Origin of the sequence: Bradyrhizobium sp. BR 10289 (genome assembly GCF_019455385.1) — a bacterium.
In the GTDB taxonomy this organism is placed as follows: domain Bacteria; phylum Pseudomonadota; class Alphaproteobacteria; order Rhizobiales; family Xanthobacteraceae; genus Bradyrhizobium.
Window position 1 is genome coordinate 1 of record NZ_JACOFR010000018.1, and the last position, 111,414, is coordinate 111,414.

104 protein-coding genes and 1 pseudogene (1 of these 105 only partly in view) are annotated in these 111,414 nt (G+C 64.7%); 49 read left to right on the plus strand and 56 right to left on the minus strand.

Features of this window, described 5'->3' with window-relative positions:
• Positions 1-708, plus strand: a pseudogene (locus HYH08_RS25500) (hypothetical protein); the annotation flags it as partial.
• Here HYH08_RS25500 and HYH08_RS37525 read toward each other — a convergent pair.
• The 10 genes from HYH08_RS37525 to sdhC form a co-directional block, all read right to left on the minus strand.
• Positions 665-901: a hypothetical protein gene (locus tag HYH08_RS37525; RefSeq protein WP_228748061.1), complete on the minus strand. Its 237-nt coding sequence runs from the start codon at positions 899-901 to the stop codon at positions 665-667. The pseudogene HYH08_RS25500 and the gene HYH08_RS37525 overlap by 44 nt on opposite strands.
• The gene (locus HYH08_RS25505) at positions 901-1,386 is read right to left on the minus strand and encodes a pyridoxamine 5'-phosphate oxidase family protein (protein WP_220012592.1); all 486 of its coding nucleotides are present in this window, start codon (positions 1,384-1,386) and stop codon (positions 901-903) included. The genes HYH08_RS37525 and HYH08_RS25505 overlap by 1 nt, the downstream gene beginning before the upstream one ends.
• 72 nt (positions 1,387-1,458) lie before the next feature.
• Positions 1,459-1,845, minus strand: a complete 387-nt coding sequence (locus HYH08_RS25510) for a VOC family protein (RefSeq protein WP_220012593.1) — start codon at positions 1,843-1,845, stop codon at positions 1,459-1,461.
• A gap of 22 nt (positions 1,846-1,867) precedes the next feature.
• Entirely contained in the window at positions 1,868-2,692 is an 825-nt protein-coding gene (locus HYH08_RS25515; protein ID WP_220012594.1) for an FkbM family methyltransferase, read from the minus strand.
• 92 nt (positions 2,693-2,784) lie between these two features.
• Entirely contained in the window at positions 2,785-4,752 is a 1,968-nt protein-coding gene (locus HYH08_RS25520) for an ABC transporter ATP-binding protein/permease (protein ID WP_220012595.1), read from the minus strand.
• A gap of 53 nt (positions 4,753-4,805) precedes the next feature.
• Positions 4,806-6,947, minus strand: a complete 2,142-nt coding sequence (locus HYH08_RS25525) for an ATP-binding protein (RefSeq protein WP_220012596.1) — start codon at positions 6,945-6,947, stop codon at positions 4,806-4,808.
• A gap of 196 nt (positions 6,948-7,143) precedes the next feature.
• Positions 7,144-7,926 (minus strand): succinate dehydrogenase iron-sulfur subunit, encoded by a 783-nt coding sequence (locus HYH08_RS25530; RefSeq protein ID WP_220012597.1) that lies wholly within the window; start codon positions 7,924-7,926, stop codon positions 7,144-7,146.
• A 42-nt stretch (positions 7,927-7,968) separates the two neighbouring features.
• On the minus strand, positions 7,969-9,804 hold the full coding sequence (gene sdhA / locus HYH08_RS25535; RefSeq protein WP_220012598.1) for a succinate dehydrogenase flavoprotein subunit: 1,836 nt from the start codon (positions 9,802-9,804) through the stop codon (positions 7,969-7,971).
• 3 nt (positions 9,805-9,807) lie between these two features.
• Positions 9,808-10,212 (minus strand): succinate dehydrogenase, hydrophobic membrane anchor protein, encoded by a 405-nt coding sequence (gene sdhD, locus HYH08_RS25540; RefSeq protein WP_220012599.1) that lies wholly within the window; start codon positions 10,210-10,212, stop codon positions 9,808-9,810.
• On the minus strand, positions 10,209-10,610 hold the full coding sequence (sdhC, locus tag HYH08_RS25545; RefSeq protein WP_220012600.1) for a succinate dehydrogenase, cytochrome b556 subunit: 402 nt from the start codon (positions 10,608-10,610) through the stop codon (positions 10,209-10,211). Before sdhC ends, sdhD begins: the two co-directional genes overlap by 4 nt.
• A 488-nt stretch (positions 10,611-11,098) precedes the next feature.
• Here sdhC and HYH08_RS25550 point away from each other — a divergent pair, with 488 nt between their 5' ends.
• Positions 11,099-11,959, plus strand: a complete 861-nt coding sequence (locus tag HYH08_RS25550; protein ID WP_220012601.1) for a sulfite exporter TauE/SafE family protein — start codon at positions 11,099-11,101, stop codon at positions 11,957-11,959.
• A gap of 169 nt (positions 11,960-12,128) precedes the next feature.
• On the opposite strand, the gene HYH08_RS25555 is transcribed toward HYH08_RS25550, so the two are convergent.
• On the minus strand, positions 12,129-13,658 hold the full coding sequence (locus HYH08_RS25555; protein ID WP_220012602.1) for a malonate--CoA ligase: 1,530 nt from the start codon (positions 13,656-13,658) through the stop codon (positions 12,129-12,131).
• Positions 13,659-13,752: 94 nt separating this feature from the next.
• Here HYH08_RS25555 and HYH08_RS25560 point away from each other — a divergent pair, with 94 nt between their 5' ends.
• The 5 genes from HYH08_RS25560 (at position 13,753) to xth (ending at position 17,943) form a co-directional block, all read left to right on the plus strand.
• Entirely contained in the window at positions 13,753-14,514 is a 762-nt protein-coding gene (locus HYH08_RS25560) for an SDR family oxidoreductase (RefSeq protein WP_220012603.1), read from the plus strand.
• A gap of 338 nt (positions 14,515-14,852) precedes the next feature.
• Complete coding sequence (locus HYH08_RS25565) at positions 14,853-15,407, plus strand: fasciclin domain-containing protein (protein WP_220012604.1); 555 nt, start codon at positions 14,853-14,855, stop codon at positions 15,405-15,407.
• A gap of 180 nt (positions 15,408-15,587) precedes the next feature.
• On the plus strand, positions 15,588-16,217 hold the full coding sequence (locus HYH08_RS25570; protein WP_220012605.1) for a cytochrome b/b6 domain-containing protein: 630 nt from the start codon (positions 15,588-15,590) through the stop codon (positions 16,215-16,217).
• A 10-nt stretch (positions 16,218-16,227) separates the two neighbouring features.
• Positions 16,228-17,010, plus strand: a complete 783-nt coding sequence (locus HYH08_RS25575; RefSeq protein ID WP_220012606.1) for a molybdopterin-binding protein — start codon at positions 16,228-16,230, stop codon at positions 17,008-17,010.
• A 117-nt stretch (positions 17,011-17,127) separates the two neighbouring features.
• A complete protein-coding gene (xth, locus tag HYH08_RS25580; protein ID WP_220012607.1) occupies positions 17,128-17,943 on the plus strand; it encodes an exodeoxyribonuclease III in 816 nt (271 codons plus the stop codon).
• A 100-nt stretch (positions 17,944-18,043) separates the two neighbouring features.
• On the opposite strand, the gene HYH08_RS25585 is transcribed toward xth, so the two are convergent.
• Both HYH08_RS25585 and HYH08_RS25590 read right to left on the minus strand, forming a co-directional pair.
• Positions 18,044-18,487: a cyclic nucleotide-binding domain-containing protein gene (locus HYH08_RS25585; RefSeq protein ID WP_220012608.1), complete on the minus strand. Its 444-nt coding sequence runs from the start codon at positions 18,485-18,487 to the stop codon at positions 18,044-18,046.
• Between the two features lie 59 nt (positions 18,488-18,546).
• Positions 18,547-19,233: a response regulator transcription factor gene (locus HYH08_RS25590; RefSeq protein ID WP_008142830.1), complete on the minus strand. Its 687-nt coding sequence runs from the start codon at positions 19,231-19,233 to the stop codon at positions 18,547-18,549.
• 204 nt (positions 19,234-19,437) lie between these two features.
• Between HYH08_RS25590 and HYH08_RS25595 the strand changes: the two genes are divergently transcribed.
• The gene (locus tag HYH08_RS25595; protein WP_220012609.1) at positions 19,438-20,007 is read left to right on the plus strand and encodes a L,D-transpeptidase family protein; all 570 of its coding nucleotides are present in this window, start codon (positions 19,438-19,440) and stop codon (positions 20,005-20,007) included.
• A 7-nt stretch (positions 20,008-20,014) separates the two neighbouring features.
• Positions 20,015-20,800 carry a 2-keto-4-pentenoate hydratase gene (locus HYH08_RS25600; protein ID WP_220012610.1) on the plus strand — a complete coding sequence of 262 codons (786 nt, stop codon included), beginning with the start codon at positions 20,015-20,017 and terminating at the stop codon, positions 20,798-20,800.
• Positions 20,801-20,872: 72 nt separating this feature from the next.
• On the opposite strand, the gene HYH08_RS25605 is transcribed toward HYH08_RS25600, so the two are convergent.
• On the minus strand, positions 20,873-21,562 hold the full coding sequence (locus HYH08_RS25605; RefSeq protein WP_220012611.1) for a YggS family pyridoxal phosphate-dependent enzyme: 690 nt from the start codon (positions 21,560-21,562) through the stop codon (positions 20,873-20,875).
• Between the two features lie 109 nt (positions 21,563-21,671).
• On the opposite strand from HYH08_RS25605, the gene HYH08_RS25610 reads away from it, so the two are divergent.
• A complete protein-coding gene (locus HYH08_RS25610; RefSeq protein ID WP_220012612.1) occupies positions 21,672-23,375 on the plus strand; it encodes a diguanylate cyclase domain-containing protein in 1,704 nt (567 codons plus the stop codon).
• 1 nt (position 23,376) lies between these two features.
• On the opposite strand, the gene HYH08_RS25615 is transcribed toward HYH08_RS25610, so the two are convergent.
• The gene (locus tag HYH08_RS25615; protein ID WP_220012613.1) at positions 23,377-24,426 is read right to left on the minus strand and encodes a GGDEF domain-containing protein; all 1,050 of its coding nucleotides are present in this window, start codon (positions 24,424-24,426) and stop codon (positions 23,377-23,379) included.
• 196 nt (positions 24,427-24,622) lie between these two features.
• On the opposite strand from HYH08_RS25615, the gene leuS reads away from it, so the two are divergent.
• The 3 genes from leuS to holA are packed head-to-tail and all read left to right on the plus strand — an operon-like array spanning position 24,623 to position 28,851.
• The gene (gene leuS / locus HYH08_RS25620) at positions 24,623-27,259 is read left to right on the plus strand and encodes a leucine--tRNA ligase (RefSeq protein ID WP_220012614.1); all 2,637 of its coding nucleotides are present in this window, start codon (positions 24,623-24,625) and stop codon (positions 27,257-27,259) included.
• Complete coding sequence (locus HYH08_RS25625) at positions 27,246-27,797, plus strand: LPS assembly lipoprotein LptE (RefSeq protein WP_220012615.1); 552 nt, start codon at positions 27,246-27,248, stop codon at positions 27,795-27,797. The genes leuS and HYH08_RS25625 overlap by 14 nt, the downstream gene beginning before the upstream one ends.
• A 25-nt stretch (positions 27,798-27,822) precedes the next feature.
• Entirely contained in the window at positions 27,823-28,851 is a 1,029-nt protein-coding gene (holA, locus tag HYH08_RS25630) for a DNA polymerase III subunit delta (RefSeq protein WP_220012616.1), read from the plus strand.
• Between the two features lie 291 nt (positions 28,852-29,142).
• On the opposite strand, the gene HYH08_RS25635 is transcribed toward holA, so the two are convergent.
• The 7 genes from HYH08_RS25635 to hemJ all read right to left on the minus strand — a co-directional run bounded on the left by HYH08_RS25635 (position 29,143) and on the right by hemJ (position 37,742).
• Positions 29,143-30,030 (minus strand): ParB/RepB/Spo0J family partition protein, encoded by an 888-nt coding sequence (locus HYH08_RS25635; RefSeq protein WP_220012617.1) that lies wholly within the window; start codon positions 30,028-30,030, stop codon positions 29,143-29,145.
• 131 nt (positions 30,031-30,161) lie between these two features.
• A complete protein-coding gene (locus tag HYH08_RS25640; RefSeq protein ID WP_220012618.1) occupies positions 30,162-31,016 on the minus strand; it encodes a ParA family protein in 855 nt (284 codons plus the stop codon).
• A gap of 31 nt (positions 31,017-31,047) precedes the next feature.
• Positions 31,048-31,680, minus strand: a complete 633-nt coding sequence (gene rsmG / locus HYH08_RS25645; RefSeq protein ID WP_349631464.1) for a 16S rRNA (guanine(527)-N(7))-methyltransferase RsmG — start codon at positions 31,678-31,680, stop codon at positions 31,048-31,050.
• 145 nt (positions 31,681-31,825) lie between these two features.
• Positions 31,826-33,706, minus strand: coding sequence for a tRNA uridine-5-carboxymethylaminomethyl(34) synthesis enzyme MnmG (gene mnmG / locus HYH08_RS25650; protein ID WP_220012619.1), 1,881 nt, complete (start codon positions 33,704-33,706; stop codon positions 31,826-31,828).
• Positions 33,707-34,117: 411 nt separating this feature from the next.
• Positions 34,118-35,473: a tRNA uridine-5-carboxymethylaminomethyl(34) synthesis GTPase MnmE gene (gene mnmE, locus HYH08_RS25655; protein WP_220012620.1), complete on the minus strand. Its 1,356-nt coding sequence runs from the start codon at positions 35,471-35,473 to the stop codon at positions 34,118-34,120.
• A 315-nt stretch (positions 35,474-35,788) separates the two neighbouring features.
• Entirely contained in the window at positions 35,789-37,054 is a 1,266-nt protein-coding gene (gene rho, locus HYH08_RS25660; RefSeq protein WP_220012621.1) for a transcription termination factor Rho, read from the minus strand.
• Between the two features lie 253 nt (positions 37,055-37,307).
• Entirely contained in the window at positions 37,308-37,742 is a 435-nt protein-coding gene (hemJ, locus tag HYH08_RS25665) for a protoporphyrinogen oxidase HemJ (protein WP_220012622.1), read from the minus strand.
• 459 nt (positions 37,743-38,201) lie between these two features.
• Between hemJ and HYH08_RS25670 the strand changes: the two genes are divergently transcribed.
• From HYH08_RS25670 to dnaQ, 4 genes are read left to right on the plus strand one after another with little or no spacing between them, the layout of a single operon-like run.
• On the plus strand, positions 38,202-39,041 hold the full coding sequence (locus HYH08_RS25670) for a pyruvate, water dikinase regulatory protein (RefSeq protein WP_220012623.1): 840 nt from the start codon (positions 38,202-38,204) through the stop codon (positions 39,039-39,041).
• Positions 39,042-39,050: 9 nt separating this feature from the next.
• Positions 39,051-39,659 (plus strand): Maf family protein, encoded by a 609-nt coding sequence (locus HYH08_RS25675; protein ID WP_220012624.1) that lies wholly within the window; start codon positions 39,051-39,053, stop codon positions 39,657-39,659.
• A gap of 22 nt (positions 39,660-39,681) precedes the next feature.
• Positions 39,682-40,281: a dephospho-CoA kinase gene (gene coaE, locus HYH08_RS25680; protein ID WP_220012625.1), complete on the plus strand. Its 600-nt coding sequence runs from the start codon at positions 39,682-39,684 to the stop codon at positions 40,279-40,281.
• A gap of 30 nt (positions 40,282-40,311) precedes the next feature.
• Positions 40,312-41,034 carry a DNA polymerase III subunit epsilon gene (gene dnaQ, locus HYH08_RS25685; protein WP_220012626.1) on the plus strand — a complete coding sequence of 241 codons (723 nt, stop codon included), beginning with the start codon at positions 40,312-40,314 and terminating at the stop codon, positions 41,032-41,034.
• On the opposite strand, the gene secB is transcribed toward dnaQ, so the two are convergent.
• Entirely contained in the window at positions 41,025-41,510 is a 486-nt protein-coding gene (gene secB / locus HYH08_RS25690) for a protein-export chaperone SecB (protein WP_220012627.1), read from the minus strand. The two genes, dnaQ and secB, sit on opposite strands and share 10 nt — an antisense overlap.
• Positions 41,511-41,928: 418 nt before the next feature.
• Here secB and HYH08_RS25695 point away from each other — a divergent pair, with 418 nt between their 5' ends.
• The 3 genes from HYH08_RS25695 to HYH08_RS25705 are packed head-to-tail and all read left to right on the plus strand — an operon-like array spanning position 41,929 to position 44,745.
• Positions 41,929-42,636 (plus strand): Tim44/TimA family putative adaptor protein, encoded by a 708-nt coding sequence (locus tag HYH08_RS25695; RefSeq protein WP_220012628.1) that lies wholly within the window; start codon positions 41,929-41,931, stop codon positions 42,634-42,636.
• Positions 42,614-44,158: a murein transglycosylase A gene (gene mltA, locus HYH08_RS25700; RefSeq protein ID WP_220012629.1), complete on the plus strand. Its 1,545-nt coding sequence runs from the start codon at positions 42,614-42,616 to the stop codon at positions 44,156-44,158. Before HYH08_RS25695 ends, mltA begins: the two co-directional genes overlap by 23 nt.
• Positions 44,155-44,745, plus strand: coding sequence for a Smr/MutS family protein (locus HYH08_RS25705; protein WP_220012630.1), 591 nt, complete (start codon positions 44,155-44,157; stop codon positions 44,743-44,745). Before mltA ends, HYH08_RS25705 begins: the two co-directional genes overlap by 4 nt.
• Here the strand turns inward: HYH08_RS25705 and HYH08_RS25710 are convergent.
• The 4 genes from HYH08_RS25710 to hslV all read right to left on the minus strand — a co-directional run bounded on the left by HYH08_RS25710 (position 44,742) and on the right by hslV (position 48,655).
• On the minus strand, positions 44,742-45,866 hold the full coding sequence (locus HYH08_RS25710; protein ID WP_220012631.1) for a hypothetical protein: 1,125 nt from the start codon (positions 45,864-45,866) through the stop codon (positions 44,742-44,744). The two genes, HYH08_RS25705 and HYH08_RS25710, sit on opposite strands and share 4 nt — an antisense overlap.
• Positions 45,867-45,894: 28 nt before the next feature.
• Positions 45,895-47,199, minus strand: coding sequence for an ATP-dependent protease ATPase subunit HslU (gene hslU / locus HYH08_RS25715; RefSeq protein WP_220012632.1), 1,305 nt, complete (start codon positions 47,197-47,199; stop codon positions 45,895-45,897).
• Positions 47,200-47,248: 49 nt separating this feature from the next.
• Positions 47,249-47,851, minus strand: a complete 603-nt coding sequence (locus HYH08_RS25720) for a DUF2585 domain-containing protein (RefSeq protein ID WP_220012731.1) — start codon at positions 47,849-47,851, stop codon at positions 47,249-47,251.
• 243 nt (positions 47,852-48,094) lie between these two features.
• Positions 48,095-48,655 carry an ATP-dependent protease subunit HslV gene (hslV, locus tag HYH08_RS25725; protein ID WP_220012633.1) on the minus strand — a complete coding sequence of 187 codons (561 nt, stop codon included), beginning with the start codon at positions 48,653-48,655 and terminating at the stop codon, positions 48,095-48,097.
• Positions 48,656-48,848: 193 nt separating this feature from the next.
• On the opposite strand from hslV, the gene hisB reads away from it, so the two are divergent.
• The 7 genes from hisB to coaA all read left to right on the plus strand — a co-directional run bounded on the left by hisB (position 48,849) and on the right by coaA (position 53,595).
• Positions 48,849-49,442, plus strand: coding sequence for an imidazoleglycerol-phosphate dehydratase HisB (gene hisB, locus HYH08_RS25730; protein ID WP_220012634.1), 594 nt, complete (start codon positions 48,849-48,851; stop codon positions 49,440-49,442).
• A gap of 65 nt (positions 49,443-49,507) precedes the next feature.
• Positions 49,508-50,038, plus strand: coding sequence for a DUF2628 domain-containing protein (locus tag HYH08_RS25735; RefSeq protein WP_220012635.1), 531 nt, complete (start codon positions 49,508-49,510; stop codon positions 50,036-50,038).
• On the plus strand, positions 50,035-50,685 hold the full coding sequence (hisH, locus tag HYH08_RS25740) for an imidazole glycerol phosphate synthase subunit HisH (RefSeq protein ID WP_194465315.1): 651 nt from the start codon (positions 50,035-50,037) through the stop codon (positions 50,683-50,685). Before HYH08_RS25735 ends, hisH begins: the two co-directional genes overlap by 4 nt.
• Positions 50,673-51,419: a 1-(5-phosphoribosyl)-5-[(5-phosphoribosylamino)methylideneamino]imidazole-4-carboxamide isomerase gene (hisA, locus tag HYH08_RS25745; RefSeq protein WP_228748063.1), complete on the plus strand. Its 747-nt coding sequence runs from the start codon at positions 50,673-50,675 to the stop codon at positions 51,417-51,419. Before hisH ends, hisA begins: the two co-directional genes overlap by 13 nt.
• 3 nt (positions 51,420-51,422) lie before the next feature.
• A complete protein-coding gene (gene hisF / locus HYH08_RS25750; protein ID WP_220012636.1) occupies positions 51,423-52,199 on the plus strand; it encodes an imidazole glycerol phosphate synthase subunit HisF in 777 nt (258 codons plus the stop codon).
• 91 nt (positions 52,200-52,290) lie between these two features.
• On the plus strand, positions 52,291-52,614 hold the full coding sequence (locus HYH08_RS25755; RefSeq protein WP_220012637.1) for a phosphoribosyl-ATP diphosphatase: 324 nt from the start codon (positions 52,291-52,293) through the stop codon (positions 52,612-52,614).
• A 24-nt stretch (positions 52,615-52,638) separates the two neighbouring features.
• Positions 52,639-53,595, plus strand: a complete 957-nt coding sequence (gene coaA, locus HYH08_RS25760) for a type I pantothenate kinase (protein ID WP_220012638.1) — start codon at positions 52,639-52,641, stop codon at positions 53,593-53,595.
• A 386-nt stretch (positions 53,596-53,981) separates the two neighbouring features.
• Here coaA and HYH08_RS25765 read toward each other — a convergent pair whose 3' ends face one another.
• From HYH08_RS25765 to HYH08_RS25780, 4 genes are all read right to left on the minus strand, one after another.
• Positions 53,982-54,611: a histidine phosphatase family protein gene (locus HYH08_RS25765; RefSeq protein ID WP_220012639.1), complete on the minus strand. Its 630-nt coding sequence runs from the start codon at positions 54,609-54,611 to the stop codon at positions 53,982-53,984.
• 212 nt (positions 54,612-54,823) lie between these two features.
• On the minus strand, positions 54,824-57,043 hold the full coding sequence (locus tag HYH08_RS25770; protein ID WP_220012640.1) for a PAS domain-containing hybrid sensor histidine kinase/response regulator: 2,220 nt from the start codon (positions 57,041-57,043) through the stop codon (positions 54,824-54,826).
• A gap of 197 nt (positions 57,044-57,240) precedes the next feature.
• Positions 57,241-57,714: a hypothetical protein gene (locus HYH08_RS25775; protein ID WP_220012641.1), complete on the minus strand. Its 474-nt coding sequence runs from the start codon at positions 57,712-57,714 to the stop codon at positions 57,241-57,243.
• Positions 57,715-57,824: 110 nt separating this feature from the next.
• Complete coding sequence (locus HYH08_RS25780) at positions 57,825-59,363, minus strand: YifB family Mg chelatase-like AAA ATPase (RefSeq protein ID WP_220012642.1); 1,539 nt, start codon at positions 59,361-59,363, stop codon at positions 57,825-57,827.
• A gap of 224 nt (positions 59,364-59,587) precedes the next feature.
• Here HYH08_RS25780 and HYH08_RS25785 point away from each other — a divergent pair, with 224 nt between their 5' ends.
• Entirely contained in the window at positions 59,588-59,833 is a 246-nt protein-coding gene (locus HYH08_RS25785) for a PilZ domain-containing protein (RefSeq protein WP_011083489.1), read from the plus strand.
• 79 nt (positions 59,834-59,912) lie between these two features.
• A complete protein-coding gene (locus tag HYH08_RS25790) occupies positions 59,913-60,698 on the plus strand; it encodes a tetratricopeptide repeat protein (RefSeq protein WP_220012643.1) in 786 nt (261 codons plus the stop codon).
• Positions 60,699-60,779: 81 nt separating this feature from the next.
• On the opposite strand, the gene HYH08_RS25795 is transcribed toward HYH08_RS25790, so the two are convergent.
• From HYH08_RS25795 to rsmI, 7 genes are all read right to left on the minus strand, one after another.
• A complete protein-coding gene (locus HYH08_RS25795) occupies positions 60,780-62,069 on the minus strand; it encodes a CpaE/TadZ family protein (protein WP_220012644.1) in 1,290 nt (429 codons plus the stop codon).
• Complete coding sequence (locus HYH08_RS25800) at positions 62,066-62,803, minus strand: CpaD family pilus assembly protein (protein ID WP_220012645.1); 738 nt, start codon at positions 62,801-62,803, stop codon at positions 62,066-62,068. Before HYH08_RS25800 ends, HYH08_RS25795 begins: the two co-directional genes overlap by 4 nt.
• A 40-nt stretch (positions 62,804-62,843) precedes the next feature.
• A complete protein-coding gene (locus HYH08_RS25805) occupies positions 62,844-64,364 on the minus strand; it encodes a type II and III secretion system protein family protein (RefSeq protein WP_220012646.1) in 1,521 nt (506 codons plus the stop codon).
• Positions 64,365-64,374: 10 nt separating this feature from the next.
• A complete protein-coding gene (gene cpaB, locus HYH08_RS25810) occupies positions 64,375-65,202 on the minus strand; it encodes a Flp pilus assembly protein CpaB (RefSeq protein ID WP_220012647.1) in 828 nt (275 codons plus the stop codon).
• A gap of 452 nt (positions 65,203-65,654) precedes the next feature.
• Positions 65,655-66,599, minus strand: a complete 945-nt coding sequence (gene gshB, locus HYH08_RS25815) for a glutathione synthase (RefSeq protein WP_220012648.1) — start codon at positions 66,597-66,599, stop codon at positions 65,655-65,657.
• Between the two features lie 10 nt (positions 66,600-66,609).
• Positions 66,610-67,011: a YraN family protein gene (locus HYH08_RS25820; RefSeq protein WP_220012649.1), complete on the minus strand. Its 402-nt coding sequence runs from the start codon at positions 67,009-67,011 to the stop codon at positions 66,610-66,612.
• Positions 66,998-67,948, minus strand: coding sequence for a 16S rRNA (cytidine(1402)-2'-O)-methyltransferase (rsmI, locus tag HYH08_RS25825; RefSeq protein WP_220012650.1), 951 nt, complete (start codon positions 67,946-67,948; stop codon positions 66,998-67,000). The genes HYH08_RS25820 and rsmI overlap by 14 nt, the downstream gene beginning before the upstream one ends.
• A gap of 338 nt (positions 67,949-68,286) precedes the next feature.
• On the opposite strand from rsmI, the gene HYH08_RS25830 reads away from it, so the two are divergent.
• Complete coding sequence (locus HYH08_RS25830) at positions 68,287-69,519, plus strand: penicillin-binding protein activator (protein WP_220012651.1); 1,233 nt, start codon at positions 68,287-68,289, stop codon at positions 69,517-69,519.
• Between the two features lie 170 nt (positions 69,520-69,689).
• On the opposite strand, the gene hemW is transcribed toward HYH08_RS25830, so the two are convergent.
• The 3 genes from hemW to rph are packed head-to-tail and all read right to left on the minus strand — an operon-like array spanning position 69,690 to position 72,194.
• Positions 69,690-70,847, minus strand: a complete 1,158-nt coding sequence (gene hemW, locus HYH08_RS25835) for a radical SAM family heme chaperone HemW (protein ID WP_220012652.1) — start codon at positions 70,845-70,847, stop codon at positions 69,690-69,692.
• Complete coding sequence (gene rdgB / locus HYH08_RS25840; protein WP_220012653.1) at positions 70,834-71,469, minus strand: RdgB/HAM1 family non-canonical purine NTP pyrophosphatase; 636 nt, start codon at positions 71,467-71,469, stop codon at positions 70,834-70,836. Before rdgB ends, hemW begins: the two co-directional genes overlap by 14 nt.
• Before the next feature lie 11 nt (positions 71,470-71,480).
• A complete protein-coding gene (rph, locus tag HYH08_RS25845) occupies positions 71,481-72,194 on the minus strand; it encodes a ribonuclease PH (RefSeq protein WP_220012654.1) in 714 nt (237 codons plus the stop codon).
• 167 nt (positions 72,195-72,361) lie between these two features.
• Here rph and hrcA point away from each other — a divergent pair, with 167 nt between their 5' ends.
• Both hrcA and grpE read left to right on the plus strand, forming a co-directional pair.
• The gene (gene hrcA, locus HYH08_RS25850; RefSeq protein ID WP_220012655.1) at positions 72,362-73,450 is read left to right on the plus strand and encodes a heat-inducible transcriptional repressor HrcA; all 1,089 of its coding nucleotides are present in this window, start codon (positions 72,362-72,364) and stop codon (positions 73,448-73,450) included.
• Positions 73,451-73,558: 108 nt separating this feature from the next.
• The gene (gene grpE, locus HYH08_RS25855; protein ID WP_220012656.1) at positions 73,559-74,158 is read left to right on the plus strand and encodes a nucleotide exchange factor GrpE; all 600 of its coding nucleotides are present in this window, start codon (positions 73,559-73,561) and stop codon (positions 74,156-74,158) included.
• A gap of 25 nt (positions 74,159-74,183) precedes the next feature.
• On the opposite strand, the gene HYH08_RS25860 is transcribed toward grpE, so the two are convergent.
• From HYH08_RS25860 to HYH08_RS25870, 3 genes are all read right to left on the minus strand, one after another.
• Positions 74,184-76,325, minus strand: a complete 2,142-nt coding sequence (locus HYH08_RS25860) for a hypothetical protein (RefSeq protein WP_220012657.1) — start codon at positions 76,323-76,325, stop codon at positions 74,184-74,186.
• A gap of 298 nt (positions 76,326-76,623) precedes the next feature.
• Entirely contained in the window at positions 76,624-77,340 is a 717-nt protein-coding gene (gene pncA, locus HYH08_RS25865) for a bifunctional nicotinamidase/pyrazinamidase (protein WP_220012658.1), read from the minus strand.
• 103 nt (positions 77,341-77,443) lie between these two features.
• Positions 77,444-78,385, minus strand: a complete 942-nt coding sequence (locus HYH08_RS25870) for a hypothetical protein (protein WP_220012659.1) — start codon at positions 78,383-78,385, stop codon at positions 77,444-77,446.
• Positions 78,386-78,801: 416 nt separating this feature from the next.
• On the opposite strand from HYH08_RS25870, the gene dnaK reads away from it, so the two are divergent.
• The 8 genes from dnaK (at position 78,802) to HYH08_RS25910 (ending at position 86,123) form a co-directional block, all read left to right on the plus strand.
• Positions 78,802-80,703 (plus strand): molecular chaperone DnaK, encoded by a 1,902-nt coding sequence (dnaK, locus tag HYH08_RS25875; protein ID WP_220012660.1) that lies wholly within the window; start codon positions 78,802-78,804, stop codon positions 80,701-80,703.
• Positions 80,704-80,943: 240 nt separating this feature from the next.
• Positions 80,944-82,074, plus strand: a complete 1,131-nt coding sequence (dnaJ, locus tag HYH08_RS25880; RefSeq protein ID WP_220012661.1) for a molecular chaperone DnaJ — start codon at positions 80,944-80,946, stop codon at positions 82,072-82,074.
• A gap of 88 nt (positions 82,075-82,162) precedes the next feature.
• A complete protein-coding gene (locus HYH08_RS25885) occupies positions 82,163-82,762 on the plus strand; it encodes a class I SAM-dependent methyltransferase (protein WP_220012662.1) in 600 nt (199 codons plus the stop codon).
• Between the two features lie 57 nt (positions 82,763-82,819).
• The gene (locus tag HYH08_RS25890; RefSeq protein WP_220012663.1) at positions 82,820-83,398 is read left to right on the plus strand and encodes an NADPH-dependent FMN reductase; all 579 of its coding nucleotides are present in this window, start codon (positions 82,820-82,822) and stop codon (positions 83,396-83,398) included.
• Positions 83,399-83,404: 6 nt separating this feature from the next.
• Positions 83,405-84,115: an orotidine-5'-phosphate decarboxylase gene (gene pyrF / locus HYH08_RS25895; protein WP_220012664.1), complete on the plus strand. Its 711-nt coding sequence runs from the start codon at positions 83,405-83,407 to the stop codon at positions 84,113-84,115.
• Between the two features lie 22 nt (positions 84,116-84,137).
• On the plus strand, positions 84,138-84,449 hold the full coding sequence (locus HYH08_RS25900; protein ID WP_220012665.1) for a DUF1330 domain-containing protein: 312 nt from the start codon (positions 84,138-84,140) through the stop codon (positions 84,447-84,449).
• 213 nt (positions 84,450-84,662) lie between these two features.
• Positions 84,663-85,481, plus strand: a complete 819-nt coding sequence (gene dapB, locus HYH08_RS25905) for a 4-hydroxy-tetrahydrodipicolinate reductase (protein ID WP_220012666.1) — start codon at positions 84,663-84,665, stop codon at positions 85,479-85,481.
• An 18-nt stretch (positions 85,482-85,499) separates the two neighbouring features.
• Positions 85,500-86,123 (plus strand): 2,3-bisphosphoglycerate-dependent phosphoglycerate mutase, encoded by a 624-nt coding sequence (locus tag HYH08_RS25910; RefSeq protein WP_220012667.1) that lies wholly within the window; start codon positions 85,500-85,502, stop codon positions 86,121-86,123.
• 143 nt (positions 86,124-86,266) lie between these two features.
• On the opposite strand, the gene HYH08_RS25915 is transcribed toward HYH08_RS25910, so the two are convergent.
• Both HYH08_RS25915 and HYH08_RS25920 read right to left on the minus strand, forming a co-directional pair.
• The gene (locus HYH08_RS25915; RefSeq protein ID WP_220012668.1) at positions 86,267-87,163 is read right to left on the minus strand and encodes a methylated-DNA--[protein]-cysteine S-methyltransferase; all 897 of its coding nucleotides are present in this window, start codon (positions 87,161-87,163) and stop codon (positions 86,267-86,269) included.
• 56 nt (positions 87,164-87,219) lie between these two features.
• Positions 87,220-87,738, minus strand: a complete 519-nt coding sequence (locus tag HYH08_RS25920) for a DUF2244 domain-containing protein (protein WP_220012669.1) — start codon at positions 87,736-87,738, stop codon at positions 87,220-87,222.
• Between the two features lie 22 nt (positions 87,739-87,760).
• Here HYH08_RS25920 and nth point away from each other — a divergent pair, with 22 nt between their 5' ends.
• The 3 genes from nth to HYH08_RS25935 are packed head-to-tail and all read left to right on the plus strand — an operon-like array spanning position 87,761 to position 91,332.
• Positions 87,761-88,528, plus strand: a complete 768-nt coding sequence (gene nth, locus HYH08_RS25925) for an endonuclease III (protein WP_220012670.1) — start codon at positions 87,761-87,763, stop codon at positions 88,526-88,528.
• Between the two features lie 49 nt (positions 88,529-88,577).
• The gene (locus tag HYH08_RS25930; protein ID WP_220012671.1) at positions 88,578-89,717 is read left to right on the plus strand and encodes an HlyD family secretion protein; all 1,140 of its coding nucleotides are present in this window, start codon (positions 88,578-88,580) and stop codon (positions 89,715-89,717) included.
• A complete protein-coding gene (locus tag HYH08_RS25935) occupies positions 89,704-91,332 on the plus strand; it encodes an MFS transporter (RefSeq protein ID WP_220012672.1) in 1,629 nt (542 codons plus the stop codon). The genes HYH08_RS25930 and HYH08_RS25935 overlap by 14 nt, the downstream gene beginning before the upstream one ends.
• 159 nt (positions 91,333-91,491) lie before the next feature.
• Here the strand turns inward: HYH08_RS25935 and HYH08_RS25940 are convergent, their stop codons facing one another.
• Both HYH08_RS25940 and HYH08_RS25945 read right to left on the minus strand, forming a co-directional pair.
• The gene (locus HYH08_RS25940; RefSeq protein WP_220012673.1) at positions 91,492-92,232 is read right to left on the minus strand and encodes a sulfate transporter family protein; all 741 of its coding nucleotides are present in this window, start codon (positions 92,230-92,232) and stop codon (positions 91,492-91,494) included.
• A gap of 87 nt (positions 92,233-92,319) precedes the next feature.
• Positions 92,320-93,492 (minus strand): phosphorylase family protein, encoded by a 1,173-nt coding sequence (locus tag HYH08_RS25945; RefSeq protein WP_220012674.1) that lies wholly within the window; start codon positions 93,490-93,492, stop codon positions 92,320-92,322.
• 269 nt (positions 93,493-93,761) lie between these two features.
• On the opposite strand from HYH08_RS25945, the gene HYH08_RS25950 reads away from it, so the two are divergent.
• On the plus strand, positions 93,762-95,438 hold the full coding sequence (locus HYH08_RS25950; protein ID WP_220012675.1) for a S53 family peptidase: 1,677 nt from the start codon (positions 93,762-93,764) through the stop codon (positions 95,436-95,438).
• A 157-nt stretch (positions 95,439-95,595) separates the two neighbouring features.
• Here the strand turns inward: HYH08_RS25950 and HYH08_RS25955 are convergent, their stop codons facing one another.
• Positions 95,596-97,011 (minus strand): MFS transporter, encoded by a 1,416-nt coding sequence (locus tag HYH08_RS25955; protein ID WP_220012676.1) that lies wholly within the window; start codon positions 97,009-97,011, stop codon positions 95,596-95,598.
• Positions 97,012-97,224: 213 nt separating this feature from the next.
• Positions 97,225-98,157: a LysR family transcriptional regulator gene (locus HYH08_RS25960; RefSeq protein ID WP_220012677.1), complete on the minus strand. Its 933-nt coding sequence runs from the start codon at positions 98,155-98,157 to the stop codon at positions 97,225-97,227.
• Positions 98,158-98,258: 101 nt separating this feature from the next.
• On the opposite strand from HYH08_RS25960, the gene HYH08_RS25965 reads away from it, so the two are divergent.
• Both HYH08_RS25965 and HYH08_RS25970 read left to right on the plus strand, forming a co-directional pair.
• Positions 98,259-99,437, plus strand: a complete 1,179-nt coding sequence (locus HYH08_RS25965) for a CoA transferase (RefSeq protein WP_220012678.1) — start codon at positions 98,259-98,261, stop codon at positions 99,435-99,437.
• Positions 99,434-100,381 (plus strand): hydroxymethylglutaryl-CoA lyase-like TIM-barrel protein, encoded by a 948-nt coding sequence (locus tag HYH08_RS25970; RefSeq protein WP_220012679.1) that lies wholly within the window; start codon positions 99,434-99,436, stop codon positions 100,379-100,381. Before HYH08_RS25965 ends, HYH08_RS25970 begins: the two co-directional genes overlap by 4 nt.
• Before the next feature lie 153 nt (positions 100,382-100,534).
• Here the strand turns inward: HYH08_RS25970 and nikR are convergent, their stop codons facing one another.
• On the minus strand, positions 100,535-100,987 hold the full coding sequence (gene nikR / locus HYH08_RS25975) for a nickel-responsive transcriptional regulator NikR (RefSeq protein WP_220012680.1): 453 nt from the start codon (positions 100,985-100,987) through the stop codon (positions 100,535-100,537).
• A 185-nt stretch (positions 100,988-101,172) separates the two neighbouring features.
• Positions 101,173-103,611, minus strand: a complete 2,439-nt coding sequence (locus tag HYH08_RS25980) for a heavy metal translocating P-type ATPase (RefSeq protein ID WP_220012681.1) — start codon at positions 103,609-103,611, stop codon at positions 101,173-101,175.
• Positions 103,612-103,688: 77 nt separating this feature from the next.
• Here HYH08_RS25980 and HYH08_RS25985 point away from each other — a divergent pair, with 77 nt between their 5' ends.
• Positions 103,689-103,964 carry a metal-sensitive transcriptional regulator gene (locus HYH08_RS25985; protein WP_007598521.1) on the plus strand — a complete coding sequence of 92 codons (276 nt, stop codon included), beginning with the start codon at positions 103,689-103,691 and terminating at the stop codon, positions 103,962-103,964.
• Between the two features lie 298 nt (positions 103,965-104,262).
• Here the strand turns inward: HYH08_RS25985 and HYH08_RS25990 are convergent, their stop codons facing one another.
• On the minus strand, positions 104,263-105,237 hold the full coding sequence (locus tag HYH08_RS25990) for a YiiX/YebB-like N1pC/P60 family cysteine hydrolase (RefSeq protein WP_220012682.1): 975 nt from the start codon (positions 105,235-105,237) through the stop codon (positions 104,263-104,265).
• A 190-nt stretch (positions 105,238-105,427) separates the two neighbouring features.
• Between HYH08_RS25990 and HYH08_RS25995 the strand changes: the two genes are divergently transcribed.
• Entirely contained in the window at positions 105,428-106,825 is a 1,398-nt protein-coding gene (locus HYH08_RS25995; protein ID WP_220012683.1) for a flavin monoamine oxidase family protein, read from the plus strand.
• Here the strand turns inward: HYH08_RS25995 and HYH08_RS26000 are convergent.
• The 3 genes from HYH08_RS26000 to pheS are packed head-to-tail and all read right to left on the minus strand — an operon-like array spanning position 106,822 to position 111,132.
• Positions 106,822-107,592, minus strand: a complete 771-nt coding sequence (locus HYH08_RS26000) for a sulfite exporter TauE/SafE family protein (RefSeq protein WP_220012684.1) — start codon at positions 107,590-107,592, stop codon at positions 106,822-106,824. The two genes, HYH08_RS25995 and HYH08_RS26000, sit on opposite strands and share 4 nt — an antisense overlap.
• Positions 107,593-107,644: 52 nt before the next feature.
• Complete coding sequence (pheT, locus tag HYH08_RS26005; protein WP_220012685.1) at positions 107,645-110,053, minus strand: phenylalanine--tRNA ligase subunit beta; 2,409 nt, start codon at positions 110,051-110,053, stop codon at positions 107,645-107,647.
• Positions 110,050-111,132 (minus strand): phenylalanine--tRNA ligase subunit alpha, encoded by a 1,083-nt coding sequence (gene pheS, locus HYH08_RS26010; RefSeq protein ID WP_220012686.1) that lies wholly within the window; start codon positions 111,130-111,132, stop codon positions 110,050-110,052. Before pheS ends, pheT begins: the two co-directional genes overlap by 4 nt.
• Before the next feature lie 150 nt (positions 111,133-111,282).
• Here pheS and HYH08_RS26015 point away from each other — a divergent pair, with 150 nt between their 5' ends.
• Positions 111,283-111,414, plus strand: partial view of a hypothetical protein gene (locus HYH08_RS26015; protein ID WP_220012687.1) — the 5' portion only. It continues 291 nt past the right edge of the window; the window shows 132 of its 423 coding nt (coding positions 1-132); the start codon lies at positions 111,283-111,285; its stop codon lies beyond the right edge, outside the window.

Genomic DNA, 111,414 nt, shown 5'->3' on the forward strand with positions numbered 1-111,414 from the left:
CGAGATCTACACTCGACTAGTCGTCGGCAGCGTCAGATGTGTATAAGAGACAGGCAGGCGGCGCCGGCGGGGGTGGCGTCGGCGCATGCTGCTGCGGCGCTGCAGCCGGAGGCGGCGCGGGCGGCTTGGGAGCGGCAGGGGGTGGCGGGGGCGGCGGAGGGGCCGGACGAGCTGCAGGCGGGGGCGGAGGTGGCGGCGGCGCGGCCGGGCGCGGTGGTGCGGCTGCCGGAGGCGGCGCTGCAGGCGGATGAGGCGGTGCAGCCGCGGGCGGCGGTGCGGCCGGTCGCGCGGGCGCTGCAGGCGGCGCAGCGCCCGGCGGTCCCTTCGGCGGCTGCTTCGGTTTTCCGTCAGGGCCAGTCTCTGGCTGCGCCTGTGCGACGACGAGCGGCGAAGCGACTTGCGCATGCGATGCGGTATTGGCCAATTGCATCGCGGTCAGGGCCGTGGTCGCAAGCAGCACGAAACGAAGGTTGGTCATGGTGGTCAACTTCCCCGGAAGGTTCTTTGACGAAGTGTTTTGATGAACAGCTACGCGTTAGGCCGGATTGTGGCGGGCGAAGCGGTCGCGGCCCGATTTATTTCTGCACGCAAATCACGTCACTATGGCAACGTTCATTGCGCATTCAGACGCAGGTTGCAATCGCCTCATCGGTGATGCTTCGCCTCATCCATGATCCCGCGATGCGTCCGTTGCGGGATTCGGCGTGAGCGGTCCGTTGGGCCCGCGTGACGGAATCTCTTCAGGCATGCGGCCCGGCAACTCGTCGGGCCGCGGCGATTCGCCGGGCTCGCGGACCGGCGGTGTAATTTCAGGCTGCGGATTGCCCGGCGGGATTCCGGGCGGCGGCTCGGTCGGTGTGCCGGGTGTCGAGGGCGGAATCTCGGGCGGCTCGATCGGCATTACATCGAAACCTTGCGGTTTTCGCCGATGTCGGGGCGTGTATTCGTCACCGCCGCAGCCGCCATCTTCACATAGGAGATCACGGTCCCCGGCGAATCCCAGAACTCTGCGTCGTCAGGCGTGACCTTGAGCACGCGGATGTTGGGATCCTCCGCTGAGTCCCACCACGCCTTTGCCGGCGTTGAGAACAGCTCCTTGATCTTGGCGCGGTCGTTGGAAATCACGGCGGTGCCGGTCAGCGAAACGTATTTCTGGCTGCCGGCGTCCGCAAAAGACAGGTTGATCGAGGGATTTCGCGCGATTTCTTCGTCCTTGTGACGTCGCGCGTCGGTGAGGAAGAAAATCGTATTCGCGTCGCGATCGAGATAGGCGCTCATCGGCCGCGCGCGCAGTTTGTCACCGTCGCGCGTCACCAGCATTGCGAAGCCGATTTTCTTCATCAGATCCCAGGCATGGTCCACATCGCGAGCATTATCGTTGGCCATATCGCGCTCCTTGCTGCAAGCAACGATAACGGGCTGCGCCGAACGATGTTCCAGCCAGAAGGGGAGACCTGCCTATTCCGGCGCGTGACAGACAGCCTCGATGTTGTGGCCATCAGGATCGAGCACGAACGCGCCATAGTAGTTCGCGTGATAATGCGGACGGATTCCGGGCGCGCCGTTGTCGCGGCCGCCCGCGGCCATCGCCGCGTTGTAGAACGCATCGACCGTGGCGCGGTCCTTTGCCGCGATGGCGATATGCACCGGCTTGTTCATCGCACCTTCGGCGCCGAACCAGAAGTCCGGCTTACCATTGGCGCCGAATCCTGCGGCCGCCGCGTGGCCGGTCTGCTCCGCCGTGACCTCCATGATCAGGCTGTAGTCGAGCGGCGCCAGCGCCTTGGCATAGAACGCCTTCGCACGCTCATAGTTGGAGACGGAAAAACCCAGATGGTCGATCATCGCAAATCTCCCTTGCTCACGGTTAGCGTGACAAGAACGTATTGCTCCGCGTCTTGCGCGCAATCGCAAAACCGCGCGCGACCATGTCAGCGATACAATCCTGCTGCCATTCGTTTTGTGACAGATGCTCGATCACGACTGCGCGCGGCCACAGCGATGGCGGCGCATCGCGGAAGAAGCCGATCAGCACGCGGTCTTCAAATCCCTCGACATCGATCTTGAGTGAATCGACCTGGCCGACACCCGCTTCGTCCAGGATGCGCGTCAGCCGCAACGACGGCACCTTGATCGCCTCCGCGCTCGCGGTACCGGTCACGACATGCGTGGCGCCGAGATTGCCGCCGCCGCTTTCGATCATCAGTTCGCCATCGCCGTCACCCGCGGCGGCCTGCACCAGACGCACCTGCTTCGCTTTCGATGCGGCGTGGTTGAAGGAGAGACGTCCAAAGGTCAGCGGATGCGGCTCGATCGCGACCACCTTGCCCGAGGGGCCGACATGTCGGGCCATCACAAGTGCAAAGGTGCCGACATTGGCGCCGACATCGACGAAGGTGCCGCCTGTCGGCGTGTGCTGGCGCAGGAAGTCGAGCTCGTCGAGATTGTAATCGGGGTTGAACAGCGCGCCGCGCTCGGTGGCGCTGCCCTGGTGGTAGAGGCGGAACGAGGCGCCCTGATACTGCACGTCGAGCGGACCGCCGCGCAGCAGATTGACCAGTCGCGACATCCACGGACGGAAGGCCCCGCGCTTCAGCCCCGATTGTTGCGCAAGGCGAATGATCGCGGCTTGCGCGGCGTTCGGCGCAAACGCACCGAACGGCGCGGTGGAAAGGGCGTTGTCGGGCGTCACGCAGGCGGTCCTCGTTACAGGCGGCGCATGCATAGCCGGTTTTTGGGGGGACTCCAATCGACGGTTTTGTAGCCCGGATGGAGCGCAGAGCCTCACGCCGCCTTCTTCGACGGCGCCTTGCGCTGTCTCAAGAATCGCCCGAGCAGCCTGCGCTTGCCCTTGCGCGGGATCAGGTCGATATCGCTGACGAGCTTGGCGCCGCCCTTGCGCCGCTCCAGCACGATCTTGCGGCTGTGGAAGGCCTCGAGCTCGACCCGATGCGCGACGCTGACGATCGTCGCCTTTGGCAGCTCGTCGGTGACCATCTGCATCATCTTGTCCTGGCTCTTCTCGTCCAGCGCCGAAGTCGCTTCATCGAGCACAATGATATCGGGGTTGTGCAGCAAGAGCCGCGCGAAGGCGAGGCGCTGCTTTTCGCCGCCTGACAGCGTCTGGTCCCACGGACCCTCTTCCTCGATCTTCTCCTTGAGATGGTCGAGGCCGACCTTGTGCAGGGCCTCGCCGATCTGTTCGACATTCCAGTCGTCCTCGGCGCCGGGATAGGCGACGGCACGGCGCAGGCTGCCTGACGGCACATAAGGCCTTTGCGGCAGCATGAACAGCCGCCGGTCGGAATGGAAATTGACGCTGCCGCCACCCCACGGCCACAGCCCCGCGATGGCCCGCACCAGCGTGCTCTTGCCGGTGCCGGATTCGCCGGCGACCAAGAGGCGCTCGCCGGGCTCGATCACCACCTCGGTCTCGCCGACCACCGCTGTGCCGTCGTCGAGCGAAACGGACAGATCCTTGAGCTCCAGCATCGCCTCGTTGCTGGTCTCGCCGCGCTTGATGCGGCCGATTCCGTCGCCCCGCTCGGCGCGCTCGAGGCCGTCGAGCGACATCATCAGCGAGGCGATGCGGCGCGCGCAGGCGTTCCAGTCCGCGAGCCGCGGATAATTGTCGACCAGCCAGCCGAACGCGCTCTGCACGATGGTGAAGGCGGAGGCCGCCTGCATCACCTGTCCGAGGCTCATGCTGCCGTCGAGGAATTTCGGCGCACACAACAGCAGCGGCACGACCGGTGCAACCAGGCTCGATCCCTGCGACACCAGCGTGGTGCGCATGTGCTGGCCGGCGAGCCGCGCCCATTGCCGCAGCACGTTGGTGAAATTGCGGTCGATGCCTTCGCGCTCTTCCTGCTCGCCCCCGAGCAGCGCGATGCTTTCGCCGTTCTCGCGCACGCGCGTCAGCGTATACCGGAAATCGGCTTCCGCCTGGTTCTTGTCCTCGGAGACCTGCACGAATTGGCGGCCGATCATCAGGATCGAGCCCGAAGCGATCGCGGCGTAGAGCATCGCGGCAATCACGAGAAAGCCGGGAATGGTGATGGTCGAGCCACCGAGCGTCACGGTGAGCGCGCCGCCGATGGTCCAGAGCACGACGATGAAGGTCGCAGCCGACAGCAGCGCCGAAGTCACGCCGGCAAGGAAATCCACGGGCGAATCGGTCGCGACACGCAGATCCTCCGCGATGCGGTATTCCGGGTTCTTGTGGTCACCGCCGACGAGGTTGAGCTGGTAATAGCGCCCGTTCTTGAGCCAGCGCGTCACCACGCTGTTGGTCAGCCAGGCACGCCAGCGCCGCTGGATACCCATCCGCGCGAACACCTGCGCGACACCGAGCACGATGCTACCGATCGCGAGCGGGAAGAACATCGCGGTGAGATGGAAGACGGTGGTCGCATCGCGTTTCTCGATGGCGTCGAAGATCGCGCGATTCCAGACATTGATGCCGTACTGGAAGCCGACGGTGAGGACGATCAGCACCACGAGGCCGATCGAGAACGGCCAGGCCAGCCGGTCGCCGTTGCGGCCCCAGAAGCCGCGTGCGCTGATCCAGAACCGCGTCAGCAGATAGTCCTTGCGGGCCTGCTCGGCCTCTTCGGGCGAGAGCTCGGGATCGGGCTCGACCACCTCGGGTGGCGGCGGGGTGACCTCGTCGCCGTTCTCGCCCTTGATCTCGACGATGGGCGGCTTCTTGCCCCGATTGTCCCGCTTGCGCTTCTCGGCCGTGTTTTGCATGGCCGGACAACGCGAGGGAACTCAGGCGGTTCCCGTCGGTTCCATGCCACCCTTCACTCGGCGGCGCCGTCCCGCACCCGCCGCAGCCGCGCGGCCCTGTGCAACGCCTGCGACAGCTCCTCGATCGAATAGGGCTTTTGCACGAGATCGAAACCGAGGGGGCCCTCCTGCGCCAGCGCCTCGCTGTAACCGGTCGTCAGCACGATCGGCACGCCGATGCCGCGATCGCGGATCGCATGCGCGAGATCGAGGCCGGTCATGCCAGGCATCACCACGTCCGAGAACACGACGTCGAAACGATCGGCGTCCACGTCCAATTCGGCCAACGCATCATTGGCATTGTCGACGAGCGTGATGCTGTAGCCGAGCTCGGTGAGCCCATCGGCCGCGAAATTGGCGAGCTCGATATTGTCCTCGACCAGCAGCACCGACATGCCGCTGCCGTCCGCCGCCGCGGGGGCCGTGTTCGGCGCCAGCTGCTGCGGCAGCAGGGCCGCCGGGACGCGCGGCAGATAGAGCGAGAACGTGCTGCCCTGTCCCACCTCGCTGGTGACCGTCACCTCGCCGCCGGACTGCCGGGCGAAGCCGAACACCTGGGAGAGGCCGAGACCGGTGCCGTGACCGACCTGCTTGGTGGTGAAGAACGGCTCGAAGATGCGCTCGAGCCGCGCGGCGGGAATGCCGATTCCGGTATCACGAACCGCGATGCTGACGAAGCCGTAACTGCCCATGAGATGCGCCAGCGTGTCCGGAACGTTTGTCGCCGGTTCGACCGTGAAGGCGATCCGGCCCTTGCCCTGCATGGCATCGCGCGCATTGGTCGCCATGTTGATCAGCGCCGTCTCGAACTGGCTGGCATCGGCATTGACGAGGCAGGCCTCGCCCGGCAGCCGCATGGTGATCTCGATGGCGGGCCCGAGCAGCGTGGCGAGCATGTCGTGCAGCGACTGCACGCGCTGGCCGACGTCGAACACTTCCGGCTTCAGGGTCTGGCGCCGTGCGAAGGCGAGCAGCTGCGAGGTCAGCCTGGCGGCACGCGCGACCGCATCCGCGATCGCGGTGATGTAGCGCTGCCGCCGCTCTTCCGTCAGCTGCGGCCGATTCAACAGGTCGACCGAGGCGCGGATCACCGTGAGCAGATTGTTGAAGTCGTGCGCGACACCGCCGGTGAGCTGACCGAGCGCCTCGAGGCGCTGGCTGTGCTTGAGCGCCTCCTCGGCCTCGCGTCGCTTTGCCGCCTCGAGCTGGAGATGCTGGGTGCGCCTGAACGCGAAGGCGAGCAGCAGAAACAGCAGCGCGGTCGCGGGAATGCCGAACACAAGGTGCTGGCCCATGGTGGCGTACCAGCGCGCGCGAATCGCGGAGGTCTCGAGCCCCGCACTGATATAGATCGGATATTCGGCGACGCGCCTGTAGCCGATGCGGCGCTCGATCCCGTCCGACGGCCAGGCAATCGTCATGAGCCCCTGCGCCGGGTGCGCGGCGATCTCGCGCCCGACCGGTCCGCCCGGATCGAGCCGGAGGTCGCCGTCGCGGCGCGGGAAATGCGCCAGCAGCACGCCGTCGGCGCGGCCCATCGCGAAGAAGCTGCCGGGATCGGACCCGATCCTGGCGTAAAAGCTCTCGAAATATTCCGGCAGGACCGAGGCCTGGATCACGCCGATGAAGCTGCCGTCGTCGGTCTCGCGGCGCCGGCTGACACCGAAGAACCGCGCGCCCTGATAGGGCGCGCGCGGCGTCAGCGACGCACCGATGAAGCTTCCAATGTTCTGGTCGACATGAGCGATGAAATAATCGCGGTCGGCAAAGCTCTGTTCGGGCGGCGGCGAGGCGAGACTATTGACCAGCGACTTCCCGCTGGCATCGAAGATCCAAGCGGATTTGAGTTGCGGCAGCGCATCGCTCAGGCGCTTCAGGCGGCGGTGCAGCGCCGGCTCGCGTGCGCGGATGACATCGTCGGGAAGGCCGCGCACAACCTCGTTGATCTCGGCGAGGCTGCGGTCGATGGTCTCGAACACCTTCAGCGCGTGCTCATGCGCGACATCGAGCGTGCGCTCGATCTCGCGGTCGGCGATATCCTTGGTCGAGGTGTAGGAAATCGTGGCGGCGATGGCGAACAGCGCAATCGGCAGCGCCAGGGATGCAGCCATCATCCACTGCAACAGTCTCAGCGAGTTGCGTTGTGCGCCCTGCACGATCGCTCCGGTCCCCCGACCGGAGAGCTTACGCGAATTTCACGCTGGGAAGAAAGCGGGTTATGGCCGGAACCGGAGGTTGCGAATCCAGAGGTTCGCGCGCGGCACGGATTGAGAGAAAAATCTCCTCGAATCCGTACTGACTTTAGAATGCCCCGGCCATTCGGGCCGGAGCGTCGATGCGCGAGGGGGCGGGCTAGATCTGGCGCTCGACCATCTTGAGCTTGAGCTCGGCGATGGCTTCGGCCGGGTTCAGGCCCTTCGGGCAGGCCTTGGCGCAGTTCATGATGGTGTGGCAGCGGTAGAGGCGGAACGGATCCTCGAGATTGTCGAGCCGCTCGCCGGTAGCCTCGTCGCGGGAGTCGGAGACCCAGCGGTTGGCCTGGAGCAGTGCGGCGGGACCGAGATAGCGGTCGCTGTTCCACCAATAGCTCGGGCACGAGGTCGAGCAGCAGGCGCAGAGGATGCACTCGTAGAGACCGTCGAGCTTCTCGCGGTCCTCGTGGCTCTGCTTCCATTCCTTCTGCGGCGTCGGCGAGGTCGTCTTCAGCCACGGTTCGACCGAGGCGTACTGCGCGTAGAAATTGGTCAGGTCGGGGACGAGGTCCTTCACGACCGGCTGGTGCGGCAGCGGGTTGATCTTCACCGCGCCGTCCTTCACGTCGTGCATCGAGCGCGTGCAGGCCAGCGTGTTCTGGCCGTCGATGTTCATGGCGCAGGAGCCGCAGACGCCTTCGCGGCAGGAGCGGCGGAAGGTCAGCGAGGGATCGATGTGGTTCTTGATCCAGATCAGGCCGTCCAGCACCATCGGGCCGCAATCGTGGATATCGACGTAATAGGTGTCGACGCTCGGATTCTTGCCGTCGTCCGGATTCCAGCGATAGACGCGGAATTCGCGCGTCTCAGTCGCGCCCGGAGGCTTCGGCCAGGTCTTGCCGCCAGTGATCTTGGAGTTCTTCGGAAGTGCGAATTCAACCATTTCGATAAAGCTTTCGCTGTTCGCTCAGTACACGCGCGTCGATCAGTAAACGCGAGCTTTGGGCGGGATGTACTGCACGTCGTTGGTCATGGTGTAGTCGTGAACCGGACGATACTCGATCTTGACCTTGCCCTTGTCGTCGAGCCAGGCCAGCGTGTGCTTCATCCAGTTCTTGTCGTCGCGCTCGGAAAAATCCTCGCGCGCATGCGCGCCGCGGCTCTCGGTGCGATTAGCGGCCGAGTTCATCGTCACCACCGCCTGCGAGATCAGGTTGTCGAATTCCAGCGTCTCGACGAGGTCCGAATTCCACACCAGCGAGCGGTCGGACACCGCGATGTCGGTGATGCCGCTGTGGACCTTCGCGATCAGGTTCTGGCCTTCGCTCAACACTTCGCCGGTGCGGAACACCGCGCAATTGGTCTGCATCACGTTCTGCATGCCTTCGCGCAGCTTCGCGGTCGGCGTGGCGCCGGAGGCGTAGCGGTAATGGTCGAGACGGCCGAGCGCGAGGTCGGACGAGTTCGCGGGCAGCTCGGGCTGCTTGGCGTTCGGCGTCAGCTTCTCGGCGAGACGGAGCGCCGCGGCGCGGCCGAACACGACAAGGTCGATCAGCGAGTTGGAGCCGAGACGGTTGGCGCCGTGCACGGAGACGCAGGCGGCTTCGCCGATCGCCATCAGTCCCGGGATGATCGCGTTGTCGTCGCCGTCCTTCTTGGTCAGCACTTCGCCGTGATAGTTCGTCGGGATGCCGCCCATGTTGTAGTGCACGGTCGGCACGATCGGGATCGGCTCGCGCGTCACGTCGACATTGGCGAAGATCTTCGCGGATTCGGAGATGCCCGGCAGGCGCTCGGCGAGCACCGCGGGATCGAGATGGTCGAGATGAAGGAAGATGTGGTCCTTCTTCTTGCCGACGCCGCGGCCTTCGCGGATCTCGATGGTCATCGCGCGCGAGACGACGTCGCGCGAGGCGAGGTCCTTCGCCGACGGCGCGTAGCGCTCCATGAAGCGCTCGCCCTCGGAATTGACGAGATAGCCGCCTTCGCCGCGCGCGCCTTCGGTGACGAGACAGCCCGAACCGTAGATGCCGGTCGGATGGAACTGCACGAACTCCATGTCCTGCAGCGGCAGGCCGGCGCGCAACACCATGCCGCCGCCGTCGCCGGTGCAGGTGTGGGCCGAAGTGCAGGAGGCGTAGGCGCGGCCGTAGCCGCCGGTGGCGAGGATCACGGTCTGGGCGCGGAAGCGGTGCAGCGTGCCGTCGTCGAGCTTGAGCGCGATGACGCCGCGGCAGGTGCCCTGGTCGTCCATGATCAGGTCGATGGCGAAGAACTCGATGAAGAACTCGGCCGCGTGGCGCAGCGACTGGCCATACATCGTGTGCAGCATGGCGTGGCCGGTGCGGTCGGCGGCGGCGCAGGTGCGCTGCGCCTGGCTCTTGCCGAACTCGGTGGTCATGCCGCCGAACGGTCGCTGGTAGATCTTGCCATCCTCGGTGCGCGAGAACGGCACGCCCCAATGCTCGAGCTCGTAGACCGCGTCAGGCGCGTTGCGCACCATGTATTCGATCGCGTCCTGGTCGCCGAGCCAGTCCGACCCCTTCACGGTGTCGTACATGTGCCAGCGCCAGTCGTCCTTGTGCATGTTGCCGAGCGAGGCCGAGATGCCGCCCTGCGCCGCGACCGTGTGCGAGCGGGTCGGAAACACCTTGGTGATGCAGGCCGTCTTCAGGCCGGCTTCGCTGCAGCCGACGGTGGCGCGCAGACCCGCGCCGCCGGCGCCGACCACGACGACGTCATAGGTGTGGTCTTCGATCGGGTAGGCTTTGCCGTTGGTGGCGGGAGCGCCGTTGCCCTTGCCATTGGTCTCGTTGGCCATGGCTTACACTCCAGATGAGATCTTGATGATCGCGTAGATCGAGGCGAGCGCGACGGCGATCGAGAAGAAGTTGTTGAGCATGATCGAAACGAGCTTCAGCTTCTCGTTGTGAACGTAGTCCTCGATCACGACCTGCATGCCGATCTTCATGTGCCAGGCGCTGGCGACGATGAAGAGCATCATGATCACCGCGACCGGCAGCGAGCCGAGGATCACCTTGGCGCCGGCCTGGTTGCTGCCGAGCGTCATCATGACGACGACGATCACCGGCAGCATCAGCAGGGTCATCGCGACGGCGGTGATGCGCTGACGCCAGAAGTCCGAGGTGCCGGAATGCGCGGCGCCGAGATTGCGGACGCGGCCGAGCGGGGTGCGCATGCTGCGCCTCGGCGTATCGGTAGCGCTCATCGTACACCTCCGATCGCGTAGGCGATGATCCAGATCAGGATCGTCAGCACGATGCCGCCGATCAGGGCGGCCCAAGTCAGCGCTTCACGCTCATTGGCCTTGAAGCCGAAGCCGAGGTCCCACACGAAGTGGCGGATGCCGCTCAGCATATGGTGCATCAGCGCCCAGGTGTAGCCGAACACGATGAGCCGGCCGATGATGCTGCCGGTGAAGGCCTGCACATTGGAGTAGGCCGCGGCCGAGCCTGAAGCCGCGGCGATCAGCCACCAGGCCAGCAGCAGGGTTCCGACGTACAGGGCGATGCCGGTGGCGCGATGGACGATGGACAGCGCCATCGTCAACGTCCAACGGTAGACTTGCATGTGTGGAGAAAGCGGTCGTTCGATCCGTGCGGTCATGGGCTTTTGATGTTTATGGCGGCCCAGCAGGGGGCACGCGGGGATCGCGAGAAGTCGGCTCTATTTACGGAGTCGATTTCGCCTGCGCAATCACCAAATCGCCATAAATCGAACCAGCATTCAGCTCTAGAGCCTTGATGAACCAAGGCCAATCAGGGGCTTGGTATACCAGCGGGTCGGTCCGCCAGCAAAAGAAAGAATATTAATTCACACTTTGTCTGCCCGCTCCGGTGCATTGAAATTGCTATTGGAACGCCTCTAAACGGACTGTGTCGTCCAAACTCACCAAAGCGCCGCTCGGCCTGCCGCTGGCAGACGTCTCGGCCCGTTTCGAGCGCCCCCACGGGATATGCGTCACCTGCATTCCACCCCAGCCGGGAGGCGCAGCGTGTCGACCGGACGAATCAGATCGCCTACAGCTTGGCCCGCAGCCAATCCGAGCGGACGTCTCGGAAACGCCAGCGACCAGTCGCCGGGGCAGGTCAGAGGTGATCGCAGGTCTTGATATCAGGGAGATCGTCGAGCTCGCGCTGTTGCTGATAGCAACTGGCGCACTCTCCGGATTCTTAGCGGGCGTATTCGGCATCGGCGGCGGCGCGATCCTCGTGCCGGTCTTCTACGAATGTTTTCGCATCGCCGGTGTGCCGCTCGAAGTCCGCATGCCGCTGTGCGTCGGCACCTCGCTGGCGGTGATCATCCCGACCTCGATCCGCTCGTTCCAGGCACATTACAAGCGCGGCGCCGTCGACATGCAGATCCTCCGAGTGTGGTGGCTGCCGATCATCATCGGCGTCATCGCCGGCAGCGTGGTGGCACGCTACGCGCCGGAGCGGCTGTTCAAGATCGTGTTCGTCTGTGTCGCCTATTCGGCCGCGGTGCGGCTGATCTTCGCGCGCGAGGGCTGGAAGCTCGGAGACGATCTGCCCGAGGGTCCCTTGATGCGCGTCTACGGCTTCTGCGTCGGCATTTTATCAACGCTGATGGGCATCGGCGGCGGTCTGTTCTCGAACCTGCTGATGACCTTCTACGGCCGCCCGATCCATCAGGCGGTCGCGACATCATCGGCGCTCGCCGTGCTGATCTCGATCCCCGGCGCGCTCGGCTACATCTATGCGGGATGGCCGGCGGCTGCGACGTATCCATCGGTTGCAGCGCTGCAAATTCCATTCGCGCTGGGCTACGTCTCGCTGATCGGCGCCGTGCTGGTGATGCCGATGAGCCTCGTCACCGCGCCGCTTGGTGTGCGCGCCGCGCATGCAATGTCGAAGCGGACGCTGGAGGTCGCCTTTGGCTGCTATTTGTTTATCGTGGGCAGCCGGTTCGTGATGAGCCTGCTGGGCGGGCAGTGATAGCTCGAGGCAAAGTGCACGCCGCATATTCGGTGTCATTGCCCGCGAAGGCGGCCAATCCAGTATTCCAGAGGCGGTCGTAATTAATCGAGAAGCTGCGGCGTACTGGATGCCCCGCCTTCGCGGGGCATGACAGCGAGCGCGTGGTGTGGTCTTCGCTAAATCGCGCCTACTTCTTCGCGTAAATGTCCTTGTACGTATCGCGCAGCACGTTCTTCTGCACCTTACCCATGGTGTTGCGCGGCAGCTCGTCGACGACGAAGACGCGCTTGGGCATCTTGAACTTCGCCAGCCGTCCGTCCAGCCCCTTCAGCACAGCGGCTTCATCGATGCTCGCCCCAGGCTGGCGCACCAGCACCGCCGTTACGCCCTCGCCGAAATCGGCATGCGGCACGCCGATCACGGCGGATTCGATCACGCCGGGCATGGCATCGATCTCGCTCTCGATTTCCTTGGGGTAGACGTTGAAGCCGCCGGAGATGACGAGATCCTTGCCGCGGCCGAGGATGTGGACGTAGCCCTTCTCGTCGATCTTGCCGAGATCGCCGGTGATGAAGAAGCCGTCGGGCCGGAATTCCGATTTTGTCTTTTCCGGCATGCGCCAATAGCCCTTGAAGACGTTAGGGCCCTTGACCTCGATCATGCCGATCTCCTCGCGCGGCAGCTCCTTGCCGGTCTCCGGTTCGGTGACGCGCACGGAGACGCCGGGGAGGGGGAAGCCGACCGCGCCGGGGACGCGTTCGCCGTCATACGGATTCGACGTGTTCATGTTGGTTTCGGTCATGCCGTAGCGCTCGAGCACGGCATGGCCTGTGCGCGCCGACCATTCGCGATGGGTCTCGGCCAGCAGCGGCGCCGAGCCCGAGATGAACAAGCGCATGTGCTTCGTCGTCTCCTTCGACAGCGTCGGATTCTGCAGCAGGCGCGTGTAGAAAGTTGGTACGCCCATCAGCACCGTCGCGCGCGCCATCAGCTTGATGATCAGATCCGGATCGAGCTTCGGCAGGAAGATCATCGACGCGCGCGCGAACAGCGTGACGTTGGTCGCCACGAACAGGCCGTGGGTGTGATAGATCGGCAGTGCGTGGATCAGCACGTCCTTGTCGGTGAAGCACCAGTAGTCGACCAGCGAGAGCGAGTTCGAGGCAAGATTGTCGTGGCTCAGCATCGCGCCCTTGGAGCGACCGGTGGTGCCGGAAGTGTAGAGGATCGCGGCGAGATCGTCGTTGGCGCGCGAGACGGTCGCGAATTCTGAGCTCGCCTTGTTGGCGGCGTCCGTCAGCGAGCCCTTGCCGTCGGGCCCGAGTGTCTCGACCTTGGCCTTCACCTTGGCGGCGATCGGGGCAAGGCCCTCGGCTTTGGAGGGATCGCAGACCACCAGCGCCGGCTCGGCATCGCCGATGAAGTAGTCGAGCTCGTTCAGCGTATAGGCCGTGTTGAGCGGAAGATAGACCGCACCGGCCCGGACCGTGCCGAGATACAGCACGATGTTCGCCACCGACTTCTCCACTTGCACCGCAACACGGTCGCCGGGCTTCACGCCGCGCGCGACCAGCACGTTCGCCATCTGGCCTGCCCGCGCGATCAGATCGCCATAGCTGATATGGGCGCCGTCATGGGTCTCGATCGCGAGCCGCTTGGGGTCGTCCAGGCCGTCGAACAGGCGGGAAAACAGATTGGCGTTGGCAGCTTGGTTCATGCAAGATTTCCTCGACCGCAAGGCAACAAGGCCGGTCAAAACCGAGGGCTGGATTAGCAAAAACCGCCCCAATGAAGCAACGGAGACAGTTGGCATGACCAAAAACGGGAAACGCGTGGCCTGGGTCACGGGCGGCGGCAGCGGGATCGGGGAGGCCGGCGCCGAGGCGTTAGCGGCCGACGGCTGGACGGTAGTGGTCTCAGGCCGGCGCAAGGACGCCCTGGAGACCGTGGTCGCCAAGATCACCAAGGCCGGCGGGACGGCCGAGGCGATCGTGCTGGATGTCTCCAACGCCGCTGAAGCCCAGAAGGCGGCCGATCACATCGTCGCAAAGCATGGCCGCATCGACCTGCTGGTGAACAATGCCGGCATCAACGTCCCCAAGCGGAGCTGGAAAGACATGGAACTGGAGGGCTGGGACAGACTGGTCCAGGTCAATCTGAACGGCGTGCTCTATTGCATGCGCGCGGTTCTGCCGACGATGCGCAAGCAGCAGGACGGCTCGATCATCAACGTCTCGTCCTGGGCCGGCCGCCATGTGTCGAAGATGCCGGGCCCGGCCTACACCACCACCAAACATGCGGTGCTGGCGCTGACCCATTCATTCAACATGGACGAATGCGTCAATGGCCTGCGCGCCTGCTGCCTGATGCCGGGCGAGGTCGCGACGCCGATCCTCAAACTGCGACCGGTGGTACCGAGCGAAGAAGAGCAGGCGAAGATGCTGCAATCGGAAGATCTCGGCCGCACCATCGCTTTCATCGCGTCGATGCCACCGCGCGTCTGCATCAACGAGATCCTGATCAGCCCGACGCATAATCGCGGATTTATTCAAACTCCGAACAACAGGGATTGAATCGGGCACACTGCCGCAACACGCGCGCTTCCGTAGGGTGGGCAAAGGCGCGAAGCACCGTGCCCACGATCTCTCTCGATCGCGAAGAGTGCGTGGGCACGCTTCGCTTTGCCCACCCTACGGCACCGTTTGCTTGGCTCGCCCTCGCAGCTCACACGAAATGCCCATCCCATAGTTTCACCCATCACAAAGAATTTTTCCTCGAAACCGCCCCGCAAACCCTCCCGTAGTTCGGTCCAACGACGCGCTGCTGCTCACGTCAAACTGTCGCAGACGCCGTTGTTGCCCCAACGCAAGCACCGGCCAGTGCCGGTCACCATTCAATCGGGAGACTTTCCATGTCGAAGCGTATTGCCTATCTCGCTGCCGCCGCCTTCAGCGCCCTCACCATCACCGCGACCGTCGTCGCACCTGTCCGCGCCGAGGAGAAGACCGTCATGGTCGGCGGCGCCGCGATGTTCCCGTCGAAGAACATCGTCCAGAACGCGGTCAACTCGAAGGATCACACCACGCTGGTCGCCGCGGTGAAGGCCGCGGGCCTCGTGCCGACACTGGAAAGCAAGGGCCCATTCACGGTGTTCGCGCCGACCAACGCCGCCTTCGGCAAGCTCCCGGCCGGCACCGTCGACAATCTGGTCAAGCCCGAGAACAAGGCGACGCTGACCAAGATCCTCACCTACCATGTCGTGCCCGGCAAGCTCGAAGCGTCCGACCTCAAGGATGGCCAGAAGCTGAAGACCGCCGAGGGCGAGGAGCTCACCGTCAAGAAGTCCGGCAGCTCCGTCATGATCGTCGACGCCAAGGGCGGCTCCGCGACCGTCACGATCTCCAACGTCAACCAGTCCAACGGTGTGATCCATGTGGTCGATACCGTGCTGATGCCGGCGTCGTAACACCGCGCCTCCCTGTTTCATCCCCGACAGGGTGCGACGAAACGGCGAGCCGGGGCCACCCGGCTCGCTTTTTTGTGACCACGATAGCCCTTAGGCATCGATTCGATGGCCGGCGGGGCGTAACGAAAGCGGAAGCATGGGCGTATAATTGCTGCCATACGACGTTCAGGACGGAACAGCATGTCGAGCCTCAGAGTCACCGACGAGCAGGTCAGCACCACTCCGGCCAAGGTGATCCAGCCGGCCTGGGTCCGCATCATGCACTGGATCAACGCACTGGCCATGATCCTGATGATCCTGTCGGGCTGGCAGATCTACAACGCCTCGCCGCTGTTCGGCTTCAGTTTTCCGCGCGACTATACGCTTGGTGGCTGGCTCGGTGGCGGGCTGCTCTGGCACTTTGCGGCGATGTGGCTGCTGATGGTCAACGGCCTCGCCTATCTCGTCACCGGTTTCGCTACTGGCCGCTTCCGCAAAAAGCTGCTGCCGATCACTGCCTCGGGCGTGCTCCATGACGTCCGGGCGGCGCTGACCTTCAAGCTCGGCCATGACGACCTCACCGTCTACAATTACGTGCAGCGTCTGCTCTATGCCGGCATCATCCTGGTCGGCGTGCTGATCGTGCTGTCGGGCCTCGGCATGTGGAAGCCGGTGCAGCTCTATTATCTGGTGATGCTGTTCGGCGATTATCCGACTGCGCGTTACGTGCACTTCTTCTGCATGGCCGCGATCTGCGCCTTCCTCGTCATTCATGTTCTGCTCGCGTTGCTGGTGCCGAAGAGCCTGCGCGCGATGATCATCGGCCGATAGGAGAATAGCGATGGCCAAGCGCTCATTCCTGATCCCCGGCGTCGACAAGCGACTGCTGATCAAGGACTCCCTCAAGACGATGCCTGACGTCACCCGCCGACGCTTCATCGCGGGCGGCGCCAGTCTCGGCGCGCTGACGCTGCTCACCGGCTGCGACGTGGTCGACTCCTCGTCCGCCGACGCGCTGCTCGCAAAGGTCTCGAAATTCAACGACGCGGTGCAGTCGTTCATTTTCAATCCCGACGCGCTGGCGCCGACCTTCCCGGAGAGCGCGATTACGAAGCCGTTCCCGTTCAACGCGTATTATGATCTCGACGATGCGCCGGAGGTCGACGGCAAAGACTGGAAACTCGAAGTGCGCGGTCTCGTCGACAACAAGAAATCCTGGACGCTGGACGAGCTCTACAAGCTGCCGCAATTCACGCAAATCACCCGCCACATCTGCGTCGAGGGCTGGAGCGCGATCGGCAGCTGGACCGGCACGCCCTTGCGCGATTTCCTCAAGTTTGTTGGCGCCGACACGCGTGCGAAATATGTCTGGTTCCAGTGCGCCGACAAGGACGGCTACAACTCGCCTCTGGACATGCGCACCGCGCTGCATCCGCAGACGCAGATGACGTTCAAATACGCGGGCGAGATCCTGCCCCGGGCCTACGGCTTCCCGATGAAGATCCGCGTGCCGACAAAGCTCGGCTTCAAGAACCCGAAATACGTGGTCTCGATGGAAGTCACCAACGACTATAAGGGCGGCTATTGGGAAGATCAGGGCTACAATTCGTTCAGCGGAAGCTGATGGCTTTACAGTCGGCGCGGCATGACTGACCCAGCCGGGGCGAAGCATGAAAAGACGGTGGGCACGGCGGTTTGCGGCTTTGCCTGCCCTGCGGGAGCTTGCTAAGACGCAAGTCCCATGCGTCTTTCCCTGACAACCTGGAACATCAACTCGGTGCGGCTGCGCATCGACCTGGTCGCGAAATTCCTCAAGAGCGCGCGGCCGGACGTGCTGTGTCTGCAGGAGACCAAATGCATCGACGATGCCTTTCCGCTGAAGCGCTTCAAGCGGCTCGGCTATGAGCACGTCGCGCTGAACGGACAGAAGGGCTATCACGGCGTCGCCATCGTCTCGAAGATTCCATTCGACTCCACCGACATCCGCACGTTCTGCGACAAGGTGGATTCGCGTCATATCTCGGTCTCGTTCGGCGAAAAGGCCAACATCGCAAAGCCGCTGGTGCTGCATAATTTCTACGTGCCCGCCGGCGGCGACATTCCCGATCCCGCGCTGAACGAGAAATTCGACCACAAGCTTCGCTTTCTCGACGAGATGAAGGCCTGCGAGCCGCTGCATCCGCGCGGGGATGACAGGCACATCCTGGTCGGCGATCTCAACGTCGCGCCGCACGAGAACGACGTGTGGTCGCACAAGCAGCTGCTGAAGGTGGTCTCGCACACGCCTGTTGAGACCGAGAAGCTGAAAGCGGCGCTTGAAGCCGGTGAATGGGTCGACGTCGCCCGCGACCGCATCCCGCTTTCGGAGAAGGTCTATACGTGGTGGAGTTACCGCTCGGCCGACTGGACTGTCGGCGATCGCGGCCGCCGGCTCGACCACATCTGGGTCTCGCGCGCGCTCAAGGATGCCGTCAGCGATTTCAGGATTCTGCGCGATGCGCGGAGCTGGGAGCGGCCGTCGGACCACGTGCCTGTGACGGTGACGCTGGACGTTTGAGGTCCCGTAGCCCGGATGGAGCGAAGCGAAATCCGGGGCGGTCTTTCCGTGCGCACGAATCCCGGATTACGCTGCGCTCCATCCGGGCTACGGCAGCCGTTCAAGACGTCAGCTTCGCACCGGCCATCAAGATATCGCTGGCGATCTGGCTCGACCGCACCGCGAATTCGTCGCGCAGCCGTATCGCAGCCGCAGGATCGCTCTCGAGCACGCGCTGGAACAGGCTGCGCGCGATGCGAATGACGGAGGCATGTTCAAGCGCGATCGCGCTGGACGGCCGCTTCATCGGCACGACCAGCGCGAGTTCGCCGATCAGTGCGCCGGGACCTGCGATCATTTCAGCGCCGGCGCCATCATCGACCCGGAAGGCGCCGCGCTGAACCACGTAGCCGGCATCGGCGTCATCACCGAGATTGAACAGAACATCGCCGCGGACGAAGTTACGCTGCTCGGAGCCGATCGCCAGCATGCGCAACGAGGCGTCTCCCAACAGGCGCAGTGTCGGGACACGCTCAAGAAGCGCTACGTCGTCGTCGATTGACATTCAGGTCCGAGGCTCGAGGGGCACGCGATCTAAAACGATTCGCGCGCTCTCGAAGCGTATCACGGCACCAGCTTGTAGCCACCGGCTTCCGTTACCAGGATTTCCGGGTTGGCAGCGTCCTTCTCGATCTTCTGGCGGAGGCGGTAGATGTGGGTTTCCAGCGTGTGGGTGGTGACGCCGGAATTATAGCCCCAGACCTCCTGGAGCAGGGTCTCGCGCGACACGGGCATCTGGCCGGCCCGGTAGAGGAAGCGGAGGATCGCCGTTTCCTTCTCGGTGAGGCGGACCTTGCGCGCGTTGGCCGCGGTCAGCATCTTCGAGCCCGGACGGAAGGAATAGGGGCCGACCGAGAACACCGCGTCCTCGCTGGCCTCGTGCTGACGGAGCTGGGCGCGGATGCGGGCCAGCAACACGGCGAAGCGGAAGGGCTTTGCGACGTAATCGTTGGCGCCGGATTCCAGCCCCAAAATCGTGTCGGAATCGGTGTCGTGCCCAGTCAGCATGATGATCGGGGCCTTGAAGCCACCCTTGCGCAAGGAGCGGACCACCTCGCGGCCGTCGGTGTCGGGCAGGCCGACATCCATCAGGACGAGATCAGGGGAATTGGCCTTCGCGGCGCTGGCGCCCTTGGCGCCGGTATCGACGGCAGAGGCCTCGAATTCTTCGTGCAGCGATAATTGCTCCACCAACGTATCGCGCAGATCGGTATCGTCATCCACGATGAGGATCTTGCGGGCATTGGCCATAGGGGGTCATCCTTTTGGAGTCCGACGGGGCGCGCATGCATGCCGCGCCCTGCCGCGAGGGGAAGTTTAGGGGTCGCTGTTATTATTCTTGTTCGTCTTGAAGTAGTGGGCTGTTACCGATTCACAAGCCAGAACCACTCTAACTCAAAACAGCAGGGCGTTTCGATGAATGTCCTGTAATCAATTCGACATCACACGCTCCTGATGAAAAACAAAGCTGTGTCAGATAGTTGTAGCAGGAATCGAAGCGTCGGGCCACTGTCCATCGTCCGCGTTAAGCCTGCCGCCGGAAATCCGCGCCGGGGCTGGCTGACGGCGGGAGCGCTGACCATTCCGGTGGCGCTGGGACGTGGCGGGATTTTGGCGAACAAGCGCGAGGGCGATGGCGGCACCCCCAGGGGCAGCTTCCGTCTCCGGCAATTATGGTGGCGGGGCGACCGGCACAGCCGGCCGCAGACCTTTCTCCCGGCGCGGGCCATTACCAGCACCGATGCCTGGTGCGAGGATCCCGGCGATCGCCACTACAATCAATGGATTCGGCGCGAAGAGGGCGAGGGCGGTGACCGGCTGAAGCGCGCCGACCATCTCTATGACTTCATCATCGAAATCGACCACAACACCCGCCCGCGCATCGCCGGCCGGGGCAGCGCAGTGTTCCTGCACCTCGCCCGCGACAATTTCGGCCCAACCGCAGGCTGCGTCTCCATGACCAAGGCGGCGATGCTACAATTGCTCCGACGGATCGGGCCAAGGACAAGAATCATCATCGGGTAAGGACACTATGCTCGGCAAGGATCAGATCGCCGCCGCATCGCGCGGGCTCGTCCGGCATTGGCGTGACGGCACCAAGCTCGACGCGCTGGAGAAAGATCTGCGCCCGCAGAGCCGCGCCGATGGCTACGCCATCCAGGCCGCGCTCGAAACGGAATCGCTCGGACAAGTGTTCGGATGGAAGATCGCGGCAACCAGCGAGGCCGGGCAGAAGCACATCAATGTTGGCGGTCCGCTGGCCGGACGCATCATGAGCAGCACTGTGATCGCCGATGGCGGCACCGCGCCGATGACGGGCAACGAGATGCGCGTCGGCGAGCCTGAATTCGCCTTCCGCATGGGACGCGACCTGCCGCCACGCGCAACGCCGTACACTGTCGACGAGGTGCTCGCCGCGGTCGAGAGCCTGCACCCCGCGATCGAGATTCCGGATTCGCGCTTTGTCGATTTCGCCAGCGCCGGTGAAGCGCAGCTGATCGCCGACAACGCCTGCGCGCATCTGTTCGTCCTGGGCGCGGCAACGTCAGCGAACTGGCGTGCGATGGATCTGGTCGAGGAGCGGCCGAAGATCACGCTGCGCGGCCAAGACTATCTCGGCCACGGCAAGAACGTGCTCGGCGATCCCCGTGTTGCGCTGGCCTGGCTTGCCAACGAGCTCTCCGGGCTCGGCATCACCTTGCGCGCAGGGCAGGTGGTGACCACAGGCACCTGCCATCCGCCGCTGCCGATCCAGGCCGGCGATCAGTTCGCGGTGGATTTTGGCGTGCTGGGGACTGTGTCGGTGAGGTTCGCGTAAACCGTTGCTACGCTCGTGCGCCGGACGCGAGGAGGGGCTCGAGCTATCGCCTCAGGCTTTCGCGAATGGCAATCACCGATGTCCGAAGATCGCACTGCCAACGCGCACATGCGTGGCACCCAGCATGATGGCGGTCGCAAAATCCGCGCTCATGCCCATCGAGAGATTCTTCAAGCCATTGCGCTCCGCGATCTTGGCGGTCAGCGCGAAATGCGCCGCCGGCGGCTCGTCCACCGGCGGAATGCACATCAGGCCCGAGATGGTCAGCCCGTAGGTGTCGCGGCAGCTCGCCAGGAAGGCGTCGGCCTCGCCGGGGGCGACGCCGGCCTTCTGCGGTTCCTCGCCGGTGTTGATCTGGACGAACAGCTGCGGGTGCTTTTTCTGGGATTCGATTTCCTTGGCTAACGCTTGGCAAATGCTCGGCCGATCGACCGAATGGATGGCGTCGAACAGCGCCACTGCCTCCTTGGCCTTGTTGGATTGCAGCGGCCCGATCAGATGCAGCGCGATTCCGGGGTAAACGGAGGTTAACGCCGGCCACTTGCCCTTGGCCTCCTGCACACGATTTTCGCCAAATACGCGCTGTCCGGCATCAATTATCGGCGTAATTGCATCCGCCGCGAACGTCTTCGACACCGCGATCAGCGTGACGGAGGCGCGATCGCGCCGCGCTTCCTTGCAGGCGCGCGCGATTTCGGCTTCGACCGCGGCGAGCGCGTTTGGTGAATGGCCGGTTACCGGCGCGGCGTTTTCTTCTGTCATGACGTCGGATCGGACTGGATCGTGGCGGTGCTAGTTCTAATTTTACCGAGTTCAAGAAAGGGTTTTTGAACCCTTCGCTTTACCTTAGCCCGCGGGGTGGGTAGCGAAGATGGCAAAACTCAGTTTCAACCGCAAACGAGCGAAACTCAAGCAGGTTCTCGGAATCCGGGCGCGCCTTGCGCTGCTCGCGGTGATTCTGGTGGCGCCCTTGATGCTCGAGCGCATCCGTTCGCTCGAGGACACGCGCACGCGACAGATCGCGCAAGCTGCGGCCGAGTTCAACACCGTGGCGAGGCACAGCGCCGACGCGCAGCGCGAAGTGATCTCGTCGGTCGAGACCATCCTGAAATCGGAAGCCTTCATCCGCGCCTCCGCCGGCGGCATCAGCAAGAGCTGCGACGTGCTGCGCGCGAGCCTGCCGTCGAACCTGCCCTGGATCCGCACGCTGCTGATCGCCGGCCAGGACGGCCGCATCCAGTGCGCCACCAACAACATGTATGTCGGCCTCGATCTCAGCGACCGGCCCTATTTCCAGCAGGCGCAGGAAACCGGCCGCTTCGTGCTGAGCGATTTCATCCTGTCGCGTCCGGTGCTGTCGCCGACCGTCATGGCGGTTTACCCGGTTTCTGCCTTCAGCGGCGTCGCCGATGCCGTCGTGCTCGCCACCGTCAATCTCGACTGGATGTCGAAGGTGATGAACAATCTCGGCGGCCGCGCCGGCATCACGGCCGTGCTGGTCGACAGCGCCGGCATCGTGCTGGCCGCTCCGGCCGACCAGTCCAGCGCGATCGGCCGGCCGCTCGACAACATGCCGCTGATGTCCGCGATCGCCGACAGGGCGCTGCGGTCGGACCAGGACGAGGGTTCGCTCTCGTTCCTCGCCGCCGACGGCTCACGTCGCGCGGTGAGCTATATCCGCATCGCCGGCACCAATGCCCGCCTGATCGCCAGCATCGACGAGGACAAGGTGTCCGCGGCGGTGAGCCGCGACATCCGCACCGCCTATCTCCAGCTCGCCTTCGTCGTGCTGTTCGTCCTGCTCGGCGCGCTGATCGCCGCCGAAAAGCTCGTGATCAAGCCGATCGAGATGCTGGCCGATATGGCCAAGCGCCTCGGCGAGGGCGATCTGTCGGCGCGTGCGGCGCGCAACCGCCTGCCGGCCGAGTTCGTGCCGCTGGCGCGCGCGTTCAACGCGATGGCCGCGCGGCTGAGCCAGCGCGAGCGCGAGCTGATCGCGAGCAATGACCGGCTGACTGTGATGGCCTCGATCGACATGCTGTCCGGCCTTGCCAACCGTCGCGGCTTCCAGAGCCGGCTCGATTTCGAATGGATGCGCGCGCAGCAATATGGCAGCGACCTTGCGCTGCTGATGATCGACGTCGACCATTTCAAGCTGTTCAACGACACCTATGGCCATCTCGAAGGCGATTCCTGCCTGACCCGGCTCGGCGAATCGCTCTCCGGCATTGCCGCCGACACCATGGGCTTTGCGGCGCGCTATGGCGGCGAGGAATTCTGCCTGCTGCTGCCGAACACCGATGTGAACCGCGCCGTCGAGATCGGCGAACAGGTGCGCGCGGCCGTGCTGCGGCTTTGCCTGCCGCACATCACCTCCGCCCACATGATCGTCACCGTCTCGATCGGCGTCGCCGCGACCAAGCCGAACGAGGCGTTGCGCCCCGGAGATCTGATCGAAGCCGCCGACGCCGCGCTCTACGCCGCAAAACATCGCGGCCGCAACAACGTCGTCGAACACGGCGTGCAGGCGATCGAGACCGGCGCTGCGGATATCATGATGGTGGCCAGCGCCTAGCCTAGCCCGCAGCTCCCGCGCGCTCGAGCTCGACTTCCGTCACCACGCGATTGCGGCCGCCGCCCTTGGCGAGATAGAGCGCGCGGTCGCAGCGCTCGATCAGATCGGTGGCCGCCTCGCCCGCGCGGTACTGCGCCACACCGATTGACACGGTAATGCTGGGCAGGGTCTCGCCGGTCGAGCGGCGCGTGATCGTGCATTCGGCGATGGCGTACCTGATCCGCTCGGCAAGCTCGGCGCAGGTGGCGAGATCGGCGTCGGGCAGCACGGCGATCAGCTCCTCGCCGCCATAGCGGGCCGGCAGATCCTGCGTGCGAACTTTTTCGCGCAGCACCTTGGCCATCAGCCGCAGCACCTGGTCGCCGACGCCATGGCCGAAATTGTCGTTGAAGGTCTTGAAGTGGTCGATGTCGAGCAGGAGCACGCTGAGCGGCTCGCCCCACTCGGCCGTGGTCTGAGCCTTGCGCAGGAATTCGTCGAGCGCCCGCCGGTTGGCGAGGCCGGTCAGCGTATCGGTCCGGGCGCGCTCCTCGGACCGGGACAGCGAGTCGCGGATCACATCGAGTTCACGCGTTTTCTCGGCAAACCCTGCCTCGAGCCGCGTCGCCCTCGTGGCGGCACGGGCCAGCTCGTTCATGAGCTGGGCCACCAGCGCCTTGGGATCGACCCCCGCCTTGCCCTGATCGGCAACCTGGCTGATCACCTGCATCTGAGAACGATTGTCGGCAATCGCGGTCGTCAGAAACTCCTTCGCCGCACCCATGACGGCATGGAGCCGCTCGGAAGTGTCGGCGGCGACGGCGGCGCTCACCTGGGGCGCGATGTAGGTCTCGAACAGGTCCTGGTTGGTCCTGCTGTCGAACGGACGATTGTGATCGATCAGGAGATCGACGGCGTTGCGCAAATCGTCATGGTCGCCGGCGAAATACTGGAACCAGATGGCAAAATTGCTCGGCGTCGACGGAATCCGCTGTTCGGCCATGCTTCGCATCGCCCGTCCGGCGATGGACGCGGCATAGTCGTAATCGGGATCGTCGAAATCTGCGGGCATTGCCTGACGCGGGGTACACGATTGGCGGCCAACCTCGCACCGACCCCTTAATCCGATCCGAATACCCTCGTCCGTACTTTTGCGGAGCAGTCATGCGGGGTGCCTCGGGCAGCGGCAACCCATTGACCCCCCGAGGACTTCTATGGCCTAGTCCGGCCTCTTCACGCGGCCGAAACCACGAAAACCCAACGATTCCATGACCTCCGAACGCTATAACGCCCGCGAATCCGAACCGCGCTGGCAGGCCGCCTGGGACCAGCAGGCGATCTTCGTCTCCAAGAACGACGATTCGCGGCCGAAATATTATGTGCTCGAGATGTTCCCCTACCCCTCGGGGCGCATCCATATCGGCCACGTCCGCAACTACACGCTCGGCGACGTGCTGGCACGCTTCATGCGCGCCAAGGGGTTCAACGTGCTGCATCCGATGGGCTGGGACGCGTTCGGCCTGCCGGCCGAGAACGCCGCCATCGAGCGCAAGGTCGCGCCGAAAGCCTGGACCTACGACAACATCGCCGCGATGAAGAAGCAGCTCCGCTCGATCGGGCTGTCGCTGGACTGGTCACGCGAATTCGCGACCTGCGATCCCAGCTACTACAAGCATCAGCAGAAGTTGTTCCTCGACATGCTCGCCGCCGGCCTCGCCGAACGCGAGAAGCGCAAGCTGAACTGGGATCCGGTCGACATGACCGTGCTCGCCAACGAGCAGGTGATCGACGGCCGCGGCTGGCGCTCGGGCGCCGTTGTCGAACAACGGGAAATGAGCCAGTGGGTCTTCAAGATTACGAAGTACTCGCAGGAGCTGCTGTCGGCGCTGGATGGTCTGGACCGCTGGCCGGACAAGGTGCGCCTGATGCAGCGCAACTGGATCGGCCGCTCCGAGGGCCTCCTGATCCGCTTCGCGCTGGATGCTGCGACGACGCCTGAAGGCGAGAGCGAGCTGAAGATTTTCACGACGCGGCCAGACACGCTGTTCGGCGCGAAATTCATGGCGATTTCGGCGGATCATCCGCTGGCGCAGGCGGCTGCCGCGAAGAACCCGAAGCTTGCCGAGTTCATCGCCGACATCAAGAAGATCGGTACCGCGCAGTCGATCATCGACACCGCGGAGAAGCAGGGTTTCGACACCGGCATCCGCGCGGTGCATCCGTTCGACCCGAGCTGGAAGCTGCCGGTCTATGTCGCCAATTTCGTGCTGATGGAATACGGCACCGGCGCCATCTTCGGCTGTCCCGCGCACGACCAGCGCGACCTCGATTTCGTCAACAAATACGCTCTCGGCAATACGCCGGTGGTGTGCCCGGAGGGTCAGGATCCCAAGACCTTTGTCATCACCGACACCGCCTATGACGGTGACGGCCGCATGATCAATTCGCGCTTCCTTGACGGCATGACGATCGATCAGGCCAAGGACGAAGTCGCAAAGCGCCTGGAGAGCGAGCTGCGCGGCAACGCGCCGGTCGCCGAGCGTCAGGTCAATTTCCGCCTGCGCGACTGGGGCATTTCGCGCCAGCGCTATTGGGGCTGCCCGATTCCGGTGATCCACTGTCCGAAATGCGACGTGGTCCCGGTGCCGGATGCCGACCTGCCGGTGGTGCTGCCGGAGGATGTCAGCTTCGACAAGCCGGGCAACGCGCTCGACCATCACCCGACCTGGAAGCACGTCACCTGCCCGAAATGCGGCGGCAAGGCGCAGCGCGAAACTGACACCATGGACACCTTCGTGGATTCGTCCTGGTATTTTGCGCGCTTCACCGATCCCTGGAACGAGACCGCGCCGACCACGCCCGCCGTCGCCAACCGGATGCTGCCGGTCGACCAATATATCGGCGGCGTCGAGCACGCGATCCTGCATCTGCTCTACAGCCGCTTCTTCACCCGCGCCATGAAGGCGACCGGGCACCTCGCGCTGGACGAGCCGTTCGCCGGCATGTTCACGCAGGGCATGGTGGTGCATGAGACCTACCATAAGGCCGACGGCACCTGGGTGCAGCCGGCCGAGGTGAAGATCGAGGTCGGCGGCAACGGACGCCGCGCGACGCTGCTCGCGACCGGCGAGGAGGTCACGATCGGTCCGATCGAGAAGATGTCGAAGTCGAAGAAGAATACGGTCGACCCGGACGATATCATCGCGACCTATGGCGCCGACGTCGCCCGCTGGTTCATGCTGTCGGACTCCCCGCCGGACCGCGACGTGATCTGGAGCGACGAGCGCGTCCAGGGCGCCTCGCGCTTCGTGCAGCGGCTGTGGCGGCTGGTGAACGACGCCGCGGAACTCGGCAAGGAACTCGACAAGGCTGCCCCGGCGGCGCGGCCGGGTTCGTTTAGCGAGGATGCTACGGCCTTGCGCAAGGCCGCCCACGGCGCGCTCGACAAGGTCACGACCGGCATCGAGCGGCTGCACTTCAACGTCTGCCTCGCCCATATCCGTGAATTCGCCAACGCGTTTTCGGAGGTGCTGCAGCGCTCCGAGAAGCCGGCCGCTGACCTCGCCTGGGCGATCCGGGAGGCTAGCCAGATCCTGGTCCAGCTGTTCTCCCCGATGATGCCGCATCTGGCCGAGGAGTGCTGGCAGGTTCTGGGCCATAGTGGGCTGGTTTCGGAGGCCAATTGGCCCCAAATCGAACGCGATTTGCTGGTTGAAGACAGCGTGACCCTGGTGGTCCAGGTCAACGGTAAGAAGCGGGGTGAGGTCACAGTTGCAACAGCGGCCCAGAATCCGGAAATCGAGGCTGCCGTTTTGGCCCTCGATGCGGTAAAGCTGGCCCTGGACGGCAAGCCCGTCCGCAAGGTGATCATCGTCCCCAAGAGGATCGTGAATGTTGTCGGCTAGGATCCGCATCGCAGCCCGCTTGCTGGCGGTCGCCGCTCTGGCGGCCCTGACGGCTGGCTGCTTCCAGCCGATGTATGCCGAGCGCGCCGACGGCACCCCCGGCCTCCGCGAAAAGCTGATGGGCGTCGATCTGCCGCCGATCGACAAGGCTAACGCCTCCCGCGAGGCCCGCGTCGGCGTCGAGGTCCGTAACGCCCTCGCCTTCAAGCTCTACGGCACGGCCACCGGCATGCCGCCGACCCATCGTCTGGTGATCCGCTTCAACGGCGGCCGATCGTCACTGATCGTCGATCCCAGCACCGCTCTGCCAACGAGTGAAAATTACGGCATCGATTGCCAGTACAATCTGATCGAGATTGCAAGCGGCAGGTCGGTGATGACCGGCACCACGTTCTCGCGCGTGTCCTACGACATGCCCGGCTCCTACCAGCGCTTCGCCCGCAACCGCGCCCTGCGCGATGCGGAGGACCGTGCCGCCAACGAGATCGCCGAGAACATCGCCACCCGGCTCGCCTCGTTCTTCACCGCGGGCACCTGATTCACGCCTGTCATTCCGGGGCGAAATGGTCGCGCTGCGCGGAAAAGAGATCGACGCCTTCCTTGCCCGCCCCGACGCGGGCCGTCCCATCATCCTGCTTTACGGTCCTGACGCCGGTCTCGTGCGCGAGCGCGCGGATGCCCTGATTGCCTCCGCCGTCGACGATCCCAACGACCCGTTTGCGATGGTCAAGCTCGACGGCGACGAGCTCTCCGCCGAGCCCTCGCGCCTCGTCGATGAAGCCATGACGGTGCCGCTGTTCGGCGGCCGCCGCGCCATCCGCATCCGCGCGGGATCGCGCAGCTTTGCCAGCGGCGTCGACACGCTCGCCGAGATGAACGTGAAGGATTGCCGCATCGTGATCGAGGCCGGGGAGCTGCGGCCGGAATCACCGCTGCGCAAGGCCTGCGAGAAGGCCAGGACGGCAGTCGCGATCGGCTGCTATCCCGACACCGAGCGCGATCTCGCCAAGCTGATGGAAGACGAGCTCCGCATCGCAAACTTGCGGATCGCGCAGGATGCCCGCGCGGCGCTGATGTCGTTCCTCGGCGGCGACCGCCAGGCCTCGCGCAACGAGCTGCGCAAGCTCACCCTCTACGCCCATGGCAAAGGCGAGATCACGCTCGACGATGTGATGTCCGTGGTTGCCGATGCATCCGAGCTGAAGCTCGATCCGATTGTGGATGGCGCCTTCGCCGGCCGGCCCGATATCGTCGAGACCGAATTTGCAAAGGCGATGATCGCCGGCACCTATCCCGGCGTGATCATTTCCGCCGCCCAGCGCCAGGCCGCATGGCTGCACAAATCGGCACTCGCCATCGCGGACGGCCAGCCTGCCTCCGCCGTGCTCGACGGCGGTTTTCCGCGCTTGCATTTTTCACGAAAGCCAATGGTCGAGACGGCGCTGCGCAATTTCAGCGTGGCGCGCCTCACCGCCATCATCGAGCAGCTCGCCACCGCCGCGCTCGACACCCGCAAGCAATCCACGCTCGCCGCCGCCATCGCCCAGCGCACGCTGATGGCAATCGCTGTGAATGCAAAGCGGCGGGGATAGCGCCCGCTCTCTCCACGTCATTGCGAAGAGCTCTTGCGACGAAGCAATCCAGAATCTCTCCACAGAGGGATTCTGGATTGCTTCGCTGCGCTCGCAATGACGACGTGAAAAGAGATGTGTTCGTCATGACGGAACGATTCGCCAAATCCGGCAGGTGCGAGGCATGGGACGCATCGCGTCCCATGAGGAGCCTCGAAGGATGAACGGCCGAGATACAGCCGGGCCGTCGCCCTTCGAGGGCCGCTGAAGAAGCGGCCACCTCAGGGTGAGGGTGATGGAGCGTGGGCGCGCCTACACGGCGCCCTTGGCAAGCCGCTTCATCACCTCGTCAAGCTGATCGAGGTTGCGGTAGTTGATCTGGACCGAACCGCCGGGATCGCGGTGATTGACGGTGACCTTGAGGCCCAGCGCATCGCTGACGCGCTTTTCCAGATCGATCGTATCGGGGTCCTTTTCCTTCCCCCCGGTCGCTCGCGCCTTCTGCGGCTTGCGCTCCGGCACGCCCTCTTCATGCGCGAGCGCTTCGGCCTGACGGACGTTGAGGCCTTCCTCAACGATGCGCTTGGCTGCGGCGAGCGGATCGGGGACGCCGATCAGCGCGCGGGCGTGACCCGCCGTCAATTCACCGGTCGCGATGAAGGCCTGGACCTCGGCCGGCAGCTTGGTCAACCGCATCATGTTGGCGACGTGGCTGCGGCTCTTGCCGACAACCTTTGCGATGTCGTCCTGGCTGCGTTTGAATTCGTTGGCGAGCGCGTGATAGCCTTGCGCCTCTTCCATCGGATTGAGATCTTCGCGCTGCACATTCTCGACGATCGCGAATTCCAGCGCATCGCTGTCGCTGATGTCGACCGGCACAATCGGCACTTCGTGCAGGCCGGCCATCTGCGAGGCGCGCCAGCGCCGTTCGCCCGCGATGATCTCGAAGCGATCCTGTGCGCCCTTCACCGGGCGCACCACGATCGGCTGGATCACGCCGTGCTGCTTGATGGACTCGCTGAGCTCCTTGAGCTCGGTGTCCGAAAACGTCCGACGCGGATTGCGCGGATTGGCCTTGATGAATTCGATCGGCACCTTGCGCTGCGCGCGCGGACGATCGACATGCTGCGCCTCGCCGCCGACGTCACCGATCAGACTTGCAAGACCCCGGCCTAGTCGCGAACGCGCTTCGTCGGCCATCGCCAGCTCCCTTGGATTCACGCTGCAGCACTCCAGAACTGAATTCTTGTAGAGTGGGCAGCCAAGCGTGCCCACCAGACGCGGAAGATGGTGGGCACGGCGAAGACGCCTTTGCCCACCCTACGGCACCCTCAATGCGTAACGCGCAGCTCGCGCTCGCGCTGGATCACTTCGGTGGCAAGCCGCAAATACGCTTCGCTGCCGACGCATTTGAGATCGTAGACCAACACCGGCTTGCCGTAGGACGGCGCTTCCGAGATGCGCACGTTGCGCGGGATCATGGTCTTGTAGACCTTCTCTCCCATGAACTGACGGACGTCGGCGACGACCTGGTTCGAGAGGTTGTTGCGCGAGTCGAACATGGTCAGCACGATGCCGTGGATCGACAAATTCGGATTGAGCGTCGAGCGGACCTGCTCAACCGTCTGCAGCAATTGCGACAGACCTTCGAGCGCGAAGAACTCGCACTGCAACGGCACCAGGATCGCATCCGACGCGGCCATCGCATTCACCGTGAGCAAATTGAGCGAGGGCGGGCAGTCGATCAGCACATAGGTGTAGTCGGCGTCCGGCGAGACGTTGTTGTTGAGCGCGCCGATCGCATCGCGCAGCTTGAAGGCGCGGCCGGGCGTGGTGCCGAGCTCGAGCTCGAGGCCGGAGAGATCCATGGTGGACGGCGCGATGTGCAGCCGCGGCACTGCGGTCGAGACCACGGCTTCGCGCAAGGCGGCTTCGCCGATCAGGACGTCATAGGTCGAGCAGCTCCGGTTGCGGCGATCGATGCCGAGACCGGTGGAGGCGTTGCCCTGCGGATCGAGATCGACGATCAGGACACGCTCGCCAATCGCAGCGAGCGCCGTGCCGAGGTTGATCGCCGTGGTTGTTTTGCCCACGCCGCCCTTCTGATTCGCCAGCGCCAGGATGCGCGGATGCCCTTGCGGGACGTCTGCGGTCTGTTCTTGCTGCGGCTCGTCAATCACGCTCATCGCAAATTCCCCAACTCAACCCCTGAACGCCTCACCCGCGCCGTTCAACCGAAGCCAGCTCGACGATCCAACCGTCGCCTGTGCGGCTTTGGTGGAGCTGCGGTTGAATATTCCAATATTTAGCGGCTTCGGTCAATTCAGCCTCTACATCTTGACCCTTGAGAAACAACGCTTTTGCACCCTGGCGCAGCAGCGGCTTCGCAAAGCCGATGAGTTGATGTAGCGGAGCCAGCGCACGCGCGGTGACGCAATCGACGGGGCCGGTGATTCTATCCACATTATCCCCGATCTCAGCCAGATGTACGACTCCCGGAGATGTGGTGACGCGGATCGCTTCGCGCAAAAACGCGGTCTTCTTGGCGATTCGCTCGACCAGATGAACGCGGCCGTCGGGCTTGCCGGCCATGGCGCAGGCAAGCACGACACCGGGAAAACCGCCGCCGCTGCCGAGGTCCGCCCAGCGCGTTGCAGTTGGCGCGAGATCGACGAGCTGAAGCGAGTCGGCGATGTGCCGGGTCCAGAGGTTCGGCAAGGTCGAGGGCGCGACGAGATTGGTCTTGGCCTGCCACTCCCGGAGCAGCGCGATGTAGCGATCGAGGCGTTCCTCGGTTTCACGCGAAACCGGCGCGAGCTTGAGCGCCTCGCGCTTGTCGGCGTCGATGATGGAATCGAGCGCGTGGTCGTTGGCGCTGGCCTTGTCGAGCTTCGGTTTGGCCGGCGGTGGGTCCGATCGACGAACGGGGCCCTCCTCCGTTCCGGATCGTCGGGATAGCGGTCTGTCTCCGCCGCGTTGTTTCACGTGAAAACGCCTATGCAATGGCCTTGGACGACTTTCGCGCCTCGCGCCGGAGGTAGGCCGCGAGAATACCAAGCGCCGCCGGCGTCATGCCGTCGATCCGGCCGGCCTGGCCGACCGTGAACGGACGCGCCTTCTCCAGCTTGGCGCGGACTTCATTGGAGAGACCGGGGACCTGCTGGTAGTCGACCTCCGACAGCACCATCCCCTCGTCACGCCGGAAGGCTTCGACGTCGGCGCTCTGGCGCTCCAGATAGACGTCGTACTTGGCGTCGATCTCGAGATGGGTCGCGATGACAGGATCAATAGCCGACAGCTCCGGCCAGATCGCACGGACCTGGCTCCAGCCGATCTCCGGATAGGCCATCAGCTCGAACGCCGAGCGGCGCTGACCATCCCGGTTCAAGGACAGTCCGTGCTTGATCGCTTCGTTCGGGGTGATGGTCAGAGACTTCGAGAGCGCCCGGGCCGCGTTCAGGGCATCCATCTTGGTTCGGTGGAATCGGGTCCGGTCACTGCCGACGCAGCCCAGCGCGATCCCCTTCTCGGTCAGGCGCTGATCGGCATTATCGGCCCGCAAGGTCAGCCGGTACTCGGCCCGCGAGGTGAACATCCGATAGGGCTCGCTGATCCCGCGGGTGACGAGGTCGTCGATCATGACGCCGAGATAGCCGTCTGCACGATCGAACACCGTCAGCGCGGTGCCGCTGGCGTAGAGTGCGGCGTTCAGGCCGGCCACGATACCCTGCCCGGCGGCTTCCTCGTAGCCGGTGGTGCCGTTGATCTGTCCGGCCAGGAAGAGACCGCGCAAACGCTTGGTCTGGAGGGTCGGATCGAGCTCGCGGGGATCGATGTGGTCGTATTCGATGGCGTAGCCGGGACGGACCATCCTCACCCGCTCCAAGCCGGGGATGGTGGCAAGGATCGCGAGCTGAACCTCCTCCGGCAGCGAGGTCGAGATGCCGTTGGGATAGACCGTGCTGTCGTCGAGCCCTTCCGGCTCCAGGAAGATCTGGTGGCCGTCGCGGTCGCCGAAGCGGACGATCTTGTCCTCGATCGAGGGGCAGTAGCGCGGACCGGAGCTTTTGATCTGGCCGGAGTACATCGGAGAGCGATGGACGTTGGCCCGGATCACCTCATGAGTCGCGGAGGTCGTCCGGGTGATCCCGCACTGGATCTGCGGGGTCGTGATCCGCTCGGTCATGACCGAGAACGGCTCCGGCGGCTCGTCTCCCGGCTGCATCTCGACCGCAGACCAGTCGATTGTGCTGCCGTCCAGACGGGGCGGCGTACCGGTCTTGAGCCGTCCCAAGGTGAAGCCGGCTCGCTCGAAGGAGGCCGAAAGACCCATCGCGGGGGCCTCCCCGACCCGGCCGGCGGGCCAATTCTTCTCGCCGAGATGAATCAGACCGCGCAGGAAGGTGCCGGTGGTGACGACGACGGCCCCTGCCCGAAGCTCCCGGCCGTCCGCCAGGCGCAATCCGCTCACGCGACCATCGACCACGATCAACTCGTCGGCCTCGCCCTCGATCACGGAGAGACCTGTGGTCTCTCGGATCGCGGTCTGCGTGGCGACGGCATAGAGCTTCCGATCGGCTTGGGCCCGGGGACCACGCACAGCGGGACCCTTCCGGCGGTTCAGAACCCGAAACTGGATGCCGCCGGCATCGCCCATGCGGCCCATCAGACCATCGAGCGCGTCGACTTCGCGGACCAGATGGCCCTTGCCGAGACCGCCGATGGCGGGATTGCAGGACATCGCGCCCACGGTGGAGAAACGGTGCGTCACGAGAGCAGTCGCCGCGCCCATGCGGGCAGACGCAGAAGCGGCCTCACAGCCGGCGTGGCCGCCGCCGATGACGATGACGTCGAAACTCGCTCGGTCTGTTCGCATGGGAGGACTTCTAGCCCAGAGCGGAAAAAGCCGGAAGTGGAAACTGGCGAGTCGGGTGTTTCACGTGAAACAGGAGCGGTCGCCAGGACCAGACCCGATTTTCGAAAACAACCCCATGCACAGTAGAGATGGCGTTGAAGGAGCCGCTGTTTCACGTGAAACGAGACAGGGCGATGAGCGGCAGCGAGAGTCGCGTTCTACAGGGCGGTAAATTGCCAGACAGGGACGCTGTCATTGCGATTGGAGCGAGGCAATCACAGACCCGCCCAGCCTGCAGCCGGTCTGCTCCGCCTCTTCGCAAGGAGGGGCTGGATCCCGGGCGTTTCACGTGAAACAATATGGAACCCGCCCCGTTTCACGTGAAACAGCAAGCAGTGGAACAAGCGCTAGTCCTACATTGAAGAACTAGCCCTATTTCCCGATGCAGAACTTCTGGAAAATGGCTCCAAGGACGTCCTCGACGTCTACCCGGCCCAACAACCGTCCCAAGGCATAGGCGGCGGCGCGCAGCTCTTCGGCGGCTAGCTCTTCGCCCTCTTCTACAAGCTCCAGACTCCGGCGCAAGCTGTCCGAGGCCCGAACTAACAGATCCCGCTGGCGCGCCCGGGTCACCATTGCGCCCTCGCCGGTTCCGAAAAACCCGGCCGCGAATGTGACGACGGCCTCGATCAATTCGGGGATTCCATCCCCTCGGCTCGCCGAGATGCCGAACTTGCCAGCCGGCACCGGCGCGGCGCCACCAAGATCCATCTTGTTGCGGACGACCCAGATCGGGCCAGCGGAGCGATCGCCGCCGCTCCCGGAGCTCCGAATCGAGTGCATCGCGTCCGGCGCAATGGCCTGCTTCGCCTCGACCAGCCACAGCACAAGGTCGGCGTCCTCGGCGCGTGCCCTGGCCCGCCGCACCCCCTCCTGCTCGACCGGATCGTCGGTCTCGCGAATTCCCGCAGTGTCGATCACCGTGACAGGATAGCCGTCGAGATCGAGCTGCACCTCGATCACGTCGCGCGTGGTGCCGGCATACGGTGAGACGATCGCCACCTCGCGGCGCGCGAGCTGGTTGATCAGCGTTGACTTGCCGACATTCGGCGCGCCCGCGATGGCAACTACCAGGCCGTCGCGCAGACGTTCAGAATGCCCCTGTGCCGCAAGGACGTCTGCAATTTCATCATGCAGCGCCTTGATCGCCTTGACGGCCGGCGCTCGCAATTCGGCGGGCACGTCGCCCTCATCGGAAAAATCGATGCCGGCCTCGATCAGCGCAGACGCCTCGATGATACGTTCGCGCCAGTCGCGGGCGCGATCGCCGAGCAAGCCTTGCAGCTGGCGCAGCGCCTGGCGGCGCTGGCGGTCGGTGTCGGCGTGAATGAGATCGTCGAGGCCCTCGGCTTCGGTCAGGTCGAGCTTACCGTTCTCGAAGGCGCGGCGCGTGAACTCGCCGGGCTCGGCTGCGCGAGTATTCGGAATTAGAGAAATAGCCGCGAACAGCGCCGACAGCACCGCGCGGCCGCCATGGACGTGGAATTCGGCGACGTCCTCGCCGGTCGCACTTGCCGGCCCCGGAAACCAGAGCACCACGGCATCGTCGATCGGCTGGCTCGCGGCGTCACGGAGCAGCCGGCGGGTGGCCTGCCTTGGGGCCGGCAGCTTGCCCGCCAGGGTCGTCAACGCAAGTCCGGCCTGCGGTCCGGACACGCGCACCACTGCGATCGCGCTCGGCGCGCGGCCGGACGACAGCGCAAAGATGGTTTGGTCCCGCGGGTGCATGGCTTATTTGTCCGGCTCGCGGCGAAAAGGCAAACGCCCCGTTTTCAGCTCCGCAAGGGGCCGATTTTGCTGCACCAAATCCTGCAGCAAATACGCATATTGCGTCGCAGCATAATTATCTATTCTGCTGCAAATCTGCGTCCTTCCGGAACAGATCGTCCGCTAATTTCAGGTATTGTTCCAATATATCAATAGATTATAGGAATTACGGGGCCCACGGGGCGAGGCGCCTCTCGTGCTGCATCTTTCCCGCAGCAAAAGCTGCACAACAAAAAGGGCGCCCGAAGGCGCCCTTCGTATCATGCTGCAGTGCACTCAGGTGTTCATCGAGTCGAAGAACTCGGAATTGCTCTTGGTCGAGCGCAGCTTGTCCAGGAGGAAATCGATCGCGTCCATCGTGCCCATCGGATTGAGGATGCGGCGGAGCACGTACATCTTCTTGAGCACCTGCGGATCGGTGATGAGCTCTTCCTTGCGGGTGCCGGACCGCGAGATGTCGATCGCCGGGAAGGTGCGCTTGTCCGAGACCTTGCGGTCGAGGATCAGTTCCGAGTTACCGGTGCCCTTGAACTCTTCGAAGATGACTTCATCCATGCGGCTGCCGGTATCGACCAGCGCGGTCGCGATGATGGTCAGCGAGCCGCCCTCCTCGATGTTGCGGGCGGCACCGAAGAACCGCTTCGGGCGCTGCAGCGCGTTGGCATCGACACCGCCGGTCAGCACCTTGCCGGATGACGGCACCACGGTGTTGTAGGCGCGCCCCAAGCGCGTGATCGAATCCAGCAGGATGACGACGTCCCGGCCGTGCTCGACCAGGCGCTTGGCTTTCTCGATCACCATCTCGGCGACCTGGACGTGACGCACCGCCGGCTCGTCGAAGGTCGAGGACACGACCTCGCCCTTCACCGAACGCCGCATGTCCGTGACTTCTTCCGGACGCTCGTCGATCAGAAGCACGATCAGATAGCATTCGGGGTGATTGTGCGTGATCGAATGCGCGATGTTCTGCATCAGCACGGTTTTACCCGTGCGCGGCGGCGCAACGATCAGTGCGCGCTGGCCCTTGCCGATCGGGGCGACGATGTCGATCACCCGTGCAGAAAGATCTTTCCGCGTCGGATCGTCGATTTCCATACGGAAACGCTGATTCGGGAACAGCGGCGTGAGATTGTCGAAATTGACCTTGTGCTTGGCCTTTTCCGGGTCCTCGAAATTGAGCGTGCTGACCTTCAGCAGCGCGAAATAGCGCTCGCCCTCTTTCGGGCTGCGGATGTGACCTTCGATGGTGTCGCCGGTGCGCAGCCCGAAGCGGCGGATCTGCGAAGGCGAAACGTAGATGTCGTCCGGACCCGGCAGATAATTCGCATCGGGCGAGCGGAGGAAGCCGAAACCGTCGGAGAGCACCTCGACGACGCCCTGGCCGACGATGTCGGTTTCGGCGAGCGCGAGCTGCTTGAGGATGGCAAACAGCAGCTCCTGCTTGCGCATGGTGCTGGCGTTCTCGACCCCATTCTCCTCCGCAAACGAGACGAGCTCGGCCGGCGTCTTGGACTTGAGGTCTTCGAGTTTAATTTCCCGCATTGGGGTGGTCCTGTGGGGTAACCTTAGGGGGAGAGGGGTGCGAGGAGGCTCTGAAATGCGGACGTGAGAAGGTAAGGTCCGCAGGTCTGGCAAGGTTAAGTGCCGGTGAGGCTTCAAACCTGATGCGGTGTCCGGCCTTCAAAAAAGCTCAGACACAACCACATCCGCCTGCGTTGGGTGGGATATCGATAATATAGAAAATCGCTTCTCACTCCGCAAGCCGAAGCGCTGAGCGATCATTCACGATTGCTGCCTAGAACGGCTTCACGATCACCATGATGACGATGACGATCATCAGGACGGTCGGCACCTCATTGATAATCCGATAGAATTTCTGGCTGCGCGGGCGCCTGTCGGCGGCGAAATCCTTGACCCAGCGGGAAAAAAAGCCGTGGACCGCGGACATCGCGAGAACCAGTGCCAGTTTTACGTGCAGCCAGCCGAATGTGAACCAATGACCGGACCAGGCCAGATAAAGCCCGGCCAGCCAGGTGACCATCATGGCGGGGTTGATGATGGCCTTTAGCAGCCGGCGTTCCATCACCTTGAACGTTTCCGACTGCTTCGATCCGACCTCGGCCTCGCAGTGATAGACGAACAGCCGCGGCAAATAGAGCATGCCGGCCATCCAGGAGATGACCGCGATCACGTGCAGTGCCTTGATCCAGAGATAGACGTCTTCAAACATTCCCGGCGTCCAGATTGCTACCCGGCCTTCGAAAGGGCTGGGGATAGTAAGAACTCGTTAAGGTCTCACCTGCACACATATCCCTCGGGTGTGCCTTCCTCAAATCTAGAATCTTAGATTCTTAAGGTTTGAGTCTGAGTGACCGTGGATTGGACTCACGCAATTCCGTCCGCGCGTTCTTGCGCGCTTGTTCACATCCATCAACATATCCCTGATGGTCTCGGCGGCATCCGATAAATCGGCCAGCTTCAAGGGCTTGCGCGTTTCTGTCGGCAGCTTATCAAGGGGGTTGTCCGCGCAACCCCACTTCTCTCTTTGCGAGGCGCCGGACTTGTTCCGACTGGCAGCGGTGTGAAGAAAATTGGCACTTGTCCCGCCCCCGGTGTCGCACATCCGTTTCCGAGGGGTTAAGCTCCACAGAAATCCACAAACCACACCGTCCTCATACAAAGGGTTTTTGTGCCGACCTCGACCAATTATTTCCATCTGCACCTCGTTTCCGATTCGACCGGCGAGACGCTGATTACAGTGGCGCGCGCCGTCGCGGCCCAGTACGCGAACGTGACGCCGGTCGAGCATGTCTATCCGCTGGTGCGCAGCCAGAAGCAGCTCGACCGCGTGCTCGACGAGATCGAGGAGGCGCCGGGCATCGTGCTGTTCACGCTGCTGGAGAAGGATCTGGTCTCCCGCCTCGAGGACAAGTGCAAGGAGATCAATGTTCCGAGCCTGTCGATCATCGGCCCGGTGATGCAGCTGTTCGAAGCCTATCTCGGTGCTGCGACCACTGGCCGGGTTGGCGCCCAGCACGTCCTCAACGCGGAATATTTCAAGCGCATCGACGCGCTGAACTACACGATGATCCATGACGACGGTCAGCATGTCGAAGGCCTCGACGATGCCGATGTGGTTCTGGTTGGCGTGTCCCGCACCTCGAAGACACCGACCTCGATTTATCTGGCCAATCGCGGCATCCGCACCGCGAACGTGCCGCTCGTTCCCGGCATTCCGGTTCCCGAGCAACTGGAGAAGCTGACACGTCCGCTGGTAGTGAGCCTGCATGCGACGCCGGAGCGCCTGATCCAGATCCGTCAGAACCGTCTGCTCTCGATGGGGGCCGATTCCGGCAGCGATACCTATACCGACAGGCAATCGGTCACCGAGGAGGTCGCGTTCGCGCGCAAGCTCAGCGCCAAGCATGACTGGCCGCTGCTCGACGTCACCAGGCGCTCGATCGAGGAAACTGCGGCCGCGATCATGAAGCTCTACAGCGATCGGCAGCGCAACCGGCCGTCGGACTAAGTGCCTGCGATGGGTTTGTGGCTCGGCAAAGCTCCCTTGATCCTGGCCTCGCAAAGCAGCGCGCGCAAAATGCTGCTGGCCAACGCCGGGCTCGAATTCGAGGCCGTCACCGCTGATATCGACGAGCGCGGCATTCAGGCTGCATCAAAACTGTCGAACCCGCGCGAAATCGGGCTGCTGCTGGCGGGTGAGAAGGCCAAGGCGGTCTCGGCCAATCGTCCGGGGAGCTACGTCATCGGTGCCGACCAGACGCTGGCGCTCGGCGAACGTCTCTTCAACAAGCCCGCCGGCCGCGCGCAGGCGCTGGCGCAGCTGCGGGATCTTGCCGGGAACAGCCACGCGCTGAATTCCGCCGTGGTCGTGGCGCGGGACGGCAAGATTGTCTTCGAGGATGTCTCGGTCGCCCGCATGACGATGCGGCAAATGTCCGAGGCCGAGCTTTCAGCCTATCTCGACGCCGCCGGCGATGCCGTCACCACCAGCGTCGGCGCCTATCAGCTTGAGGGTCTGGGAGTCCATCTGTTCGAGCGCATCGAGGGCGACCATTTCACCATTCTCGGCCTGCCGCTGCTGCCGCTGCTTGCGTTCCTGCGGAGCGAACAGCTAATTGCTGTCTAGACAATCAATAGGCTGGGCCTCGATGCGGATCCTCGGACTGACCGGCTCGATCGGGATGGGCAAATCAACCACCGCGAAATTATTCGCGGAGGCCGGCGTGCCCGTCTACGACGCCGATGCCGCGGTCCATCAGCTTTATGAAGGCGAAGCGGCGCCGGCGATCGAGGCCGCCTTCCCCGGCACCACCGTGAACGGCAAGGTCGATCGTCCAAAACTGTCCGCGCGCGTCGTGCACGATCCTGCCGCCATCAAGCAGCTCGAGCAGATCGTCCATCCCATGCTCGGCGCCTCCCGGCAGAAATTCTTCGCCGATGCGGAAGCGGCCGAGGCGCCGGTCGTGGTGCTCGATATCCCGCTGCTGTTCGAAACCGGCGGCGAGAAGCGCGTCGACGCGGTGGTCGTGGTCTCGACCTCGCCGGAGGTCCAACGCGAACGGGTGCTGGCACGCGGCACGATGGACGAGGCCAAGCTCGACGCCATCATCGCCAAGCAGACGCCGGATGCAGAAAAGCGCCGGCGCGCCGATTTCGTGGTGGATACGTCACACGGACTTGAACCGGTGCGCGCCCAAATCGCGCACATCCTGGCCGAGGTCGTTAAGATGCCGCAACGGCGAGTCTGATTCGCCGCTTCCAAACGGCATTCCAGAATCATGCGCGAAATCGTTCTCGATACCGAAACCACCGGCCTCGATCCGCTCCGCGGCGATCGTCTGGTCGAAATCGGCTGCGTCGAGATTTTCAACCGCATGCCGACGGGACAGACCTATCACGTCTACATCAATCCTGAACGGGACATGCCGGCGGAAGCGTTCGCGGTGCACGGGCTGTCGGCCGAGTTTCTCTCGACCAAGCCGCTGTTCCACGAGATCGTCGACGATTTTCTGGAATTCATCGGCGATGCGCCGCTGGTGATCCACAACGCCTCCTTCGACATCAGCTTCATCAATGCCGAGCTCGACCGCATCAAGCGTAGCCCGATCCCGCGCGAGCGGCTGGTCGACACGCTGCTGCTGGCCCGGCGCAAGCATCCGGGCGTGTCGAACCGGCTCGACGATCTCTGCTCGCGCTATGCGATCGACAATTCACACCGCACCAAGCACGGCGCCTTGCTCGACTCCGAGCTGCTGGCCGAAGTCTATGTCGATCTGGTGGGAGCGCGGCAGTCCCAGCTGCTGCTGGCTTCGGAGAGTGAAGAAATCAGGGTCAGCTCCGCGGGCGATACGCCGCGGCGGCAGCGGCCGGTGCCGCTTGCGCCACGGGTGTCGGATGCCGAGCGGGAGGCCCATCGGGCCTTCATCGCAACGATGGGCGAGAAGGCGATCTGGAACGAGTTCTTGCCCGCTCCAGCCGCCCCTCCCGCCGGTCAGGCCTGACCCGCGGTCGGCTGAGCGGCCATTTGTCGCTCCATGTTCTGGCGGTAGAGACCGACGAAATCGACCGGGTCCAGCATCAGCGGCGGGAACCCGCCGTCGCGCACGGCAGTCGCGATGATCTCGCGGGCGAACGGGAACAGCAGGCGCGGGCACTCGATCATGACCAGCGGATGCAGGTTCTCCTTCGGCACGTTGGTGATGCGGAACACGCCGGCATAGGCGAGCTCGAACGAGAACATCACCTTGCCCGGGGTCTCGGCCTTGCCCTCGACCGACAGCGTCACCTCGAACTCGGTTTCGCTGAGGTTGTTGGCGCTGACGTTGATCTGGATATTGATCTGGGGCGGCTGGCTCTGCTGCTGGAGCGAGCTCGGCGCGTTCGGATTTTCGAACGAGAGGTCCTTGGTATATTGCGCCAGCACGTTGAGCTGGGGAGCCTGGGCCGCCTCGGGAGGGGTGCCGTTACCGTTGGTCATGAAAGTCTCTCCTTACCCGAAATGGGGCTGAATTTCGCGGCGGTTGGCTAACATAGGGCCGCCTCATTCCACAAGGACGAACGGTCCCGGACGGGGAATCCAGGCCGCGCCCACAGCTGTGACGTTCAAGCCGGCCTTTCGACGAAATCGCGCCTTAAACGATTGAAGATGCGCGATTTCCGGGCACGATCGGGTTTCCCCTTAAGCACAAAACGCGCTACAATTCGCGCTGTGCCAAAAGGCGCCATTGGCCGGGCAAGATTTCGTGCCTACATCCCACGGACCAGACGCCCGGACCTATAAATGGTGATGTAGACTTGCCGTTTCCGTGGGGAACGGTCTACTGGCCGGATCGATTTTCCCGGCGACGACCCTTCTAGTCGGCCCTTCTCGAGAAAGACCAGAAAGCGAATACGACGTGGACATCTACACCATCATCTTCCTGGCGCTGGCGGTCTTCATCTTTCTGAGGCTCCGCAGCGTGCTGGGGCAGCGCACGGGTAACGAGCGGCCGCCGTTCGACCATACTGCTGCCCGCAATGCGCTGGGAGGTGCCCAGGACAAGAACGTCGTGACCATGCCAGGCAAGGTGATCGACCAGACGCCGCTGGCGCCGACGGTCGAGCCGACCGCGCCCTCCGATCGCTGGAAGGGTCTGGCCGAACCCGGCAGCACGCTGGCGCAGGGTCTCGACGCCATCGTCGAGAAGGATTCCACCTTCGATCCTCGCCATTTCATCTCCGGCGCCCGCAGCGCCTATGAGATGATCGTGCTGGCCTTCGCCAATGGCGATCGCCGCGCGCTGCGCGACCTGTTGTCGTCGGAGGTCTATGAGAGTTTCGACGCTGCGATCAAGGAGCGCGAGAAGAACGAGCAGAAGACCGAGACGCGCTTCGTCTCGATCGACAAGGCCGAGCTCGTCGGCGCCGAGCTGCGCGACCGCACCGCTCAGCTGACGATCCGCTTCGTCTCGCAGATGATCTCGGCGACCCGCGACAAGGCCGGCAACATCGTCGACGGCAGCGCCGACACGGTCGCCGACATCACCGATATCTGGACTTTCGCCCGCGATACCTCCTCTCGCGATCCGAACTGGAAGCTGGTTGGCACCGGAAGCGCGAATTAAGGTCTTTCTGAAGAACAGCGCGACGGCACTTTGCGCAGGCGTCGTCGTGCTGTCGATGTTTTCGCTCGGCGCGGAGGCTGCGCGGCGCCACTACCGCAGCCACCACCGTCATCTCCCGCAACTGCCCGCCGCCCCGCCGCGGGCGTTGCCCTATCCGCAGCTCCCCTTGCCGTTCGAGATATCAGGCGCGCAATATCTGCCGCTGGCCTGGGCCGACGTGAAGGGCTGGAGCGACGACGACCATCTCGCCGCCTACAAGACATTTCGCGCGAGCTGCAAGACCATCAACGCGCAGACCGGCGCGCCCGAGCCGAAGGCGCTTGAGTCGAAGGCACTTGGCGGGTCGCTGGGCGAACCTTGCAAGGTCGCCAAATCGCTCGAGCTCGGCGACGATGCCAAGGCAAAAACCTTCTTCGAGGAGAATTTCTCGCCGCTGCGGATCTCGCGTCTTGGCGAGCCCGACGGTTTCGTCACCGGCTATTACGAGCCGGTGCTGGAGGGATCGCGGACGCAGACCGACGTCTACAATGTGCCTGTCTATCGCCGGCCCTCGAACCTGTTCGTGCGCGGCTACAATCAGGCCTCGGTCAGCCTGCCCAACAAGGGTCCGGTCTATCGCAAGATCGGCCGCCGCAAGCTGGTGCCCTATTACGACCGCGGCGAGATCGAGGACGGCAAGATCGCCGGCCGCGGGCTGGAGCTTGCCTGGCTGAAGGACCCGACCGATCTCCTGTTCGCGCAGATCCAGGGCTCGGCGCGGATCAGATTCGAGGACGGCACGACGCTCCGGCTCAACTATGATTCCTATAACGGCTATCCCTACACGGCCGTGGGACGCATCTTGATCGAGCGCGGCATCATTCCGCGGGAAGAGATGTCGATGCAGAAGATCAGGGAGTGGATGACGCAGAACCCTGACGGCGCCAAGGAGCTGCGGCGCGCGAACCGCGCCTATGTCTTCTTCCGCGAGGTCAATCTCTCGGACAAGGACGAGGCGGTGGGTGCGCAGGGGATTCCGCTGACGGCGGGACGCTCGATCGCGGTCGACAAGTCGCTGCATGTCTATGGCACGCCGTTCTTCATCGAAGGCGAGCTGCCGATCGAGTCCGAGCGCGCCAGGACGCCGTTCCATCGCCTGATGATCGCACAGGATACCGGCTCGGCGATCATCGGCCCCGCCCGCGCCGATCTCTATTTCGGTACCGGCGCCGATGCCGGCCGCGTCTCCGGCCGGCTGCGCCATCCCATGCACTTCGTCATGCTGGTGCCGAAGGGCCTCGATCCCAGCGCGCGTGCAGCGAAGCTGCCGGTGCCGGATCCGCGGCCGTCGGAGAAGATCGCAAAACTGTTTCCGCAGACGGATCCGGTTAAGCCGGTGGCTCCGGCTGCAGCGGTGGCGCAAGGCAAGGGTGATACCGTCGCTGTCGCGGATCCAATCCCGCTGCCGGTGCCGCGTCCCGTGATCGAGCCCACGCCCGAGCCCCGGCGGCCCGCGAAGAATCGCCCCCATCGACAGCAATGAAACGATCGTCCCGTCCGCCCGTGCTGGAGCCCCGCCCCTCGCCGCGCCGCCGTGCGCTCAGCGAGGAGGAGCGCGAGCTATGGGACCTGGTTGCAAGGCAGGTCAAGCCGCTGAAGAAGCATCGCGCGGTCAAGGCGCATGCCCCGCCGCGCGCAGAGCCTGCACCACCAGCGCCGGTCACGCGAGTTGCGGCATCATCACGGCCGACCGCAGCCGCCCTGGCACCGCGCGTCGCAAAACCGGCGATGCCGCCGCTGGCGCCGCTCGGCAAGCGTGAGCGTACAAAACTGTCGCGCGGGCGCAGCGAGATCGAGGCGCGGCTCGATCTGCACGGCATGACCCAGATGCGGGCTCATCGTGCCCTCACCGGCTTCCTGCACCGCGCCCATCATGACGGGCTGACCTTCGTCCTGGTCATCACCGGCAAGGGCCGCAGCGGCGGTGAAAGCGGCGTGCTCCGTCGTCAGGTGCCGGAATGGCTGAGCCTGCCGGAATTCCGCGCCTTCGTGGTGGGTTTTGAAGAGGCGGCGATCGGCCATGGCGGCGAGGGCGCGCTCTATGTGCGGATTCGGCGGGCGAGGTTTTAAAACGGCCGCACGATGCCGACGCGCGGGATCAGCGTGAGGATCAGGCCGACGATGTTGGTCTTCCTGTCTTCAGCCGGAATCAACGACGTCTCACGCTTCGCCGGCAGCATCTTCACCGCATGCATGAGCAGAAACATGCAGACCGCCCAGTTCGAGATCCAGCGCGAATAGTCGAACACCATCGCGAACATCACGAGATAAGCGAGGCTGATGCCGATCAGCGCCGCAATGACGAGGCGGCGGTGCAGCTCGCTCGCGAGCGCGCCGATCAGGTTGGCGAAGAAGCGCCACAGCGGCGTGTGCAGCCAGATCAGCAGCGCGAACACGGGAATGCCGAGGCTGTTGTGCGGCAGCCGGCCCCAGGTGTCCGAAACCTCCTTCGAAAGTGGCTGGTACCAGATATAGGCGAACTGCAAGAGATCGGTCCGCGACGGATCGGCCATCCGGCTCTTCAGGTATGCGACGAAGTCCGCCTCGGGAATCGGCATCGTTCCCAGAAACTGCGCGGCGAAGAACAGCGCCGAGACGATCGCGAGGGCGATGAAGCCGAACGCGATGTTGGCACGATCGCAGCCATAGGCCAGATAGTGCCTGATCACGACGATGGTGATGATCGTCGGCACGTACATCAGCAGATGAATGTGGTGGATCAGCACGAGAATGACCGCAAACAGCGCGGCCGTCGCCACGAACAGCAATGAGCCCGCCGGCATCAGCAGCAGGATGATGGAAAGCGCACAGCCATAGATGTCGAAATGGCCGAGCGTGTGCATGAAATTCTTCAGGAAGAACGGCGACCCCGCGATGAACACGAAAATGGGCAGTGTCTTCGCGGTGAGGCCGAACGTTCGCTGAAACAGCTTTGCATACAGCGCCAGCGTCGCCAGCCAGATCACCCCGCCGAGCGCGAACACCAGCCACACCGGTACCTTGTCCGTGAACAGCGCGACGATCGCTCCAATGAGCGCGCGCTTGATGAAGCCGAAATGATAGTCGACGACGAGATGGATGTAGGGGACGTAAGGCGGCAGCTGGATCTTGTGAACGAACACGCCGGCAATCACCGCCGCGTTGATCGCGAGCAGGAGGCGCCAGGGGTTTTGCAGGATGCGTGCGGTCACGCCGCATCCATAGCGCGACCGCCCGAAATTACAAAATAAACCGGCTCAAATCTGCGTTCTTGGCGAGGTCGCCGACGTGCTTCTGCACGAAATCGGCGTCGACCTTGACGGTCTCGCCGCTGCGGTCGGGGGCGGTGAAGGAGATCTCGTCCAGCACCCGCTCCATCACGGTCTGCAGCCGCCGCGCGCCGATGTTCTCGACGGTGGAATTGACGGCGACCGCGACGTCGGCGAGCGCGTCGACGGCGCTGTCGGTGATGTCGAGCGTGACGCCCTCGGTCTGCATCAGCGCAACATATTGCTTGATCAGCGAGGCCTCCGGCTCGGTCAGGATGCGCCGCATGTCGTCGCGGGTCAGCGCCTGCAGCTCGACGCGGATCGGCAGGCGGCCTTGCAATTCCGGCAGCAGGTCGGATGGCTTTGCGACGTGAAAGGCGCCCGACGCAATGAACAGGATGTGGTCGGTCTTGACCGCGCCGTGCTTGGTCGAGACCGTGGTGCCCTCGATCAGCGGCAAGAGATCGCGCTGCACGCCCTCGCGCGAGACGTCGCCGCCAACGCGGCCGTCGCGGGCGCAGATCTTGTCGATCTCGTCGAGGAACACGATGCCGTTGTTCTCGACCGCGCTGATCGCCTCCAGCGTGAGCTGATCGGTGTCCAGCAGCTTGTCGGATTCCTCGTTGACGAGGATCTCGTGCGAGCCTTCGACCGTGAGCCGCCGCGTCTTGTTGCGGCCTCCGAGCTTGCCAAAAATGTCGCCGATCGAGATCGCGCCCATCTGCGCGCCCGGCATGCCGGGAATCTCGAACATCGGCATGCCGCTGCCGGAGGATTGCGTCTCGATCTCGATTTCCTTGTCGTTCAACTCGCCGGCGCGCAGCTTCTTGCGGAAGGATTCCCGCGTCGCGGAGCTGGCATTGGCGCCGACCAGCGCGTCGAGCACGCGCTCCTCGGCGGCGAGCTGCGCCCGGGCCTGCACGTCCTTGCGCTTGCGCTCGCGCACTTGGGCGATCGCGACCTCGACGAGATCCCTGATGATCTGCTCGACGTCGCGGCCGACATAGCCGACCTCGGTGAATTTCGTTGCTTCCACCTTCAGGAAGGGCGCATTCGCGAGTTTTGCCAATCGCCGCGCGATTTCCGTCTTACCGACGCCGGTGGGCCCGATCATCAAAATGTTCTTCGGCAACACCTCTTCGCGCAGCGAGCCCTCGAGCTGCTGCCTGCGCCAGCGGTTGCGCAGTGCGATCGAGACGGCGCGCTTGGCATCGGCCTGGCCGACGATGAAACGGTCGAGTTCGGAAACGATTTCGCGGGGGGAAAAGTCTGTCATGTCTGTCTAGCTAGGGCGGGAGGCGGCCAAGGACAAGCCGCATTTGAGGTCAGATGATCGGCGGACCCGATTGCCATTGTTTCACGGCGTCGATGGGGTGGATCAGCATCAGGATATTGAGGGTCAGATTGTCGCGAATGTGAAGCGCGAGCATGATTTCGAAGCCGAGGCCGACCAGCACGGTGGTCCAGGCCGGCAGCACGCGCGCGGCGAGGAACCCCAGCACCATCGACAGATTGTCGGAGACCGAATTGACGATGCTGTCGCCGAAATAATCCAGCGAGATCGTGCCGGCGCGATAGCGCTCGATGATGAACGGCGAGTTCTCGACGATCTCCCAAGCGCCCTCGATCAGCATGGCGGCGATCAGGCGCGCCGGCCAGGACAAGGTCAGCAACGGCAGCCGCGCGAACAGCAGCCAGGTCAGGCCGTAGAACAGGAAGCCGTGCAGGATGTGCGAGAACGTGTACCAGTCTGCAATGTGCTGCGAATTTTCCGAGCTGTTGACCACGCCGTGCCAGAGCTTGACGTAGCCGCAGGTGCAGATCGGCACGCGCCCCATCGCGAACAGGATCAAGGCTTGCAACGCCAGCAGCAGCAGCGCGATGCCGACCCAGGCGGCTGGGGGGATGGCCGTGCGGATATCGCGCATGTCGTCGTGGACAAGAGTCATGGGACGCGCATCATCGCAGTGAGAGGCCATCATGCGCAACCAGAGCGATGCTGCGCTCCCTCTCCCGCTTGCGGGAGAGGGTTGGGGAGAGGGCTGTCTCCGCGATGGGACAGTCCCCAAGAGGAGAGAGCCCCCACCCGGCGCGTTGCGCCGACCTCCCCCGCAAGCGGGAGAGGTTGCACCGAGCGCGCGGATGGTCATTCGGACAAATGGCGCTGCGCCCTAGCCGGCCGTCAGACTCTCAATCGTCAAATTGCCGTTGGTGTAGACGCAGATCTCCGAGGCGATATCGAGGGAGCGGCGGACGATGGTCTCGGCGTCCTTGTCGGTGTCGAGCAGGGCGCGGGCCGCGGCGAGGGCGTAGTTGCCGCCGGAGCCGATCGCCATGACGCCGGCCTCAGGCTCGAGCACGTCGCCGGTGCCGGTCAGGACCAGGGAGACGTCCTTGTCGGCCACGATCATCATGGCCTCCAGCCGCCGCAGATAGCGGTCGGTGCGCCAGTCCTTGGCGAGCTCCACGGCCGCCCGGGTCAGCTGCCCCGGATATTGCTCGAGCTTGCTCTCCAGCCGCTCAAACAGCGTGAAGGCATCGGCGGTGGCGCCGGCGAAGCCGCCGATCACGTCGCCCTTGCCCAGTTTCCGGACCTTCTTGGCGTTGGACTTGATCACGGTCTGGCCGATCGAGACCTGGCCGTCGCCGCCGACCACCACCCTGCCGCCCTTGCGGACGGTCAAAATCGTGGTGCCGTGCCAGCCCGGCGAGCTGTTCTGGGAATCCTGCATGAATGACCCTCGTTGTCGGGCCTGATTTAGGCGGTCGCAGCTAAGGGCACAACGGGCCGTTCCGGGCCGAATTTCACTCACCATAGGCAGAAGTAGAGGCCCGGACAGCCGTTCCCGCAGTAGCGAAGGTGTCATTTGGCTGTTAATAGACTGGCGTTTTCGGTCCAAAACCAGAATGGAAACCGGCATTTCAATGCGCACCGCGACGATCAAGCGCAAGACCAAGGAAACCGACATCGAGGTCGCCGTGAACCTCGATGGCACCGGCGTGGCTGATATCGCGACCGGCATCGGCTTTTTCGACCATATGCTCGATCTCCTCGCCCGCCATTCCCGCATCGACCTCAAGGTCAAGGCGGTTGGCGATCTGCACATTGATTACCACCATACCACCGAAGATACCGGCATCGCGCTCGGCCAGGCGGTCAAGCAGGCGCTCGGCAACATGGCGGGCATCACCCGCTATGCCGGCGTGCACATGCCCATGGACGAGACGCTGTCGCGCGTGGTCATCGATATTTCGGGCCGCCCGTTCCTGGTGTTCAAGGCGGAATTCCCCCGCGACAAGATTGGTGAGTTCGACACCGAGCTGGTGCGCGAGTGGTTCCAGGCCTTCGCCATCAACGCCGGCGTGACTCTCCACGTCGAGACCCTATATGGCGATAACAGCCACCATATCGCCGAGTCCTGCTTCAAGGGTCTGGCGCGGGCGCTGCGGACGGCGGTCGCGATCGATCCCAAGACGGCGGGCGAGATCCCGTCCACCAAGGGCTCGCTCGGCGGCTGACATCTCCGTTTTGGCGGCCAACGCTGCCGGCGGCATCACTGAATGATTGAGAACGGGGCATCACCATGCCTGCCTACACAGTTCATGCTCCCTTCCCTGGCGGAGCCGATCCGCGCGCGACCGACAAGTTCGTGTTCGTACGCGACGGCTTCCATTTCTGGGCGATGGTGTTCGGCCCGTTCTGGCTGCTCTGGAACCGGCTCTGGCTGGCGCTGATCGGCTGGATCGTCTTGCTGGGCGCATTCGATGCTGGCCTGCACAGCGTCGGCGTCGGCCGCAGCTCGATCTTCTTCGCCAACTGCATCATCGCGCTGCTGATGGGTTTCGAGGCCTCCAGCCTGCGCCGCTGGACCCTGTCGCGCGGCAAATGGCGGCAGCTCGATGTCGTCGTTGCCGATGACGAGGATACCGCCGAGCGCCGTTTCTTCGAGCGCTGGAGCAAGAAACAGCAGGGCATCGTCAATGATCAATGGGCGGTGGATCGCGGCGGCCCGCCGCCGACCCGCGGCGTGCCGGGTCAGCAATTTTCCAACCCGCCGCCGATTCCGGCCGGCGGCATCATTGGTTTGTTTCCAGAACCGGGAGGGTCAAGATGAGCGTTGCCATCATCGATTACGGTTCCGGGAATCTGCATTCCGCCGCCAAAGCCTTCGAGCGCGCCGCGCGCAGCTTGGAAAATCCGCAGAAGGTTTTCGTCACCAGCGATCCCGACCAGGCTTATGAAGCCGACCGCCTGGTGCTGCCCGGTGTTGGTGCCTTCGCCGATTGCCGGCGCGGGCTCGATGCCGTCAACGGCATGGTCGAGGCGATCACGGAAGCGGTGCGCGTCAAGGCGCGGCCGTTCTTCGGCATCTGCGTCGGCATGCAATTGATGGCGAGCCGCGGCAAGGAGCACGTCATCACCGAGGGCCTGAACTGGATCGGCGGCGACGTCGAAAAAATCACGCCGCGTGACGAGAGCCTGAAGATCCCGCACATGGGCTGGAACACGCTGGAGCTGCTGCAGGAGCATCCGGTGCTGAACAAGCTGCCGCTCGGCCCCAAGGGCCAGCACGCCTATTTCGTGCACTCCTATCACCTCAACGCTGCCAATGAGGCGGACGTGCTCGCGCGCGCCGATTACGGTGGGCCTGTCACCGCAATCGTCGGCAAGGACACTGCCATCGGCACGCAGTTTCACCCCGAGAAGAGCCAGCGTTTTGGGCTGGCTTTGATCTCGAACTTTTTGCGATGGAAACCGTGATTCTCTTTCCCGCGATCGACCTCAAGAACGGCCAATGCGTGCGCCTCGAGCAAGGCGACATGGCGCGCGCGACCGTGTTCAACCTCGATCCCGCCGCGCAGGCGCAGAGCTTCGTCGCGCAGGGTTTTGAGTATCTCCACGTCGTCGATCTCGACGGGGCTTTTGCCGGCAAGCCGGTGAACGCGCACGCCGTCGAGGCGATGCTGAAGACGATCAAGATTCCGGTGCAGCTCGGCGGCGGCATTCGCGATCTCAAGACCGTCGAAGCGTGGCTCGACAAGGGCATCACCCGCGTCATCATCGGCACCGCCGCGGTGCGCGATCCCCAGCTGGTGAAGGCTGCCGCGAAAAAATTCCCCGGCCGCGTCGCGGTCGGGCTGGACGCGCGCGATGGCAAGGTCGCCGTCGAAGGCTGGGCCGAGACGTCGCAAGTCACGGTGCTGGAGATCGCCAAGCGCTTCGAGGATGCCGGCGTTGCCGCCATCATCTTCACCGACATCGCGCGCGACGGCCTGCTCAAGGGGCTGAACCTGGATGCGACCATCGCGCTGGCCGATGCGATCTCGATCCCGGTGATCGCCTCCGGCGGCCTCGCCTCGATCGAGGATGTGAAAGCCATGCTGACGCCGCGCGCAAAGAAGCTCGCCGGCGCGATTGCCGGCCGCGCGCTCTATGACGGCCGGCTCGATCCCGCCGCCGCCCTCACCCTGATCCGCGACGCGCGCAGGAGCTGACACATGTTCAAAGTGCGCGTGATCCCCTGCCTCGACGTGAAAGATGGCCGCGTCGTCAAGGGCGTCAATTTCGTCGATCTGCGCGATGCCGGCGATCCCGTCGAAGCCGCGATCGCCTATGACGCCGCCGGTGCCGATGAGCTCACCTTCCTCGACATCACCGCGACCCATGAGAACCGCGGCATCATGCTGGACGTGGTCCGGCGCACGGCCGAGGCCTGCTTCATGCCCGTCACCGTCGGCGGCGGCGTGCGCGAGGTCAACGACATCAAGACGCTGCTGCGCGCCGGCGCGGACAAGGTGTCGATCAACAGCGCCGCGGTCTCGCGCCGCGAATTCGTCAAGGAAGCCGCCGAAAAATTCGGCGAACAATGCGTGGTGGTGGCGATCGATGCCAAGCGCGTGAAGCGCGCGGGCCGCGGCGAGCGCTGGGAGATCTTCACCCATGGCGGCCGCAACTCGACCGGGATCGATGCCATCGAATATGCGCAGGAAGTGGTCTCGCTCGGCGCGGGCGAAATCCTGCTGACCTCGATGGACCGCGACGGCACCAGGCAGGGCTTTGACATCCCACTGACCCGGGCGATCGCCGACAGTGTTCCCGTTCCCGTGATCGCCTCGGGCGGCGTCGGCAATCTCGATCACCTCGTCGACGGTATTCGCGACGGGCATGCCACCGCCGTGCTGGCTGCCTCGATCTTCCACTTCGGGGAATTCACCATCCGCGAGGCCAAGGAGCACATGGCCCGGCGCGGCCTGCCGATGCGCATGGATGCCTGACGACTCCGCTTCATAAAAATGCTACATAGTCCGGCGGGGAATGGCCTCCGCCGCCCAAGTATGCTGCCAAGCGTGTTTCCGAGTAAGTCCGATGCCGCGTTTCACGATCCACGATCTGGCCGAGACCATCGACGCGCGCGCCGCCGCCGGCGGCGAAGCCTCCTATACCCGCAAGCTCCTGGACAAGGGCGCCGAGCATTGCGCCAAGAAGTTCGGTGAGGAAGCAGTCGAAACCGTAATCGCAGCAGTCGAAAACGATCGCGCGCATCTGATCGCCGAGAGTGCCGATCTGCTCTATCATTTCCTTGTGCTTTTGAAGGCACGGGGCATAAGGCTGGACGAGGTCGAGGCTGCGCTGGGCAAGCGCACCTCGATGTCAGGGTTGGAAGAAAAGGCGTCGCGCAAAAGCGATTGAGCACGGCAACGGAAAGGCGGCGTCATGGATATCCGCGCACCCGAGCAGCAATATAACCCCTACCGCGTCTACACGCGCGAGGAGTGGGCGCGACTGCGCGACGACACGCCGATGACGCTGGAGCCGGGTGAGTTCGACCGGCTACGCTCCCTGCACGACCGCCTCGATCTCAAGGAAGTCGAGGACATTTACCTGCCATTGTCGCGCCTGCTCTCGATCTATGTCGATGCGACGCAACGCCTGTATTACGCCGAGCGCCAGTTCCTCAACATTAGGGATCGCAAGGTCCCCTACATCATCGGCGTGGCCGGCTCGGTTGCGGTCGGAAAATCCACCACGGCCCGCGTGCTCCAGGCGCTGCTGGCGCGCTGGTCGCCGCGTCCGAAAGTCGACCTGATCACCACCGACGGATTCCTCTATCCGAAGGCGCTGCTCGAGCAGCAAGGCATTTTGCAGAAGAAGGGTTTCCCCGAAAGCTATGATCTGCCGCTGCTGCTGAGCTTCCTGTCCGACATCAAATCGGGCCGTCGCCATGTGCGCTCGCCAGTCTATTCGCATCTGACCTACGACATCGTGCCGAACGAATGGGCGGAGATCGACCAGCCGGACATCTTGATCGTCGAGGGCGTCAACGTGCTGCAGACCGGCAAGCTGCCCCGTGACGGCAAGGCGGTGCCTGTGGTCTCCGACTTCTTCGATTTCTCGGTCTATATCGACGCGGACGAGGCGGCGCTGCGGCGCTGGTACATCAAGCGCTTCCTGGCGCTGCGTGACACCGCGTTCACCGATCCGAAGTCTTACTTCAACCGCTACGCGCTGTTGTCGGACGAGGAAGCCACCGCGACGGCCACCGCGATCTGGGAGCGCACCAACCTCGCCAATCTCGAGGACAACATTTTGCCGACCCGTCCGCGCGCGACGTTGATCCTGAAGAAGGGCGCGGATCACGCGGTGGAGAGCGTGGCGCTGCGAAGGCTGTAATCGCGCCGGGCGGCGCGGCCCCGGCCGGGGCAGAGTATCTTTTGTTGCAGACCGGCATGAGGTATTCGGCTATGAGCTTCGAAAACGCGAGGGCTCCATGGTTGATCGTCTCAGAAGCGCTGCGGAGCAGCTCGAAGCGCCGACCTGCCCGGACTGCCATGTCGAGATGAGGTGGTATCGTTCGGAACTGCTGGCAGACGAGCCCGTCCCTATGATCGCCCATCTGTTCGTATGCCCGCATTGCAAGCGCGCCGCGCGGACCGACACCGTCTTTAAGGGAACTCAGGGGCGACCCGACAAGCTCTCCGCCCCGCGTTTTGTCGCTTCCGTGGCTTAACGCGCCGGCCCGCTGCGTAGGCCTATACTGATGCGCGTCGCCGGCGCTCTCATTTGCCGGCTTTCACGGTCCATTCCGCAGGCTTGATGCGTGCCATGAAACTCGCAGGCCCGGAGCCGCTTGACCGGTAGACGAAGGCTTCGCCTTCCTGAACGTCTCCCGCCTCCTTGCCGAACGCATCGGCAATGTTCGTCTTGTGGGTGACGAGGACGGTGTTCGTCCCGGACGCCGGCGCCTGATCGACGAGTTGGCGCACGGCAGCTCCGGCCTTTGTATTCGCAGCAGTGGGGTTCGCCATTCCCGATGCGCTGGCGTTGCTGCTGTCCGTCAATGCGTCGACCGGTTTGCCCTCCTTGCCGGTGATGAGCTTGCCGGCTTCGATCGCGCGGTTCAGACGGCTCGTGTAGACGTCGCCGATCGGAATCGCGTGCGCCTGGATCGCGGATCCGATCTGACGTGCCATGTCCCTGCCCTTCTCACTCAGCTGGCGCTGGGCACCCATGTCGTCGAACCTGAAGGGATAGACATCCTTCTGGCTGTCGTCGGTCGCAGTGTGCCGAAACACCAGAATATAGCCGCCTTGTTTCAGCGAAGTGATCAGCTGCGCCGTATCCGCTGCGGCGGCCCGGGAGCAAACGACCAGCAGGACCATGACGGAGAGGCGGGAGAGCACATTCATGCGCGTATCCTCGTCGGAAACCTGGCCCCCAGGGGGATGATGACGCGCAGTGGGTTGGATTTCAATTGGCTATTATCGGCGGGAGACGCGCGTGGGGCAGGCCTCTCACCGCATCGTCATTGCGAGCGAAGCGGCTTGTCCGCCGAAGCCAAAGGCTTCGGCGGACAAGTCGTCGCAAGGGCGCCCCGCAATGACGATGGAGAGAGGGTGCCCTACACCGCCAGATGCCGTGCCTTCGCAAGTCCGGCCAGCGCCTCTTCCAGTTTTTCGCGATCCAGCGGCTTGATCAAAAACCCGTTCATGCCGGCCTCGAAGCAGGCATAGCGATCCTCCACTAAGGTGTTGGCGGTCAGCGCGAGGATCGGCGTAGTGTGGCCGTCGGTGGCCGACTCATGCGCACGGATGCGCCTGGTCGCCTCGATGCCGTCGAGCTGCGGCATCTGGATGTCCATCAGCACGAGATCATAGGGCGTGCCGGCCGATGACGCGGCCAGCCAGGATTCCAGCGCGGCCTCGCCATGGACGGCGATGACGACGCGGTGGCCGAGTTTTGTCAGGAGCGACCGCATCAACAGCGCGTTGATCTCGTTGTCCTCGGCGACGAGAATCGAAAGCCCCTTCGCCGGCGCGGCGGTTTCGGCTGGCGGCTCCGGCGCGAGCTCGGGCGAGGCGACCTCCGGGGTCAGCGCCAAGCGCGCCGCGAGCGAGGCTGCGCGCAGCGGCTTCACCAGGAAGCCGGTGAAATCAGGCGAGAATTCTTCGTGGCGCGAGCCCGGCGTCAGCAACACCAGCCGCTGCAGCGCATGCGCGCGGGCGGCTTCGGCAAGATGATCAGCCACAGTGGCGCCGACCGCGCGGTCGACCAGCACCGCATGCCATGAGCGTTCCGGCAGCAGCGCCTCGGCGACTGACGCATCCGAGACGAGGCAGGTCTGGCCGCCCCAGTGCTCCAGCCGCCGCGCGATCAGCGAGGCCTCGATGCCGTCGGCGACCAGGAGGATCGACTTGCCGGTGAGATCAGGACTCGGGAATGCGGTCTGCCCGGCGCTGGCCTGCGACGGCGCGAGCGGCACTGCGACCTCGAAGGTCGAGCCTTTGTCCAGCTCGCTCGTGAGCGTGATCCGGCCGCCCATGCGCCTGACGATGCGTTCGCTGATGGCAAGGCCGAGCCCGGTGCCGCCATAGGTGCGCGCGACGCGCTCGTCGGCCTGCTCGAATTCGCGAAAAATGCGCTGCTGCGCTTCGGGCGCGATGCCGATGCCGGTATCGCGGACCAGGAAGCTGATTTCGTTCGGCCAGATGCCGGGCTCGACGATCAATGCGACACCGCCATTTGCGGTGAACTTGATGGCATTGCCGGCGAGGTTGAGCAGCACCTGGCGCAGCCGCGCCGCGTCTCCGACGACTTCCAGTGGCAGTCGCTCGTCGACATAGGCAGCGATCTCGAGCTGCTTGGCTTGCGCGCGCGGCGCCAGCAGCTCGGTGATCTCCTCGATCAAGGTCGAGAGTGCGAAAGGGCGTTGTTCGAGATCGAGCTTGCCGGCTTCGATCTTGGAATAGTCGAGCAGCTCCTCGATCAGCGCCATCAGCGCTTCGCCGGACGTTTTCACTGCGCGGGCGTAGGTAGTCTGCTCCGGCGTCAGATGTGTATCGAGCAGAAGCCCGCCCATGCCGATGATGCCGTTCAGGGGGGTACGGATCTCGTGCGAGGCCATCGCGAGGAAGCGTGATTTGGCGCGGTTGGCGGCATCGGCCTGGTCGCGCGCCTCCGACAGCGCGCGCTCGGTCTCGGTGCGGTCGGTGACGTCGCGCCCGACGCTCTGCAGTTCGGCGGCCTGGCCGGCATCGAGGCGGACATAGCCTTCGCGCCAGGCAATCCAGCGCGCGCCGAGCGGCGTCATGATGCGCTGGTCATGGATGCGCGTGCCGTTGCTTTCGCGGGCACTGTCGCCCTGCTCCAGCACATCGAAGTCAAAGCGTGTGCCGACCAGCGCGCCGCGATCCTGTCCGGCCAGCGCGCAATAGGCGTCGTTGGCAAAGGTGATGCGGCCTTGGGTGTCGCGCAGCACGATGAGATCACCCTGTGACTCAAAGAGGCTGCGGGCGCGTTCTTCGGCTTCCTTCAGCTCCCAATTTCGGTCGATCAGCGCCTCGTTGTGGGCGGCGAGCGCACGCATTCGCTTGTTGACGAAGCGCAGCCGCATGCTGAGCGTGGCAAGGCCGAGGCAGGCGAGCGCGAACAGGAAGCTCGCGCCGATCGCAAACGTATTGGGATCGTAGCCGGAATTTTCGGAGCGGCTACCGGAGACGAAGCCATAGGCACCGCCGAACGTCGCCGAGAAGATCATGAAGGAGCGGATCGCGAACGCAATTCGAGGATGCTGCCGCCTGAAGCGGCGCATGCGTACCTTGACCCGGAACGTCCGATCCATCGCCACCGACCCTTGTCCGAAACCCCGCTGCCGCCGGGTGCGACGATGTCTTGCCGACCTTGCGAACAGCTTGAGGCTTTGGTTCAGCCTCCAAACAAGGTTAGCGAGGTGTTAAGGCCTCAGAGCATGATCCGGACCCGGAGGGCCGCGTTAGCGCAAAGTGTGCAGCGGTTTTCCGGAGAGATCATGCTCACACTTCAAAGGGAGGCCGCCTGGAGCGGAAGCGGGCGTTGGCCGCCATGGGCGCCGACGATCAGGGCCGCGGCCTCGCGCTGCGAGAAGGTCTTCGAGCGCACATAGATGCGATAATCGGCGGGTCCGTCGGTGGACAGATAAATCACCGGGCCGCCATCGACCGGCTGCGCGGCGATGGTGACGAGCCGGTTCGCCGGACTGGCTTCGCAGGATTCGGTCTCGGAGCCGAGGCCGTCGTCCACGACCGCGAAGTCGGCATCATTGGCATCTTCGGTGATCCGGACCCGCACCGTGGCGCGCTCCGGATCATCGGTGAAGGCGACATGGACGCCGGCGGTCCAGAACAGGGTCGTCAGCTCGACGGAGGTATCGCCGAGGGCGATGCAGGGACGCGAGACCGATCCGATCTCGGCGCGGGCAAATATCGCGGCAGCCAGCAGGGGAACGGCCGAAGCCAGGATCTTGAAACGCAACATGACACTCTACTCACCAAGCCGCTCGGGAACTGTCCCCTGGAACTCTTTGGGCCTTATGGTTTGCAGAGCGTAAAGGAAACTCGTTACCGCCGGGTTGATGCGCGGGATGATCAGGCGAGCTGCCGCACATCCTCCGCGAGTGCGCGGTAGGACAGCGCTTCGGCGAGATGCAGCCGGCCGATCTTCTCGGTGCCGTCGAGGTCGGCGAGCGTGCGCGCCACCCGGAGCACGCGGTGATAGCCACGCGCCGACAGCCGCATCGTCTCGGCGGCATCGCGCAGTAGCTTGGCGCCTTGCGCATCGGGCTTCGCGATTTCCTCCAGGACGGAGGCCGGCGCCTCGGCATTGGTGCGGACCTTGGGCAGGCCGGCGTCTGCATAACGCGCCAGCTGGATGTCGCGTGCCGCGGCCACGCGCGCAGCAACTTCCGCCGAGCCTTCCGCCGGCGGCGGCAGGATCAGATCGGCCGCGGTCACGGCGGGAACCTCGATGCGCAGATCGATGCGGTCCATCAGCGGGCCGGAGATGCGCGCCTGGTAGTCGCCGGTGCAGCGGTCGACGCGGCCGCGCTTGCAGGCATAGCCGGGCTCGAACGCATTGCCGCAGCGGCAGGGATTCATCGCGGCGACCAGCATGAAGCGCGCCGGATAGGTCACGCGATGATTGGCGCGCGACACCGCGACCTCACCGTTCTCCAGCGGCTGGCGCAGCGAATCCAGCACGCGCGGATCGAACTCCGGCAGCTCGTCGAGGAACAGCACGCCATGATGCGCGAGCGAGATCTCGCCGGGCTTTGCCCGCATGCCGCCGCCGGTGAGCGCGGCCATGCTGGCGGAATGATGCGGCGAGCGGAACGGGCGCTGCGATGTCAGGGCGCCGCCTTCGATCTCGCCGGCCACGGAGGCGATCATCGAGACCTCCAGCAACTCCCCCGGCGAGAGCGGCGGAAGAATGGAGGGCAGCCGCGCCGCCAGCATCGATTTGCCGGCGCCGGGCGCGCCGATCATCAGGAGGTGATGTCCGCCGGCCGCGGCGATCTCCAGCGCGCGCTTGGCGCTCTCCTGGCCCTTGATGTCGCGGAGGTCGAGCAGCGAGGTGGCGGCTTCATGCACCTTCGGCACGGGGCGCGACAGCACCTGCGTGCCCTTGAAATGGTTGGCGATCTGGATCAGCGAGTGTGCGGCGATGATCTGGATGTCAGGGCTGGCCCAGGCCGCTTCCGAGCCGCACGAGGCCGGACAGATCAGTCCCTCCTCGCGCACATTGGCACCGATCGCGGCGGGCAGGACGCCGGCCACCGGCGCGATCGAGCCGTCGAGGCCGAGCTCGCCGAGCACGGTGAAACCCGTCAATGCATCCGGCGGGATCGCGCCGATCGCCGCCATCAGCCCGAGCGCGATCGGCAGGTCGTAATGGCTGCCTTCCTTCGGCACGTCCGCGGGCGCGAGATTGACGATGATCCGCCGCGCCGGCAGCGCCAGGCCCGAGGCAATCAGCGCCGAGCGGACGCGCTCGCGCGCCTCCGACACCGCCTTGTCAGGCAGGCCGACGATGGCAAAGGCCGGCAAGCCCGGCGCGACCTGCACCTGCACGTCGACCGCGCGGGCCTCGATCCCCTCAAAGGCGACGGTAGAAACCCGCTGAACCATGCTCGAACCAGCTTGCCCTCACACAATCGAGAGTAGCAGAGCCGGAGTGCCTCCGCAAGAACAATACGGGAACACGCCCGAGGCATTCTGACCCCTAACCATCCGTAAACGGGGCCGAGACACTACGCCTCGAATGCGAGCTTCTGTCCTCAGCACATCCCAACGAATCTCCGCTACTCCTAGAGGTGCGGGATGGGCCGTGGTCTAACGGGTGAACAATTCAGATGCTTGCAAATCGCCGGAGAAGCGAACGTCGGGTGTGCAGCCGGCTCGCCAAGATTCACTTTGGTGCGGGCTCGCTGCCGCGGGACTGCACGATCACCGACATCTCGGATGGCGGTGTGAAGGTGGTGGCCGAGTTTCTGGAAGTGCCGCCGCAGTTCACGATCATCTTCGCGCCCGACTATTCCCGCCAGTGCCGCCTACGCTGGCGCATCGGCTGCGAATTCGGTGCGGAATTTACCGACTGAACCGGCGGCCGGCGTCTCCTTAACGGGACTTTAGCGTTAATCGGCAAGCATCCCTGATCAGTCGCCGAGTGATCAGAGTATGCCCAAGCGTTTGTCCGTTGCCTTTCCCCCGGCGAAATACCTGTTGTCGGCGCTTCTGGTTCTTGCCCTCGGCGGCTGTCAGACCGTCGGCATCGAGGACGTCACCGGCGCGATTGGCGGCAAATCGGAAACGGCCGGCAAGACTGACGCCAAGGCCGATGCCAGGCCGAATATGGACGCCTTGCGCGAGCGCTATCGCGCCAAGCCAACCGATCCCAACGTCGCTCTCGAATACGTCAAGGCGCTGCGCGAGACCGGCCAGCGTGCCCAGGCGGTCGCGGTGATGGAGCAGGCCGTGCTCGCCCATCCCAGCAACAAGGCGCTGCTCGCGGGCTACGGCCGCGCGCTCGCCGACAACGGCAATTTCCAGCAGGCCTTCGACGTGCTGAGCCGCGCGCATACGCCTGAAGATCCCGACTGGCGCATCCTGTCGGCGCAGGGGGCGGCGCTGGATCAGCTCGGCCGCAGCGAGGAGGCGCAGCAATATTACGCCACAGCGCTGAAGATCGTGCCCGATGAGCCGACCGTGCTGTCAAATCTTGGCCTGTCCTACATGCTGCAAAACAATCTCTCGAAGGCCGAGCAGACGCTCGGCCGCGCCTATCAGCGCAATCAGAACGATGCGCGGGTCCGCGCCAATTTCGCGCTTGTGCTGGGATTGCAAGGCCGCCAGGCCGAGGCTGAAAACCTCGTGAAGGCAGATTTGCCGCCGGACCAGGCCGCAGCCAAGATCGCGGCGCTGCGCCAGCTGCTGACGAAGAAGCAGCAGCAGGCGGAAAAGTAACCCGCCCTCGTTTTCTGTTGGACGCGTTTTCTTGGCGCGAACCGGCATCGACTTCGCTCGAAAACGCTAGGGCGATGGTGCCTACGACGCCTTGCGATGCGGGGCGGACGGGCGGCCCGAGCGGCCCTTCAGTTTCTTCAAGAGCGGTCCGAGCAGCGAACGCTTCGGCTTCTTCACCTCGCCGCGGCCGGCGAGGCGGTTGGCCATGTTCTGGAACAGCTCAGTGGTGCGGTGGCTCTTCGAGACCTCCGCGATCATCTGGCCGTTATTGGCGGCGGTCGAGAACAGCTTTGCATCGAACGGGATCACCGCGATCGGCTGGCTCTCCATAGTCTTGGCGAACGCCTTGACCTCGATCTCCGCGCGCTTGTGCATGCCGACCTGATTGATGCAGTAGAGCGGCGGCCGGTCGTTCGGCCGCGCCGCCTTCAGCACGCCCAGCATGTTCTTGGTGTTGCGCAAATTGGCGAGATCCGGCTCGGCCACGATCACGATGTCGTCGGCATTGACCAGTGCGCGCTTGGTCCAGGCCGACCATTGATGCGGCACGTCGAGCACGATGCAGGGCGTGGTCATGCGCAGCGTATCGAAGATCGCATCGAACGCTTCGGCGCCGAAATCATAGACGCGATCGAGCGTGGCAGGCGCAGCCAGGAGGCTGAGATGCTCGGTGCATTTGGAGAGCAGGCGCTCCATCAGCGCCGTGTCCGGGCGATCCTGCGACAGCACCGCGTTGGCGATGCCCTGCGCCGGATCCTGGTTGTAGTCGAGGCCGGCGGTGCCGAAGGCGAGGTCGAGGTCGATCACGACGGAATCCAGCGCAAGGTCGCGCGCGATGGTCCAGGCCAAATTGTGTGCGACGGTGGACGCGCCGACGCCGCCCTTGGCGCCGACCACCGCGATGATGCGTCCGGTGATGATCGCTTCCGACGCCGAGAACAGGCTGCAGATCGAGCGGACCACATCGAGCGTCTCGACCGGTCCGACCACATAGTCGTTGACGCCGCGGCGGACCAGCTCGCGATAGGGCGCGGTGTCGTTGGGATTGCCGATCACCACCACGCGGGTGCCGGGATCGCAGACGCCGGCGAGATCGTCGAGGCCCTCGAGAATATCGCGCGTGCCGTCGGATTCGATCACGATGACGTTCGGTGTCGGCATCGTGTCATAGACTTCGATCGCGGCAGTGAGGCCGCCGCTCTTGGCGGTGAGATGCGCCTTGGCGAGCCGGCGATCCTGCCCGGCCGCGGTCACCGCCGCGAGCGTCTGCTCGGTCTCGCAAAACGCCTGCACGGAGATGCGGGGAACCGGTGCAATGTGTTCGTCGGGGTGGTGCGGCTCGTCCGCCTCTTCGTCGTGGATGCCCGTCATTTGCCTGTGTCGCTGAGTTTGGCCTTGTCGGCGTCGGGATTCGGGGTCGAGATCGGCGTGCCCTTGCGATAGTGGTCGAAGGCGATGTCGCGCCGCGCGGTATAGACGGGCGTTTCCGCACGCGGCTGCTCGAGGTCGGCGGGGTTGTCGATCATGGCGGCGAGATTGCGCTGGGTGGCGCAGCCGAGATTGAAATACGGCCGGTTCTCGTTGTAGCCGGGGTCGAGGATGGATGGGCCGACGTCCTCCGGCCACAGTCCGCAGGGACCGGCGACCGCGGCGATCTTCGAATAGCTGAGGCGAATGGTCGGCAGCAGGCCGGGATCCTCGGGGCGATAGGGATGCCGCACGACCGCACGCGCCGGCACGCCGCCGGAGGCGAGCACGGCGCGGATGTCCTGATAGGTCGTAGACGCCGCGCGCGAATTCGCGGTGTCGACGGGCACGTCGACGACAACGGAGCCGGTGCCTTCGCGCGTCCAGTCCCGCGCGATGCCGGCGACGTCCGCCTGCTGCGCGGCCGTGAGGCCGCCGCGCGCCTTGCCGACGAAGATCACGATCGACTTCTTGCCTTCCTGCACCGCGATCGGATGACGCTGGCGATAGTCGGTCGGCACCGTCTGGGTGGAGACGACGTCGCCGGTGGTGTTGCACGCGCCCAGCATGACGGCGAGGCCCGTCAGCGCCAGCGCGAGGCGCAAATTGCGACGTCGATCGGCTGATGTTGTCGTCATCGCGGTGTCCCCTCTTGTCCCGGTCCCCAGACCGTCCGTCTCAGTCGATGATGAAGCCGAAATCCCCCGGCGAGCCGCCGATCGGATCGACGCGGCGGGCGATGCCGTAGAGGCGGTTCATGCGGCCGAGCAGCGCGGTCTGCGCATCCGAGGCCGGCGCGAAGCCGTCATCGGGCCGCGACAATTCCTTCTGGGCCACCGCGCGCACCACATAGGGCGTCACGATCACCATCAGCTCGGTCTCGTTGTTGACGTAGTCCTGGCTACGGAACAGCGCGCCGAGGATCGGCACCTGGTCGACGCCGGGCAGGCCGTTGATCGCCTGCTTGGTCTGCTGCTGGATCAGGCCGGCCATCGCCATCGAGCCGCCGGAGGGAATTTCCAGCGTGGTCTCGGCGCGGCGGGTCTGCACCGACGGGATGGTGATGGAGCTCGACGAGGTCGAGGACAGCGCCTGGGTCACCGTGATGGCGTTCTGGTTCGACAGCTCCGAGACTTCCGTCATCACGCGCAGGCTGATGCGGCCCTCGCTGAGCACGACCGGCGTGAAGTTCAGCGAGATGCCGAACTTCTTGTAGGTGATCTGGGTGGTACAGACATGCGTGACCGGATCGCAGGAATAGCCTGCGGGAATCGGGAATTCGCCGCCCGCGATGAAGGTCGCGGACTCGCCCGAGATCGCGGTCAGGCTCGGCTCGGCCAGCGTGCGCATCACGCCGGCGCTTTCCATCGCGCGCATCGTGGCGTTGACGGTGGCGACGCCCTTGGCGAGGCCGCTGACGCCGAGACCGTTGCCGCTGACCAGCGGTCCGCCGGACACCGAGAACGGGTTGGTATTGTTGAAATTCACCACCGCGGTGCCGGCATTCAGGCTGGCACTGAGGTCGACGCCGAGCTGCTTGACGATGTCGCGGCGGACTTCGCCGACGACGACCTTGAGCATCACCTGGTCGCGGCCGCGCACGACGATGTTGTTGACGACCTTCTCCGAGCCGCCGACGAGTTTTGCGGCGACGTCGCCGGCCTGCTGCGCCTCGACCGGGCTCGACACCGAGCCGGTCAGCATCACGCTGTCGCCGACGCCTTCGATCTGCACGCCCGGCAGCGACGAACGCAGTGCCGCACGCATGCCGTTGAGGTCGCGCTTCACCGCGATGTCGTAGGAGGCTACCTGCTGGCCGTCGGCGGTGAAGAACACCACGTTGGTCTGGCCGACCTGGGCGCCGATGATATAGGCGCGCTGCGACGAGCGGATCACCGCGTTGGCGATCTTGGGATCGGCCACCAGCACGTCCTTGACCTCGCGCGGCAGGTCGACGACGACGGACTTGCCGACGCCGAGCGAGAGAAACCGCGTCTTCGCCGGCGCGATCGATCCGACCGACGAGATGCCGAGATCCGGCGCCTGCATCGGCGCCTGGTCGCCGACCGGCGCATCTGCCGCAGCGCTGACCATGCGAGGCGCCGCGAGCAGCCCCAGCATCAGCATCGTCCCCATCAGGACCGAGCGCGCGCGCTTCCCCCGAATGCGCATGCCCGTCCGATCATCCCCGTAGTTCATGATGCCCCTATCACTTCTGTGACGTCAGTTGCCGTGCCTGCACCCCGTAACGGATCACGTTGACCCCGCCGGTGGGACGCTTGATCTGGTCTTCGAGCGAGCTGTCGACGGCCGTGCCTGCATCGACGAGGGCGCGCAGCGCCAGCGACAATGTGCCGGCCTGGCGCCCGACCGAGAGCGTGGCGACCTGTTCCGGCTTGAGTTCGAGCGTGACGGTCTTGCCGAGCACGGCGTTCTGGCCCTCTTTTTCCTTCGGCGCCTGATCGATCGCGAGCACGCGGATGTTGGTCAGGATGACCTCGGACAGGATGAGGTCGTTGCCGCCGGTCGGACCATTGGGGTTCGCGCCATCGGGGTTCTTCAGGCGGCGGGTCAGGACGATGTCGACGCGGTCGTTCGGCAGGATGAAGCCGCCGGCGCCCGTCTCGGCTGAAATCTCGGTGGAGACGGCGCGCATGCCGGACGGCAGGATCGCGGCCATGAAGCCGGAGCCCTCGGCCCGGACCAGCTTCTGCTCGCGGATCGGCTCGCCCTGCATCAGCGGCACGCGCGCGATCGACCCGGCGATCTGGGTCTGCGCCTCGGGCCGGTTGTCGCGGCGGATGAAGGCGCTGCTCGCGGTCGATGCCGGCCAGGACTGCCATTGCAGATCGTCGGGCTTCACGGCCTGGCCGAGCTGGATGTCGTTCTTCGCGACCAGCACCTCGACCGTCGGCAGCTTCTCGGCGGCGGGGAGGGCGACGGGCAAGGGTGCGTTCTGGTAGCCGCTCGCCAGATACGCAGCGACGCCGCCGGCGGCCAGCGCGATGACGAGAACGACAATGCGTGCGGTGTTCATACGCTTCTACTCTTACGCAGGGCACTCGAACCGCACGTGGCGGGTTCCCCGGTGTCGATGAGTAGGCAGTAAAAGTATAAGGGGTGTTGCGAGGCCGAATGTGATGGCCAGTGACACTGCGCGTTCTGGGCAGATGGTGAACGTCGCGTTATCCGCTCGGCCAGTGGCCCCGTAGAATCACGTGTGGCGCGTCGTTCGTTTGCATGACGCGCGCGGCGGCATGGTGAATGGGTGGTTAGTGGCGTGCGATAGCAAGGTTACAGTGTCACCGCAGCGATACTGCTGATCCGTCATCCTGAGGTGCGAGGCATGGGACGCAAAGCGTCCCATGGGGAGCCTCGAAGGATGAACAGCCGGGATGCAGCAACATGCTGCAACAGCCGGGCCGTCGCCCTTCGAGGGCCGCTGAAGAAGCGGCCACCTCAGGGTGACGGCGATCGATTGCGCGGAAGCTACTTCGCCCGCTTCTGCTCGATCACGTCCCAGACCTTTGCCGCCACGTCAGGCCCGCCGAGCCGCGCGATGGCGCGGATGCCGGTCGGCGAGGTCACGTTGATCTCGGTGAGGTTGCCGTTGATGACGTCGATGCCGACGAACAACAGGCCACGTTCGCGCAGCGCGGGGCCCACGGTGGCGCAGATCTCGCGCTCGCGTGGGGTCAGCTCGGTCTCCTGCGCAGCGCCGCCGCGCACCATATTGGAGCGGAGATCGTCGGCGGCGGGCACGCGGTTCACCGCGCCGGCGAACTCGCCGTTGACCAGGATGATGCGCTTGTCGCCGTGCTTCACCTCGGGGATGAACTGCTGGATCACCCAGGCTTCCTTGAACGTCACCGAGAACATGTCGAACAGCGAGCCGAAATTCATGTCCTGCGGCATCACGCGGAACACCGCCGCGCCGCCATGGCCGTGCAGCGGCTTCATGACGACGGCGCCGTGCTTGTCGCGGAACGCGTTGATCTCATCCAGGTCGCGCGAGATCAGCGTCGGCGGCATCAGCTGCGGGAAATTCATCACGAACAGCTTTTCGGGCGCGTTACGCACCGAAGCGGGGTCGTTGACGACAAGCGTCTTCGGGTGGATGCGCTCGAGCAGATGCGTCGAGGTGATATAGGCGAGGTCGAACGGCGGATCCTGGCGCAGCAGCACCACGTCAAAACCGTTCAGCGCCTCGCGCCTGGGCTCGCCGAGGGTGAAATGATTGCCGGGCTCGTCGCGCACCGTCAGCAGCTGGACCGGCGCCACGATCTCCTCGCCGACCATCGAGAGCTTGTCGGGCGTATAATAGGACAGGCCATGGCCGCGCTTCTGCGCCTCCAGCAGCAACGCGAAGGTGGAATCGCCCTTGATGTTGATGCGGGCGATGGGGTCCATTTGGACGGCGACGTTGAGTTTCATGGTCTGCCTTTCAGGTCGAGGCGTCGAATGCCGCCAACACATGGCGCGGAAGTGAGCGCGGCGCAATCAGCATGGCGTCGAATCGCAGTTCGAATTCGGCATGCTCGGGATGCGCCACGAGCCAGCCTTGAGCGGCGTCGATGATGCGCTGCTGCTGGCGGGGCGTCACCGCATAGGCGGCTTCGTCGAGGCTGGCCCGGGCCTTGACCTCGACGAAGGCGATCAGGTTGCGTCGGCGCGCGATGAGGTCGATCTCGCCATGCGGCGTGCGGTAGCGTTTGGCGAGGATGCGGTAGCCCTTGGCCATCAGGTAGGCGGCGGCGCGGCTCTCGGCCGAGATGCCGGTGCGGAACGCGGCCACGCGCTCGGGCGAGGCGATCTTCGGTTCGGTGGGCGCCTTACTCCTCGCCATCGTTGTCCCTGAGGTCCTTGGCGAGCTCGAGCGCGCGGGCATAGACCTCGCGGCGCGGCCGGCCCGACAGCGCAACCGCATGCGCGACAGCATCCTTGACACTGTGCGCGGCGAGCTGCGCGCGCAGCACATCGTCCAATGCGTCCGATGTCAGCATTTCGGCGTCGGCCGCTGGCGGAGCGATCACCAGCACGAATTCGCCGCGCGTCTCCAGCCTGTCGGCGTCGCGCGCCAGCTCGCTCAGTGTCGCGCGTGAAATCTCCTCGTGCAGTTTTGTCAATTCGCGGCAGATCGCGGCCTCGCGCGTGCCCATGATCTCGGCGAGCTCGGCCAGCGTGTCCTGCACGCGATTGCCGGAATCGAACATCACCAGCGTGGCGTCGATGCGGGCAAGCTCCGTGAGGCGCGATTTCCGCGCCGCCGATTTCGCCGGCAAAAAACCCTCGAAGAAGAAACGGTCGGTCGGCAGCGCCGCGACGGACAGCGCGGCCAGCACCGAGGACGGGCCGGGCAGCGCATACACGGCGTGGCCGGCGGCGCAGACCTCGCGCACCAGCTTGAACCCGGGATCGGAGATCAGCGGCGTGCCGGCATCCGACACCAGCGCGACCGATCCGCCTGAAGCGAGCGCCTCCAAAATCTTTGGCCGCGCGGCCTCGGCATTGTGCTCGTGATATTGCTTGAGCGTTGCTGCGATGTCGTATCGCTCGGTCAGGCGGCGCGTGATGCGGGTGTCTTCGCAGGCGATGACGTCGACGCCGGCCAGCGTCTGCAGCGCCCGCAACGTGATGTCGCCGAGATTGCCGATGGGGGTCGCGACCAGATGCAGGCCCGGCGCGGCCTTCGGGGCGGGCAGCCGGTGGGCGTCGATGGAGAAGCCGCGCGGGGCGGCGTCCGTCGTTTCAGGTGTATTTATCGAGGCCGGCTTTGCGCGCATAATGAGACGAACTTAGGCATGATATCAGGGGCTGGGAACCGGTCCTTCGAAAAAGATCATGGCGAGGCAAGGGGTGAAGGACTGGAATGTGATCCATCCGGCATCACATTCCCGAGGGAATGCAGCATCAGCGTCATATTGAGGGCGGAAACGCCGCCTTGATGCTGCGGGACGGACGGTGGGCAGCTAGCCGGGATTTGAGGTGCGGCCGCGTTAAGCGGTTATTATCCTTTTGTTTTGGTTAACTATTTGCCGACATTATGCCTGAATCCGCGACTTCTGTCGCGGCAAGAATCGTTGTGACCGGCCGGCGCCGGCTGGTCAGAAGAGAAGCTGCCATGGGCCCGCGTGATCCAAAGTTTCCCGTTCAGGGGCCCCGACTGTCGGGAGCGACCCGGCGGAGCGCGCTCGGCCTGTTGCTCGGCGCGCCGCTGCTGTCGGCCTGCGCCGGCGTGCAGCAGAGCCTCAGCCAGTTCTCCAACCCCTTCAGCAGCTCCTCCCCGCCTCCGGCCCAGCCGGCAGGTCCCCCGCAGCAGGCGACGACCGCCGGCACAGGCGGAGTCAAGGTCGCCGTGATCCTGCCGCTCTCGGCCGCCGGCAATGCCGGTCTCGCCGCCCAATCCATGCGCAACGCCGCCGAGATGGCGCTGGCCGAGTTCCAGAACCCGAACATCCAGCTCCTGATCAAGGACGACAATGGCAGCCCGCAAGGCGCACAGGCCGGCGCACAGCAGGCGGTGGACGAAGGCGCCGAGATCATCCTGGGGCCGCTGTTCGCGCAGTCGGTGCCGGCGGTGGCGCAGGTCGCGCGCACCCGCGGCATTTCCGTGATCGCGTTCTCGACCGATTCCAGCATCGCCGGCCGCGGCGTTTATCTCTTGAGCTTCCTGCCGGAGTCCGACGTCAACCGGATCGTCGAATATTCCGCCAGTATCGGAAAGCGCTCGGTCGCCGTGCTCGTGCCCGACAATGCCTATGGCAATGTGGTCGAGGCTGCGGTGAAGGCGGCGGTGCCGCGCCGTGGCGGGCGCATCGTCGCGTTCGAGAAATACGGCGCCGATCGCGCCACGCCGGCGCGCAACGTGGCGCAAGCCCTTGGCGGCGCGGATGCGCTGTTCATTGCGGACGACGGCGATGCCGTCGTCACGGTTGCCGACGCGATGACGGCGGCGGGTGCGAATTTGCGCAACATCCAGCTGCTCGGCACCGGCCTTTGGGACAATCCGCGCGTCTATGCCAATGCGAGCCTGCAAGGCGGCCTCTACGCCGCGCCGGATCCGGCCGGCTTTCGCGCGTTCTCCGGCCGCTACCGCACCAAATACGGCGCCGAGCCGATCCGCACCGCGACGCTCGCCTATGACGCGGTCGCCCTCGTCGCAGCGCTCGCACGCACGCAAGGGACAACGCGCTTCTCGCCTGACGTGCTCACCAATCCTTCCGGCTTTGCCGGCATCGACGGCCTGTTCCGCTTCCGCAGCGATGGCACGAATGAGCGCGGTCTTGCGGTGATGAAGGTGACGACGGGTGGCGGCGTTGCCGTCGCGGGCTCGCCGAAGAGTTTTGGGGCGTAGCTCCCACCGCGGATGCTGCTGTGCTCCCTCGCCCCGCTTGCGGGGAGAGGGTTGGGGTGAGGCGGACTCTCCGCGGGGACGGTGAGAGTCGGATTTCGTGGAGAGTCCCCCTCACCCGCCGCGCTTCGCGCGTCGGCCTCTCCCCGCAAGCGGGGCGAGGCGAAGAGCGGTTACGCCGCCAAATCCGCGACCACCGCATCCAGTACCGGGAAACCGCTGCTGGTCACGCGCAGACGGCCTGTGGCATCGACGGTGATCGCGCCCTCTTCGCGCAGCAGCGCGATGCGTTTTGGATCGAGCTCGCGGCCCGCGAGGGCCTTGTAGCGCTCGGGATCGATGCCTTCGGCGAGACGCAATCCCATCAGCAGGAATTCGTCGGCGCGTTCTTCGCTGTTGAGCAGATCGTCGGTGACGATTCCGTGGCCGTTGGTCTCGACCCGCATCAGCCAGGCTTCGGGGCGCTTCTCGGTGGCGGTGGCGTGCCTGATACCGTCGATGTCGAGGCGGCCATGGGCGCCGGGGCCGATGCCGGCATATTCCTCGCCGCGCCAATAGACCAGATTGTGCCGGCACTCGGCGCCGCGCCGCGCGTGATTTGAAATCTCGTAGGCGGGCAGGCCGAGCTTGTCGCAGGTTTCCTGCGTCACATCGTAAAGCGCGCGCGCGACCGCCTCGTCCGGCGTCTTCAATTTGCCGGCCTGGTGCAGGCCGAAGAACGGCGTGCCTTCCTCGATGGTCAATTGATAGAGCGACAGATGCTCGGCGGCTTCATCGATCGCGAGCTTGAGCTCGTCGGCCCACATCGCCGGCGTCTGGTCCGGGCGGGCGTAGATCAGATCGAACGAATAGCGGTCGAACGAGCGGCGCGCGATCGCAACGGCATCGAGCGCCTCGCGCGCGCTGTGCATGCGCCCCAGCGCTTTCAGCGAGGCATCGTCGAGCGCCTGCACGCCGAGCGAGACACGGTTGACGCCGGCCGAGCGATAGCCGGCAAAGCGCGTGGCTTCGACGCTGGTCGGGTTCGCTTCCAGCGTCACTTCGACATCGCCGGCGACGGTCCAGTGCTTGCCGATCGCATCGAGCACGGCGCCGACGGTTGCCGGCTGCATCAGCGACGGCGTGCCGCCGCCGAGGAAGATCGAGCTGACTTCGCGGCCGGGGGAACGCTCGGCCGTCGTTGCGATCTCGCGCGCGAAGGCGGATGCAAACCGTGCTTCGTCGATCGCGGCGTGACGGACATGGCTGTTGAAGTCGCAATACGGGCACTTCGACAGGCAGAACGGCCAGTGCACGTAGACGCCAAACGCATCCTTGTTAGCGCGGCTCAAGGCAGATCTCCGCCAGTTTCACGAAGGCGCGGGCGCGATGCGACAGGCCGAGGCCGAGTGGCGGCAGGCCGTGCTTCTCGATGCTGGCCATCTCGCCGAAGGTGCGGTCGTAGCCGTCAGGCAGGAACATCGGATCGTAGCCGAAGCCGGCCGTGCCGCGCGGCGGCCACACCAGCGTGCCGTCGACGCGCGCCTCGACCTCTTCGAGATGATCGTCGGGCCAGGCGACGCAAAGCGCGGAAACGAAGTGTGCTTTGCGCTTGTCAGGCGTGGTGGCGCCGCGCTCCTGCAACAGGCGCTCGATTTGCGCCATCGCCCCGTTGAAGTCCTTGGAGGGACCGGCCCAGCGCGCGCTGTAAATCCCGGGCGCGCCGTCGAGCGCATCCACCACGATGCCGGAATCATCGGCGAAGGAGGCGAGCCCCGTCGCTTTTGCCGCCGCGATCGCCTTGATCGCGGCATTGCTGCGGAAATCGTTGCCGGTCTCGTCCGGCTCGGGCAGGCCGAGCTCGCCGGCCGACACCGCCTCGATGCCGTAGGGCGCGAGCAGCTCCTTCATCTCGGCGAGCTTGCCGGGATTGTGGGTGGCGATGACGAGCTTTCCGGTGATTCGGCGGTGCATGGGCCTATTGACTACGCGACGGCGAGTTTCTGCAAGTCCACCAGACGCGCGATGCCCTTTTGTGCGAGGCCAATCAGTTTCAGGAACTCGTCCTGCGTGAACGGCTCGCGTTCCGCGGTGCCCTGCACCTCGATGATGCGGCCATCGCCGGTCATGACGAAATTGGCGTCGGTTTCGGCTTCGGAATCCTCGGCATAGTCGAGGTCGAGCACCGGCGTGCCGTTGTAGATGCCGCAGGAGATCGCGGCGACGTTGTCGCGCATCACGTTGGCCTTGATCATGTTGCGCGCCTTCATCCAGTTGATGCAGTCGGCGAGCGCGACCCAGGCGCCGGTGATCGAGGCCGTGCGGGTGCCGCCGTCGGCCTGGAGCACGTCGCAATCGACCGTGATCTGGCGCTCGCCGAGCGCTTCGAGATCGACGATGGTGCGCAGCGAGCGGCCGATCAGGCGCTGGATCTCGACGGTGCGGCCGCTCTGCTTGCCGGCGGACGCCTCGCGGCGGGTCCGTTCGGAGGTCGCGCGCGGCAGCATGCCGTATTCGGCAGTGACCCAGCCGCGGCCCTGGCCCTTCAGCCACGGCGGCAGGCGGTCTTCCAGGGTGGCGGTCACGAGCACATGGGTGTCGCCGAATTTCACGAGGCACGAGCCTTCCGCATGTTTGACCACGCCACGCTCGAGCGTCACGGGGCGCAATTCGTCGGGCGCACGGCGGCTTGGCCGCATGGGGAATCCTCCAGAAATCTCGGAAAAGGGCTGTTCGCGGTGCTTGTAGGGGGGGTGAGGGGAGGCAGCAAGCTTTTTCACCCCCGGTTTTCCACCCCGCCAACGCAACGCTTGTCAGAAGCCTCACGGATGGACAAATTATGAGCATCTGAGAGGAGTTACCGTCTGTGGCCCATCACGATCCGATCCATCTGATCGCGCCGCGCGCAGGCCTCGCCCAGCTCAACGAGCGTTCCCGCGACATCTTTCGTCAAATTGTCGAAAGCTATCTCGCGACCGGCGAGCCGGTCGGCTCACGCAATATTTCGCGGCTGATCGCGATGCCGCTGTCGCCGGCCTCGGTCCGCAACGTCATGGCCGACCTGGAACAGCTCGGCCTGATCTATGCCCCGCACACCTCGGCAGGGCGGCTGCCGACGGAACTCGGCCTGCGCTTCTTCGTCGATGCCCTGATGCAGGTCGGCGACCTCAACGAGGCCGAGCGGCAGTCGATCCAGAGCCAGCTCACCTCCGTCGGACAGGCGCACTCGGTCGAGGCCGCGCTAGATCAGGCGCTGACGCGGCTGTCGGGCCTGACGCGCGCCGCAGCCGTGGTGCTGACGCCAAAATCCAATGCGCGGCTGAAGCACATCGAATTCGTCAGGCTGGAACCCGAGAAGGCGCTGGTGATCCTGGTCGGCGAGGACGGCCAGGTCGAGAACCGGGTGCTGACGCTGCCGCCGGGAGTTCCCTCCTCGGCGATCACCGAAGCCGGTAATTTCCTCAATGCGCGGATCCGCGGCCGCACGCTGGCCGAAGCGCGGCTGGAGCTCGAGACGGCGCTGGCCGAGGCCCGCGCCGAGCTCGATCAGCTGACGCAAAAGGTGATTTCGGCCGGCATTGCCAGCTGGTCCGGCGGCGAGAACGAGGATCGCCAACTGATCGTCCGCGGTCATGCCAATCTGCTCGAAGACCTGCACGCGCTGGAGGATCTGGAGCGGGTTCGCCTGCTGTTCGACGATCTCGAAACCAAGCGCGGCGTCATCGACCTGCTCGGCCGCGCCGAGACCGCCGAAGGCGTGCGCATCTTTATCGGTTCGGAGAACAAGCTGTTTTCGTTGTCGGGCTCCTCCACGATCATCTCGCCCTATCGGGATGCCGCCGGCCACATCGTCGGCGTTTTGGGCGTGATCGGGCCGACGCGGCTGAATTATGCCCGCGTGATCCCGACCGTGGACTATGCCGCCCGCATCGTCAGCCGCCTTTTGGGGGGCTGACCCGGCGTTTCCTCCGATCACGGGCGCTTGATTTTCGTGAGCTTAGGCACGATATCCGGGCCAACATCCCTGCCAACAATACCTGGAACGAGTTCGAGATTAGAGCCGATGACCGAGCAAGACCGGCACCCCCAAGACACGACTGCAGCGACCGGCGAGCCTGTGGTTTCAAAGCCCTACATCATGCCCGACGATCCCGAGCCGGGCTCGGTCGAAACGTTGCAGAAGGAAGCGGCCGAAGCGCGCGACCGCATGCTGCGGACGCTGGCCGAGATGGAAAACCTGCGCAAGCGCACCACCAAGGAAGTCTCTGACGCCCGTCTCTATGGCATCACCGGCTTTGCCCGTGACGTGCTCGAGATCGCCGACAATCTCCAGCGCGCGCTCGATGCCGTTCCAGCCGACGCCCGCGCCGCGGCCGATCCCGGCCTGACCGCGCTGATCGAGGGCGTCGAGTTGACCGAGCGCTCGCTGCACAGCGCGCTGGAAAAGCACGGCGTGAAGAAACTCGACCCGCAGGGCCAGAAGTTCGATCCGAACTTCCATCAGGCGATGTACGAGGTGCCCGATGCATCGGTGCCCACGGGGACCGTCGTGCAGGTCATGCAGGCCGGCTACACCATCGGCGAGCGCGTGCTGCGTCCGGCCCTGGTCGGTGTCGCCAAGGGCGGCGCGAAGGCTGCGCCGGCGGCTGAAGCAACGAACTGAGGGTACGAGGAGGCAGGCGGCCGGATCATTCGGCCGCCTTCGGCATCTCGGTAGGCGCAGTCGTGGGGTTACCCAGAAATCTGCGTAGTCTGTCTACGACACCACGGTCGATCCAGTAGTTGGTGTGCCCATTCGGGGATACAGGGAATTCGGCGGGCCAGATGCCCCTGCTGATGTGGGTGCCGACGAAATCGTCGATGCGGAAGATGTTCAGCCAGGCGCGCAACAGGCCATTTTCTTTCAGTGTTTTCAGATTTGGGCGGTTCTCGATCGGCCGAAACGAGGAGGGGAAATAGTGACCGTATAGATGGGTGTAGGGCGAGCCCATTGTCACCAACCCTATGCCGCTTCCGCGGGGTAGTTCCTTCAACCAGCCTTCTCCTCGAAGATCGATGAGATCGATTGCAATCATCGTTCCCTGGGAATGCGACACGATATCCAGTCTGTCCGGTTTTTCGTCGCGGATCAGGTTTCGAACGAGCACGTCGAGCCGGTCGTGGATGCGACGACGCAGCCAGTAGCCACGCGGGCTTGTATTTGTTGCCGTGCAGGATTTTTCCTTGAAGAGCAGTCGTTCCAGCCAGGTTTGCCGGGCCTCGTCGGTCCTGTAGGGGTCATCATCGGTGCCGTCGGACATCCAGGAACTGTTGTTCAGATAGGCGAGCACATCGGCGAGGATGCCGAGCCCAGCGGAGAATTCGGCCTTTAGCGAGTAGACGAGCAACGTACCGACGGTCAGAATTCCGAAGATGATCGTGATGGTCCAGTTTTCCAGCGCCTTTCTGGTATTTGTAATCCAGGCGAGTTCGCCGTCCGGCAGGAAGAGGGGAATAGAAACCAGACAGGCGGTTGCAATAACCAGTGGCAGGAAGAGGCTCAGCGCGTTCAGCATCTTCGATGCGACCAGTAATCTGTACCGGTCGGCATATTCGGTAGCTCTTGCCCCGTTATCGGCCATATAGGTGGCCGGATCTGCAAATGCTCCTCGCGCAAGTTCCGACTTGCGACGCAAGACCGAGGCCGCTGCCAATGCGAGCCAGACGAGCACGATGATGGCCGCCCCGATTGCAACTAACGGCGCTGCGACAGCTTCCTTTGTGAGACCGAGGTTGTAGGCGGGAAATTTAAGGACGGCGGCCCACAACGCGGCGGTCAGCAGGAACCACAGCAACGACATCAGGCCGATGGCCGGAACGATCAGCTTCGGCGCCTGCGGCTTCCCCAAACGTATGTGCCGGATGAACCCCAGAGCGCTAACGAGGAATGCCTGGATGAACACCACGAGCCATGACGCCGATAACAACGTAATCAAGCGCCAGCCCACTCCAAGCAGGCCGGGGTAGTCATGTTTGAAGTTTTCAAGAGACATGCCGGTCTCGAGCCGGACCAGACGGGATTCGATAGATTTCACGGCGTCGCTGTCGGCGAAGCCGAACAACTCGGGCGATCCGAGCAGGAGAAACGCCAGTCCGCCCAGCGCGATCCAGGTGAACAGGTGCCGGTAAAGAAAAGCGCCGCGGCCTTGCCACAGCACAAATAATCCGGCGGCAATGGCTGATAGCACAACCGCAGCGATTTGAACGCGCAGGAGAATTGCCGCCGCGGGCGTGTTCGATGCCAGCGCCTCCGGGCCACATATGGCGGAAGCCGCTTCATGCAGCAGCGCGCCGATCAGCAGGCCCAGCAACAGTACGAGATTCAGCGCAATGATGGGCCCGTGAATCGTCAACGCGGCGCCGCGCGCGAGCCTGCGGATCCAGCGGTCCTCCCACTTGTTCTCCGGATAGACGTCGCTCGCATTCTCGCGGATGGCATGCGACAGGCCCATCGCCACTTTAAAATAGGCGAGCACAACGCTTACGATACTTGATCCGAACGCCGTGATGTCGCCCCAGAAGAAGTCGGCGATGACGCGCTCCTCCTTTATGACACCATTTGCTTCATAGGAGCGGTAGCGCCGCACGCGCGCCGGAAATGTGCTCGCTTTGCCCGACGTATCGTACGTTGGGGATTCAAGCAGCACAAAATCGTCGCTGGAGTGCGGCGGCAGACGGGTCTCGTCGCTCTTGCCATCGTCGTCCTGCAACGCCGCCGCAAGCAAATCGGAGCTCACCCCTGCCTGTTTCACGCCCACGCCGTGGACGACGACGATGACCTGCTTGGCCATTAAACGCCTCCCCGAAACTGATGCGTCATGCGACGCTTGCCTCCGCTCCGCAGCAGTCCGCAGCGACGAAGGCGTTGCAATGATTTGCGCCGCAGAAAAAATCTTCAGGCCGGAGCCTGCATGCGGCAATGCATCCTAAAGTAGAATAGTTCTGGTGGAAAGCTCCTCGTTGTCCCGTCGTCACCTCAGGCGCAGGGGAACAGTCTCGCGTCGGTGGAGTCAGCCGGCCGCCATTTCGCGACAGGCCTCACAGCCCGGCCGCACGCGGGGACTTCATGGAAAGCGCCGCGCGGCCTGTTTAAACCGCAATATCACCCGACTGAATCCGCTTCACGCCGGCCTTGGCCATATCGGCCCAGGCTTTTGCAAGCGAGCTCTGCGTGTCGATGCCGCGGCAGGCGTCCTCCACGACATAGACCTCGAACCCCGCCTTGCGCGCATCAAGCGCGGTCCAGGCGACGCAGAAGTCGGTCGCCAGCCCCGCGACGAAGACGCGCTTGATCTTGCGCCCCCTGAGATAGCCTGCGAGCCCCGTCGAGGTCTTGCCGTCGGCTTCGAGGAAGGCCGAGTAGCTGTCGACGTCCTTGTGAAAGCCCTTGCGGATGATGAGTTCGGCATGCGGGATCGCAAGGTCCTTCGACAGCGAGGCGCCATCAGTGCCCTGCACGCAATGGTCGGGCCACAGCACCTGCTTGCCGTAAGCGAGATCGACGGTCTCGAACGGCTTCTTGCCGGAATGGACCGACGCAAACGAGATGTGACCCGGCGTGTGCCAGTCCTGCGTCATCACCACGTTGGCAAACGCCTTCGAGATCTGGTTGATGACGGGCACCACCTGCTCGCCTTCCTTCACCGCGAGGCTGCCGCCCGGCAGGAAGCAGTTTTGCACGTCGATCACCAGAAGCGCGGAGGCATCGTCCGGCTTGATCGCGGCCGCCGCGAGCAGCGAGGTCGGAGCGAGGGCCACCAGCGCGCTTGTCCCGAGCGCCGCGAGGATTTGTCGTCGATCAAGCACCGTTCGCCTCCCCCTGGGATGATCCAACGGAGGCGAAGCCTAGTTCCGTTCGTATACGAACAGAAGCCCGAAAATGCAGCCGGTTCTGGCCAGTGCTTGGGCTTCAGCCCTTCGGCTGGATCCCGTCGCGCACGGCGCGGAAGCGGGTGAAGGCCGCCGGCCATTGGTCGCGCGGGGCGCTGGCGATGATGCGCAAGGACGCGCCGCCGCTCGAGAAGCGGATCCACTGCACCACGGTTACGGGGGTCTTGTCCTTGCCGCTGACGCCGTCGATCCTTGTCTCAAAACCCTGCTGGCCGTTGATGCGGATCGGCTCCGACATGGTGATGCGGGATTCGCGCACGCCGGGAATCTGCAGCGCGGCTTCCTGGGCGAAGCGGGCGCGGTCGTCGGCGGCTTGCGGGCTCGCGCCGATCAGGCCGAGGATCATGAACGGCTGCGACTCATAGCCGGTGCTCTCGTTGCCATCGGCCAGGATGATGCTGCTTCCCGGCGCCAGCGTGCGGATGTCCTTGAAATCGGCGAGATCGGTGATCTTGAACGGCATCAACGCGATCTGCTCTTCGGCCGAGACCTGCTTGCGGGTCACGGTGCTCGCGAACATCTGCCGCACCGCCTCGTCGGTGTAGATCTTGGTCGCATTCTCCGGAATCTGCACCGCGACATAGCCGGAGAAGCCGGCGCCCGGCACGATCATCGAATAGCGCTTGACCGGGGTCTCGCCGGCCTTGCCGCTCTCGGTGGTGAAATAGGCAAGGCCCGCCGGCGTTTCGATCTTGTCCTGCTTGACGCCGTTGGTGCCCGCCGGATTGGCATTGAAGGCGCTCACGACCTCGCCATAGGCCGCCGGCGGCAGCTCGGTGATCAGCACCTTGACGCTGCCGTCCTCGCTCTCGAAGCCGGGAAAGGTTTTGGCCGTGCTAAGGCCCACCAGCGGCACCATGCCGAGGCGAAGCCCGGGCGGGTAGACGGCGTCGGCCGCGAGGACCGGAAGCGCGGAGGCAATGAGGAGGGCGAGCGCGGCGAGGGGGCGGGTGAGCTTCATGGGCACTCTGATTGGTTCACATTGAGGCCGTTCGATGGTCGGCCACCGGGCGCTTTGTCGCGCGAAGCAGCAGAGGGGCGGCGCCTTGGTCGATCCTTGGCCGATCCTTGGCCGGTCCGCCTTTTAGCGGGTTTGGCCTGCCGGTAACAGGGCGCGGCGGATCACGGTGGCGCGCCCGGCGAATCCCCGGACCTGTTAATATTTCCTCACCCGCAAGGGCGGTCGGTCCCGGATATGCTCTGCCAAAACCCAATGTTTTCACGGTCGAAACGTAGCTTCGGTCCTTGCGGCCCCCTCCCCCCCTCCTATATGACCCCCAATCATCGCAATATCGCGGATGTTTGATCTTAGGGGGTTTCGGTTCGGGTGCCTCTTGGGCCCAGCCAACCTGCCGCAAAAAGAAGGATATCAGGACCATGGGAAAGGTCATTGGGATCGACCTCGGCACCACGAATTCGTGCGTCGCCGTGATGGATGGTAAAAACGCCAAAGTTATCGAGAATTCCGAAGGCATGCGCACGACGCCTTCGATCGTCGCCGTGACGGATGACGGTGAGCGCCTCGTCGGCCAGCCTGCCAAGCGCCAGGCCGTCACCAATCCCGAGCGCACGTTCTTCGCAGTGAAGCGCCTCATCGGCCGCCGCTACGACGACCCGATGGTCGAGAAGGACAAGAAGCTCGTTCCCTACAAGATCGTGAAGGCTTCCAACGGCGACGCCTGGGTCGAGGCCGACGGCCAGACCTACTCGCCCTCGCAGGTCTCGGCTTTCATCCTGCAGAAGATGAAGGAGACCGCGGAAGCCCATCTGGGCCAGAAGGTCGACCAGGCCGTCATCACCGTCCCCGCCTACTTCAACGACGCCCAGCGCCAGGCCACCAAGGACGCCGGCAAGATCGCGGGCCTCGAAGTGCTGCGCATCATCAACGAGCCGACCGCGGCTGCGCTGGCCTACGGCCTCGACAAGACCAAGGCCGGCACCATCGCCGTCTACGATCTCGGCGGCGGCACGTTCGATATCTCCATTCTCGAAATCGGCGACGGCGTGTTCGAGGTGAAGTCGACCAACGGCGACACCTTCCTCGGCGGTGAAGATTTCGACATGCGCCTCGTGGGTTATCTGGCCGACGAGTTCCAGAAGGAGCAGGGCATCAACCTGCGCAACGACAAGCTTGCGTTGCAGCGCCTGAAGGAAGCCGCTGAAAAGGCCAAGATCGAGCTGTCGTCGACGACGCAGACCGAGATCAACCTGCCCTTCATCACCGCGGACCAGACCGGCCCGAAGCATCTGACGATGAAGCTCACCCGCGCCAAGTTCGAGGCGCTGGTCGACGACCTCGTGCAGAAGACCGTCGAGCCCTGCCGCAAGGCGCTGAAGGACGCCGGCGTCACCGCCGGTGAGATCGGCGAAGTCGTTCTGGTCGGCGGCATGTCGCGCATGCCGAAGGTCCAGGAAGTCGTGAAGCAGCTGTTCGGCAAGGAGCCGCACAAGGGCGTCAACCCGGACGAAGTCGTGGCGATCGGCGCTGCGATCCAGGCCGGCGTGCTCCAGGGCGACGTCAAGGACGTGCTGCTGCTCGACGTGACCCCGCTGTCGCTGGGCATCGAGACGCTGGGCGGCGTGTTCACCCGCATCATCGACCGCAACACCACGATCCCGACCAAGAAGAGCCAGGTGTTCTCGACTGCCGAGGACAACCAGAACGCGGTCACCATCCGCGTCTTCCAGGGCGAGCGTGAAATGGCGGCCGACAACAAGATGCTCGGTCAGTTCGACCTGATGGGCATTCCGCCGGCTCCGCGCGGTATGCCGCAGATCGAGGTGACCTTCGACATCGACGCCAACGGCATCGTCAACGTCTCGGCCAAGGACAAGGCCACGGGCAAGGAGCAGCAGATCCGCATCCAAGCCTCCGGTGGTCTGTCGGAAGCCGACATCGACAAGATGGTCAAGGACGCCGAGGCCAACGCCGCGGCCGACAAGCAGCGCCGCGAGGCGGTCGACGCCAAGAACCATGCCGACGCGCTGGTGCATTCCACCGAGAAGGCACTGGCCGAGCACGGATCGAAGGTCGCCGAGACCGAGCGCCGCGCCATCGAGGATGCCGTCAGCGACCTCAAGGAAGCGCTGAAGGGCGACGATGCGGAAAGCATCAAGGCCAAGACCAACACGCTGGCGCAGGCTTCGATGAAGCTTGGCGAGGCCATGTACAAGCAGCAGGCCGAGGCCGACGCCAAGAAGGACGCGGCCAAGGACGACGTCGTCGACGCGGAATTCACCGAGGTCGACGACGACAAGAACAACAAGAAGTCCGCATAAGCCCCAAGAGGGTCATGATGCGGACGGCTTGGACCCTACACGCTCAGTCGGCCTCTCCCCTCAGGGGAGAGGCCTCCGTGTCGGGCACGGGGCAGCGCTCCGTTACGATCGATCAATTCCCTGCCGTTATGCTGAACGCTGCCATGCAGCTCCCCATGGCCAGGCGAAAGCCTGACCATGCCGCGTGCCGACGCCGCTTCGTCCTGACCTGAATTCGCGATTGGATAGATCGAGTCCGACATGTCCACGTCCACCAAGCGCTGCTACTACGAAACCCTCGAAGTCGACCGCGACGCCGACGAGGGCAAGCTTAAATCGTCGTTCCGCAAGCTGGCGATGAAATTTCATCCCGACCGCAATCCCGGGGATGCGACCAGCGAGGTCAAGTTCAAGGAAATCAACGAGGCCTATGAGGTCCTGAAAGACAAGGACAAGCGCGCCGCCTATGACCGCTACGGCCATGCGGCGTTCGAGCAGGGCGGCGGCGGTGCCGGCTTCGGCGCGGGCTTCGCCTCCTCTTTTTCCGACATTTTCGAAGATCTGTTCGGCATGGCCGGACAGCGCGGCGGCCGCGGCGGCCGCGAGCGCGGCGCCGATCTGCGCTACAACATGGAAATCACCCTCGAGGAAGCCTTTGGCGGCAAGACTGCGCAGATCGAGATCCCGGTCTCGGTCACCTGCGAGGCCTGCTCGGGCATTGGCGCCAAGGCCGGCACCAAGCCGAAGACCTGCTCGACCTGCGGCGGCGCCGGCCGCGTGCGGCAGTCGCAGGGCTTCTTCACGCTGGAGCGGACGTGTCCGGGCTGCCAGGGCCGCGGCCAGATGATCGAGGACGCCTGCCCGTCCTGCGCGGGCCAGGGCCGCGTTACCCGCGAGCGGACGCTCTCGGTGAACATTCCCCAGGGCGTCGAGGACGGCACCCGGATCAGGCTCGCCGGCGAAGGCGAGGCCGGGGTTCGCGGCGGCCCGCCCGGCGACCTCTACATCTTCCTGTCGCTGGCCCAGCACCAGCTGTTCCAGCGCGACGGCGCCGATCTGCACTGCAGGGTGCCGATCTCGATGGTGACGGCCGCCCTTGGTGGCGACTTCGAGGTGCCGACCATCGATGGCGGCAAAGCCAAGGTGAAAGTACCCGCCGGTACCCAGTCCGGTCGTCGATTCCGCATTGCATCAAAAGGCATGCCGGTGCTGCGCTCGCGCCAGACCGGTGACATGTATGTCCAGGTCGCGGTCGAGACCCCGCAAAACCTCACCAAGAAGCAGCAGGAATTGCTGGCCGAGTTCGAAAAGCTGTCCTCCGGCAATACCCAGCCGGAATCCGTCGGCTTCTTCGCCAAGGTCAAGGATCTGTTCAGCAATCGGGCGAGCTGACTCGTCTTGACCGTACCGCCTGCGGCCTATACCTGTTTATGACCATTTTCTGACACGCCGCGGTCCTGCGGTCCCGTCCGGTCCCGACATGCCATTGCCATCGTCCGCGCGTGCGTTGAAGAAGCCTCGTCTCGATGACGAGGTGCGTTTCCTCAGGTCGTGGATCGAAAAGCCGCTGCACATGGGCGCGGTGATGCCGTCCGGCAAGCTGCTGGCCCGGACCATGGCCCATTACGTCGACGTCGATTCCGACGCGCCGGTCGTCGAACTCGGGCCGGGCACCGGCGCCATCACCTCGGCGCTGGTCGAGCGGGGCGTCGATCCGAAGCGTCTCGTCCTCGTCGAATATGATCCCGGTTTCTGCGCGCTGCTGCGCGATCGTTTTCCGCAGGCCAAGGTGGTGCAGGGCGATGCCTATCGCCTGCGCGACACGCTCTGGAACGTGCTGAGCGCGCCGGCCAGCGCGGTGGTTTCCGGCCTGCCGCTGGTGACAAAACCGATGCTGACGCGGCTGCGGCTGATCCGCGACGCCTTCGCGGCGCTCGCGCCCGGCGCGCCCTTCGTCCAGTTCACCTATGCGGTGGTGCCGCCGATCCCGAAATCGCTGCCCGGCGTGTCCACAGAGGCCTCGGAACGGATCTGGATGAACCTTCCGCCGGCCCGCGTCTGGGTGTATCGCAAGGACTAATTCCGCCGGCTTCCTCTCATGCGCGGCGGGCTCGTTTCGCCGAACGTATGGAAGAGGATGTCAGCCCCCAAAATCCTGGTCATTCCCGGCTCGCTCCGCACCGGCTCGCACAATGCGAAGCTGGCCGCGGTCATCGCCTATGAATTCGCCCAGGCCGGCGTCGACGTCACCCGCATCTCGCTCGCCGATTTTCCGCTGCCGATCTATGACGGCGATCTGCAGGCCAAATCGGGTGTCCCGAAGAACGCGGTCAATCTCAAGCGCATGATCGGCACGCACCACGGCGTGGTGTTCGTCTCGCCCGAATACAACGCCTCGGTGCCGCCCTTGCTGAAGAACGCGATCGACTGGGTCAGCCGCGTGCAGGATCCGCACGAGGCGCGCGGCGAGGTGTTCCGCGACCGCGCCTTCGCGCTCGCCGGCGCCTCGCAGAGCCGGTTAGGAGCCGCCCGCGCGCTCCAGGCGCTCAGGCTGATCCTGACCTCCTGCCACGCCAATGTGATTGCCAGCCAGCTCACGCTCGCCTTTGCCGACCAGGCCTATGACGATATGGACAAGCTCAAGGACGAGGGCGATATCGCAGGGTTGAAGGAGCTGGTCGCGGAGTTGATCGACATTTCCCAACGCATGATGTGAGGTGACATGACGCCAGCCGAGATCGCCCCAAAGGATCGCCTGATCGTCGCGCTCGATCTGCCCGGCGTTGATGCCGCGGAGGCGATGATCGCAAGGCTCGGCGACAGCGTCACATTCTACAAGATCGGCTATCGCCTGGCTTATGCCGGTGGCCTGCCGCTCGTCGCCAAGCTCGCCGACAAGGGCAAGAAAGTCTTTCTCGATCTCAAGCTGCACGACATCGGCAACACCGTGATGCAGGGCGTCGAGAGCATCACGAAGTTAGGCGCGACCTTCCTCACCGTGCACGCCTATCCGCAGACCATGAAAGGCGCCGTCGAGGGCCGCGGCTCCTCGAAGCTGAAGATCCTGGCGGTCACGGTGCTGACCTCCTACAACGAGGACGATCTGCACGCGGCCGGTTATCGGCTCGGCGTCTCCGAGCTTGTCGAGGCGCGCGCGCAGCAGGCGCAGGTGCTCGGCGTCGACGGCCTCGTGTCCTCGCCCGAGGAAGTCGGCAGCCTTCGCAAGATCGTCGGCCATCAGATGAGCCTCGTCACCCCCGGCATCCGCCCGGCGGGTTCGGCGACGGGCGACCAGAAGCGCATCATGACGCCCGGTCGCGCAATTGTCGCGGGCGCCGATTATTTGGTGGTCGGGCGTCCCGTGGTGGAAGCTGCCGATCCCAAGGCCATCGCAGAAGGCATCCATGCCGAGATTGCGCAAGCGCTCGGCTAATCAACAGCAAGGGAGAAGGATAATGGCAAAAGGCTACTGGATCGGGCGCGTCGATGTGAACAATGACGAGGGCTACAAGCCTTATGCCGTTGCCAACGGCCCGATCTTCAAGAAATGGGGCGGCCGCTTCGTCGTCCGCGCCGGCAAGTTCACCACCGTCGAAGGCGCCAGCCGCACCCGCAACGTCGTGATCGAATTCCCGAGCTACCAGACCGCGATCGACTGTTACAACTCGCCGGAATACCAGGCCAACATCAAGGTGCGCCAGCCGCACTCGGTCGCCGACCTCATCATCATCGAGGGCTATGACGGCCCGCAGCCGCAGGACGGCTGAGGCCGGATCAAGCTCCGTCATGGCCGGGCATAGCCGTCCGAAGGACGGCGTCGCTTCCGCTCGCCTATGACCCGGCCACCCATGTCTTTGCCTCATGCGTGTGGCGCCTCGTGGATGCCCGGGACGAGCCCGGGCATATGACGGTGGAGTTTGCGCCCTCGGTTGCCGGAACTGCGTCCCCCCGCTACAACGGCCCCCGAAGAGGATCGCACCATGTCCGACATGCGCTTGATTGTTGCTGGAGCCGGCGGCCGGATGGGCCGCGCGCTGGTGCGGGCGATTGCCGAGAGCAAAGGCGCGGTTCTGGCGGGCGCGCTGGAGGCGCCGGGCTCCGAGCTGCTCGGCAAGGATTCCGGCGTGCTCGCAGGCCTCCCGGCCAACGGCGTCAAGCTCTCGGCCGATCTCTGGGCGATGTCGAAGGAGGCCGACGGCATCCTCGATTTCACGGTGCCGGCCGCGACCATCGCCAATGTCGCGATCGCGGCCGAGCGCGGCATCGTCCATGTCGTCGGCACCACCGGCCTGTCGGGCTCCGACAACGCGGTGATCAAGAGCGTCACCAACCGCGCAGTCGTGGTGCAGTCAGGCAATATGAGCCTCGGCGTCAATCTGCTCGCCGCCGTGGTCAAACGCGTCGCCAAGGCACTCGATGAAAGCTTCGACATCGAGATCGTCGAAACCCATCACCGCATGAAGGTCGATGCGCCCTCCGGCACCGCGCTGATGCTGGGCCAGGCCGCGGCTGCCGGTCGCGGCATCCCGCTCGACGAGGCGCATTCGGAACGCGGCCGTGACGGCATCACCGGCGCGCGCAAGCCGGGCGCGATCGGCTTTGCGTCGGTGCGCGGCGGCACCGTTGCCGGCGATCACAGCGTGACCTTCCTCGGTCCGTTCGAGCGCCTGACGTTGTCGCATCAGGCCGAGGACCGCATGCTGTTCGCGCACGGCGCGCTGAAGGCGGCGCTGTGGGCGCACGGCAAGACGCCGGGGCACTACTCCATGGCCGACGTGCTCGGCCTGTCCGACATCTGAACCAACGGAATGGAATCAATGAGCGAACGTCTTCTCGTGCTCGTGCGCCACGGCCAGAGCGAATGGAATCTGAAGAACCTGTTCACGGGCTGGAAGGATCCGGATCTCACCGAACTCGGCGTCAAGGAAGCCACCGAAGCCGGCCGCAAGCTGAAGGCACAGGGGCTCCAGTTCGACGTCGCCTACACCTCGGCGCTGACCCGCGCGCAGCACACGCTCGAGCTCATCCTCGGCGAGCTCGGTCAGAAGGGCTTGCCGACCACGAAGAACCTCGCGCTGAACGAGCGTGACTACGGCGATCTCTCCGGCCTCAACAAGGACGACGCCCGCAAGAAATGGGGTGAGGACCAGGTGCTGATCTGGCGCCGCTCCTACGACGTGCCGCCGCCCGGCGGCGAAAGCCTGAAGGACACGCTGGCGCGCGCGCTGCCATACTACGTGCAGGAGATCCTGCCCGGCGTGCTCAACGGCAAGCGCACCCTCGTCGCCGCCCACGGCAATTCGCTGCGCGCGCTGATCATGGTGCTGGAGAAGCTGTCGCCGGAGGGCATTTTGAAGCGCGAGCTCGCGACCGGCGTTCCGATCATCTACCGGCTCAATGCGGATTCGACTGTGGCCTCGAAGCTGGATCTGGCGGGCTAGGTTTCGCCGCAAGCGCGGTCCCGTAGTGCCGTAGGGTGGGCAAAGCGTAGCGTGCCCACGTACTCTTTGCGATTGAGAGAGATGGTGGGCACGGCGCAAGAGCGCCTTTGCCCACCCTACGAAATCTTCGCCTGGGGCGACGATCACTGCATCCCCAGCTGCCCGGCCTCCCAGCCCAGCATCGCCTGCTTGCGCGTGATGCCCCAGTGATAGCCCGTCAGCGTGCCGCTCTTGCCGAGCGCGCGGTGGCAGGGGACGACAAACGACACCGGGTTCTTGCCGACCGCGGCGCCGACGGCGCGCGAGGCCTTCGGCCGATCGATGTTGCAGGCGATGTCGGAATAGGACACCGCGCGGCCCATCGGGATCTTCAGCAGCGTCTCCCACACCCGCACCTCGAAATCGGTGCCGATCATCACCACTCGCAGCGGCTGATCCGGCCGCCACAGTTTTGTGTCGAAGATGCGCTGCGCCAGCGCCGCGGTGCCGTCGTGATCTTCGACATAGGTGGCGTTCGGCCAGCGCCGCGTCATGTCGGCGAGGGAGGCCTGCTCCTCGCCGGGATCGGCAAAGGCGAGGCCTGAGAGGCCACGATCGGTCGCGATCACGATCGCCGTGCCGAACGGCGAGGGATGGAAGCCGTAGCGCAGGGTGAGCCCGGCGCCGCCGTTCTTCCACTCGCCCGGCGACATCGCTTCATGGGTGACGAAGAGATCGTGCAGCCGGCCGGGACCCGAGAGACCGGAATCGAGCGCCGCATCGAGGATGCTCGCGGAATCCCGCAAGAGCCCCTTGGCGTGGTCCAGGGTCAGCGCCTGCATGAAGGCCTTCGGCGTGATCGAGGCCCAGCGGCGGAACAGATGGTGCAGTTCATCCGGCGTGACGCCGGCGGCATCCGCCATCGCCTCGATGGTCGGCTGCGCGCGCCAGTTTGCCGAGATGAACGCGATCGCCCGGCGCACCGAATCATAATCGCGGAGCGCGGCGTTCTGGGAGCCCGGCCTGGCCAGGCGTTGGTCATGAATGGCGAGTGTCATCATGAGCGGAAATGTAGGAGAGCGACGGCGGCGAAACCACCCGATTTCCGACCCGCCGGTCAGCTGATCGGGTTGTAGGTCGGGCCGCGCCTCGCGGCATTCAGGGCTTCGACCAAGCCCTTGTAGAAGCTGGTCTTTTCCTCAGGTCCGAGGAAGCTCGCGATGCGCAGCCGATGGCCGCGCGAGATCAGATAGAGATGCTCGAGGCCAAAGTCCTCGTCGACCTCCTGGTCGAGCCGGACCCAGAGCGGGTTGAAGGTCCATTCGGCAACCGCGCCGCGATGGCTGACGCGCCGTACCCGCAATTCGGTCGGCGTCACCACGATCTCCTCGCTGGCCCGCGCGCTGCGGAAATTCACCCTGAAGGCCCACCAGATCACGAGCACGTCGAGGCCGAAGAAGCCGAACACCGGCCACGCCCCCATCATCAGGAAGACGAGCCCCGTGACGAAGCTGACCACGCTCAGGAACAGCATCACGGCGAGGAAGCCGGTGCGGTTCAGCGAGCGGTGCGGCGTCAGCAGCGCCGAGAAGATTTGCACCTCTCTCTCGCGCTCAATTTCGTTGCCTGTGCTCATCGTCCCTCAGTATATCCCGATCATGGCGAAAATCACCCGCAAGCCGGCCCCGCGCAAAGCCGCCGTGCCGAAGAAAAAGGCAAAGGCGGCCGTCGCAAAGCGCAAGCCTGCCAAGACATCAGCGCCGGCGAAGAAATCACTGAAAGCTCAAAAACCCTGGACGCCGGCTGAGGTTCACGAGGTCTTCGACCGTTTCCGCAAGGCCAATCCGGAGCCGAAGGGCGAGCTCGAGCACGTCAATCCGTTCACGCTGCTGGTTGCCGTGGTGCTGTCGGCGCAGGCGACCGACGCCGGCGTCAACAAGGCCACGCGCGCCCTGTTCGAGATCGCCGACACGCCGCAGAAGATGCTCGACCTCGGCGAGGAGCGCCTGCGCGACTACATCAAGACCATCGGCCTCTATCGCACCAAGGCGAAGAACGTCATTGCGCTGTCGGCCAAACTGCTCAGCGATTTCGGCGGCGAGGTGCCGCGCACGCGCGCCGGGATCGAGTCGCTGCCGGGCGCCGGGCGCAAGACCGCCAATGTCGTGCTCAACATGGCCTTCGGCGAGCACACCATGGCGGTCGACACCCATGTCTTCCGGGTCGGCAATCGCACGGGCCTTGCGCCCGGCAAGACCCCGCTCGAAGTCGAGCTCGGTCTCGAAAAGATCATTCCGGCCGAATTCATGCTGCACGCCCATCATTGGCTGATCCTGCACGGCCGCTATACTTGCCTCGCGCGCAAGCCGCGCTGTGAGGTATGCCTGATCAACGATCTCTGCCGCTGGCCAGAGAAGACGGTGTGAGGGCGGCGGTGAGCTTGGTGTTCGGACAAAGTCGTTTTGGGGATATGTCGTGAGTCAGCAGGAACAGATCTCGTCGTCGCCACCGCCTGCCACCGCACCGGCCCTTCCGCCAAAGCCCACACAGCCTCCGGCGACCTCGCTCTGGAGCCGGCTGGCGATCCCGCTGTTCGCCGTCATCGTCGCGCTGGCCTTCGTCGCACTGGCGACGCTGCGCTTCGACGAATGGGTCGGCAATGCCGCGGTTCAGACCACCAATGACGCCTATGTGCGCGCCGACCTGACGCGGCTCGCAAGCCGCGTCTCCGGTGAGGTGCTGACCGTCGCCGTCACCGACTTCCAGCGCGTCAAGGCCGGCGATCTCCTGATCCAGATCGATCCTGCCGATTATCAGGCTCAGGTCGCGCAAGCCGAGGCCGCGGTTGCCGCCGCGCAAGCCGTGCTCGACAATCTGGCCAACCAGATCGAGCTGCAATATGCGACGATCGCCCAGGCTGAGGCCGCGCGGCTGTCGGCGGAAGCGCTGGAGGTCGAGGCGAAGCAGGAGCAGGAGCGCCAGCAGTCGCTGTCGCAAACCGAAGCCGGCACGCGGCAGCGGCTCGAACAGGCGGTCGCGGGACTTGCCAAGGCGCAGGCCGATGTGCGCGCGAGCCGCGCCGTGATCGCAGCCCAGCAGCATCAACTCGAGGTGCTGCAAGGCACCAGGAAGCAGCGCGCCGCCGACCTCGATGCCAGCAAGGCGACACTGGCGAGCGTCAAGCTGAAGCTTGGCTATACCAGGATCACCGCGCCGTTCGACGGCGTCGTCGGCGAGCGCCAGGTGCAGCCCGGCGATTACGTCAACATCGGCACCAACCTCATCAACGTCGTGCCGCTGCCGAAGGTCTATGTGATCGCGAACTACAAGGAGACCCAGCTGACGCATGTTGCGCCGGGCCAGCCGGTCGAGATCACCGTCGACAGTTTTCCGCGCGAGAAGCTGCGCGGCAAGGTCGAGCGTATCGCGCCGGCGACCGGCGCGCAGGTCGCCTTGCTGCCGCCCGACAATGCCACCGGAAATTTCACAAAAGTCGTGCAGCGCATTCCCGTGCGGATCCAGTTCGACGACAACCAGCCATTGCTGACGCGGCTGGTGCCGGGCATGTCGGTCGTCACCAGCATCGACACGAAGGGTGCGAATGGCGGAAAATGACGATGCCGAGCGCGGGCCTGTCTCGCGCGGCGGCGTCGCGCCGCAGCCGCTGTTTGCCGTCGCAGCGGTGCTGCTCGGCTCGTTCCTCGCCAATTTCGACAGCCGGCTGACCACGGTCGGCCTGCCAGACTTACGCGGCGCATTCGGGCTCTCCTTCGACGAGGGCGCCTGGCTCTCCACCGCCGGCATCGGCTCGCAGATCTTCATCGCGCCGGCAGTGGCGTGGCTCGCCACCGTGTTCGGCCTGCGCCGGGTGCTCGGCATACCCAGCCTCGTCTATGCGGCGATGTCGCTCATCATCCCGTTCGTGCATGACTATCCGACGCTGATTGCGCTCAGCGTCGTGCACGGCCTCTTGCTCGGCACCTTCGTGCCGGCGACGCTGATGATCATCTTCCGCAACCTGCCGATGCGCTGGTGGCTGCCGGCGATCGCGCTCTATTCGATCCGGGTCGGCTTTGCGCTGGATACGTCGAGCTCGCTGGTCGGCTTCTATGTCGAGCATCTCGGCTGGCAGTGGCTGTACTGGCAGAGCGTGATCCTGGCGCCGCTGATGGGCCTGATGGTCTATCTGGGCACGCCGCGCGAGCCGGTGAACAGCGCGCTGCTGCGCGAGGCCGATTGGGGCGGCATGCTGCTGCTCGGGGCCTCGGTCGGTATGATCTACGCCGGTCTGGACCAGGGCAATCGGCTGGACTGGCTCGGCAACGGCACGGTGATGGCCCTGCTGATCGGCGGCGGCGTGCTGTTCGTCGCGTTCCTCGTCAACGAGTCGCTGGTCGCGCAGCCCTGGGCGCATGTGAACGTGCTGTTCTCGCGCAATATCGGCCTGGCGCTGGTCGTGATCCTGCTCTACACGCTGACCTCACTCTCCAACTCGTCGCTGGTGCCGAACTTCCTCGGCAATGTCATCCTGCTCAGGCCGGAGCAGAGCGGCCTGTTGCTGCTGACCTACGGCGCGTTGCCGATGTTCGTGCTGGTGCCGATCTCGATCTGGCTGCTGCGTCATTTCGATGCGCGTGCGGTGATCGTGGTGGGCTTTGCCTGCTTTGCCGCGGCCAATCTCTGGGGCACCCAGCTCACCCATGACTGGGCGCGCGAGGATTTCGTGGGCATCGTCCTGCTTCAGGCCGTCGGGCAGGCGACGACGCTGCTGCCGCTCATCATCATCGCGCTGTCCAATTCCGATCCGAGCCGCGCCACCTCGTTCGCCGCCTATATCCAGATCATGCGGCTCGGCGGCGCCGAGATCGGCGTCGCGCTGATGGGGACGTGGCTTCGTGTCCGCGAGCAGGTGCACTCCTTCTATCTCGGCCAGAGCCTGGAGATCGGCGACGCCAACGTGGTACGCGCGCTCAAGCAGCTCGCCGATTATTTCGCCGCCGATGGAGCTGGCTCGGCGCCGGCGCGTGCAGTCGGCACGCTCGCCAGCTTCGTGGCGCGCGAGGCCAATGTGCTCGCCTATATCGATGGCTTCTGGCTGTGCTTCTGGCTGGCGATGTCAGCGCTCGGCGTCGTCGCGCTGATCACGCGGGCGCCGCCGGGGCCGTTCACGCCGGCGCCGTTCGGCTTTGCGAAGATGCTGCTGCGGAAGTGTGGGGTAAAGGTCGCGTAGTTAGCCGCGGAAACTCGGTTCACCTTTCCCGAAGGGAGAGGTCGGTCGCATCGCAAGATGCGATCCGGGTGAGGGGTTACAGTCTCACAGACTACCGCGGCCCCTCACCCGGATTGCTGCGCAATCCGACCTCTCCCCCTTGGGGAGAGGTGGAGATCATCACCGCATCTGCCGTGCCGGCTCGATCAGCTCGGGGCGCCGGCCCGACAGCCGCTTGTGCATGTGGACCATGAAGGCCATGCCGAAGATCGGCGTCGCCAGGTTCACGACCGGGATCGAGACGAAGGCCGCGATGAAGAGGCCGGCGGTGAAGATGGTCGCGGCATTGTCGCGCCGCATCGCCTTGGCGTCCTCCGGCGAGCGGAAGCGCATCGCCGCGAGCTCGAAATATTCGCGGCCCAAGAGCCAAGCGGCGGCGAGGAAGAAGATCAGGAAGCCGGCGCCGGCGAAGAACACCAGCGGCAGCGCGGCGAGATAAACCAGGATCGTCAGCAGCGCGGTCTTGATACCCTCCAGCATCGCCTGGCTGAACGGCAGCGCCACGCCCGGCCGCTCGGCCGGATAATGCTCGCGCTCGACGATATCGGCGACGTCGTCGACGAACAGGCTCGCCACCAGCGAGGTGATCGCCGGCATCAGGAATACGCCGCCGAACACGACGCCGAGCCCCGCCGCGATCGAGACGATCCAGGACAGGACCTCGAGCGAGGCGTGCCAGCCCGGGCCGAGCAGCCCTTCCAGCCAGACCTCGCCGGAGGTCGCAAACCAGCTGAGCAGCCGTTGCAGACCGATCGCCAGCACGGTGATCAGCACCAGCGCGACGCCGATCGACCGCCACAGGATCGAGCGCATCGGCGGCGACAGCATTTGCGACAGCGCCTTGACGGCGGCATCCAGCATGGGAGTTCCTCTCACGACAACCACCCGCGAGAGGTAGACACCCTTGGCCGTCCCGGCAAGAGACGGGCGTGCCGTAAGTCTCTGCGCCTACGGTTCCGCCGCGATGCTGGCCCAGCAGGTGATGGCGCTGCAGACCGTGCTCCAGCGGCCGAACCCCTTGTAGATCTGGGCGGCGACCTGCTCCTGCTGCTTCAAGGTGCCCTCGGCCTTGATCTGCGGGTCGGAGACATTGCGGATCGCGAGCCAGCGTGGCGCCTTGTCGCCCATCTCCTGCGCCACCAGGCCGAGCACGGCGTCGCCCATTTCGGAGACGTCGCCGAGCCCCTGCAGGTGGAAATGATTGTCCGAGGTGTCGAAGCCGAAGAAGTCGGTGGTCACCACGGAGGACGACAGGCCGCTCGGCTTCACCACGAAGATCTTCGGCGCCCTGGTGTTGTCCTTCGGTAATTGCCCGGCATTGGCCTTGAACAGCGTCTTGGCCTGCGTGAACTTCTTGGTCACGGCCGACTTGCTGGAGAAGTGCTCCTGCGCGAAGGGCTCCTTCTTGAACTTCGACAGGCAGTCGAAGCGCACGATCGGTGAGACCACGACGTCGCCGACCTCGAATTCTTTGCCGATGCCGCCGGCCGTGCCCGTGGTGATGACCAGCGTCGGCTGCACCTCGGTGATGATCTGGCGCCAGACGTCGATGTTCGGCAGCTGGGGGCCGTCCTGCGACATGTGCGAGTCGGATTTGAAGATCACGCATTTTTTCTTGCCGATCGTCGTGGTCCAGTAGGTGCCGAGCCGCTTCAGCTCCTTGGCCGGGCAGCCGTTGCGCATCTTCTTTGAGATCGTCGCGTAATTATGCGTGTAGGGGACGTAGTCGTTGCGGGAGTCCTTGCCCGGCGTCAGCACGCGGCTGAGCGCGTGGCCCTCGTCGACGGTCCAGGTCACCACCAGCACGTCGGCGCGCGGCAGCGGGCCCTTGCCATTGCCCTTCGGCTTCGGCCCGGTCTGCGGCGCCAGCCCCTTTGGCCAGGGGATGTCGGTGAAGCGCGACAGCCCGGTCGAGGTCGAGAAGGCCATGAACTCGCGGCCCTCATCCGACTCCGAATCGAAATCGATGATCTCGCGCCGGAAGTCTTCCATCGAGACCTTTGCGGTCTTTTTCTTCGCGGCCTTCGCCACGCGCTTCACCGCAAAGGTCTCGGGCGGGGGCGGCGTCGTGATCGGATCGAAACCAAGATTTCTCTCAACCCATTTACGGTCGGCCAGCATCGTATCGTCTCCGTAATTGATTTTGACAAACGGCTTTCATTGGTCGGCCAAGTGAGCCAACGGTTACAATCTTAGATCGAATTTGTTGGCATCGAATGGGTCGCAATGATTGACCGATTGGATGCCGGTCCGGGGCGCAGACGGTTGCTCCTGTTCAGCAGCAGTATTTCTGAAAAAATCCGACGCAGTATGTGAACCAAATCGCAGTTCAGATTACACCTATAGTTGAGGTGCGACAATCTGCCTTCCAGTCACAAACGGAGGAAGTCATGGCAAGCTCGACCAACCGAGTCGCGCTGGTGAACAGCGCCCGTAAACTGCCAAAGGGTGCCAAGCTCGTCGGCGCCGCCGATCCCAAGCAGGAAATCGAGATCAGTGTCCGGCTGCGTGCCAGGAGCACCCAGCCCGCCGACGATGAGCAGGTGATGGCGCTCGGTGCGCAACCGCCACGCGAGCGGCAATATCTCTCGCGCGCCGAATTCGCCGCACAGATGGGTGCCGATCCCGCCGACGTCGCAAGGATCGACGATTTCGCGCACCACCACGATCTCAACGTCAAGAGCGTGCATCTGGCGTCCCGCACGGTGAAACTGACCGGCACGGTGAAGGCGCTCAGCGCGGCCTTCGGCGTCAAGCTCAACAAGGTCAAGCACGAGGGCGCGACCTATCGCATGCGCAAGGGCAGTGTTCAGATCCCGGCGGAGCTCGAAGGTATCGTGGTCGGCGTGCATGGCCTCGACAACCGCCCGGTGGCGCAGCCGCATTTCCGGCGCAAGATGGCTGGCAAGACAACCGACAAGACGGCGAAGAAGGGTGCAATCGCGCACGCGGCGCAGGGCGGCAGCTTCTCGGTCGACGAGATCGCAAAGCTCTATAATTTCCCGGGCGGCGAGACCGGGGCCGGCCAGTGCATCGCCATCATCGAGCTCAACGACATCGACAGCAAGGGCCATCCCACGGGCGCCGGTTACAAGACCAGCGACCTCAAAACCTTCTTCAAGAGGGCCGGCATCCCGATGCCGCAGATCGCGCCTGCGAGCGTCGACGGTGGCGCCAACAAGCCCGGCCATTCCGATGCGGATGGCGAGGTGGTGCTCGACATCGAGGTCGCCGGTGCCATCGCGCCGGGCGCCAGGATCGTGGTCTATTTTGCGCCCAACACCACGAACGGCTTCATCGACGCGGTGAAAGCCGCGGTCCACGACACCGCGCGAAAGCCCTCGGTGATCTCGATCAGCTGGGGCGGGCCGGAAGATCCGGCAGGCTCGCAACAATTCGTCGACGGCCTCAACGAGGCGATCCGCGACGCCGCCGCAATGGGCATCACCGTCTGCGTCGCCTCCGGCGACAATGGCTCGGCGGATATGGGGCAAGGCTGGGACGGCAAGCCGCACGCCGATTTCCCGGCCTCCAGCCCGTTTGCGCTCGCCTGCGGCGGCACTAATCTGAAGGCCTCGAACGGGGCCATCACCGAAGTGGTCTGGAATGGCGGTCCGCAGGACGGCGCCGGCGGTGGCGGCGTCAGCATCGTGTTTCCGAGGCCCGCCTACCAGGCCCATGCGCATGTGCCGAAATCACCGGCACACTCGGCCGGGCGCGGCGTGCCTGACGTTGCCGGCGATGCCGATCCCGCGACCGGCTACCAGATCTTCCTCAACGGCGTCGGCACCACGATCGGCGGCACCAGCGCGGTGGCGCCCTTGATGGCGGGGCTGATCGCCCGCATCAACGAGGCCACGACCAAGAAGTTCGGCAAGACCGTCGGCTTCATCAACCCGCTGATCTATGCCTCGCACGCGCAAGGCGTGTTCCGCGACATCACGGTCGGCAACAACGACATCACCGGCAGCCTGCACGGCATGTACAAGGCCGGCCCCGGCTGGGATGCCTGCTCCGGCCTCGGCGTTCCCAACGGCGCAGCATTGCAGAATCTGCTGGCGGCGTGAGCTAGGCGACGCTCTCTCCTCCGTCATTGCGAGGAGCCCTTGCGACGAAGCAATCCAGAATCTCTCCGCGGAGGCAGACTGGATTGCTTCCCGCCTTCGCCAAGGCTTCGGCGGACAAGTCGCTGCGCTCGCAATGACGTGTGGAGAGAGTTGAGACTCACACCGTATCCAACGCCTTCCCCCGCACATTCGGACCGAACAGGGCCATCGCGACCACCACGGTCATCATGGCCGCGGTGATCAGGCCGAACACGCCGGTGACGCCGGCCTCCTTCAGCATGTAGGCGACGATGAAGCCCGAGAACGTCGCGGAGAGCCGGCTCATCGAATAGACGAGGCCGGAGGCCTGCGCCCGAATCTGGGTCGGAAACACCTCGCTCTGGTAGGCGTGATAGGCGTAGGACATTGTGGTGTTGCAGGCCGTCAGCAGCACGCCGCAGACGATCAGCAGTGCCGGCTCGGTCAGCTGCGCGAACGCCATGCCGAACACGATGATGGCGATGCAGGCACCGGCGATGATCCAGCGCCGCTCGAATCTGTCGGCGAAGCCTGCGGCCAGCAGCGGCGCGATCGGATAGGCGAAGGCGACGATGAAGGAATATTGCAGGCTCTTGGTAACGGTGATGCCCTTCTCGACCAGCAGCGTCGGCACCCAATTGGCAAAGCCGTAGAAGCCGAAGGCCTGGCACAGGTTGAACACCATGAAGAGGACGATGAGCGAGAGATAAGGCGGCCGGAACAGATCGGCGAAACGGACGCGCGGGGCGGGCCGCGTCGCCTGTTGCGCAGACGGGATCACCGGCCGCGAGCCGGCGCCGCCGTTGGCGGCCTCGAGCGTTGCGAGGATGCGAAGCGCCTCCTCATTGCGGCCGTGCCGCGCCAGCCAGAGCGGACTCTCCGGAAGGTACAGGCGGATCACCCAGACGATCATGCTGGCGGCGGCGCCAATCAGCACCACCCAGCGCCAGCCTTCGACGCCGTAAGGGGCGAGCGGCACCAGCCACCAGGCGAGAAACGCGACGACGGGCACGGCGATGAACATGATGGATTGGTTTACCGCGAAGGCGCGTCCGCGTATCCGGCTCGGCACCAGCTCGGTGATATAGGCGTCGATGGTGATGACCTCGACCCCGATTCCGATGCCGGCGAGGAAGCGCCAGAACAGCAGGCCCTCCGACGAGGTCTGGCAGGCCATGATCACGGACGCCGCCGTATAGCTCAGCAGCGCAGTGGTGAAGATCGCGCGCCGGCCAAAACGGTCGGCGAGGAAGCCGAGGAAGAAGGTGCCGACGAACAGGCCGGCAAAGGTGGCGGCCACGAAAGCGCCGATGCCGGAGAAGCCGAAGAACGCCTGCGTCGTCGCGCTCAAGAGCCCGCTGCGACTCAGCCCCGGCGCAATATAGCCGGTGAGGAACAGATCGTAGATCTCGAAACAGCCGCCGAGCGAGAGCAGGACGACCAGGCGCCAGACATGGGACGTCTCCGGCATCGCCTCGAGCCGCCGCGAGATCTCGTCGGGCACGGATGGCGCAGCGCCGAGCTCAAAGCCTGTGTCGATGTCGACAACGCTCATGATGTCCTCCCGTGGCGCGCAGATCGCGCGCGTTTGCCGGCGGCTCATCTGTGTCGTTGATCGCAAGCTCTGCCGGACCGCATCATGTTGGCGGATTGGAGGTGGAAATCCAGAAGAACATATCGATGGAAGCGTTCGAGATTTTCGAAGGCGGGGTTTCTTCACCTCTCCCCGCAAGCGGGGCGAGGGAGCGCACCATCGTCGCGGAGGCAGCTACCCCGCCAATTCCGCCTGCCATCCGCCGCTGCGCACCTGCTCGGCGATCAGCGCCAGCATCAGGCGCCGCATCTCCTCCATCGCATAGGTCATCGGGCGGTTGCGCAGGCGGCACAGATAGAGCGTGCGGGTCAGCTTCGGATCGATCACCTTGCGGGCGATCAGGCGACCGGCCGCAAGCTCCTCCCGCGCGAACAGCTTCGTCGCGATGGTGCAGCCGAGCCCTTCCACCAGCGCGCCGGTCATTCCGGTGATCGAGTTGGCGTGCAGGATGGCGCCGCCCTCCAGCCGCTTGAGCAGGACCGGATCGTCCAGCAGCGCGCGCGAGGACAGGCCGAGGCCGTAGCGCAGCAGGATCAGCGGCAGCCTGCTCAGCTCCTCGAAGCGGATCGGCGCCTTGCCCTTGCCGACCAGCTTTGGCGTGCCGACCAGGAACATCTCCTCTTCCAGGACCGGCTCGACGATCAGCTCCTTCTCCGACGGCGGATTGTAGACCAGCGCGAGATCGACATTGGAGATCATCAGATGCATCAGCGTAGCGCCCGACAGGCTCTCGGTCAGCGACAGTTTCAGCTTGGGATATCTGGTCAGGACGATGCGCATCAGCTCGACGCCGATCGCCTTGACGCCGGAATTGGCCATGCCGATCGAGATCTCGCCGGCGATGACGCGCGCGCCCTCGCGCACCTCGCTCTCCGCCTCCGCCATCGCGCGCAGGATGATGCGGGCGTGTTCGTAGAGCCGTTCGCCGGCGGCGGTTGGCTCCATGCCGCGCGACTTGCGCTCGAACAAAGGCGTTGCGAACTCGGCCTCCAGGTTCGAGATATGATGGCTGAGCGCGGATTGCGCGACGTTGACCTGGTCGGCCGCGCGCGACAAATTGCGCTGCTCGTAGACGGCGATGAAATAGCGGAGCTGGCGCGAATCCATGGGAGTCCAGCGTTCTAGAACTGCGAAGGCACTCTTCGACAGATTATATTTTTAAGAATGCTTGTGAAGGCCTAGTCTCCTCGGCGAACAGGGAGTGCTGCATGACAGGAACCGGATTGCCGCTCGAAGGCGTGCGGGTCGTCGAGATGACCCACATGGTCATGGGCCCCACCTGCGGCATGATCCTGGCGCAGTTAGGCGCCGAGGTAATCAAGGTCGAGCCGCCCTCCGGTGACAAGACGCGGAGTCTGGGCGGCATGGGCACGGCGTTCTTCCCGCTGTTCAACCGTGGCAAACGAAGTGTCGTGCTGGATTTCGAGAAGGCTGAAGATCGCGACACCATGCACCGGCTGCTTGCGACGGCCGACGTGTTCCTGGAGAATTTTCGCGATGGCCAGCTCGACAAGCAGGGGCTGGGTGCCGAGGAGCTACGCCGCCGTCATCCGCACCTGATCATCGCCGGCCACAAGGGCTTTCTGTCCGGCCCCTACGAGCATCGTCCGGCGCTCGACGAGGTCGTGCAGATGATGTCGGGCCTCGCCGCCATGACCGGCACCAAGGAGAAGCCGCAGCGCGTCGGTTCCTCCGCCAACGACATCATGGGCGGCATGTTCGGCGTCATCGCGATCCTGGCCGCGCTCTATCAGAAGCGCGGCGGCAAGCGCGACGGCGCCGACATCCGCATCGGCCTGTTCGAGAACTGCCTGTTCCTGGTCGCGCAGCACATGGTCGAGTACGAAATGACCGGCAACAAGCCGCGCTCGATGCCGGAGCGCGAGCACGCCTGGCCGATCTACGACATCTTCGATGCCGCCGGCGACGGCCGCATTTTTATCGGCGTCGTGACCGAGGGCCATTGGCAGAGCTTTTGCCGCGAGTTCGGCCTGGCCGATCTGCTCGACGATCCCGCCTTGCGCACCACGACCGACCGCATCCTGGCGCGGCCGAGAATCCTGCCGCGTGTCGCCGAGATCGTCAGGCAGTGGAACGTGGCCGAGCTGTCGCAAAAGCTCGATGCGCTCAACATCTGCTTCTCGCCGATCAACCGTCCCGAGGATCTGCTGACCGACCCGCATGTGCTGCGGCCCGGCGGCCTCGTCACCAACGTCAACGCCGACGGAAAACCGTTCCATGTGCCGACGCTGCCGCTCGAATGGAACGGCAGCCATCTTGGCGAAGGCCTGAAGGTCGCCCCGCTCGGCGCCGACACGGCGGCCGTTCGCGCCGAGATCGATGATACCAACGACGTCACGTCAACAGCCGCTGGGAGACGCGCATGAGCCGGATCGAACAGATTTACCCCGCGGACCGCGTCAGCTTGCGCGAGGTTGGCCTGCGCGACGGGCTTCAGCTCGTGAAGAAGTTTCCGTCCACCGCGGCCAAGCAGCGCTGGGTGCGCGAGGAATATGCCGCCGGCGTCCGGCATTTCGAGGTCGGCTCGTTCCTGCCGGCCAAGACCTTTCCGCAATTCGTCGACGTGCGCGATGTCATCGGGACGGTGGCGAGCCTGCCCGGGGCCCATGGCGTTGCGCTCGCGCTCAACGAACGCGGCGTCAATGAAGCTCTCGAATCCGGCGTCGGCGAGATCGCCTCGGTGGTTTCGGCCACGGAAGAGCACAGCCAGGCCAACGCACATCGCTCGCGCGACTCCGCGATCGCCAATGTGAAGCGGCTCTGTGAGATGCGCGATGGGAGCAGCCACAAGCCGCTGGTGAATGCCGCGATCTCGATGGCGCTGGGCTGCTCGATCACAGGTGCGGTCGATCCGGCCGAAGTGCTGCGTCTGGTCGACAAGTGCCTGGAGGCGGGCGTCGATTTCGTCGCGATTGCCGACACCGTCGGCTATGCCGGGCCGAAGCAGGTGGCCGAATTGTCGCGCGCGGCGGTGAAGCTTGCGGGCTCGAAGCCGATCTGCATCCACCTTCACGATACCCGCGGCATGGGCATCGCCAACGCCGCCGCCGCGCTGGATGAAGGCGTCCGCATCCTCGATGGCTCGCTCGGTGGTCTCGGCGGCTGCCCCTTCGCGCCCGGCGCGACCGGCAATGTCGTGTTCGAGGATCTGGTGTTCCTGTGCGAGAGCAAGGGTTTTGCGACCGGCATCGATCTTGAGAAGCTGATCACGGTGCGCGGGATCCTGCGCGAGGAGATGCCGAACGAAACGCTGTATGGCGGCCTCGCGCGGGCAGGCCTGCCGGGTGCAAGTGCTGCGAAAGCGGCGTGAGGCGCTCTTCTTCCTTTCTCTTTTTAACGGCAGTGCCGTAGGGTGGGCAAAGCGCAGCGTGCCCACCACCTCTCACGACTGAGAAAGATCGTGGGCACGGCGCAAGAGCGCCTTTGCCCACCCTACGATATCTACAATTTTGAGAGCTTCGGTTCAGTCGTGCCGATGACCATGACCGTGCTTCCTCGCCTTGGCCTGCTTCCCCTCGCCCGTCGGGATCATCACCACGCGCCCATAGCGCACGCCGCGTTCGGCGATGATGTGGTCGGCAAAGTGCTTGACCTCGTCGGCCGAGCCCTTCAGCGCGGTCATCTCCATGCAATTGTTCTCGTCGAGATGAACGTGCAGCGTCGCCATCGCGAGGTCGTGATGACCGTGGAATTCCTGCACCAGGCGTTTTGAGAGATCGCGGGCGGCGTGGTCGTAGACATAGACGAGGCCGGCGACGCATTGGCCGGTCTGCGCGGTATCCTCGGTGCTCTGTTGCAGGCCGGCGCGGGCGAGGTCGCGAATGATCTCGGAGCGGTTCTGGTAGCCGCGCGCCTCGGCCGCGGCGTCGATCTCCGCCAAAAGGTCGTCCTCGATCGTGATCGTAATCCGCTGCATCAGGTCCTCTCCGCGCGCCGCTCTTCTTACCTCCCCGCGTGCGGGGAGAGGTCGGAATTCAAGCGTAGCTTGAATTCCGGGTGAGGGGGACTCTCCGCGAGCTCACTTGCAATGAATTCGTGGAGATAGCCCCTCACCCCAACCCTCTCCCCGTAAGAACGGGGAGAGGGAGTAGAGAGAGGCCTTCACAGCCGCGCCGCGCGCAGCCTTAGCGCGTTGCCGACCACGCTCACCGAGGACAGCGCCATCGCGGCGGCCGCGATGATCGGCGACAGCAGAACGCCGAAGGCCGGATAGAGGATGCCGGCCGCGATCGGAATGCCCGCGGCGTTGTAAATGAAGGCGAAGAACAGATTCTGTCGGATGTTGCTCATTGTCGCTTGCGACAGTTTTCGCGCGCGGACGATGCCGACAAGATCGCCCTTCAGCAGGGTGACGCCAGCGCTCTCCATCGCCACGTCCGTGCCGGTGCCCATGGCGATGCCGACCTCGGCTGCTGCCAGTGCCGGTGCGTCGTTGACGCCGTCGCCGGCCATCGCGACACTGCGGCCGGCCTTTTGCAGTTTTGTGACCACCGCACTCTTTTGGTCCGGCAGCACCTCGGCTTCGACATCGGCAATGCCGAGCCGGCGCGCCACGGCCTCCGCCGTGGTGCGATTATCACCGGTCAGCATGATGACCTTGACGCCCTCGGCGGCGAGCGCCTTCAGCGCGTCCGGCGTCGAGGCCTTGACTGGATCTGCGATCGCGAAGAGGCCGGCCAGGGCGCCATCGACGGCCATGTTGATTACGGTCGCGCCATCGCCGCGCAGTCGTTCGGCCTCCGCGTCGAGCGCGCTCGTGTCGATTCCGATCGAGCCGAAATATCGGGCATTGCCAAGCACGATGCTCTTGCCGTCGACCTTGCCGGTCGCGCCCTTGCCGGTCGGCGAGTCAAACCCCTCGACCGGGCTGAGCGTGAGCTGCTTCTCCTTCGCCGCGCGCACCACGGCGTCGGCGAGCGGATGCTCGCTGGCGCGTTCGACGCTGGCCGCAAGCCGAAGGATCTCATCCTCGGCGAAGCCGGACGCCGGCACGATCGCGACCACCTTGGGCTTGCCTTCGGTCAGCGTGCCGGTCTTGTCGACCACCAGCGTGTCGATCTTCTCCATCCGCTCCAGCGCCTCTGCGTTCTTGATCAGCACGCCGGCGTGAGCACCGCGACCGACGCCGACCATGATCGACATCGGGGTCGCAAGGCCCAGCGCACAGGGGCAGGCGATGATCAGCACGCTGACGGCGGCGACCAGGCCGAACGCCAGCCGCGGCTCCGGCCCGAACCAGGCCCAGGCGCCAAAGGCGGCGATGGCGACGATGATCACCATCGGCACGAACCAGCCCGCGACTTGGTCGGCCAGCCGCTGGATCGGCGCGCGCGAGCGCTGCGCGTCCGCGACCATCTGCACGATCTGCGACAGCAGCGTCTCGCGCCCGACCTTGTCGGCGCGCATGATGAAGCTGCCCGACTGGTTCAGCGTGCCGGCAATGACCTTGGCATCGACCTCCTTGGTCACCGGCATGGACTCGCCGGTGACGAGCGACTCATCGAGCGAGGAGCGGCCCTCGAGGATCACACCGTCTACCGGCACCTTCTCGCCGGGCCGTACGCGCAACTTGTCGCCGGCATGGAGCGTGTCGATTTCGACCTCGTGTTCGCTGCCGTCGGCATCGACGCGGCGCGCAGTTTTCGGCGCGAGCTGCAACAGCGCCTTGATCGCGCCCGAGGTGGCATCGCGGGCGCGCAGCTCCAGCACCTGACCGAGCAGCACCAGCACGGTGATCACGGCAGCCGCCTCGAAATAGACGGCGACCGCGCCCTCATGGCCGCGGAAGTTCGCCGGGAAGATCTGTGGCGCGACGGTGCCGAGCACGCTGTAGACGTAGGCAACGCCGGTGCCCATCGCGATCAGCGTGAACATGTTGAGATTGCGCGTCACGAGCGACTGCCAGCCGCGGACGAAGAACGGCCAGCCGGCCCAGAGCACCACGGGCGTGGTGAAGACGAGCTGAATCCAGTTCGACAGCGTCGGGTCGATCCAGTTGTGCGGGCCGGCGAGATGGCCGCCCATCTCCAGCACCACCGGCGGCAGCGTCAGCGCGCCGCCGATCCAGAACCGCCGTGTCATGTCGGCGAGCTCAGGATTGGGCCCGGTCTCGAGGCTTGCGACCTCCGGCTCAAGCGCCATGCCGCAGATCGGGCATGTGCCGGGTCCGACCTGGTGGATCTGCGGATGCATCGGACAGGTGTAGATCGTGCCCGCGGGCATCTCCGGCTCGGGTGTTTTCTCCTTGGTGAGATATTTTGCGGGATCGGCGGCGAATTTGGTGCGGCAGCCGGCCGAGCAGAAATGGAAGGTCTCGCCGTGATGCTCGAAGCGGTGTTTGGAGGTCGCGGGGTCGACACTCATGCCGCAGACGGGGTCGCGCACCTTCGCCGCCGCGCCATGGTCGTGGCCCGCATGATCGCCGTGCCCGCCGCAGCATGAAGCCGCGGGCTTCGCAGCCGGCGCCGCAGCCTTGCTCGAACAGCCGCATCCGGAGTGACCCTCCGCGCCGTGGTGATGTCCGTGGTCTGCGTCGTTCATTGCCATGCTCCGGCCTTGCCCTCGGGCCTCGCACCCAAGGTCTTGCAACATATACCCGGTAGGGGTATATAGGCCACATGCGCAAAGACATCAAGGCATCTGTCGGAAAACGTCTCGGCCGGATCGAGGGCCAGGTTCGCGGCCTGTCGAAAATGGTCGAGGAAGATCGCTACTGCATCGACATCGTGACGCAGATTTCGGCGGTCCGCGCCGCGCTGCGGCGGGTCGAGGAGGAGGTCCTGAAGGACCACGTCGCCCATTGTGTCGAACACGCCATCGCGAGCGGCGACAAGGCCGACCAGCGTGAGAAGATCGCGGAGCTGATGGCGGTGATCGGGCGGGCGGAGCGGTAAGTTCTCACCGCGTTATTGCGAGCAACTCGCCCCGCCACCGGCGGGCCGGATGACAGGCTCCGCGAAGCAATCCAGACTGTCCCAGCTGAGGGATTTTGGATTGTTTCGTCGCTGCGCTCCTCGCAATGACGGTTGTTGAGACGAGTTCGCGCCACGCCTCCAGTGTCGTCCCTGCGAACGCAGGGACCCATAACCCCAGGGAGAGGTTTGGCGAAGACTCGTGGTTCGGTACTACTACCGAACGCATCCGATAGATCACGCGGTATGGGTCCCTGCGTTCGCAGGGACGACAGCGGAGTTACGCCGCCACCTCTTGCGCGCATCTCCGCGCGCGGTACGTCGCCAGTTCGTTCAGCAGCACGAAATGCTCGGAGAAGGTGGCGGTCATCTCGGCGGCCGCCTCACGCATCATTTGCCCAGCCGCAACTTCAGCCGGCGCTTCTTCGTCAGCCGCTTCAGGAACGAGCGGCGGCGCACCGAACGTTTCTGGAAACACACCGAACGAGCCCGCCACCTCCTCGAGCGGCTTTTGCTTGTCGGCCCAGTGCAGTGCGGTGTAGTCGAAGCCGTGCACGATGGTAGGTTTGACCACTTCGAAATAGGGCGAGATGTCGAAGTCGCGCGGCATGTAGAGCGAGGAATCGCGGATGTGCAGGATCTCGCGCCGTGCGGCCCGGCTGCCGGCCTTGGTGATCTTGGGCAGGATCGGATAGCGTACGGCGTCGAAGGCCTGCGCGATCAGCGCCGAGCAGATGATCTTGGTCGGATCGCCCGAGCCGATCGCGATCATGCGCCGCCGCCAGCGCTGCGGGATCGGCAGCGGAAACAGGAAGCGCATCAGATCGATGATGTTCTTGGTGTCGTAGCCGAAGCCGATGCGGTTGATCGCATAGCGGCAGACCGTGGTGCGGTCCTCATAGGACAGCCCGACCGGGCGGCAGACCCTTGTGTGATACGGGAAATATTTCGACAGCGGCGCCGAGGTGACGCCCTCGCCGATATTGGCCTCGATCAGCACATGCGGCTCGCCGTCGGGCTCTTCGGCGCCCTCGATCGGCCCGACATAGAGCGCGGCATGCGACCAGGTCGACTGCGTCAGGTATTTGATGATGCCGGAGATGCGGTTGTTGCCCTCGACCAGCAGCACGTCGCCGGGCTCGATCACACCGCGCAGATGCTCGGGGTCGCTCGGCGTGAACGGCTCATAGCCCGGCACCTCCTTCGAGAGGTACGCGGCAATCACCTTGCCGACTGAATCCAGGACCGTCCCCATGTCGAACTCCCCACGGCCTTTCTGGCCGCCTTTTTTTCCTTCTCTATCATGGTCGAAACGTGTTGCCATTCGGTTCATCAGTCTGTGAGATCAAGCACGATTGATTCACCATGATGGTTGCCGCGCAACATCAGATGCGGCAAGGTTCGCTGGCTGTTCCCGTCCGCCGCAAGTCTCCGGAAACCATGACATGACAATCACGCGCCGCGGTTTCCTTGTCGCGTCGACGGCCGTTGCCGCGATGCCGGTCCTGCGCGCGACCGCCGCACCCCTGCCGCGTGAGGCCGACATCGTCGTGATCGGGGCAGGGGCTGCCGGCATCGCTGCGGCGCGGCGCGTCATGGCAGCCAATCGCAAGGTCGTGGTGATCGAGGCGGCCGCGCAGGTCGGCGGCCGCTGCATCACGGATACGACCAGCTTCGACGTGCCCTTCGACCGTGGCGCGCGCTGGCTGCACAACCCCGAAACCAATCCGATGATCCGGCTGGCGCGCAATGCCGGGCTCGAATTGGTGCCGGCGCCATCGGGCCAGAAGATGCGCATCGGCCGCCGCAACGCACGCGCCGGCGAGACCGAAGAATTCCTGGCGGCGCTGGTGCGCGCCAATCGCGCCATCGACGAAGCCTCGCGCGGCAAGCTCGATACGTCCTGCGCCTCCGTGCTGCCGAAGGATCTCGGCGACTGGGCCGGCGCGGCCGAGTTCATGCTGGGCGCGAGCTTCGCCGGTAAGGATTTGAAGGAGCTGTCGGCCATCGACAAGGGCCGCGCGCAGGACCGGAATGCCGCCATCGCCTGTCGGCAGGGCCTGGGGACGCTGATCACCAGGCTCGGCGAGCAGGCGCCGGTGGCGCTGGCGACGCCGGCGAGCCGGATCGCCTGGAGCAATCGCGACGTCAGCGTGGAGACGCCAAGCGGCAAGATCGCCGCGCGCGCCGCGATCATCACCGTCTCGACCAATGTGCTGACCTCGGGTGCGATCAAGTTCGCGCCCGATATTCCCAAGCGCACGCTGGATGCGGCGTCGAAGCTCACCCTTGGCAGCTACGACCGCATCATGCTGCAGCTGCCCGGCAATCCGCTCGGCCTGTCGCGCGACGATGTCCTCGTCGAACAGAGCAATTCGACCCGCACGGCGCTGATGTACGCCAATATCGGGGGATCCTCGCTGTGCGCGATCGATGTCGGCGGCTCGTTCGGCCGCGACCTCTCCGAGCAGGGCGACAAGGCGATGGTCGCTTTCGCAAAAGAATGGATCACGAAACTGTTCGGCAGCGAGGCCGCGGCCGCCGTGCAGAAAGCCAGCGTCACCCGGTGGAATGCCGCGCCTTTCGTGATGGGCGCGATGTCGGCCTCCGCGCCCGGCGGCCAGCTCTCGCGAAAGGTTTTGACTGAACCGATCGGCAACATGTTCCTCGCCGGCGAGGCCACCCACGAGACGCTGTGGGGCACGGTCGACGGCGCCTGGGAAAGCGGCGAGCGCGCCGCGGACGCTGCCTTGCGCAAGATCGGCGCGCTCAGGGACGAGTCGACGGAGGCTCCGACGCAATCGACAAAGCGCCGCAGAGCGCCGCGGCCGCAGAGCAACTAGCGCAAAATCCCGTCCAGCACCGGCAGCCCGGCGATCACCGCCAGGGCGATCAGCGCATAGCAGATGCCGCGAAACACCTTCTCGCTGGCGCGGCCGAACAGCGAGGCGCCGAACGCGACACCGATCGCATAGACCGGCCCGACCACGAGCGCGAGCACCAGCGACTCGCGGCTGATCAGTCCCGTGGTCGCGTAGCTGATCATCGAGAACAGGTCGGACGCACCGAAGAACAACACGATGTTGGCGCGCGCGACGATCGGCGCGATGGGACGGCCGAGCCAATAGCCGACGATCGGCGGGCCGCCGGTCTGGGCAAGGCCGCTACAGAAGCCCGAGAGGCCGCCGATGCCGACCGAAAGCCATGCATGGTCCTTGCCGCGGTAGCGCCAGCCCGACAGCAGCAACAGCAGCAGCGCCGCGACGAAGCAGGAGATGATCCAGCGCGTCGTGACGGGCTCGAGCACGCTGAGGAAATAGGTTCCGACGGGCACGCCGACCAGCGCGCCCAGCACGATCACGGCGGTGGCCCTGCGGTCCGCCTTCCGCCACGCGTCCGGCAGCAGCGGCGCGGCCGCGACAAAATCGATCACGAGCAGCAGTGCCGCCACGAGCCGGGGCGCCGCGATGCTGCTCGCCAGCGGCATGAAGATCAGCGCCGAGCCGAAGCCGGAGAAGCCGCGCGCGGTGCCGGAAACGAACGCGACGGCGCAGAGCGCCATCGCAATGCTGAGGCTGACGTCCTTCGGGAGGAAATCCGCCAGTGTCATGCTTTATTCTGGAGCATGATGTTGCCGGAAAACCGCTTCACACTTTTGGGCATCATGCTCTCAGAATGCCGCCGGTCTTCTTGGTGACTTCAGCCACGATCTTCGCCGCGACGGCTTCGATCTCCTGGTCGGTCAGGGTCTTGTCGCGCGGCTGCAGGGTCACGGCAATGCCGATCGACTTCTTGCCGTCATCGATGCCCTTGCCCTCGTAGACGTCGAACACGTTCACGCCGGTGATCAGCTTCTTGTCGACGCCCTGGGCCGCGCGGACGATGTCGCCGGCCTTGACCGCGCGATCGACGATGAAGGCGAAGTCGCGCGACACAGGCTGGAACGCCGACAGCTCGATCACGGGCTTTGCGCGCGTCGGCTTCTTCTTGGCCTCGGGAATGCGGTCGAGGATCACCTCGAACACGACAAGCGGACCGTCGGCGCCGAGGGCCTCGAGAGCGCGCGGATGCACCTCGCCGAAGTAGCCGAGCACGTTCTGCGGGCCGATCTGGATCGTGCCGGAGCGGCCGGGATGCAGCCAGCCCGGTCCGCCCGCGACGATCTGGAGCGCCTGCATCGGCGCGCCGCCTGCGGCCAGCACCGCCAGCGCATCGGCCTTGGCATCGAACACATCAGCCTGTGCCGAGCCGGTCCAGTGCCGGCCGAGACCCTCTGACGAAGCCAAGCCGCGGCGCACGCCGCTCGCCGCCATGAACTGATCCTGCGGGCGATCGCCCTTGAAGACCTGACCGACCTCGAACAGTGCAACATCGCCATAGCCGCGATCGGCATTGGCCTGCGCTGCCGCGATCAGGCCGGCAAGGAGCGTCGGACGCATGTCGGAAAGATCCGCCGCGATCGGGTTGGCAACTTCGAGTTCGTGCTGTCCGCCGCCGAACAACTTTGCCGCGGTCTTGGTGATGAACGACCACGTCACCGCTTCGGTGATGCCGCGGCTCGCCAGCGCGCGCCGCGCGCGGCGGGTGCGGAGCTGGAGTGGCGTCAGCACGGATTTGCGCGCACCCTCGCCGCGCTCGAACGGCGTCATCGGCACCTTGTCGACGCCGTAGATACGGACGACTTCCTCGACGATGTCGGCCTTGCCGTGCACGTCGGAGCGCCAGGACGGCACCGCGACCTTCACGACCGGGCCGGGCCCCGCCATCATGAAGCCGAGATGGCTGAGGATGCGCTTCATTTCCGGCTGCGGCACTTCGATGCCCGACAGGCGCTTGACCTCGGTGAGCGGGAAATCGATCACGCGGTCGTCGCCAAAGGCCTTGCCGACCACGACGTTCTCGGACGGCGTGCCGCCGCACATCTCCATCACGAGTTTCGTCGCGAGCTCGAGCCCGGGCACCATGAAGGCCGGATCGACGCCGCGCTCGAAGCGGTAGCGCGCGTCGGAGTTGATGCCGAGCTTGCGGCCGGTCTGGGCGATGTTGATCTCGTTCCACAGCGCGGACTCGATCAGCACGTCGGTGGTGTTCTCGTCGCAGCCCGAGGCTTCGCCGCCCATGATGCCGGCGAGCGATTCGACGCCTTCGTCATCCGCAATCACGCAGATCGAGGGATCGACATTATAGGCGCGGCCGTCGAGCGCGAGCAACGCCTCGCCAGCGCGGGCGCGGCGCACCACGAGATTGCCCTTGACCTTCTTAGCGTCGAACACGTGCAGCGGGCGCGCGCGGTCATAGGTCATGAAGTTGGTGATGTCGACCAGCGCGTTGATCGGACGCAGGCCGATCGCGGTCAGTCGCTTCTGCAGCCATTCCGGCGACGGGCCGTTCTTCACGCCGCGCACGAGGCGCATCGCGAAGCCCGGACACAACGTGGCGTCCTCGACCGTCACCTTCACGGGACAGGGGAATTCGCCCTTGATCGGCTTGATCGCGGGATCCCTGAACTTGCCCATGTCGGCCGCCGCGAGATCGCGCGCGATGCCGTGCACGCCGGTGCAGTCCTGCCGGTTCGGTGTCAGATTGATCTCGATCACGGGATCGCCGAGCCCGGCCCATTCGGCATAGCCGGCGCCGATGGGGGCGTCCGCGGGCAATTCCATGATGCCGTCATGGTCGTTCGAGATCTGCAGCTCGGCCGCCGAGCACAGCATGCCGCGGCTCTCGACGCCGCGGATGGTGCCGACGCCGAGCGTGATGTCCTTGCCCGGAATGTAGGTCCCGGGCGGCGAGAACACGCTGACCAGCCCGGCGCGCGCATTCGGCGCCCCGCACACGACCTGCACCGGCGCGCCACCGTCCCCGGTGTCGACCATGCAGACGCGCAGGCGATCGGCGTTCGGATGCTGCTCGGCCGAGATCACCTTGGCGATGGTGAAGGGCTTGAGCGCCTTCGCCTTGTCCTCGATGTTCTCGACCTCGAGCCCGATCATGGTGAGCTTGTCGGCGAGATTGTCCAGCGGCTCGTCGGTGTCGAGATGATCCTTCAGCCAGGAGAGGGTGAATTTCACGAGCTCAGCCCTCCGGCAAGCGTTGGCACTTCGAGCGGCTTGAAGCCATAGTGGCTCAGCCAGCGGACGTCGCTGTCGAACAGCTGGCGGAGGTCGGCGATGCCGTATTTCAGCATGGCGATGCGGTCGATGCCCATGCCCCAGGCAAAACCCTGGTACTCGTCGGGATCGATGCCGCAGGCGCGCAGCACGTTCGGGTGCACCATGCCGCAGCCGAGAATCTCGAGCCAGTCCTCGCCCTCGCCGAAGCGGATCTCACCCTTGTCGCGGCGGCACTGGATGTCGACTTCCAGCGACGGCTCGGTGAACGGGAAGAACGACGGGCGGAAGCGCATGTTGATGTGGTCAACCTCGAAGAACGCCTTGCAGAACTCGTGCAGGATCCATTTGAGGTGACCGAGATGCGAATGCTTGTCGATGACGAGGCCTTCGACCTGGTGGAATTGCGGCGTGTGGGTCGCATCCGAATCGATGCGGTAGGTGCGGCCCGGGCAGATCACGCGGATCGGCGGCTTCTGGCTCAGCATGGTGCGCACCTGCACCGGCGAGGTGTGGGTCCGCAGCAGCATGCGCGAGCCGTCCTCCTTCGGATGGAAGAAGAAGGTGTCGTGCATCTCGCGCGCGGGATGGCCGACCGGGAAATTCAGCTTGGTGAAGTTGTAATCGTCGGTCTCGATATCGGGGCCTTCGGCGACCGAGAAACCCATGTCAGCGAAGATCGTGGTCAGCTCGTCCCAGACCTGGCTCAGCGGATGGATGCGGCCGGCCTCAGCCGGCGCATCGCGCAGTGGCAGGGTGACGTCGACAGTCTCGGAGGCGAGCCGCGCATCGAGCGCTGCGGACTTCAAGACATCGCGCCGTGCCGCGAGCGCCTCAGTCACCTTGTCCTTGGCCTGGTTGATCGCCGCGCCTTGCGTCTTGCGCTCGTCGGGCGACATCTTGCCGAGCGTAGCAAGCAGCGCCGAGATCGAGCCCTTCTTGCCGAGGGCAGCGACGCGCACCGCTTCAAGCGCGGCTTCGTCGCCGGCGGCGGCGATCTGGTCGAGGATGGATGTTTCGAGCGTTGCGAGGTCGGACACGGTCAAATCCTTGGCTCTAAATTCGGCTGGGTTGTCGCCGCGGGAAGGGCGTAACGTCAAGCGAAAAGCCGGTCATTTCGGCCCTCGAGCGGCTGGGTTGAACCTCACGCGGGAGGCCCGCACCAACCGGGGATACGAGGAGACTTTGCGATGCTTTCGAAATCCTGCCTGGCTGTCTTTCTGGTCGCTCCCGCCATCGTTCTGTCGGTCGCCAGCCCGGCGCGCGCTATGGTCTGCATGGACAAATCCATGACGCTGGACGAGGTGGTCGAGGCCATCGGC

What these genes read in the sequence shown, in the direction of transcription:
- HYH08_RS25960 (WP_220012677.1), bottom strand. Translation starts at nt 98,157, where the DNA reads ATGGATTCGCGCCAGCTCCGCTATTTCATCGCCGTCTACGAGCAGCGC.
- HYH08_RS25795 (WP_220012644.1), bottom strand. Translation starts at nt 62,069, where the DNA reads ATGACGGGCATCCACGACGAAGAGGCGGACGAGCCGCACCACCCCGAC.
- HYH08_RS25805 (WP_220012646.1), bottom strand. Translation starts at nt 64,364, where the DNA reads ATGAACTACGGGGATGATCGGACGGGCATGCGCATTCGGGGGAAGCGC.
- HYH08_RS25770 (WP_220012640.1), bottom strand. Translation starts at nt 57,043, where the DNA reads ATGGATCGGACGTTCCGGGTCAAGGTACGCATGCGCCGCTTCAGGCGG.
- HYH08_RS25970 (WP_220012679.1), top strand. Translation starts at nt 99,434, where the DNA reads ATGAGCCGGATCGAACAGATTTACCCCGCGGACCGCGTCAGCTTGCGC.
- HYH08_RS25765 (WP_220012639.1), bottom strand. Translation starts at nt 54,611, where the DNA reads ATGAATGTGCTCTCCCGCCTCTCCGTCATGGTCCTGCTGGTCGTTTGC.
- HYH08_RS25820 (WP_220012649.1), bottom strand. Translation starts at nt 67,011, where the DNA reads ATGGCGAGGAGTAAGGCGCCCACCGAACCGAAGATCGCCTCGCCCGAG.
- hemJ (WP_220012622.1), bottom strand. Translation starts at nt 37,742, where the DNA reads ATGTTTGAAGACGTCTATCTCTGGATCAAGGCACTGCACGTGATCGCG.
- nth (WP_220012670.1), top strand. Translation starts at nt 87,761, where the DNA reads ATGGCGAAAATCACCCGCAAGCCGGCCCCGCGCAAAGCCGCCGTGCCG.
- HYH08_RS25830 (WP_220012651.1), top strand. Translation starts at nt 68,287, where the DNA reads ATGGGCCCGCGTGATCCAAAGTTTCCCGTTCAGGGGCCCCGACTGTCG.
- HYH08_RS25980 (WP_220012681.1), bottom strand. Translation starts at nt 103,611, where the DNA reads ATGAACGACGCAGACCACGGACATCACCACGGCGCGGAGGGTCACTCC.
- HYH08_RS25800 (WP_220012645.1), bottom strand. Translation starts at nt 62,803, where the DNA reads ATGACGACAACATCAGCCGATCGACGTCGCAATTTGCGCCTCGCGCTG.
- HYH08_RS25570 (WP_220012605.1), top strand. Translation starts at nt 15,588, where the DNA reads ATGTCGAGCCTCAGAGTCACCGACGAGCAGGTCAGCACCACTCCGGCC.
- HYH08_RS25920 (WP_220012669.1), bottom strand. Translation starts at nt 87,738, where the DNA reads ATGAGCACAGGCAACGAAATTGAGCGCGAGAGAGAGGTGCAAATCTTC.
- HYH08_RS25610 (WP_220012612.1), top strand. Translation starts at nt 21,672, where the DNA reads ATGGCAAAACTCAGTTTCAACCGCAAACGAGCGAAACTCAAGCAGGTT.
- mnmE (WP_220012620.1), bottom strand. Translation starts at nt 35,473, where the DNA reads ATGCACCCGCGGGACCAAACCATCTTTGCGCTGTCGTCCGGCCGCGCG.
- hisF (WP_220012636.1), top strand. Translation starts at nt 51,423, where the DNA reads ATGTTCAAAGTGCGCGTGATCCCCTGCCTCGACGTGAAAGATGGCCGC.
- HYH08_RS25945 (WP_220012674.1), bottom strand. Translation starts at nt 93,492, where the DNA reads ATGCTGGCCGACCGTAAATGGGTTGAGAGAAATCTTGGTTTCGATCCG.
- HYH08_RS25595 (WP_220012609.1), top strand. Translation starts at nt 19,438, where the DNA reads ATGAAAAACAAAGCTGTGTCAGATAGTTGTAGCAGGAATCGAAGCGTC.
- HYH08_RS25675 (WP_220012624.1), top strand. Translation starts at nt 39,051, where the DNA reads ATGGGTTTGTGGCTCGGCAAAGCTCCCTTGATCCTGGCCTCGCAAAGC.
- secB (WP_220012627.1), bottom strand. Translation starts at nt 41,510, where the DNA reads ATGACCAACGGTAACGGCACCCCTCCCGAGGCGGCCCAGGCTCCCCAG.
- HYH08_RS25940 (WP_220012673.1), bottom strand. Translation starts at nt 92,232, where the DNA reads ATGCTGGATGCCGCCGTCAAGGCGCTGTCGCAAATGCTGTCGCCGCCG.
- rph (WP_220012654.1), bottom strand. Translation starts at nt 72,194, where the DNA reads ATGCGGCCAAGCCGCCGTGCGCCCGACGAATTGCGCCCCGTGACGCTC.
- HYH08_RS25720 (WP_220012731.1), bottom strand. Translation starts at nt 47,851, where the DNA reads ATGCGCGATATCCGCACGGCCATCCCCCCAGCCGCCTGGGTCGGCATC.
- HYH08_RS25900 (WP_220012665.1), top strand. Translation starts at nt 84,138, where the DNA reads ATGGCAAAAGGCTACTGGATCGGGCGCGTCGATGTGAACAATGACGAG.
- HYH08_RS25585 (WP_220012608.1), bottom strand. Translation starts at nt 18,487, where the DNA reads ATGTCAATCGACGACGACGTAGCGCTTCTTGAGCGTGTCCCGACACTG.
- HYH08_RS25790 (WP_220012643.1), top strand. Translation starts at nt 59,913, where the DNA reads ATGCCCAAGCGTTTGTCCGTTGCCTTTCCCCCGGCGAAATACCTGTTG.
- hisA (WP_228748063.1), top strand. Translation starts at nt 50,673, where the DNA reads ATGGAAACCGTGATTCTCTTTCCCGCGATCGACCTCAAGAACGGCCAA.
- rsmI (WP_220012650.1), bottom strand. Translation starts at nt 67,948, where the DNA reads ATGCGCGCAAAGCCGGCCTCGATAAATACACCTGAAACGACGGACGCC.
- rho (WP_220012621.1), bottom strand. Translation starts at nt 37,054, where the DNA reads ATGCGGGAAATTAAACTCGAAGACCTCAAGTCCAAGACGCCGGCCGAG.
- HYH08_RS26000 (WP_220012684.1), bottom strand. Translation starts at nt 107,592, where the DNA reads ATGACACTGGCGGATTTCCTCCCGAAGGACGTCAGCCTCAGCATTGCG.
- nikR (WP_220012680.1), bottom strand. Translation starts at nt 100,987, where the DNA reads ATGCAGCGGATTACGATCACGATCGAGGACGACCTTTTGGCGGAGATC.
- HYH08_RS25735 (WP_220012635.1), top strand. Translation starts at nt 49,508, where the DNA reads ATGCCTGCCTACACAGTTCATGCTCCCTTCCCTGGCGGAGCCGATCCG.
- sdhA (WP_220012598.1), bottom strand. Translation starts at nt 9,804, where the DNA reads ATGGCCAACGAGACCAATGGCAAGGGCAACGGCGCTCCCGCCACCAAC.
- dnaQ (WP_220012626.1), top strand. Translation starts at nt 40,312, where the DNA reads ATGCGCGAAATCGTTCTCGATACCGAAACCACCGGCCTCGATCCGCTC.
- dapB (WP_220012666.1), top strand. Translation starts at nt 84,663, where the DNA reads ATGTCCGACATGCGCTTGATTGTTGCTGGAGCCGGCGGCCGGATGGGC.
- coaA (WP_220012638.1), top strand. Translation starts at nt 52,639, where the DNA reads ATGGATATCCGCGCACCCGAGCAGCAATATAACCCCTACCGCGTCTAC.
- hisB (WP_220012634.1), top strand. Translation starts at nt 48,849, where the DNA reads ATGCGCACCGCGACGATCAAGCGCAAGACCAAGGAAACCGACATCGAG.
- HYH08_RS25965 (WP_220012678.1), top strand. Translation starts at nt 98,259, where the DNA reads ATGACAGGAACCGGATTGCCGCTCGAAGGCGTGCGGGTCGTCGAGATG.
- holA (WP_220012616.1), top strand. Translation starts at nt 27,823, where the DNA reads ATGGTCGCGCTGCGCGGAAAAGAGATCGACGCCTTCCTTGCCCGCCCC.
- HYH08_RS25985 (WP_007598521.1), top strand. Translation starts at nt 103,689, where the DNA reads ATGCGCAAAGACATCAAGGCATCTGTCGGAAAACGTCTCGGCCGGATC.
- HYH08_RS25955 (WP_220012676.1), bottom strand. Translation starts at nt 97,011, where the DNA reads ATGAGCGTTGTCGACATCGACACAGGCTTTGAGCTCGGCGCTGCGCCA.
- sdhC (WP_220012600.1), bottom strand. Translation starts at nt 10,610, where the DNA reads ATGACCGCACGGATCGAACGACCGCTTTCTCCACACATGCAAGTCTAC.
- HYH08_RS25755 (WP_220012637.1), top strand. Translation starts at nt 52,291, where the DNA reads ATGCCGCGTTTCACGATCCACGATCTGGCCGAGACCATCGACGCGCGC.
- HYH08_RS25600 (WP_220012610.1), top strand. Translation starts at nt 20,015, where the DNA reads ATGCTCGGCAAGGATCAGATCGCCGCCGCATCGCGCGGGCTCGTCCGG.
- HYH08_RS25990 (WP_220012682.1), bottom strand. Translation starts at nt 105,237, where the DNA reads ATGGGGACGGTCCTGGATTCAGTCGGCAAGGTGATTGCCGCGTACCTC.
- HYH08_RS25575 (WP_220012606.1), top strand. Translation starts at nt 16,228, where the DNA reads ATGGCCAAGCGCTCATTCCTGATCCCCGGCGTCGACAAGCGACTGCTG.
- coaE (WP_220012625.1), top strand. Translation starts at nt 39,682, where the DNA reads ATGCGGATCCTCGGACTGACCGGCTCGATCGGGATGGGCAAATCAACC.
- HYH08_RS25885 (WP_220012662.1), top strand. Translation starts at nt 82,163, where the DNA reads ATGCCATTGCCATCGTCCGCGCGTGCGTTGAAGAAGCCTCGTCTCGAT.
- hslU (WP_220012632.1), bottom strand. Translation starts at nt 47,199, where the DNA reads ATGACAGACTTTTCCCCCCGCGAAATCGTTTCCGAACTCGACCGTTTC.
- leuS (WP_220012614.1), top strand. Translation starts at nt 24,623, where the DNA reads ATGACCTCCGAACGCTATAACGCCCGCGAATCCGAACCGCGCTGGCAG.
- dnaK (WP_220012660.1), top strand. Translation starts at nt 78,802, where the DNA reads ATGGGAAAGGTCATTGGGATCGACCTCGGCACCACGAATTCGTGCGTC.
- rdgB (WP_220012653.1), bottom strand. Translation starts at nt 71,469, where the DNA reads ATGCACCGCCGAATCACCGGAAAGCTCGTCATCGCCACCCACAATCCC.
- HYH08_RS25555 (WP_220012602.1), bottom strand. Translation starts at nt 13,658, where the DNA reads ATGAACCAAGCTGCCAACGCCAATCTGTTTTCCCGCCTGTTCGACGGC.
- hslV (WP_220012633.1), bottom strand. Translation starts at nt 48,655, where the DNA reads ATGCAGGATTCCCAGAACAGCTCGCCGGGCTGGCACGGCACCACGATT.
- pyrF (WP_220012664.1), top strand. Translation starts at nt 83,405, where the DNA reads ATGACGCCAGCCGAGATCGCCCCAAAGGATCGCCTGATCGTCGCGCTC.
- HYH08_RS25640 (WP_220012618.1), bottom strand. Translation starts at nt 31,016, where the DNA reads ATGAGCGTGATTGACGAGCCGCAGCAAGAACAGACCGCAGACGTCCCG.
- HYH08_RS25505 (WP_220012592.1), bottom strand. Translation starts at nt 1,386, where the DNA reads ATGGCCAACGATAATGCTCGCGATGTGGACCATGCCTGGGATCTGATG.
- sdhD (WP_220012599.1), bottom strand. Translation starts at nt 10,212, where the DNA reads ATGAGCGCTACCGATACGCCGAGGCGCAGCATGCGCACCCCGCTCGGC.
- mnmG (WP_220012619.1), bottom strand. Translation starts at nt 33,706, where the DNA reads ATGCGAACAGACCGAGCGAGTTTCGACGTCATCGTCATCGGCGGCGGC.
- hisH (WP_194465315.1), top strand. Translation starts at nt 50,035, where the DNA reads ATGAGCGTTGCCATCATCGATTACGGTTCCGGGAATCTGCATTCCGCC.
- HYH08_RS25520 (WP_220012595.1), bottom strand. Translation starts at nt 4,752, where the DNA reads ATGCAAAACACGGCCGAGAAGCGCAAGCGGGACAATCGGGGCAAGAAG.
- cpaB (WP_220012647.1), bottom strand. Translation starts at nt 65,202, where the DNA reads ATGAACACCGCACGCATTGTCGTTCTCGTCATCGCGCTGGCCGCCGGC.
- gshB (WP_220012648.1), bottom strand. Translation starts at nt 66,599, where the DNA reads ATGAAACTCAACGTCGCCGTCCAAATGGACCCCATCGCCCGCATCAAC.
- HYH08_RS25915 (WP_220012668.1), bottom strand. Translation starts at nt 87,163, where the DNA reads ATGATGACACTCGCCATTCATGACCAACGCCTGGCCAGGCCGGGCTCC.
- HYH08_RS25910 (WP_220012667.1), top strand. Translation starts at nt 85,500, where the DNA reads ATGAGCGAACGTCTTCTCGTGCTCGTGCGCCACGGCCAGAGCGAATGG.
- HYH08_RS25530 (WP_220012597.1), bottom strand. Translation starts at nt 7,926, where the DNA reads ATGGTTGAATTCGCACTTCCGAAGAACTCCAAGATCACTGGCGGCAAG.
- HYH08_RS25890 (WP_220012663.1), top strand. Translation starts at nt 82,820, where the DNA reads ATGTCAGCCCCCAAAATCCTGGTCATTCCCGGCTCGCTCCGCACCGGC.
- HYH08_RS25870 (WP_220012659.1), bottom strand. Translation starts at nt 78,385, where the DNA reads ATGAAGCTCACCCGCCCCCTCGCCGCGCTCGCCCTCCTCATTGCCTCC.
- HYH08_RS25705 (WP_220012630.1), top strand. Translation starts at nt 44,155, where the DNA reads ATGAAACGATCGTCCCGTCCGCCCGTGCTGGAGCCCCGCCCCTCGCCG.
- xth (WP_220012607.1), top strand. Translation starts at nt 17,128, where the DNA reads ATGCGTCTTTCCCTGACAACCTGGAACATCAACTCGGTGCGGCTGCGC.
- HYH08_RS25510 (WP_220012593.1), bottom strand. Translation starts at nt 1,845, where the DNA reads ATGATCGACCATCTGGGTTTTTCCGTCTCCAACTATGAGCGTGCGAAG.
- HYH08_RS25635 (WP_220012617.1), bottom strand. Translation starts at nt 30,030, where the DNA reads ATGGCCGACGAAGCGCGTTCGCGACTAGGCCGGGGTCTTGCAAGTCTG.
- HYH08_RS25995 (WP_220012683.1), top strand. Translation starts at nt 105,428, where the DNA reads ATGACAATCACGCGCCGCGGTTTCCTTGTCGCGTCGACGGCCGTTGCC.
- HYH08_RS25615 (WP_220012613.1), bottom strand. Translation starts at nt 24,426, where the DNA reads ATGCCCGCAGATTTCGACGATCCCGATTACGACTATGCCGCGTCCATC.
- HYH08_RS25565 (WP_220012604.1), top strand. Translation starts at nt 14,853, where the DNA reads ATGTCGAAGCGTATTGCCTATCTCGCTGCCGCCGCCTTCAGCGCCCTC.
- HYH08_RS25860 (WP_220012657.1), bottom strand. Translation starts at nt 76,325, where the DNA reads ATGGCCAAGCAGGTCATCGTCGTCGTCCACGGCGTGGGCGTGAAACAG.
- HYH08_RS25605 (WP_220012611.1), bottom strand. Translation starts at nt 21,562, where the DNA reads ATGACAGAAGAAAACGCCGCGCCGGTAACCGGCCATTCACCAAACGCG.
- HYH08_RS25625 (WP_220012615.1), top strand. Translation starts at nt 27,246, where the DNA reads ATGTTGTCGGCTAGGATCCGCATCGCAGCCCGCTTGCTGGCGGTCGCC.
- HYH08_RS25935 (WP_220012672.1), top strand. Translation starts at nt 89,704, where the DNA reads ATGGCGGAAAATGACGATGCCGAGCGCGGGCCTGTCTCGCGCGGCGGC.
- HYH08_RS37525 (WP_228748061.1), bottom strand. Translation starts at nt 901, where the DNA reads ATGCCGATCGAGCCGCCCGAGATTCCGCCCTCGACACCCGGCACACCG.
- HYH08_RS25950 (WP_220012675.1), top strand. Translation starts at nt 93,762, where the DNA reads ATGGCAAGCTCGACCAACCGAGTCGCGCTGGTGAACAGCGCCCGTAAA.
- HYH08_RS25775 (WP_220012641.1), bottom strand. Translation starts at nt 57,714, where the DNA reads ATGTTGCGTTTCAAGATCCTGGCTTCGGCCGTTCCCCTGCTGGCTGCC.
- HYH08_RS25590 (WP_008142830.1), bottom strand. Translation starts at nt 19,233, where the DNA reads ATGGCCAATGCCCGCAAGATCCTCATCGTGGATGACGATACCGATCTG.
- HYH08_RS25785 (WP_011083489.1), top strand. Translation starts at nt 59,588, where the DNA reads ATGCTTGCAAATCGCCGGAGAAGCGAACGTCGGGTGTGCAGCCGGCTC.
- dnaJ (WP_220012661.1), top strand. Translation starts at nt 80,944, where the DNA reads ATGTCCACGTCCACCAAGCGCTGCTACTACGAAACCCTCGAAGTCGAC.
- HYH08_RS25560 (WP_220012603.1), top strand. Translation starts at nt 13,753, where the DNA reads ATGACCAAAAACGGGAAACGCGTGGCCTGGGTCACGGGCGGCGGCAGC.
- grpE (WP_220012656.1), top strand. Translation starts at nt 73,559, where the DNA reads ATGACCGAGCAAGACCGGCACCCCCAAGACACGACTGCAGCGACCGGC.
- HYH08_RS25780 (WP_220012642.1), bottom strand. Translation starts at nt 59,363, where the DNA reads ATGGTTCAGCGGGTTTCTACCGTCGCCTTTGAGGGGATCGAGGCCCGC.